Here is a 111,277-nt window from a genome sequence, read left to right on the forward strand (position 1 = left end):
GCGAGGTTCCGGTCCGGCCGGCCCTCCCGCGCTCCCTCGAAGACCTGGTGCTCGATCGTGTTCATGTTCAGAGGACTCCCGGAGGCTTGCGGGCCCGCTCCACCTCGGACGCGCGCAGCGCCGAGCCACCCAGCATCAGGACGATCCCGACCATCGAGACCACCCATCCGTACTTCAGCCCCACGAGCCCGGACACCGTCCCGGGCTTGTCGAGGATGCCGGTGTAGCCCACGAGGCCGAGGGCGGCGATGGAGACGACCGCGGTCATCTCCCCACGCGCCCACGAGAGCTTGTGCCCGCGAACGATGATGTACGCGAGGATGAGCGGCGCGACCGCTGCGGCGAGCAGCAGCCAGCGCATCGTGGTGTGGACCTCCCAGCCCGTGAAGTCGCCCGGGCCGGGCACGCCGTTGATGTCCGTGCGCGAGTTCTCGGCGTGGTACCAGGGCAGGAACATGCCTCCAGCGAGGAGCAGGCCGCCGGCGATCGCCACGTACTCGTGCCACGTCAGTCGACGCAGGTCCATCCGGGCCTGACCCTATCGGTCAGCTGCGCACGGACGCGGCGATGGCGAGGAGGTCGTCGAGCTCCCACGGCCCCTGCGCGGTGAGCCGCAGGTGCAGCCCGCCGGCCTGCCAGCGCAGCTCGTGCGCGGGCTTGAGCGACGGCTCGGCCTCGTCGAGCGGGATCGAGCGGTGCTCGGCCTGCGCGCCGCCGATCACGAGCACCGCGGGGTCGACCGGCCACGGCCGCTCCTCCGCCGGCTCCGTCCCTGCGTACAGCGCCAGCCGGCCGCGTGCGCCGGGGCGCGTGTCGTCCAGGTTCCACTCCACCTCGACCGCCTCCGGCCCCACCGGATGGACCTCCACCCAGCGGGTGAGCGGCAGCGCGACCGTCGGGAGCGGCACGGGCCGCCCGAGGTGCGCGTCGGCGTCGGCGATGCCGGTCCAGTCGCCGGTCACGCGGTCGCCTTCGCCTGGTCGCGCTCGGGCTTGGGCGTCGGGTCTGGCAGGTCGGAGATGTCGCGGAACCGGCCGACCTTCGACTCGGCGAGGTCCAGGCGCGCGAGGTTGCGCAGGAAGCCGTGCGTGACGATCACGTGGATGCGCGACTGCGTGTTCTCGTAGAACCAGCGGCTGAGGCTGAACGCGAGCGTGGGGTAGAAGTTCGCGACCTCGACCTCGACGTGCGCGATCGACTGGCCCGCGTAGTCCTGCGACGGGCGGCGGCTGATGTCGATCTCCAGGAAGCCCGCGCCGCCCCGGCCGCGGCCGGCGACGAGGACGCCCCGGTCGATCCGCCAGCGCACCACGCCGCGGTGGTCGTCCATCTCGTACTCGGGCTCCTGGAACGTCAGCAGCGGGATCAGCCCGAGCGCCTTGACCTGTCGCCCCTGGCCGGCGTAGTCGACCTGCACGAAGCCGAGCGTCGCGCGCGTCAGCCAGCGCCAGTACGTGCGGGCGAGGCGCTCGAGGTCGCGCGGAGACCAGATCGCGTCGAGCTCGTGCGTGGGGAGGATGAGGTCGGCCTCCTGGACCGAGCGCACCGCGCCCTCGCCGTCGTAGACCGTGTGGTCCTCGGCGGTGACGATCAGCGCGTGGGCGACGCGCTTGGGGCGGTTGAGCAGCCGGCGGACGCCGGCGGCGGCCAGCGCCGCGACGCTAGCCAGGGCGATCCAGAGCCTCACGGACGGCCTCCTCGAAGGTCAGTGGGTGGTCGTTCAGCCCGGGTGGCGGCGCGTCGTCGACGAGCATCTCAGCGCTCAAGCCTTCCACGAGCGGCCGCGCGAGGCCCCACTCGATCGGGGTGACCAGCCCGACCCAGTACGAGGAGAGCGCCGGCGTGAGGACCGGGACCTTCACCACCGGACGGCGCCGCAGGCCCGCGACTTCGGCGTAGCGGCGCATCATCTCGCGGTACGTGAGCACGTCGGCGCCGCCGAGCTGGACCTCGTCGGGGACCTCCTCCAGCTCCCCCGCCGCCGCCAGCGTGTGCGCGACGTCACGGATCGCGACGGGCTGCGTGCGGGTGTCGATCCACCGCGGCGTGACCATCGCGGGGAGCCGTTCGACGAGGCTGCGGAGCATCACGAACGACGCGCTGCCCGCGCCGATGACCATCGCCGCGCGGACGTGGACGAGCTGCCCGCCTGTGGCCCGCAGCTCACGCGCGAGGACCTCCGCGACCTCGTTGCGGCTCTGCAGGTGCTCGGAGTCGCCGCCGCCCAGGCCCCCGAGGTAGACGACGCGCGCGACCCCGGCGCGGGCCGCTGCGGCGCCGAACGTGCGGGCACCCTGGCGGTCCCGCTCGGCGAAGTCGCCGCCCTTGCCCTCCATCGAGTGGACGAGGTAGTACGCGACGTCGACGCCCTCCAGCGCCGCGTGCAGGCCCTCGCCGCTCACGACGTCGCCCTGGCGGACGTCGACGGCCTCGGGGAGGTCGGCCTTCTGCGGGGTGCGGGCCAGCGCGCGCACGCGGTGACCGCGCCGGACGAGCTCGCGGGCCAGGTGCCCGCCGACGTAGCCGGTCGCGCCGGTGACGAGGATCGTTCGCTCCATCGGTGCAGGTGGCTACCCGCTGTGACCCTCCGACCGCGCCCGCTCGTACCGTGAGCGCGACATCGACCATGAGCTCTCTCGCCATCAAGGACGTCGCCGAGCGCACAGGCATCGCTGCCGGAACGATCCGGATGTGGGAGCAGCGCTACGGCTTCCCGGTGCCGGACCGCACCGCCAGCGGCTACCGCCGCTACAGCGACGACGACGTCGAGGCGCTGCGGCGCGTCGCGGCGTACCGGCGGCTCGGGCTGTCGATCCCCGCCGCGATCGAGCGTGTCGTGGCCGCCGACCCGGCGGTCGTCGACCAGCCCTCGATCTACGCCGCGGTGGTGGCGATCGACGACCAGGCCCGGCCGCAGCTCCTGCGCAAGTCGACGATGCTCGCGCTGTCGCGGGCGATCGAGCACGAGACGCTCGCGAGCGCCGCCTCGCCGGTCATCTTCGCTGCCTTCCAGGTCGAGGCCGCCTACCGGCCCGCGGAGGCGCGCTACCGGCGGCTGGCGCGGCAGGCGGACGCGACGACGGTGTTCGCGGACTTCGCGGCCGTGCGCGACGGCGGCCGGGGGCCGGTCGAGATCCCGATCGACCTCGACGACGCGATCGGCAACGAGTGGGCGGTGATCGTCGACTCGCCCGGCTACGCGGCGTGCCTGCTCGGGTGGGAGCACCCGCAGGGCCACGCGCCGATGGGCCCGGACGACGCGCGCCGGCGGTTCGAGGCGATCTGGACCGTCCACCCGCGCGCGGTGCGGCGGGCGGCGGAGGTCGCGGCGCGGCTCGCGGGGCAGGTCGCGCCGGAGCACGGCGAGCGGCTGGAGGAGCTGCTGCGCGATCGGCCGCTGGCGGCCGAGACGCCGACCCCGGCGCTCACCGGCCTGATGAACCGCGCGATCGCGTACCTCGAGACCGGCGCGCGGGCGTAGCGGCGCTCACGCGACGGGCGGGAGCGGCCTGCCGGTCGCGAGCTCCGCGTAGCCGCGCATCAGCCGCAGGCCGGTCCCCCGGTCGACCTCCGGGTCGCGCGCCACGATGCGGTAGCCGAGGTAGTCCTCCATCGACATCAGCGTCATCGCGACGTCCCGCGCCGGCAGCGACAGGGAGAACGCGTCCGCGGCGACCCCCGCGTCGAGCACCTGCGCGTAGACCTCGACCTGGCGGTGGTAGATGCCCTGCACCGCGGGGCGCTCGTGGAGCTGGAACCCAGCCGCCAGGATCGCGCGCCAGATCGCCCGCCACTCGGCATCCTCGGGCCCGAGCGGGAGGCCGGCCTCGATCACGCGCGCGAGCTGCTCGAGCGGGTCGTCGATCGCCGCGACCAGCGCGAGACGCTGGTCGCGGAAGCGCACGTCCGAGCGCAGCGCGAGCTCGGTCATCACCGCCTCGACGTCCTTGAAGTAGTACCGGACGGCGTTGGCCGTCAGGCCGAGCTCGGCGGCGATGTCACCCACGCGCAGCTCGGCGATGTCGTGCCGCTCGATCAGGGCGATCGCGGCGTCGAGGATGTCCTCGCGTCGCTGCGCCTGACTATTGGGTCGCGCCACCGCGCCGAGGATAAGGCTCGTCCCCCCGCTTGCGCTTCCTCCCCGCGTCTGGTGTTCTTTTCACAAGATGAAAAGAACTACCGAGCGCTCGCCGCGCGCCCGGGACCTGGGTCTGGTCCTGGGCCGTGGCACCCCGGGACCGCTCAACGCGATCACCGACGTCCCCGGCGTCCGCGTCGGCCACACGACGCTGGACGAGCCGGGACCGGTGCCGGTCCACACCGGCGTCACCGTCGTCGTCCCCCACGACGACGTGTGGACCGAGCCCGTGTTCGCCGGCGCGCACCGCCTCAACGGCAGCGGCGAGATGACCGGGCTCGAGTGGGTCCGCGAGTCGGGCGAGCTCACGTCGGCGATCGCGCTGACCAACACGCACAGCGTCGGGGTCGTGCGCGACGAGCTCGTGCGCGAGCACGTCCGCCGCCGCGGCGAGGGCCCCTGGTGGTCGCTGCCGGTCGTCGCCGAGACGTACGACGGGCTGCTCAACGACATCAACGGCCATCACGTGCGCGCCGAGCACGTTCGCGCGGCGCTCGACGGCGCGGCGAGCGGCCCCGTCGCCGAGGGCAACGTCGGCGGTGGCACCGGCATGATCTGCCACGGCTTCAAGGGCGGGATCGGCACCGCCTCGCGCGTGGTGCCGATCGCGCACGGCGCCTACACGGTCGGCGTGCTCGTGCAGGCCAACCACGGCCGCCGGGAGCGCCTGCAGATCGGCGGCGCCCGCGTGGGGGAGGCGATCCCGGCCACCGAGGTGCCGGTGCCCGCCGCGCCCGCCGGCTACGAGCCCGGGTCGGGGTCGATCATCGCGATCGTCGCCACCGACGCGCCCCTGCTGCCCCACCAGTGTCGCCGCCTGGCGCAGCGCGCCGCGCTGTCCGTCGCCCGCGTCGGCGGCACCGGCGAGCAGTACAGCGGCGACCTGATGCTCGCGTTCGCGACCGGCAACCGCGGCCTGCCGCCGTACGGGTGGGACGAGGACCCTGCCACGCCGCGGCCCGAGCTCGAGCTGCGGATGGTCGCGCCGCAGCTGATGACGCACCTGTTCGACGCCGTCGTCGAGGCGGGCGAGGAGGCGATCGTCAACGCGCTCCTGGCCGCCAGGACGCTCACCGGGCGCGGAGGGGTCACCGCGCACGCCCTCGACCACGCGCGGCTGCTCGCGGCCGTGCACTAGCCACACCACCGCAGGAGGAGAGAGCCATGTCGGAGTCCATCACGGCCGCCGCGCCGATCGTCGAGCCGGACGGCAGGGCCGAGGCGCCGCCCGGCGCCGCTGGCGGCCTGACCGGGCGCCTGGGGCCCGTCGCGATCGTCTTCATGGTCGTCGCGGCGGCCGCGCCGTTGACGGTGATCGGCGGCAACATGCCGCTCGCCATGGGGCTGGGGAACGGCGCCGGGGCGCCGATGGGGTTCGTCCTGGCCGCCGCGGTGCTGACGGTGTTCAGCGTCGGGTTCGTCGCGATGACGCCGCACGTGCGTGAGGCGGGGGCGTTCTTCTCGTACGTCACGCTCGGGCTCGGCGAGCGCGCCGGCCGGGGCATCGCGGCGGTCGCGCTGATCGCGTACACGGCGATCCAGATCGGGATCTACGGCTACATCGGCTGGGCGATCGACGACACCGTCCGGTTCTACGGCGGGCCGGAGGTCGCGTGGCCGGTCTACGCGTTCGGCGTGCTGGCGATCGTCGCGGTGCTGGGCTACCGGCACATCGAGCTGAGCGCGAAGGTGCTCGGCGTCGCGCTGGCGCTGGAGGTCGGGATCGTGCTGCTGCTCGACCTCGTGATCGTGGGCGACCCGGGCCCGTCCGGCCTGACGCTCACGTCGTTCGACCCGGGCGTGTTCACGGAAGGCACGCTGGGCGTGGCGGTGCTGTTCGCGCTCACCGGCTTCATCGGCTTCGAGGCGACGGCCGTCTTCCGCGACGAGGCGCGCGACCCGCAGCGCACGATCCCGCGCGCGACGTACGCCGCGGTGCTCCTCATCGGCGGCTTCTACGCGCTGACGTGCTGGGCGTTCGTCGTGGCGCTCGGGCCGGACGACGTCGCGGCGGTCGCGCAGCGCACGCTCGACGGCGAGGGCAACATGCTGCTCGACACCGCCGACGACAAGCTCGGCCGAGCGGGGCGCGACGTGATCAACGTCCTGCTCATCACGAGCCTCTTCGCGTGCGTGCTGTCGTTCCACAACGTCATCGCCCGCTACCAGTTCATCCTCGGCGGCAAGGGCCTGATGCCCGCGCGGCTGGCGGAGGTCCACCCGCAGCACCGCTCGCCCGCGCGCTCGTCGGTCGCGCAGACGGCGACGGCGGCGCTGATCGTGCTCGTCCTCACCGTGTTCGACGTCGAGCCGCTCGTCGGCGTGTTCGGGTCGGCGGCGGGCGTCGCGACCGTCGGGATGGTGCTGCTGATGCTCACGACCTCCGCGGCGGTGGTGGCGTTCTTCCGCGGGCGCCCCGACCTGGCCGCCGGCAACGCGTGGCGGTGCCGCATCGCGCCGGTCGTCGCCAGCCTCGGGCTCGTCGCCTGCATGTGGCTGGTGCTGTCGAACTTCGAGCTCGTCACCGGCGGGAGCCTCACGCTCAGCATCGTGCTCGCGGCGGTGCCGTTCGCGGGGCTCGTGCTCGGCGCGGCGCTGCGACCGCCGCGTTCCTAGATCAGCTCGACCTCGACCTCGCTGCCGGCCTCGGCGACGCCGTCGCCGGCAGTGAGGATCGCGAGCCCGTCGGCGGCGACCATCGACGTCAGCTGGTGGGAGCCCTGCGGGCCGGTCGGCGTCGCGGTGCGCCCGGCGTCGGTGTAGGCGAGCGTGACGCGCACCGCCTCGTCACGGCCGGGGAGGCGGGGGAGCGGCTCGGTGAGCCGCGCCTTCACGCGCGTGCGCCCGGGGTCCGCGCCCTGGAGCTTGGCCAGCGCTGGGCGGACGAAGAGCAGGAACGTGACCATCGCGCTGACCGGGTTGCCGGGCAGGCCGAAGACGAGCGTGTGGTCGCGGGTGCCGAACCAGGTCGGCTTGCCGGGCCGCAGCGCGACGCGCCAGAAGCGCTCGCTCACGCCCAGGTCGGTCAGCGCGCCCTTGACGTGGTCGTGCGGGCCGACCGACACGCCGCCCGACGCGATCACGACGTCCGACTTGGCGAGCGCGTGCTCGAGCGCGCTGCGGGTCGCGGTCGGCGTGTCCTTCACGTGCGCGCGCACGAGGACGTCGGCGCCGGCCTGCTGCGCGAGCGCGCCGAGCGTCATGCCGTTGGACTCGTGGATCTGACCCGGGCGAAGCGGGCGGCCGGGCGGGACGAGCTCGTCGCCGGTCGCGACGATCGAGACGCGCGGCTGGCGCGCCGCGCGCAGGTGCGCGCGCCCGGCGATCACGGCGGCGCCGACCTCCGCCGGGCCGAAGACCGTGCCGGGCGCGAGCAGCAGCGCGCCCTCCTTGACGTCCTCGCCCGGGTGGCGGATGTGCTGGCCGAACGGGACGTCAGCGTGCAGCGTGATGGTGTCGCCGCCGTCGTGGACGGTCACCTGCTCGACGGGGATCACCGCCTCGCCCGCGTCGGGCACGAACGCGCCGGTCGAGATGCGGATCGCCTCGCCCTCCGCGGGCGCGGTGGTCGCGGGATGGCCGGCGCGCGACTCGCCGACGACCTTGACCGTGCGGCCGGCGGGCCCGGCGAGGACGAGGTAGCCGTCCATCGCGGAGTTCGCGAACGGCGGGACGTCACCGCCGGCGACGAGCTCCTCCGCGAGCACCCGGCCGAGCGCGTCGGCGATCGAGATCGTCTCGGGATCGAGCGGCGTGACGGCGTCGAGGACCGCGGCGCGCGCGTCGTCGATCGAGAGCAGGGGGGCCATGTCGGTACCGCATCGTGGCACGCGGCTGAGTCGGCAGGCGTCTCTGCGCTTCTTCGCCCAATTTGCGGCGTTGCGGTGTGGTGTCGTCCGACGCGACCGGTATGCACCTGTCCCTATGCCCACTTCCACCCTCGGCCGCAGGCGCGCGCGGCCCGTCGCCGACGCGCCTGCCCTTGACGGGGCGGAGGTGGCCAAGGCCTGGCTCGTGGAGCTCGTCGCGCTCGCGCCGCTGGAGCGCGCCGCGCGGCTGCCGGGGCCGCGTTTCGCCGACGACGCGCCGCGCCTCTGCGCCGCGCTCGCAGCCGCGCTGGCGAGCGACGCGGCGCTCGACGACCTGGAGCCCGGCGGTGCGCTGGCGCCCCTGGCCGCCGGCGCGGGGCACCTCGCCGCCGCGCCCGCGCCGCTCGACGCGGTCGCGGCGCTGGACGCGCTGCGCTCGGTCGTATGGGCGGCGGTGCTCGGCGCGCTCGACCGGCCCGTGCCCGCGCAGGTGGGGGAGCTGGCCGACCGCCTCGCGACGGTCATCGCCACCGTGTCGGCGGCGACGCTGGAGTCGCCGCACCCGCTCGGGCCCGCGCGCCCGGGCGACCGTGGGCCGCTCGCCGCGGTGCTGCGCGGGGCCGACGACGAGCCTGCCGCGCCCGCGGGGGACGCGCGGCCGGGCGGGGAGGCGGACGACCCGCACCCCGGCGTGTACGTCGAGGACCTCGGCGGCGAGGTCGATCTCCCGCCCTTCCCGCACCAGCCGGCGCCTGCCGCCGCGGCGCCCCCGGCTCCTCCGCCGCCCGCCGCGCCAGTACGTGAGGAGCCACCGGCGCCCGCACCCGCCACCGCGCAGGTCGAGGTGGAGCCGGTGGAGCACCGGCCCCCGCGCACCGGCGACGTGCTCGCCCGGATCGAGTCCGCGCTGCGCGAGGCGGCGACCGCCACGGACCCGCTCGCCGAGGCTGCCCAGCGGCTGCGCTCGCTCGCGTTCGACGACGACGAGGACCTCGACCCCTTCGACGCCGCCGCGGAGCGGCTGCGGGCCGACACGCCGCCGGTCGACGAGCCGCGCATCCGCCGCCTCCACCACGGCGTCGAGGACGGCAGCGCGTTCGCCACCCAGCTGTCCCCGTGGCGCGCGGCCATCGTCCGCCGCCTGGAGCGCCACACGGCCGACGGGCTGCCGTTCGCCGTGCTCTGCCTGGAGGTCGCCGACGCGGAGCGGCTCGTCGCCGCCGACGAGGACGGCGACGCGGCGCGCGCGCTGGAGCAGGCCGAGGGCGCGATCGTCGCGCAGCTGCGTCCCGCCGACGCGCTCGTACGCGAGATGCCCGGGCGCTACTGGCTCACCGCGCCCGACACCGACACCGACGAGGGCCGCGCGCTCGCGCACCGCATCGCGGCGGCGGTCGGCGAGGTCGAGCCGCACCGCGGGGCCCCGCTCCAGCTCTGCGTCGGCGTCACGGCCTGCCCGGCCGACTCCGACGCCCCCGAGGTCCTCGAGGGCCTCGCGGAGGAGGCCCTCTTCGCCGCCCGCGCCGCGGGCGTGCGGGTCTCGGGCCCGCCCCGCTAGCGCGCGGCGGTCGTCCCGGCGGGCGCGTCGGGGTCGGGCGCCTCGTCCGGGATCGGGATCGGCGACAGCACGCCGACGCGGACGGTGGCCGTGACGCCGAGCCGCTCGGCGGCGGCCTGCGTGAGGTCCCAGTCGCGGCCCTTCTTGAACGGGCCGCGGTCGATGACCGGGACGTTCAGGGTCTTGCCCTTGTAGTAGACGTCGACGCGCGTGCCGCACGGGAGCGTCTTGTGCGCGACGCCCACCGTGGTGCGGCGCAGGCGCTGGCCGCAGGCGGTGCGGCGGCCGAAGAAGCCGGGGCCGTACCAGCTGGAGACCGAGCCGGTGAAGACCGTGAGTTGCGCCGTCAGCGGCGCGGCGGCCGCGGTGGCGACGACCGAGCCGTCGGCCGTGCCGCGGTCGACGATCGCGCGCAGGGCGACGCGGCCCGGGGCGTCCGTCTTCCACAGCGCCTTGAAGGTGCCGTCCGCGCCGACGACGGCGCTGGCGATCTGGGCCCAGGTGGCGTCGGCGAGCTGGCGCTCGACGCGGACGGCGCGCCCGGCGTCGGTCGCGTCGACCTTCCCGCGGATCGCGACGGTGCGGGCGACGAGCGCGCCGGGGGCGACGGTGAGGCCGGGCTTGGCGGGCGAGGCGGCCTCGGCGCCGCCGGTCGGCGCCGCGAGCTGTGCGGACGCGGGCGTGGTCAGCGTGCCGGCAAGCGCGAACGCGGCGGCAGCGAGCAGCGGAGTGCTTCGAAGGATCGGCGGCATATGTGGAACGCGCCTACGGGGTGAGCTGACGGGCTCGCGCGATGCGCTACGACCTCTCACGAGGTCGATTCGCCCCAGCGCCGTCGCACCGGTGGTGGTCCGGCGGCGCAAGTGGTTCCCCCGCTCCCACGATCCGGAGACCGCGAGACTCGGCGACCGCGGGAGCGTAGCGCACCTCCCACCCGCGCGCGTCGCTCGCGCGCGCGGGTGGAAGAGCAGCGAGCGCTACGGCTTGGGGATGCGCGAGAGCAGGCCCTTGACGGCCTGCTTGCCGACGGCCACGCCGATCTGCGCGACCTCGCCGGCCGCCTTCACGGCGGTCGTGACGGTGTCGACCGGGCCGCCGCCGCCGTGGCCGCCCGTGGGCTCCGTCGACGCCCACCCGGCGGGCGGGGTCGTGGCCTCCGGCGCGCGCGGCGGCGGCGCGTCGGCCACGGCGCCGTTGGCGGGCGGGACCGCCTCGAGCTTCGGGCGCGTCGCGCGCGCGGGCGCCTTCTTGGCCGCCGGCTTGCGCGCGGCGGGCTTCTTGGCGGCGGGTGCGGTGCCGGCGGCCGCGGCCTTCGCGGCCTTGGTCGCGCCCTGCTTCGGGCCCGGCGTGCGCGGCGCGGCGGCCTTCGCGGCCGCGGGCTTCTTCGCTGCGGCCGGCTTGGCTGCCGCGGCGGACTTCGCGGTGGCGCCCGCCTTGGCCGGGGCCTTCGCCGTCGGCTTGGCCGCCGCCTTCGCGGCCGGAGCGGGCTTGGCCGCCGCAGCCGCCTTCGGCTTCGCCGCCGCGGGCTTCGCCGCAGCCGCCGCCGGCGTCTTCGCCGCGGTCGCGGGCTTCTTCGCCGCTGCCGGCTTCTTCGCGGCCGCAGGCTTCTTCGCCGCTGCCGGCTTCTTCGCCGCCGCGGGCTTCTTCGCCGTCGCCGGCTTCTTCGCGGGCGCGGGCTTGTCGGTGGTGGCGCCGGTGCTCTCGCTCGCCGCGGCCTTCACCGCGTCGGCTGCCTCGGCGGTCGACCCGGAGCGCTTGGTACTGCGGCGGACCGGGCGGGACCGTGGCAGGCTTGAGAGGACCTCGCGCTGAGGATCATCAGCCATCGGCTGATCATTCTGTCGCAGGTTGCAGGGAGACGGCCCCGCCGCCGTCAAGTGCGTTGACCAAGCCGCGAAAGTGCCTAGACTGAGGCAGCCAACTTTCCGTGGCGAGCGGGTATCCCTGCTCGTGACGGAGAACTGGACCCTCGCGAGGAACCACGTGCTGGACCCGTCCGGCGGAAACGGAACTTCATGTCAGTCGTAGAACTCCAGGAACTCGAAGAGGTCAAGAACCTTCTGGCGCGGGGCCAGGAGGTCGGCGTACTGACGTTCGCCGAGATCACCAAGGCCGTATCCGAGCTCGACCTCGACGAGTCCGACGTCGAGGAGCTCCACACCTTCTTCGAGGGTTCGGAGATCGAGCTCGTCGAGGAGATCGATCCCGCGACCGCGGCGGCCAACGCCGTCGAGCGCGCCCCGGACAAGCGCCGGGGCCGCAAGTCCAAGGCGGCGGACATCTTCCGCCCCGACATGACGACCGACTCCCTTCAGCTCTTCCTGAAGGACATCGGCAAGGTCCGCCTCCTCACCGCGCAGGAGGAGGTCGACCTGGCGAAGCGCATCGAGCGCGGCGACCTGGACGCGAAGCAGAAGATGGTCGAGTCGAACCTCCGCCTCGTCGTCTCGATCGCGAAGAACTACCGCAACCAGGGGCTGCCGTTCCTCGACCTGATCCAGGAGGGGACGCTCGGCCTGGTCCGCGCCGCGGAGAAGTTCGACTACCGCAAGGGCTTCAAGTTCTCGACGTACGCGACCTGGTGGATCCGCCAGGCGATCGCCCGCGCGCTCGCCGACAAGGCGCGCACGATCCGCATCCCGGTCCACGTCGTCGAGAAGCTCAACAAGATCGGGCGCGCCGAGCGCAAGCTCGTCACCGAGCTCGGCCGTGAGCCCTCCAACGAGGAGATCGCGGAGGCCACCGGCATCGACGCCGAGGAGGTCGACTCGATCAAGCGCTCCGCTCAGGCGCCGGTCTCGCTCGAGAAGCCGGTCGGCGACGAGGAGGAGTCGGAGTTCGGCCAGTTCATCGCCGACGAGCGCGCGGAGTCCCCGTACGAGCGCGCGGCGGAGATCCTCACGAAGGAGGCCCTCCGTGAGGCGCTGGAGAACCTGAGCTACCGCGAGCGCCGCGTCCTCGAGCTGCGCTACGGCCTCGGCGGCGAGCACCCGCGCACGCTCGACGAGGTCGGCCGCACGTTCAACGTGACGCGCGAGCGCATCCGCCAGATCGAGAACCAGTCGCTCAAGAAGCTCCAGTCGCTGGCGGAGGCGCAGAAGCTCCGCGACGTCGCCTGACCGGCCCTCGCCGCGCCTGGCGCGACCGGACGACGACTACCGGCCTGCCGGCCTACTCGTCGCTCGTCCGGCCGCCCCAGCCACGACGATGCCTCGGTCAGGAGGCGTTCGTGACACGACCGACGCTGTCAGACACGGCCGCGCTACCCAGCGCGGCCGTCGTCGTTCTCAGGGCATGCGGAGAACGATCGTGGCGGCCTGCCTCTGCGCGCTGGCCCTCGCCGACGTCGCACGGGGCGAGGTCGTCGCGCGGCTGCCGAACGAGAGCGAGATCCGCGCGTACGGCGGGGTCGCGGTGGTCAGCGTGGCGGTGCGCGCGCACGGCCCGTACCGCCTCTCGCGCGTACATCGCGACGGGCGGGTGGTGCCGCTGCCCGGCGTGCCGGCCGACAGCGGGCCGTTCGACGCCGACGTCGGGCCGGACTCGCACGGGCGCCCGATCGTCGTCTACTCGCGGTGCGAGCCGCCGAGCTGCGACCTGTGGCTCCACCGCATCGGGCGGCACGGAGAGGAGCGGATCCGCACCGCGAGCACGCGGGAGTGGGACGAGACCGAGCCCACCGTGTGGCGTGGACGGATCGTGTGGCAGGCCGAGCACGGCAAGCGCCACGCCATCCTCACGCGCGACCGCCTCGCCGCCCGGACGATCCGGTCGCGTCCCCTGCGCGGCGGCGGGGACTTCGCGGTCGAGGCGCTCGAGGTGCGCGGGCGCGACGTCGCGGCGATCACGTCGGAGGACGATCGTCCCGAGATCGAGGTGTCCTCGCTCTTCGCGCTCCGCCTGTACGACCTCGACCGGCCGCGCGCCCGGCCGCGCGTCCTGCGCCGGGCGGGCGGTGGGCTGAGCGGCACGGTCATCGTCGGGCCGACGTTCGCCGGCCACCGGCTGGGGTGGCTCGTCGCGTGCTTCGGCGATCCGAGCGGGTGCACGCGCGTCGGGCCCAGCACGTACGACCTCCGCACGGGCCGGACGACCACCGAGCGCGGCTACCGCGCCCGCACCGGCTACGCGTTCGTCCGCGGCGGGACGCTCGAGGTGGACGGTGGCGAGGGCGTCGAGCTGGGCGAGGAGGACGAGTCCGTCGAGGACCCCGAGACGTTCGACAGCCCATGCGCCGAGGACGGCCAGGACGATCGCGCGACGTGCGCCGTCGTCTTCCGGCGCCGCCGGTGAACCCGGCATCCTGTCGTCCTGTGGACGTCCTCATCGCCGGCGCGGGCATCATCGGGTGCACCGCCGCCACGTTCCTCGCCGAGGCGGGGCACTCCGTGACCGTGCTCGACCGCGAGGGGATCGCGGCGGGGGCGAGCGGCCGGAACTCCGGCGTGCTCCAGTACCCGTTCGACGACGTGCTCGGGCCGCTGCACTGGCGGACGGTCGAGCTGCACCGCGAGGTGCTCCCCGACCTCGGCGACACGCCCGACGGCACGCTCCTCCTCAACACACGCGAGACCGCCGGCCACGCGCCGGAGCTGCGCGCGGAGGTCGTGGAGGAGGCGCGCGACGTGGAGCCGCTCGTCAAGGCCGGCATCCCGGGCGTGCTGCTCCACATGGGCTACGTCGTCGGGCCGGAGCGCGTGACGCGCGCGTGGGCCGACCGGGCGCGCGCGGCGGGCGTGACCTTCGAGCAGGGCGAGTACGCCGGCGCCGAGACCAGCGACGCGCGGGGCGCCGACCTGACGCTCGTCGCCACCGGCGCGTGGGCGCCCGGGGTCTCCCCGCTGTGGGGCGTCACCGCGCCGATCGCCCAGCGCGCGACCGTGATCATCGAGGAGACCGGCGTCGACGCGGTGGTCGACGGCGACGGCGGCGTGGTCTTCAGCGTCTGCGGCAGCGTGCTCGGCTCGTCGGCCGGGCGCGAGGAGCCCGACCCCGCCGACGTGCTCCCGACGCTCGTCGCGCACGCGAGCAGCTTCGTCGAGGGCGGTGTCACGCCCGCCGGCCCGCCGCGCGTCTGCCCGCGCCCCAACTCGCCCGACGGCCGCCCGCTCGTCGGCCGCCTCGACGAGCGCACGTGGATGTGCGCCGGCCACGGCGCGTGGGGCATCTCGATCGGCGCGGCGACGTCGGAGCTCGTGGTCCGCGCGATGCTCCGCGACGACGCCGCGACCCTGCCCGCGACGCTCGACCCGCTCCGCTTCCCGGCCGTTCAGGCGTCGGTCACGTCGCCGTAGCGCTCGCCCAGCGCGGCGGCCCACCGGGCGCCCATCGCCTCCAGCACCGCCGGGTCCGCGCCGTACGCGCTGAGCACGAGCCGCCCGCCGCCGGCCGGGTGCGCGACGAGGATCAGCAGCGCGTCGTCGCCGACGAGCAGCCCGACCTGGTGCGGCGTGCGGAACCACTCCTCCAGCCCGCCGCCGTCGCCGAGCCCGACCGCGTCCGGCGTCAGCGGCGCGCCGCCGCCCACCTTCAGCATCACCGTCGCGCGCTCGTCGCCGGGGTGGCGCTCGAGGAAGTACCGCAGCTGCTGGACGAAGGTGATCCACCCCTGCTCGATCTCGTCGAACGGGTCGTCGTCGTCCGAGACGACCTCCTCGGGCGCGGGCTTGGTCACCGCCAGCCGCGCGCCCGCGCCGTCGGGCGTCAGCTCGAACCGGTGGTCGACGCCGACGAGCTCGACCACGCCCTCGGCCTCCCGCGCACGTGCGCCGCGCGCGTAGATGGTGTCGATCTCTGCCGCGATGTCCTCGTGCTCCCACCCGTGCCAGCGGCGGATGAGGGTCGGGTCGCGGAGGGCCCGCCAGACGGTCTCGGGCGGCGCGGCGATGGTCAGGTCGACGATGGGAACGCGCATCGCGGTGCATCGTCCCATCCAGACGTCCAGAGATGTCCACCCAGAATGAGGTAGGACGTACGAGCGGCCGATCAGGTGGGTGCGATGCTCGACGTCAACGCCTGTCTCAAGCACCTCGTCGAAGTCGGCGGGTCCGACCTCCACATCAAGGTCCCCAGCCCGCCGCTCGTGCGCAAGGACGGCGACCTCGTCCCGGTCCCCGGCTTCCCGAACCTGTCGAAGCAGGACACCGAGCAGATGGCCTTCCAGATGCTCACCGACCAGGACAAGCTGGACGAGTTCCGCGAGCACCGCGAGGTCGACTTCGCCTACGCGATCGAGGGCACCGGCCGCTTCCGCGTCAACGCGTTCCACCAGCGCGGGGCGATCTCGATCGTCTGCCGCGCGATCCCGTTCGACATCAAGACGATCGACGACCTCGCGCTGCCGCCCGTGATCCGGGAGCTGGCCGAGGAGGAGCGCGGCATCGTGCTCGTGACCGGCACGACCGGCTCGGGCAAGTCGACGACGCTCGCGGCGATGATCGACCACATGAACGAGCAGTTCCCGCGGCACATCGTCACGATCGAGGACCCGATCGAGTTCCTGCACCGCGACAAGCGCTCGATCATCAACCAGCGCGAGGTCGGCCAGGACACCGCGTCCTTCTCCCGCGCGCTGCGCCGCGTGCTGCGCCAGGACCCGGACGTGATCCTGATCGGCGAGATGCGCGACGAGGAGACCGTCCACACCGCGCTCTCCGCCGCCGAGACCGGCCACCTCGTCCTCTCGACGGTCCACACGGTCGACGCCACCGAGACGATCAACCGCATCATCGACTTCTTCCCGCCGCACATGCACCAGCAGACCCGCGCGATGATCGCCGGCACGCTGAAGGGCGTCGTCTCCCAGCGCCTCGTCCGCGCGACTGACGGCGGTCGCGCGGCGACCTGCGAGGTGCTGCGGATGACCGGTCGCGTCCGGGACATGATCATGGACCCGGAGCAGACCGGCCGCCTCCACGAGGTCATCTCCGACGGCGGCTACTACGGCATGCAGACGTTCGACCAGGCCCTGTTCGACCACGTCAAGGCCGGCCGCGTGTGCATGGAGGACGCCGTCCGCGCCGCCTCCTCGCCGCACGACTTCAAGCTCCTCATGGCCGCCGACGGCCGCCGCGGCACGACGATGGACGACCTCCGCGACTCGCAGCAGCGCGCGGCGGCGAACCCCATCCCGACCGCCTACTAGACGGAAAGCTGTCCGTCGAAGCGCCGGAGGCCTGGACTTCTGGCGGTTCGGCCTGCCAGGCTGCGCGCCATGCAGACGACGCTCGCGCAGTACAACGAGACGCAGGCAACGGACAGCTTCACCCTTCAGAACTCCAAGCTCCTGAAGGTGCGCCTCGATCAGGTCACGATCCAGGCCAAGCTCGGCTCGATGGTCGCCTACCAGGGCGACGTGTCGTTCGAGCACGCGGGCTCGGGTGGTCTCGGCCGGATGCTGAAGAAGGCCGTCACCGGCGAGGGCCAGTCCCTCATGAAGATGACCGGCACCGGCGAGGTCTTCCTCGCCGACACCGCGCAGGACATCCACCTCATCTACCTCGAGGGCGAGAAGATCACGGTCAACGGCCCGAACCTCCTCGCGTTCGACGCCGGCATCGACTGGGACATCGAGCGGATGCAGGGCGCCAGCGGGATGATGGGCGGAGGCCTCTACAACACGGCGCTCCAGGGCACCGGCTGGGTCGCGATCCTGTCCGACGGCCCGCCCGTCCTCCTCAACGTCGCCTCGGCGCCGACCTTCGCGGACGCCCAGGCGGTCGTCACGTGGTCCGGCGGCGTGCAGACGTCGATGAAGACCGACTTCAAGATGAAGGACCTCATCGGCAAGGGCTCCGGCGAGCAGATCCAGATGGCCTTCAGCGGCCAGGGCTGGGTGCTCGTGCAGCCGTCGGAGGGCCGCATCACCGGCTTCGCCGAGCAGGGCAAGTCGAGCGGCGGCCTGGGCAGCCTGCTGAACGGCTGACCGGCCGCGCACCGAGCGTCGCCTGTGGCGGCCGGGAAGCCCCCGGCCGCCACGGCTTCACTTGGTAAAGTCTTGCGTGCATGCCGGTTTCCGACACGTGTCCTGTCTGTCGCACCGCGGACATCGTCTGCGGCAAGTGGACCCTCCTGCTCGTCCGTGAGCTCGCGGAGGGCTGCTCGCGCTTCTGCGAGCTGGAGCGCTCGCTCACCGGCATCAGCCCGCGCACCCTCTCGCTGCGCCTCCGCGCGCTGGAGGAGGAGGGCATCGTCGAGCGCCACACGTTCCCCGAGGTCCCGCCGCGCGTCGAGTACGCGCTGACCGAGAAGGGCCTCGCGCTGCTCCCGATCATCGAGGGCATGCGCACGTACGGCACGCAGTGGCTGGCGGGCACGACGGACTGCGCGGCCGACACGGCGCCTGAGATCACCGTCACGGCGGTCGGCGGGCCCGAGCCGGTCGCGGCCTAGGCGCTCTCCGACGGGCGCGCGCCCGTCCGCTCCGCGCCGATCCCGGCGGCGACCACGAAGAGGATCCCGACGACCGGCAGCGCGCCGGGGGTCTGGGAGAGCGCGACGACGCCGACGAGGAGCGCGATCGCGGGCTCGAGGCTCATCAGCGTGCCGAACGCGCTGGTCGTCATCCGGCGCAGCGCGAGCATCTCCAGCGCGAACGGGATCGCGGGGAGGAGGATCGCGAGGCCGAGGCCGGCGAGGACGATCGCGGGCGTGAGGTCGCCCACGGTCGACGGGCCGGCGACCGCGACGGCGACGAGGCCGGCGACCGGCATCGAGATCGCGAGGCCGCCGACGCCGGAGATCTCGTCCCCGACGTGCTGCGTGAGCAGGATGTAGGCGGCCCAGAAGCCGGCGGCGGTGAGCGCGAACGCCACGCCGACCGCGTCGACGGAGCCGTGCCAGGGCTCGGTCAGCAGCAGGACCCCGACCGCCGCGAGCGCCGGCCAGACCTTCGCGCCGCCCCGGCCCCGCGCGACCGCGACGCCGAGCGGGCCGAGGAACTCCAGCGCGCTGGCGGTGCCGAGCGGGAGCCGCGCGACCGCCGCCATGAAGCAGAACGTCAGCCCCGCGGTGACGACGCCGAGCGCGATCCCGCCCGCCAGGCCGCGGCGCGAGAACGTCCACACGCGCGGGCGGACGAGCACGGCCAGCAGCACGCCGGCCCACGCGAGCCGCAGCCCGGCGGCGCCGAGCGCGCCGATGTCGTCGAACAGCCCGACCGACGCCGCGATCCCGATCTGCACGCAGAGCATCGACGCGAGCGCCATGCCGGCGCCGGCGCGCGCAGCGGCCTGCGCGGCGGATGGGGGCGCGGAAGCGGTGGCGGCGGCGGTGGACACGCCTGCAGTGTTCGGCGCGAGACCGTTCACGTCCACGTCGACTTCCCTGACGTATCGTTCGACAGCACCGAACGATGGATCTGCGCCGCCTCACCCTCCTGCTCGAGCTTTCCCGCCGCGGCTCGATGCGTGCGGTCGCCGACGAGCTCGGCTACACGACCTCGACCGTCTCGCAGCAGCTCGCGGTGCTCGCCCGCGAGGTCGGCACGCCGCTGGTCGAGCCCGTCGGGCGCAACGTGCGACTCACCCCCGCCGGCCGCCGCCTGGCCGAGCACGCGGTCACGATCCTCGCGGCGGTCGAGGCGGCGCGCAACGACCTCGACCCGGACGCCGAGCCCGCGGGCACCGTCCGCGTCGCGGGCTTCGCGACGGCGGTGCGCCGCAACCTCGTGCCGGTCACACGCCGCCTCGCCGCCGAGCACCCCGACGTCCGGCTGCTCGTCGCCGAGCACGAGCCGGACGAGGCGTTCGCGCTGCTGGCCGCCGACGCGGTCGACCTCGCGCTCGTCTACGACTACAACCTCGCGCCGCAGACGTTCGACCCGGCACACGAGGTGACGCCGCTGTGGACCGCCGCCTGGTACCTGGGCGTGCCGGCGGACGAGCGCGAGCACCCCGGCGAGGACGCGCCCGACGTCCTGCGCCGGTTCGCCGACCGCGACTGGATCGTCAACTCGCGCAACACCGCCGACGAGGAGGTCGTCGCGACGATCGCGGCGCTCGCGGGCTTCGAGCCGCGCATCGCGCACCGTGCCGACAGCCTCGAGCTGTGCCAGGACCTCACGGTGGCCGGGCTCGGCGTCGGCCTGCTGCCCGTCGACCTCCCGCCCGTCGCCGGTGTCCGGCTCCTCCCGCTGCGCCGCCCCGACGTGCTCCTGCGCGCCTACGCGGTGACGCGCCGGGGCCGCGCGACCTGGGCGCCGCTCGCGCTCGTGAGCCGGCTGATCGCCGACGCGCGATAGCAGCGCCGGCCGGCGGAGGCGCAAGGCCGCGTGCACGGGGAGGAGCGGGCGCGCGCGAGGCGAACCGCCCATCCATGCCCCCGCGCCCCCTGCAGCGCGCCCTCCGCGCGTTCGCCGACGACGCCGCCACCGCCCTGGCCGCCGAGGTCGCGGCGGGGGCCGAGGTGCCGTTCGAGCTCGACGAGTCCACCGGCCACGCCCGGTTCCGCACGCCGCTCTACTGCTACCGCCCGCTGACCGGCGCGTTCATCCGCGAACGACTCGGCACGGTCACCCGGCTGGAGACGTACGCGCCCGCCGCCCGCGCGCTGCAGGGCCTCGACGGCCTCGACGCCTACCTCAAGCAGCGCGGCGAGCCCCGGGTCCCGCGCGACGAGCGCGACCGCGTGGACGCGACGCTCCGACTCTTCCTGGACCGCGTCTTCGAGGGCTCGACGTCGTTCGAGCTGACCGGCGTGCGGTTCGACAAGGCGTACGACGAGCTGGAGGCGCTGGTCGTCGACCGCCGCCAGCCGGTCGCGACGCTCGTCGTCGGGCTCCCCGGCCTGCGGCTCGCCTCGCGGCAGGTCCCGCTCGCCGAGAACGCCGTGCTGTGCGAGGCCGACATGGTCCCCGACGCGCCCGAGGACGCCGCGTGGCTGGGCGCCGTCGAGGACGAGCCGAACGTGCTCGCCGTCCTGACGCTGCAAGACGCCGCCGAGGCGGAGCTGGCCCCGTCGCGCCTCCGTGCGCTCGTGCGCGCGCTGCGCCTCTACGACGCCGGCTCGGTCGCGCTCGCGCCGGTCGGCTGGGCGCGGCTCGACGACGGTCCGTGGCAGATGGTCGACCTGGCCGGCGGCTCCCCCGCGCGCGTGGGCGACCCGCTGACGATCGGCGAGGAGCAGGAGGACGAGCTGCGCGCGTTCGTCGCGCTCACCCACCGCCGGATGCCGAAGGCGGGCGAGCTGGCGTGGGCGCTGCGGCGGTTCGACCTCGCGGCCGAGCGCGCCGAGCCCGCCGAGGCGCTCAGCGACCTCCTGCTCGCCCTGCGCGCGCTGCTCGAGCCCGAGGGCCCCGAGACCGGCCTGCTCCCCCGCCGCCTGGCCGCCCTGTGCGCGGCCGGCGAGGACGAGCGCGACGCGCTGGCCGACCGCGTCGCCCACGCGGCCACCCTGGAACGCGCGGTCGTCCACGGCCTCGGCCCGGCGGCCGCGGGCGTGCCGGCCGCGGTGGAGGAGCTGACCGAGCTCCTCCGCGCGATCCTCGGCGACGCGCTCTGCGGGCACCTCGACCGCGACCTGCGCTCCGCGGCCGACGCGCTGATCACCGTCGCCTGACGGTCCCCGGCGCCGCGCACGGGCGAGCAACCGACATCCGTCCGAAGGGGTGCCGCTGCGCTTCAGCTCGTCAGGCGGCGAAGAGGTGCGCGTGGACCGCGGCGAGTCCGTCCACGTCGTGCACGTCGCCCTCGAGCAGCGGGACGATCGTCGGGTGCGGGTCGTCCAGCTCGGTGGTGAGCCGCTCGAGCGCGGCGGCGTCGCGCGCGGCCAGCTCCTGCGCCTCGCGCAGCGCCTCGGCGACCTTCGCGCGGAGCTTGTCGGTGACGCCCTTGCCGGTGAGCGCGGCGGCCGCCTCGCCGGGGTCGGCGTCGAGCGTGTCGGTGCGGACGCGGTTGACCACGAGGCCGCCGAACGGCATGCCGGCCTCGGCGAGCTTGCCGTGGAAGAAGATCGCCTCCTCGAGCGGCTCACGCTCGGGCGAGGTGACGATGAGGAACGTGGTGGCGGGGTCGGCGAGCAGCGCCTTGACGCCGGCCGCGCGCTCGCGGAAGCCGTCGATCAGGCCGCCGAGCGAGCGGAAGAAGACGCTCAGGTCGCGCAGGAGGTCGACCCCGGTGAGCTTGCGCAGGACGCCGAACACGACGCTCGTGCCGCGGCCCATGACCTTCGCGGCCAGGCCGGTGGGAGCGAGCAGGACTCGCAGCGCGCGGCCCTCGAGGAAGCCGGTCAGGCGGTCCGGCGCGTCGAGGAAGTCGAGCGCGTTGCGGGAGGGCGGCGTGTCGAGCACGAGCACGTCGAACGCGCCGCTGCGGTCGAGCTCGTAGAGCTTCGCGATCGCGGTGAACTCCTGCGACCCCGCCACGGCGCTCGACAGCTGCTGGTAGATGCGGTTCTCCAGCGCCTCGTCGCGCGTCGCCGCGTCGGGCGCGAGCCGCTCGATCAGCTCGTCGAACGTCCGCTTGGCGTCCAGCATCATCGCCCACAGCTCGCCGCGCATCTCGACGCCGTGGCCGGCGAACCGCTCGGGGTCCACGAGCCGCGGCTCGTTGTCGAGGTCGGCCAGCCCGAGCGAGTCCGCGAGCCGCTTCGCCGGGTCGATCGTCACCACCGCGACCTTCTGGCCCGCTGCCGCCAGCCCCATCGCGAGGGCCGCGGACGTCGTCGTCTTGCCGACCCCGCCGCTGCCCGCGCAGATGACCACGCGCTTGCCCTCGAGCCGCTCGACGATCCCGCTCATCGGCCGCTGATGCTAGGGCGCGGCGGGGGTGAAGCGCTGCGGTGGCAGGAAGCGCACGCGGCCGCGGTCGGCGACCACAGCGCGCCCGCCGTCCGCCAGCGCGAACCCGTCGCGCGTCGACGGGCCGGGCGCGCGCTCGGTCCGGCCGGTGCGCAGGTCGTACCGCCACGTGCCGCACCTGCCCGAGCAGCCCGCGGCGTCGCCCGCGGCGGTGAAGGCCCAGCCGAGGTGGTCGCCGGCGAACGAGGCGCCGACGTAGTCCTGCCCGCCGAGCCCGACGACGGTGATGGCGACCCGCCGGGCACGGCCGGTGCGCAGGTCGTGCACGCGCAGGCGCAGCGTGCCGAACCCGACGTCGTCGGCGCCGGACTCGTCGACGGTCAGCGACGTGAGCCACGGGCCGGCGCGTTCGAGCCACTGGACGCCGCGCAGGCGGGCGACGCGGCGGCTGGGCCGGGAGGCGGGCGCGTCGAGCGGGCGCTCCACGACCGCGGCGGCCCGCGCGAACGTCAGGCGCCCCCGCGAGAGCGTCGGCGCGGTGCCCAGGCCAGGGAGGCGGCGGTGGCCGGTGCCGTCGGGCGCGACGCGGTGGAGCGTGCACCGCACCGCGTCGATGCGGTCGCACGCCGCGTAGACGAGCACGACCCGCCCGTCCGCATCGGTGCCGAGGTCGAACGGAGTCCACGGCGTCGCCGGCGCGGCGGTGACGGCGCGGGTGCGGCCGCGGTGCCGCACGACGAGCACGCGCCGCCCTGAGTCCGGCCGCGGCTGCGCGAGCCAGGCGGCCGTCCCGCCGTGGACGCGCAGCCCGGACTCCCAGGCGGGTGTGGTGTTGGGGGCCACGAGCGCGAGCATCGCCGCGGCGCCTCGCCAGAGGCCGATCATGTCCCGACAACGGTCCGGAACCGGCAGGGTCGCGCGAAGTTCCTGTCACGATCAACGTCCCTTGCGTCGACTCGGCCGCGAGACCACCCCGCCCCGGCTGCTGCCGCTCGTGCCCGTCCTGCTCATCGCGCTGCTGGTCGGCGACGGCGTGTTCGCGACCGCGGGGTACGTGTGGGACTTCTTCGCCGGCGACGACACGCCGCGGCACCTCGCGCTGATCGGGGCGGCGATCTCCGCGATGTGGGTCGTCGTCACGAGCTACGCGCTGCGGATCGTCGTGCGGTGGTGGGTGAACGACCAGCCGCCGCGGCCCGGCACACGCCTGCGCGCGGGCCGCGAGGCCGCGTCAGAGGACGTCTGAGAGCGCGGCGGCGAGCGCGTCGAGGTCCGCGCCGCCGCGGTCGCCGTCGGGGACGAACGGGAGGTGGGCGCCGGCGGCGAGGCGGTCGAGCTGCTCCTCCTGCGCGCGGGCGCGGTGGTGGGCGGCGAGCGCGACGCCGGCGGCGGGGTGGTCGGGGGCGAGGCGCTCGAGCGTCCTCGCCTCTGCCGCGGTGAAGCGGTCGGAGTGGATCGCGTTGGCGACGACGAGGTCGAGCCGGTCGCCCAGCTCGGCGCGGAGGTGCTCGACCTCGTTGACCGGCATCTCCTCCGGGGTGGCGACCGCGACGACGCCGGTCGTCGCGCGGTCCTCCAGCGTCGCCGCGATCTGCCGCGCCTGGCGGGCGATCGGGCCGGCCGCGGCGACGTCGCCGAACGTCCGCGGGGCGTCGAGCAGCGCCAGGCCGTGGCCGGTCGCGGGCGCGTCGACGACCACGAGGTCGTAGGGCTCGGCGCCGGGCGTGCGGCGCTCGTCCTGCGCGAGCTCCCACAGCTTCCCGACGGTCAGCAGCTCCCGCATCCCCGGCGTCGCCGCCGCGAGGTAGCCGAAGACGCGCGACGACGCGAGGACGTCGGCGAGCGGCCGGGCGAGCTGGTCGGCGAGGTACTCCTCCATCGCCTTCTGCGGGTCGACGCTCAACGCGAAGAGCCCGTCGGCGAGCGGCGACTCGTGCCAGCCGCCCTCCTCGCCCGCCAGCGCGCGGTGGACATCGTCGCGTTGGGCGACCTCGGCGACGATCGTCCGCCGCCCCCGCTGCGCCGCCACCATCCCGAGCGCCGCCGCGACGGCGGTCTTGCCCACCCCGCCCTTGCCCGTGACGAAGACCAGGCGCTTGTCGAGGACGCTCACTGCGCGCGGCTGGCGACCAGCGTGTAGAGCACGGGGAGCGCCGTCCCCGCCAGGCGCAGCCGGTACACCCCGTCGTCCTCCCGCGCGAGGACGCCGCCGCGCGGGTCGCGGTCGACCTCGAGGTGCTCGCACAGCGTGTCCACGCGCAGGCCCGCGTCGAGCGCCGCGGTGACGACCTCGCCCAGCGAGTGCGCGTGCTCGACCGTCTTCGTCGCCGCGACGGGCGCGTCGGCCGCCGCGTACGAGCCCGGCTCGTCGAAGTGCACGGGGCCCGTGTCGGCGTAAGGGAAGTCGAGCACGAGCGGCTCGACGGATCCGACCGTGCAGAAGAGCGGGTGGAGCTCGACGAGCACGAGCCGCCCGCCCGGCCTCAGGACCCGCGCGACGCCGGCGAACCACGCGTCGAGGTCGGCGATCCACGTCAGGACGCCGATCGTCGCGTAGACGACGTCGAAGCGGCCGTCGAGCGACGCGGGCAGCGCGGTCGCGTCGGCCTCGACGTACGCGATGTCCACACCGCACCGCTCCGCGATCGCGCGGGCCTTGCGCAGCGACCGCGGAGAGAAGTCGGCGCCGACCACGCGTGCGCCGCGCCGGGCCAGCGTGACCGCGTCGAACCCCAGGTGGCACTGCAGGTGCAGGACGTCGAGGCCGGTCACCTCGCCGACCGCCTCGTCCTCGACCCGCAGCAGGCCCCGCTCGCCGCGGACGAGGGCCTCGACGTCGTAGTAGCGGTCCGCGCCCTCGCCGTGGACGGCCGCCATCGCGTCCCAATGCTCCAGGTTGACCTGCGAAGCGTCCATTCGGCCGAAGGCTAGGAGGAATCGGGGCATCGCGCGCGAACACGCCACCCATGGACGAGAAGGCCAAGGTGATCGCGTTCGCCAACCAGAAGGGAGGCGTGGCGAAGACGACGACGACGCTGAACCTCGCGGCGGCCTTCGCCGAGAAGGGACACAGGGTCCTGTGTGTGGACATGGATCCCCAGGGCAACCTGACCATGTCCCAGGGCATCGACCCCGATGCCGTCGAGATCTCGATGTACGACGTCCTCGTCCACCACACCGACATCCGGCAGGCCATCCGCAAGCGGGAGGTCGACATCGCGTGCGCGTCGATCGACCTCGCGGGCGCCGAGATCGCGATGTCCGCCCAGATCGGTCGTGAGCGCTCGCTGCAGAAGGCCTTCCGCGCGATCGAGCACGACTACGACTTCATCTGCATCGACACCCCGCCGAGCCTCGGGCTGCTCACGATCAACGCCCTGACGGCCGCGGACAAGGTGATCGTCCCCGTGCAATGCGAGTATCTGTCCATGCGCGGTTTGATCCAGCTCCAGAACACGCTGGAGATGATCAAGGAGAACCTGAACCCCGACGTCCAGATCGAGGGGATCCTCCCGACCCTGGTGGACAGCCGGACGCTGCACGCCAAGGAGGCGATCGAGATCCTCGAGGAGAACTTCGGCGACCGGGTGTTCGCGTCGCGCATCAAGAAGACCATCCGCTTCGCGGAAGCGCCCGTGAAGGGGATGTCGGTGCTCAAGTACGACCCGGACGGCCTCGCCGCCGAGTCCTACCGCCAGCTGGCGAAGGAGGTCCTCGCACATGGCTAGGAGAGGTGACCGTGCGAGCATGCGTGAAGGCCCGCTGGCGTCGCTCTTCCGTCGCACGGACGTGCCGGAGGAGCAGCAGGAGGCCGCGAAGGTGAACGACGAGCAGCAGCAGCCGCAGCCCGAGCAGCCGCGCGCGGAGCAGCCGCAGCCTCCCGTGGAGGAAGCGCGGCCTGAGCCGAGCGCGGAGACGCCGACGGTGGGCCGGCCGCACCCGTCGCTCGCCTCGCCGCCGCCGGAGCCCGAGCCCGAGCCCGCGAAGCCGATCCCGTCCCCGCAGGACCGGCTGCGCCACGCGTTCAGCTCCGACCTCCCCGACAACGTCATGCAGCCGCCGACCCCGCCGCAGGCTCCGGACACCCCGGAGTTCTCGCCGGAGCCGCACGTGCCCGCGCAGACCGTCCGCCCGGAGCCGGCGCGCGAGCCCGCGCCCCCGGCGCCGGCCTCGCTGTCGCCCGCGTACGAGCCGCCGTCGACCTCGCCGATCTACGAGAGCGACCCGTTCCAGCGCTCCGCCGCGCCCGCCTTCGGGCAGGCCGCGCCGGTCGGCAAGCCCGTGCTGCGCGTCGTCGGCGTCGGTGGCGCCGGCGTCAACGCGGTCAACCGGATGGTCGAGGCGGGCATCGAGGGGATCGAGTTCCTCGCGATCAACACCGACATGCAGTCGCTCCAGCAGTCCACCGCGGACGTCACGCTCCACATCGGGCGCGACCTGACGCGGGGCCTGGGCGCGGGGTCGAACCCGGATCTCGGCCGCGGTGCCGCGATGGACGAGTTCGACAAGATCAAGGCGCTGCTCAAGGGCAGCGACATGGTCTTCATCACCGCGGGCGCGGGCGGCGGCACCGGCACCGGCGCGGCGCCGGTCGTGGCCCGCATCGCCAAGGAGCTCGGTGCGCTGACCGTCGGCATCGTCACGAAGCCGTTCGGCTTCGAGGGCAACCGCCGCAAGCAGCAGGCCGACCGCGGCATCGAGGCGCTCGCCGACGAGGTCGACACGCTCATCGTGGTGCCGAACAACCGGCTCCTGTCGGTGCTCGACAAGAACACGTCGATGGTCGAGGCGTTCCGCGTCGCCGACGACGTGCTCCGTCAGGGCGTCCAGGGCATCTCCGACCTGGTCACGCTGCCGGGCCTGATCAACCTCGACTTCGCCGACGTGCGGACGATCATGACCGACGCGGGCAACGCCCTTCTCGGCATCGGCATGGGCACCGGCGACAAGCGGGCGCTCGAGGCGGCCGAGCAGGCGGTCTCGTCGCCGCTGCTCGAGACGTCGATGGAGGGCGCGCGCAAGATCCTGCTGTCGATCACCGGCGGCCGCGACCTGTCGCTGTTCGAGGTGTCCGAGGCCGCCAAGGCGGTCGCGGAGGCCGCGCACCCGGAGGCGAACATCATCTTCGGCGCGATGGTCGACGAGAAGCTCGCGGACGACGTCTGCTGGATCACCGTCGTGGCGACCGGCTACGAGGGCGACCGGCAGCGCCCCGCCGCCGCGGCCGAGACGACAGGCCGCCGGGCGACGTTCGAGGAGCCCAAGGGCGAGCCGCGCGTCCAGCGCCGCACGCCGCCGGCGCCGTCCGGCTCCACGCGCACGCGCGACCTGGAGCTCGATGTGCCGGAGTTCCTGCCGCGCAGGTAGGCCTTTCGCGGTGCGGGTGGGCTTCGGCCCGCCCGCACGCGATACTGCTCGGCCGTGATGCGAGGGGTCGTCGCCGCAGGACATCCGCTGACGGCGGAAGCCGGAGCGCGCGTGCTGCGGGAGGGCGGTAACGCGGTCGACGCCGCGCTCGCCGCGATGCTCACGTCGTGGGTGTGCGAGCCGCTCCTCACCGGCCCCGGTGCCGGCGGCTACCTGCTGGTGGCCGGCGCGGGTGAGACCCCGACGCTGCTCGACTTCTTCGTGTCCGCGCCCGGCAAGGGCGCCGACCCGGACCTGCGCTGCCCGCTGCTCCCGGTCGAGGTCGACTTCGGCGACGCGCTGCAGACCTTCAACGTCGGCCCGGCTGCGGTCGGCGTGCCGGGCAACCCGGCGGGGATCGCGGAGGCGGCCCGCCGGTGGGGGACCGTCCCGCTGCGCGAGCTGGCGCGCCCGGCGGCCGAGCTGGCCCGCCGTGGGGTCCCGATGAACCGCCAGCAGGCGTGGATCTTCGACCTCCTCGACGGGATCCTCGTGTCGACGCCCGAAGCGCGGGAGGTCTTCACCCACGACGGCACCCACGTGCTGCGCGAGGGCGACGTGTTCCGCTCCGAGGAGCTGGCCGAGGCGATCGAGCTGCTGGGCGAGGAGGGCGCCGCGCCGTTCTACACCGGCGCGGTCGCGCGGATGCTCCACGACTGGGTGAGCGAGCGCGGCGGGACGCTGACGATGGAGGACCTCGCGACGTACGCGCCGGTCGCGCGCGAGCCGCTGTCGGTGACCTACCGGGGCCGCGACGTCGCGACGAACCCGCCGCCGAACGCCGGCGGCGTCCTGCTCGCGCTGGCGCTCGCGCAGCTCGACCGCGAGCCCGGCCCGCCGTCGCTCACCGCGATCGTCGACGCGATGCAGGCCGCGCAGGAGGAGCGCACGCCCGAGTTCACGACCGGCCTGGCCGACGCGGCGTTCGCGCAGCGGTTCGTCGCGTCGCGGCTGGGCTCCACCACCCACATCGCGGTCCTGGACGCCGAGGGCCGGGCGGCGAGCGTCACCTGCACGAACGGCGAAGGCGCGGGCGTCGTCGTCCCCGGCACCGGCGTGCACCTCAACAACATCATGGGCGAGGAGGACCTCTCGCCGCTCGGCTTCCACCGCGCCGCACCGGGGACGCGGATGCCGTCGATGATGGCCCCGACCGTCGTGACGCGCGACGGCGAGGTCGAGCTGGCGCTCGGCTCGGCGGGCTCGAACCGCATCCGCAGCGCGATCCTCCAGACGGTCGTCGGGGTCGTCGACCACGGCCTGGCGGCGCGCGAGGCAGTCGTCGCGCCGCGCGTCCATTACGAGGACGGCGTCGTGTACGCGGAGCCCGGCGTGCCGGTGGAGGAGCTGCGCGCCGCGGGCCGCGACGAGATCGTGCAGTTCCGCGACCTGAACATCTTCTTCGGCGGCGCCCAGGCGGTCGAGCACGACCCCGTGACCGGCGCGGTGACCGGGGCGGGGGACCCGCGCCGCGGCGGCGCGGTGGTCCTGGCATGAGGCGGGCGGCCGCGGCGCTCCTCGCGGCGGTCGCCGCGGCCGGCTGCGGGACGCCGTCGGCGGACCTCTTCGTCGTCGAGCGCGACGGGCAGCTGCCGGACGCCCAGCTCGACCTCGTGGTCGGCGACGGCAACACCGTCGAGTGCAACGGCGCCGAGCGCCCGCTCGCCAACGACAAGCTCCTCGACGCGCGCGAGCTGGCCCGCGACCTCGAGCCGCTCCTCGAGCGCGGCACGCGCCTCCCGACGCCGTCCGGCGCCCAGCTCACGCTCCGCGTCTTCAACGACAAGGGCGAGATCCGCTTCGCCGACGCGTCCGCCGCGCGCGACCCCGCCCTCGCGCGCCTGCTCGCCTTCACGCGCGCGGTGGCGCAGGAGTCCTGCGGTCTCGAACGCTAATACGTGCCATCGCACATCGCTGTGGCTCGCGCGCGCACGGGCTGCCACCCTCAGGTGGTGACGAAGAGGGCCTGGATCCTGATGGGCGCGCTGGCCGCGCTGTGGGGCGCGTCGTACGCGCTCATCAAGGTTGCCATCGACGGCGGCCTGAGCGACACGTTCATCGTGTTCGCGCGGACGCTGCTCGGCGGGGCCATCCTGCTGCCGGTGCTGATCCGCGCCGGCGCCGTGCCGGCGGTCAAGCGGCGGTTCGGGTGGCTCGCGCTGATCTCGGTAATCCAGATCGTCGGGCCGTTCCTCCTGATCACGTGGGGCGAGCACCACGTGCCGAGCTCGCTCGCCGGCATCCTCGTCGCCAGCGCCCCGATCTGGGCGGCGCTGATCGGGCTCACCGTCGTGCGGACCGAGGCGCTCAAGGGCGTCGCGCTCGCGGGCATCGCGGTCGGCATCGTCGGGGTCGGGCTGCTGTTCGGCGTCGACCTGCAGGGCGACTCCGAGGCCGTCCTCGGCGGCGCGGGCATCCTCCTCGCGGGCCTCGGCTACGCGGTCGCCGGCTTCATCGCCAAGGCCAAGTGCGCGGACGTCCCGCCGGTCGGCGTGGCCGGCACGATCATCGGCCTCTCCGCCCTCTGGATGCTGCCGACAGTCCCGTTCGGCGCGCCCTCCGAGTCGCCCGACCTCGGCGTCTGGGCCGCGATGTTCGTCCTCGGCGCGGGCGGCACCGGCGCCGCGTTCCTCGTCTTCTACATGCTCAACGCGCAGGTCGGCCCGACTCGCGCCGCCGTGGTCGCGTACATCGCGCCCGGCTTCTCCGTCTTCTACGGCGTCGCGTTCATGGACGAGGCCTTCACGGTGGGCACCGCCGCGGGCCTGATCCTCATCCTGCTCGGCTCGTGGATGGCGGCGTCGGGAAGGCTCCCGGGCCGCCGGCGTCAGGCCGCGGCGGTGACGGCGACCGCCGAGACGCCCGCCTGATCGAGCCAGGCGGCGCAGAACGCGTCGACGACCGTGGGATCGAACTGCGTCCCCGCGCAGCGGCGCAGCTCCATCAGCGCCGCCGACGGCGTGACGCGCGGCGAGTACGGGCGCTCGGCCGTCATCGCGTCGAAGGCGTCGCACACCGCGACGATCCGGGCGCCCAGCGGGATGTCAGAGCCCGCGAGCCCGTCGGGGTAGCCGGTGCCGTCCCACCGCTCGTGCGACGCGCGCACCAGCGGCGCCACGCGGTCCAGCGCCGGCGCCGCGCTCACGATCCGCGCGCCGATCACCGTGTGGCGGCGCATGAACTCCCACTCGCCCGCGTCCAGAGCGCCCGGCTTCTCGAGGATGTCGTCGGGGATCGCGACCTTGCCGACGTCGTGCAGCTCGGCGGCGCTGCGGACGTCGCGCACGAGGTCCGCCGCGAGGCCGAGCCGCTCCGCCACCGCGCCCGCGAGGTCCGCGACCTGCCGCGTGTGGCCGCTCAGCGCCGGCGACCGCTCGGCGAGCACGCTGAGCAGCACGTCGGTCGACTGGCGCTGCGTCGACAGCCGCCCGCCGCGCTTGTGCGCGTACATCCGCTGGTCGGCGGTGCGCAGCGCCTCCTCCGGCTCGTGCGTCTCGGCGGGGAGCCGGACCACGCCGAACGAGCAGCCGACCGTGAAGCCCTCGCCCCGCGCGTGGAGCGCCTGCGCGGCGAGCCGGCCGAGCGTCTGCGCGTCGTCGCCGCGGCCCTCCAGCAGCGCGCAGAACTCGTCGCCGCCCATCCGGTACGCGACACCGCGCCCGCTGACCACGGCGCTGAGCGCACGCCCGAGCCGGGTCAGCAGCGCGTCGCCGGCGGGGTGCCCGTACGTGTCGTTGTAGTGCTTGAAGCCGTCGAGGTCGAAGAGCACGAGCGCGAGCGGCCGGTCCGGCGTCGCCTCGCGGCACGCGGTCTCCAGGTCGCGCACGAGCCGGCGCCGGTTCCCCAGCCCGGTGAGCGTGTCGGTCAGCGCGTCCCGGCGCGAGGCGCTCAGCAGGTCGGTGTTGAGGCGGTAGGCGAGGATCAGGCGCCCGAACACCGCCAGCAGCGACGACGTCGCCAGCAGCGCCGCGAGCCAGTGCATCCCGCTCAGCGACGCGACGCTCAGCAGCCCGAGCGACACCGACGCGAAGAGGAGCGGCATCACGACGACGCGCAGGTCGCCGTCGGCAGCCACGCGCGCCGCCCGGACCTGCGGCGACCACGCGGCGAACGCCCACAGGAGGTACGCCGCGTTCCAGCCGGCGTCGAACCACGAGCCCGCGTCGTACGTGCCGTTCGCGTTCGTCACCAGGTAGAGCGAGTCGGCCGCCCAGAACGAGATCACGCCGCCGCCGAGCAGCAGCCACGTGCGATCGAGCCGCCAGCGGGCCAGCGCCACGGTGCCGACGATCACCGCCAGCAGCGCGAGGTCGCCGATCGGGTACGCGAGGTTGACCGCGACCTCCGCGACGCCCCCGCTCGTCCCCGCCGCGACCGGCCCGACGACCGCCGCCGCGCTCACCGCGCCCGCGGCCAGCGCCGCCGTCAGCCCGTCGAGCCACAGCGTCCGCGGCACCCTCTCCAGCCGCGCCCGGGCGAGCAGCACGAGGCCCGCGAACCAGAACGGGACGGCGAGCAGGTAGCCCGCGTCCGCGGCGGAGGGGATCGGGATCTCCTCCAGGTCGTAGAGCACGAACGTCCAGTACAGGTCGCCCGAGGTCCACAGCGCCATGCCGACGCCGGCGAGGAGCCACGGGAGGCGCTCGCCGCGCGCGCCCGCGAAGGCGCGCCACAGCACGAGCGACGTGGCGAGCAGCTGCATGACCTGGCTCGGCGTCTTGCCGAACAGCGGCTCGGGAAGCGACAGCGCGCCCGCGTTGTGCAGCTCGAACCCTCCCAGCCAGGCGGCCAGGACGAGCAGTGCGGGCGGGACAAGGCGGGGGGTGGAGAGCCTCATCACGACCGTTGTCGGCACGTTGCCGCGCGGTCTCGAAGGAGTGCAAGCGCGCCACCAAAGGGCACGCCGGTGTCTCAGCCGAAGCGGACCTTGCCGTTCGAGCGCGCGCGGGCCTGCGCGCGCTCGATGAAGGCGAGCCGCTTGATCGCGGCGCGGAACAGGCGCGCGGTGAGCCGCAGCCGCGCGTTCTCCGACCGCAGCTCCAGCAGGCCCTGCTTGGCGTCCAGGCCGAAGTCGACCGTGGCGGCCATCGCGTACGCGTCCATCGCGGCGAGCGTCTCGGCCGCGAGCTGCTCGTCGGTCGCCTCCTCGACGAGCTCGGCGTAGGCGTTGTGCGACGCCTCCACCGCGGTCGGGTCGAGCACCTCGTCGGTGTCGTCGAGCCACTCGATCGTCCCCGCCGGGTACGGCAGCCGGCCGGTGCGCTCGAGCAGGCGGAAGGGGCGCGTGCCGCGGCAGACGATGTTCATCCGCCCGTCGGGCAGGCGCTCCAGCACCTCCTCGACGACCACCGCGCAGCCGACGTCCTTGAGCTCGTCGTCGGCGAGCCAGACGATGCCCAGCTCCTTCTGCCCCTCGAGGCACTCGGCGATCATCGTCTTGTACCGCTCCTCGAAGATGTGGAGCGGGACGAGCTCGTGCGGGAGCGCTACGAGGCCGAGCGGGAACAGCGGGAAGTCGTCCTGGACGCCGGCCATGGTGCGACGCGGAGTCTACGTCTGCCGCTGGCGGCTCAGCGCCGGGCGGAGCACCGGCGGTAGGTCAGCGTGCGGGTCGCGATGCGCCCGTCCGCCGTCGTCGCGCGCAGCGCCACCTGGGTCTCGGCGCCCGGGAGCCGCAGGCGCAGCGCCTTGCCGCCGGACGCAGACGTCTGCCGCGAGCCGATGCCGGCCTGCAGCCGTGTCACGCCCTCGCGCGGCTTGACGGAGATCGTGGTCCCGCGCACGCACCGGCGGGTGACGGGGATGCGCACGACCTTCCAGAGCGAGACCGTCGAACGGGTCGGCGCGAGCGTGGGGGCGGTGGTGCCCGACGCCGTCGACGCCTGCCCGCCCGTGTCGGGCTTGGCCGGGTTCCCGTCCGGGCCGATCGGCGTCGGGCCGGGCTTGGTCGTGAGCGTGACGATGACCGCGTCGCCGTAGGGCGCCGCGATCTCCGCAGCCTTGACCCGCTCAGGCTCGCCGTTCGGCGCGCCGAGGACGACCGTGATGCGGCAGGTGGTGTTCAGCGAGAACGCCTGCAGGCCCGCCCCGAAGAACCGCTGCAGGAGCTGCATCTGCACGTTCTGCAGGTGCGCCTTGGCGTACGGCTGCGGGACGATCCGCATCGTCGCGACCAGGAAGTCCGCGTCGTCGGCGCCGAAGACCGCGCGGATCCGCTGCTCGATCGCCGCGCGGGCGGCGTCGGGCGTGAGCGGGCCCGGGGAGACCCCGGCGCTCCAGGTGGCACCGGGGTCGAGCTCGACCCCCGCGTCCTGGGCGTCGGCGAGCACGTCGTGGACGGCCTGGGACGGGTCGAGCTGGTTGAACCGGGTCTCGATCGAGCTGGGCCGCTCGGCGGAGATGGGCTCGCGACACGGGGTGGTCGCGTCGGCGAGCGCCGCGGACGGCAGGGCGAGGGACACGAGCGCGGTCGCGGCGGCGAAGGCCGCGACGGGACAGGAGACGCGCATGTGCCGGTTGTAGCGGTGGGGCATGGTTGGCGCAAGGCGTCAGGACGCCTGATGACCGCCGGTGGGGATGGCCCCCGCATCGGCCGGGGGTGGGCAGCCGGGCGGTCGGCGGTGCGCACCAGGGTAGGGGCCGCGTGCGCCGACCATGCTGCCAGCACGTGATCCCGCACCGATCGTCATCTCCACCTGACAGCATGCGCTTCGCCGTCGTCACCGCCCCGCTGCACCGTCTCGCCCACCGCATCCGCATGGCCGCCGCCACCGATCCCGCCGTCCACCCCGAGCCCGCCCCGCCGTCGCGGGACTGGGGCGCGGTGCTCGCGCTGCACGTCGCGCTGTCGGCGATCATCGCGCTCGCCGTCGCGGTCGTCTGGCACGTCACCGGGCGCGGCGTCTTCTGGCCGGTGTGGGTGTGGTTCGCGCTCGGCATCCCGATCGCCGTCCACGTCGCCGCGCACGTCGCGGGGCGGGTCAAGCGCGGGCCGCTGCGGCTGATCGCGCTCCACGCCGGGCTGTCCGCGGTCGTCGTGGCGATCCTCGTCGCGCTGTGGATGCTCACCGGCAGCGACGACTTCTGGCTCGGCTGGCCGCTGTTCGGGCTGAGCGTCGCGCTCGCGGCGCACGGCGTCGTGACGATCTTCTGGCCGCGCATCCACCCGGGCACCGAGCGCGAGCTGACCGAGCGCGTCGACGAGCTGACTCGCACGCGGCGTGGGGCGCTGGACGTGCAGGCGGCGGAGCTGCGGCGGATCGAGCGGGACCTGCACGACGGCGCGCAGGCGCGGCTCGTCGCGCTGACGATGCAGCTCGGGCGCGCGGAGGAGCGGCTGGAGGACCGCCCGGAGGACGCGGCGCTCATCCGGGCCGCGCGTGAGGAGGCGTCCGCCGCGATCGGCGAGCTGCGCGACCTCGCCCGCGGGATCTCGCCGCCGGTGCTCGCGGACCGCGGGCTCACGGCCGCCTGCGAGGCGCTGGCGCGGCGCGCGGCGATCCCTGTCGAGTTCTCCTCCACGCTGACGCGGCGGCTGCCGCCCGTGGTCGAGAGCGCCGCGTACTTCGTCGTCGCCGAGGCGCTCACGAACGTGTCCAAGCACGCCGGCGGCGCGCCCGCGAAGGTCGAGCTGGACGAGCGCGACGACACGCTCGTGGTGACGGTGGCGGACACGGGCGCCGGCGGGGCGAACCCCGACGGGTCCGGCTTGACGGGGCTGCGCCACCGGGCTGAGGCCCTGGACGGCCGGCTGGAGGTGCTGATCCCGCCCGGCGGCGGGACGATGATCAGAGCGGAGCTGCCATGCGGGTCGTGATCGCGGAGGACAACGCGCTGCTGCGTGCGGGCATCGTCGCCCTGCTGCGCGAGCGGGACATCGACGTCGTCGCGGAGACCGAGGACGGCCCCGGGCTGCTGCGGATCGTGTCCGGCCACAAGCCCGATCTGGCCATCGTCGACGTCCGCCTGCCGCCGTCGTTCACCGACGAGGGGGTGCGGGCGGCGATCGCGGCGCGCGAGCGCCAGCCGGGGCTCGGCATCCTGATCCTCTCCCAGTACGTCGAGCCGGTGTACACGGCGGAGCTGCTGGCGACGGGCGGCGGCGGGATCGGCTACCTGCTCAAGGAGCGCGTGGGCGAGGTGCGGGCGTTCGTCGACGCGCTCGAGCGGGTGGCGAGCGGCGGCACGGCGCTCGACCGCGAGGTCGTGGCCGAGCTCGTCCACAACCGCCAGGCCGGCGGCGACGACAAGCTCGCGGACCTGACGCCGCGCGAGCGCGAGACGCTCGCGCTGATGGCCGAGGGGCGCACGAACGCGGCGATCGCCCGGCAGATGGTCGTCACGCCGGGCGCGGTCGAGAAGCACGTGTCGAGCATCTTCGGGAAGCTCGGGCTGGCGGCGACCGACGACGACCACCGCCGGGTGCTGGCCGTGCTCGCGTTCCTGCGCGCGGGCGGCGAGGCGGCGGCGTAGTCAGGCGGCTTCGGTCACAGCGGCCTCGGCCGGGGCGCGCGGCAGCCGCAGGACCAGCGCCGTGCAGGCCGCCAGGACGCCCGCGCCGACGAGCCACGCGGCCGGGACGCCGTGCGCCTGCGCCAGCGGGGCGAGCGTGAGGCCGCCGGCGACCAGCCCGAGCTGCGCGGCCAGCGCGTCGACGCTGACGAGCGTGGCGCGGACCTGGGACGGCACGGCCTCGTGGAGCAGCTCGTTGTGGAGCGGCTCGTACGCGCCGACGACGCCGTAGGCCGCGACGTACGCGAGCGCGAACGCGGCCGGGCCCGCCGCCAGCGCCAGGCCGGTGAGGACGAGCGCGCCCAGGAGCACGGCGGCGGCGTAGGCGTGGCGCGGGCTCCCGAGGCGGCGCGTCGCACGCGGGACGGCGATCGCGCCCGCGGCCGCCGCGCCGAGGGCGGCGGCGGAGAGCAGGCCGAAGAGCCACGTGTCGTCCGCCGCCCCGTCCAGCAGGTCGCCGAGCCGGGGCTGCCACAGCATCTCGACCGTCCCGAACACGAGGCCGAGCACCGCCGAGACGCCCGCCAGGACGCGGACGGCCTGGCTGGCGCGGACCGCCGTGGCGGCGGAGCGGGCGACGCGGGCGAGCGCGGCGCGGGGGCCAGGGCTCGCCTGGGCGGCCGCCGCGGGGCGCGGCGGCTCGCTCACCAGCACGCCCGTCACGACGACGAACAGCGCCGCGCAGCCGGCGGCGACGAGCACGGCCGGGGTGTAGACGAGCGCGGTTGCGGCGCCGTGGGCGTCGAGGCCGAGCGGGAGCAGCGGGAGGGCGCCGCCCGCCAGCGAGCCCAGCGCCAGAGCGAGCGCGCTGGCGGCGCTGGAGCGGGAAAGCGCGGGGCCGAGCGGCGCATCGGCGTCCCCGGCGCGGAGCGCGTCGACGAACCAGGCCTCCAGCGCGCCCGAGATCAGCGCGCGGCCGGCGGCGAGCGTGCCCTCGGCCACGACGAACGCCGGCAGCGAGACCGCGAACGCGAAGACGGCCAGCGCCGCGACGGTGAGCAGGCCGCCCGCGATCAGCGTCCGGCGCCGCCCGATCGTGTCGGCCAGCGCGCCGCTCGGCACCTCCAGCACGACCGCGACGATGCCGTGGGTGGCGGTGACGAGCCCGATCTCCGCCAGGTCCAGCCCGCGCGCCGTCGGGACGAGGACGAGGAGCGGGAGGACGACGCCGAGCGGGAGCCAGCGCAGCGCCGAGAGCAGGACGAAGCGGCGCTCGAGCGTCACGGCGCGCGGTCGGGTCGCTGTGGGAAGGCCTGGAAGATGACGACCACGCGCTCGGCGTCGTCCTCGGGGGCCGGCGCCTCGTCGGCGTAGCGGGCGATCACCGCGTCCAGCTCCGCGGTCAGCGCGCGGAGGCGGTCGGGCGTGAGCCGCAGGTACCGGTCGCTGACGTTCGTCGCCTGCTGCCAGCGGTCCGGCCACGTGTCGAGCTCGTCGAGGAACCGGGCGAAGTCGCGGGCGTGGTCGCGTGCGACGCGGGCGAGGAACTGGCGCCCGGCCTCGGCGGTCGCGGGGTCGCCGCCGGTCAGCGTCTCGGGCTCCCACGTCGTGAGGTCGTGCGCGGCGCGCCACCAGCGCTCGCGCCCGCGCGGGCGGTCGGGGTCGTCCTCGACGAACCCGTACCGGGCGAGGACGCGCAGGTGGTAGCTCGTCGCGCCGCTGGACTCACCGAAGCGCCGCCCGAGCGCGGAGGCCGTCGCCGGGCCGTCGAGGCGCAGGGCGACGAGCAGCCGGCCGCGCAGCGGGTGCGCGAGGGCGCGGAGGGCCTCGGGGTCCTCGAGTCGGTAGACGCGCTCGTCGTCGGGCATCGCAAAGACATGTTTGCAAAGATCCGTTTGCGATGCGGCATGCGGTTCGCGGTCACACGACGGCCCGCTCGTGGCAAGTGGGTGGGTGATGGTCGAGGCTCGACGGAGCGACGCGGCGCTGCTGGCCGCCGGGGACGCGGACGAGTGCTTCGCCGCCGCGCTGCTGGCCTGCGGCCGGTTCGACCCCGCGCGCGGAGAGCCGGGCGCGTGGCTGTCCGCGATCGCCGCGCACGAGGTGCGTCGACCTACCTCCTCGACCCGAGCGGCGCGGGGCTCGTCCGGCACGTCGGGACGCTCACCGGCGCGCGCATCGACGAGCTGGTCGAGGCCGCGCGCGGTTGACCGCATGGAACGGCGCCACGGGGGAAGGACGCGGGACGATGTCGACCCGCCTCGTTCCCGCCGCCGCGCTCGCGGCCATCGTGCTGCTCGCACCCGCCGCCGCGCCCGCCCACGCGCAGACCAAGCGCTGCGGCACGATCACGATCTCCAACGGCGTGTTCACGCTCACCACGAAGGACGTCACGTGCCGCCAGGCGCGCCGCATCCTGACCAAGGTCAACGCGAGCCCCGGCCGCGCCGAGGGCTTCCGCTGCACCTACAAGAACCCGAACGGCACCTACACCGTCACGTGCACCAAGGGCGCCAAGCGCATCCGCGCGCGGCTCGGCGGGTCCGCGGGCGACCGGCGGCGCTAGGGCCGCCGGGCGGCGACCATGAGGTTGTAGAAGATCGCCGGCGGCAGGCGACCCTCGAGCACCGCGCGGTCGACGGCCTGCAGTGCGAGGTAGCCGCGGAAGGCGTACTGCTTCCACAGCCACGGGACCTCGTCCGGGTCGGCCGTGGACTCGAGCGTGCGGTTGGCCCACCCGAACCAGTTCGCCAGCAGCTCCTCGCCGCGCACGTCCACGTCGTCGAAGCCCGCCGCGATCGCCGCGTGCGCGAGGTCGTCGGGCACGAACGCGTGGACGTCGACCATCGTCTCCAGCTCGGGGTCGGCGTCGCCGTGCTGGCCCTTGTGCTCGGCCTCGGACGCGCCCATCAGGCGGCGCCAGACCGGCGAGGCCTTCCACGCCGCGCGCTTGGGCCACGCCGCGATCTTGTCGCCCACGCGCGAGGGCTCCCCCGCGAACACGATCCGCCCGCCGGGCCGCAGCACGCGGCGGAACTCGCGGAACGCCGCGTCGAGGTCGGGCAGGTGGTGGAGGACCGCGTGGCCGAGCACAAGGTCGAACGAGGCGTCCTCGAACGGCAGCTCGGCGGCGTCGCAGGCCGCGGTCGTGACCGGGATGCCCAGCCGCTCCGCGTTCCCCTCCAGCACCTTGAGCATCCCCGGCGAGATGTCGGTGCAGGTGACCGTGTCGACCGCCCCGGCGAGCGCGAGGTTGAGGCTGAAGTAGCCCGTGCCCGCGCCGATCTCCAGCGCGTCGGACACGCCCCACGGCTCAGGCCCGAGGAGCTTGCGCAGCTTCCCGGCGACCTGGTCGTAGCCGACCGGGCCGAAGTCGATCCCCCACTTGGCGTCGTACGTCGCCGCCGCGTCGTCGTGGTACCGGGTGTTGACGTCGCGGATCTCCTCCGCCGTTGCCGGGGCAGCCATAGCTGCGCAACTGTAACGTCCGCGGCTGAGATGCTCGTTCGCTCCGACGCGCGGATGCCGCCGTCCCGCCCGTGGCCGATGCCGCTCCAGACGCTGGCGTGGATCACGCGGCCCAAGCCGTTCCTGCGCCGCGCGCACGCGAGGTACGGCGACGTCTTCCCGCTGCGCTTCCGCAGCGACGCGACGCTCGTCATCCTCGCCGACCCCGCCGACGTCAAGCAGGTCTTCACCGGCTCGCCCGACGTCTACCGCGCGGGGGAGGGGAACGCGATCCTCGGGCCGATCCTGGGGCCTGCGTCGCTGCTCCTCCTCGACGGCCAGGAGCACCTGCGGCAGCGCAAGCTCCTTCTCCCGCCCTTCCACGGCGAGCGGATGCAGCGCTATCGCGAGATCATGCGCGAGGCGGCCGCGCACGAGATCGCGCAGTGGCCCGCGGGCGAGCCCGTGCAGGTCGCGAGGCGGATGCAGGAGGTGACGCTCGAGGTCATCATGCGCGCGGTCTTCGGCGTCTCCGACCCCGGCGAGATGAGCCACCTGCGGCGCGTGCTGCTCGAGCTGCTCGACTGGACGGTGAAGCCGTCGCGGTTCGCGCGGCTGGCGCTGAGCGGGACCGAGCGGATCGAGCGCTTCGAGCCGTTCCAGCGCGTCCTGAAGCCCGTCGACGACGCGCTCCTCGCCACCATCGCCGAGCGCCGGCGCGCGGCCGACCTGGCCGCGCGCGAGGACATCCTCTCGCTGCTGCTGAGCGCCCGCGACGAGCAGGGCGAGGGCCTGTCGGACCGCGAGCTGCGCGACGAGCTGATGACGCTCCTGCTCGCCGGCCACGAGACGACGGCGACCGCGCTGGGCTGGGCGGTCGAGCGCCTCGTGCGCCACCCGGAGGCGATGGCGCTGGCCGTCGAGGACGCGCGCGGCGGCGACGGCTCCTACCTCGACGCGGTCGCGAAGGAGACGCTGCGGCTGCGCCCGGTCCTCCCGCTGGTGGCGCGCAAGCTCGCCGAGCCGGTGACGATCGGCGGCTACGACCTCCCGGCGGGGACGATCGTCAACCCGAGCATCTACCTCGTCCACCACCGGCCCGACGTCTACCCCGAGCCTGACGCGTTCCGGCCCGAGCGGTTCCTGGAGAGCAAGCCGGGGACGTACACGTGGCTGCCGTTCGGCGGCGGCGTGCGGCGCTGCATCGGCGCGTCGTTCGCGCTGTTCGAGATGCAGGTCGTGCTGGGCGAGCTGCTGCGCTCGGTCGAGCTGCGCCCGACCCGCGACGGCTTCGAGCCGACGAAGCGCCGCGCGATCACGCTCGTGCCCGGCCGCGGGGCCGAGGCGATAGCGTCACCGGCCGCATGACCGCTTCGCCGCCGCAGCCCACGTACGTCCAGCAGGACCAGCCCGAGGGCGTCCCGCCGCTCGAGCTCACCGGTGAGCGCACGCTCCCGGACGTCCCCGAGGAGAACTACTGGTTCCAGCGGCACCTCGTGGTCTACGAGTGGATCGCGCGGCAGGTCAACGGCCTGAAGGTGATCGACATGGCGAGCGGCGAGGGCTACGGCGCCGACGTGCTGGCGTCCACCGCGCGCGAGGTCGTCGCCGTCGAGGCCAACCCGGAGGCGTTCGCGCACGCCGTCGCGCGCTACCCGCGGGTGCGGTTCGAGCGGTCGCTGGTGGAGACGTACACCGAGCCCGCGGACGCGATCACGTTCCTGCAGACGATCGAGCACGTCCAGAACCCGGGCGAGGTGCTGGAGAACTTCAAGCGGTCCGCGCCGCTGGCCTTCGTCTCCACGCCGAACGTCAAGACGCTCGCGCCCAAGGGGGCGGAGCGCAGCGGCAACCCGTGGCACGTCTACGAGTACCAGCTGCACGAGTTCCGGGCGCTGTGCGAGGCGCACTACGCCGAGGTCGAGGTGCTCGGCCTCTACCACGCGCGCAAGCTGCTCGTGCACGAGCGCGCGATCAAGGTCGGCTGGGACTGGCTGCACCCCAAGCTGCGGATCACCAAGCCGTTCTACGACTGGTTCATCCCCGCGATGAACGTGCGCGACTTCGTCCTGCGCCCCGCGGACGAGAAGGCGCTGGACTTCATCGCCGTCTGCCGCAACCGCTGATGGCGCCCGCCCGGCCTGGACGCCTGGCGGTCGTCCTCCACACGCACATGCCGTACGTCGAGGGCTACGGCACGTGGCCGTTCGGCGAGGAGTGGCTGTGGGAGGCGATGGCGACGTCGTACCTGCCATTGCTCACCGTGCTCGACGGCGCGCCGGAGCTGACGCTGTCCGTCACGCCGGTCCTCGCCGACCAGCTCGCGGCGCCCGAGACGCCCGAGAAGTTCCTGACGTTCCTGCGGGAGATGCGGAGCGAGACGCACCGGCGCGACATCGCGGCCGCGGAGTCGCCCGCGGTCGCAGCGGCGCTGGAGCGGTCGGCCGCCGACTACGCGTGGGCCGCCGAGCGGTTCGAGGAGCTGGGGCGCGACCTGCTCACGCCGCTGATGCGGCACGCCGCGTGGACGTCGTCCGCGACGCACGCGGTGCTCCCGCTGCTCGCGACCGACGCCGGGGTGCGGCTCCAGGTGCGGACCGGGATCGAGTCCCACCGCGCCCGCGCTGGGCGGACGTGGCACGGCGGCTTCTGGTCGCCCGAGTGCGCGCACGGCCCGTGGCTCGACCCGATCCTCGAGGCGGAGGGCGTCCACGCGACGTGCGTCGACCTCACCGACGTCTACGGCCGCGGCGCCGCCGAGCACCTGCGGCCGGTGCGCTCGGCCGACGGCCCGCTGCTCGTGCCGATCGACCGCGAGACGATCGAGCTGGTGTGGAGCGACGGCGGCTACCCGGCCGCGGGCGCGTACCGCGACTCGCACCGCCGCACCGAGTACGAGCACAAGGCGTGGCGCAACGACGGCGGCGTCTACGACGAGGCGGCCGCGGCGGTGCAGGCGCGCGACCACGCGCGGCAGTTCGTCGCGCACGTCCAGCGGCGGGTCGCGGACGGCGGGCTGTGCGTGTTCGCGATCGACACCGAGCTGCTCGGCCACTGGTGGTACGAGGGCCCGGCGTGGCTCGCGGCCGTGGTGGAGGAGTGCCGCGCGCAGGGCCTCGAGCTCGTGCACCTCGACGACGCGCTGTCGGCGTGCGAGCCGGTCGACGCGCCGGAGGACGGGCTCCCCGTCACGTCGTGGGGCCGCGGGCGCGACCTGCGGACGTGGTCGTCGCCGGCCGTCGCGGACCTCGCGGCGGCGGCCCGCGACGCGGAGCTGCGCGCGGTCTCCCACGCCGACGAGCTGTCCCCGGCCGCGGTGCGCGAGCTGCTCGCACTCCAGTCGTCCGACTGGGCCTTCGTGGTGAGCGAGGACGTCGCCGCGCCCTACGGCCGCGAGCGCGCGGCGGGGCACAAGGCGGCGCTCGACGCGGGCGGCGGGGACGGCCCGCGCTCCCTCGCGCCGGACGCGACCGCCGCGCCGCTGCTCGATCCCTGAGCCGGGCTAGAGCCCGCCCATCCGGTCGCGGGGCCAGTACCGGTAGACGGCCTTCCCGACCACCGCGTCCTCGGGCACCGGGCCCCAGAACCGGCTGTCGTCCGACTGGCCGCGGTGGTCGCCGAGCAGGTAGAGGTGGCCGTCGGGGACGGTGATCTCGGCGGGGTAGTCGCAGACGTCCGGCACGGCGCACGGGCGGACGTAGGGCTCGTCGACCGGCGTGCCGTTGCGGATCACGCGGCCGTCGCGGAGCCCGACCCGGTCGCCGCCGACGGCGACGATCCGCTTGATGAAGTTGATCTCGCTCGTCGGGCCGTGGGGCTTCGGGCACAGCTCCTTCTCGGAGACCGGGACCCCGCACTGGGGCCCTTCGAACCCCGCGGCGCCCGCGGGCGGGTGGAAGACGACGATGTCGCCCACGCCGACGTCCTGGCCCTTGCGGACGAGGACGCGGTCGTCCACCTCCAGCGTCGGGAGCATGCTCTCCGCCGGCAGCCGGTACGGCTTGTACGCGGCCTGGAGGTACACGGCGCCGGCCGTCGCGATCGCGCCCAGGACGATGAGCCCGCCGCCCACCTTCCGGTGACGGCTGAGCACGACCACGAGGATGCCCGCGGCGAGGAGCGCGGACGCGGGGAAGAGCGCCAGGAGCACGACCGACCCGGTACCCCCGCCCGGGCCGGTGAAACGTGGCGCGGACGCGCTAGGCGGCGTCCTGGAGCGCGCGGCCCTCGGGGATGCCGCTGAGGCGCTCCAGCGCGGTCATCTCGACGATGCGCGCGCGGTTGGCGGTGATGCCGAGCTGCTTGCCGATCGCCGGGAGCGTGTGCGCCTGCTCGCCGGCGAGGCCGTAGCGGAGCTGCAGCACGCGGCGCTCGAGCGTCGACAGGCAGTCCAGCGCATCGGAGACCGCGCGCTCGCGCATCGTCTCCTCGGCGCGGACCTCGGGCTGCTCGGCGTTGTCGTCGGCGATGAGGTGGCCGAGCTCGGTGTCCTCCTCGTCGCCGACGGCGGCGTTGAGGGAGACCGGGGTGCGCGAGGCGCGCTTGAGGTCCTCGACGACCTGGACCTCGAAGCCCAGGTGCTCGGCGATCTCCTCCGGCTGCGCGTCGCGGCCCAGCTTGAGGGAGAGGTCGCGCTCGGCGCGGGTGATCTTGTTGACCTGGTCGACGACGTGGACGGGCAGGCGCACCGTGCGGCCCTTGTCGGCGATCGCGCGGGCGATCGACTGGCGGATCCACCACGTCGCGTAGGTCGAGAACTTGAAGCCCTTGCGGTAGTCGAACTTCTCGGCCGCGCGGACGAGGCCGAGCGTCCCCTCCTGGATGAGGTCCAGGAACGACAGCGCCCCGTCGCCCTCGCGGTCGCGCCGGTAGCGCTTGGCGACGTGCACCACGAGGCGCAGGTTCGCCTCGATCATGTGCTCCTTCGCGTCGAGGTCGCCGCGCTCGATGCGCTTGGCCAGCTCGATCTCCTGCTTGGCGTTGAGCAGCGGGACCTTGCCGATGGCCTCGAGGAAGGCCTGCAGGCTGTCAGAGGGATCAGGGAGGGGGTTCGGGCTCATCGTGACGGGGAGCTTCCTCTCGGACCCTAAGCGGGTCCTGAAGCGAACGTTCAGCTTTCGTTAGGACTGCCGATCACCTCGGTTAACAGCCTGTCCGTCCGAGAGTTCCGTAGGATCTTGGACTTGAACATCGCCGAGTCCGGTGTGCCACGGCATGCCGGAGCGGGGGACCCACTTGGGGTCGGTGCCGTTGCCGCGGCCCGGTCCTTGGGGCGAATCGCCGAGTGCACCTCGGTGTAGCGCACGTCCAGCGCGAGCCCGTCAGCTCACCTCGTAGGCGCCGTGACGACCGGAGGAACACCCCATCGTGAAGACGAACGAGGAGCCGCTGCACGCGTCCGCGTGCGACACCCGCGACCTCGCAGACCCAACCCACGCCCGTCGCTCCCTGCGCGCATCGGTGGAGCGGCGCCTGCGTCGCAACCGCCGCGAGCGCGTCGTCGGTGGCGGGCGCCGGGCGGTGCTGATCGCCGGCAGCGTGCTCGCGCTGGGCGCCGTCGGCGCCGCCGCGCAGGAGACCGTCGGCGGGACGTCGGCCGACGACCAGGCAGCAGCCACCGCACCCGCGCCCGCGCAGACCGCGACCAGCGGCGCCGGCTACGACGTGAAGGCGCTGCAGCGCAAGCTCGGCGTGAAGGCCGACGGCCACGTCGGCCCGCAGACGCGCCGCGCGATCAAGCGCTTCCAGCGGCGCAACGGCCTGACGCCGGACGGCATCGTGGGCCCCGCCACGCTCGAGGCGCTCGACCTGCCGACGGCCACCGAGGCGTCCGCGTCCGGCTCCGGCTCCGGCGACGTCGAGGCGCCCACCGCCCTGCTCGCCAAGATCGCCCAGTGCGAGTCCGGCGGCGACCCGACCGCGGTCTCGCCCGACGGCCGCTACCGCGGCAAGTACCAGTTCCTCCGCTCGACCTGGAAGCAGCTCGGCGGCACCGGCGACCCCGCCAAGGCTCCCGAGGCCGAGCAGGACCGCCTCGCCCTCGAGCTCCTGGAGACCCAGGGCCCGGGCGCCTGGCCGGTCTGCTCGAAGGTCTGATCCGCGTCGCGCGTGCGGCCTACCGCCGCACGCGCACGAGGTCGACGACGAACACGAGGGTCTCGTTCGGCTTGACCGCCGGTTCGGAGCCCTGCTCGCCGTAGGCGAGGGCGGGAGGGACGATCACCCTGCGTCGCCCGCCCTCGCGCATGCCGGCGAGCCCTTCGTCCCAGCCGGGGATGACGACGCCGGCGCCGAGCTCGAACGTGAACGGGCCGCGGCCGTAGCTCGCGTCCTTCTCCTTGCCGTCCGACCAGGTGACCATCGCGTAGTGGACGACGAGCTCGTCGCCCGCGCGCGCCTTGCGGCCCTTGCCCTTCTTGAGGTCGAGGACGTCGAGCTGCGCCGGCGGCGTGCCGGCGACGACGATCACGGGCCGGCTCTTGGGTGGCCGGTCGGCGACGGCGGGAGCGGCGGCCAACAGCGTGGCGAGGACCGCGGCGACGACGAGGAGGATGCGCGACATGTGCTGTGCATACCCGCGGGGTGTGCGACGACACCACCTTGGTGTGGTGGGCGGGCGACCGCAGCGGTGCGATCGTGGTCGTGTGCCCACCTCCCGCCTCCGCCCGCTGACCCTCGCCGCCGCGCTCGTGGCGCTTGCCGCGCCGGCCCCGGCGCTCGCGGTCGACCACTCCGCCGACTACCTCGACCCGCTCACGCCGCCGGACACCACGCCCGCCGCGATCGACGGGGCGCCGACCGAGCCGCTGCTGGTCAAGGGCGAGCGGCTCAAGCGCGGGCAGACGCTCCTGCCGGTGCGCGTCAGCGGGCCGGCGCACTCGGGCATCCGCCTGCGGCTCACGTGCCCGGCCGGCGCGAAGATCCGGGGCTACGGCTACGACGGGCCGGACGGGATGGCGGTGAACGGGCGCCCGCTGCTCGACCGGCGCACGGTGCGCCCGAAGGTCCAGGCCGCGTACGACGTCAACGAGGACGGCCGCTTCACCGGGCTCGTCCTCGCGCTCTGCGACTAGAACCCGTCGACCACGACGCGGCACCCGGCCACGTCGGGGTCGTGCGGGGTGAACTCGACGAGCCGCGCGCCCGGGTCGAGCGCCGCCACCATCCCGGCGCTGAGGCCGCGGTGGAGCGTGCAGACGAGCGGCTGGTTCTCCCGCACCGCGTCGCGGTAGGGGCAGACGCCGAGCGTGTACGTGCAGCAGCCGCCGTCCAGCGCGAGCTCGGGCGCGAACCCGAGCGCCGAGAGCGCCGCGTGCATCGTCTCCGCCGGCTCGTGGGCGTCGTCGGTGCCGGACATGAGGTCCACGCCGATCTCGCGGCCCCGCCGCTCCACCCCGTCGAGCCCCTCGTCGGCGCCGCCGACCGCACGCCCGAGCCAGCGCGCCAGCTCGCGGTACTCGTGCTCGCCCGGCAGCGCGTCCGGTGCGACCGCGTACTCCTCCGGTGGCCGCCCCGGCGCCCCGCCCGCCGCGCGCTCGCGTACGACGAGCCCGGCGGCCTCGAGCTTCTTCAGGTGGATGCGGACGCCGTTCGGATGGAGCCCGGTCGCGCACGCGAGCTCGTCGACCGGAGCCGGGCGGCGCAGCTCCCGCAGCAGCGCGAACAGCCGTGCGCGGGTCGGCTGGGCCAGCGCGTCCGGGTCCATGTGCGCGATTCTACATCCGCGTTGTAAGAACCACTATTCTCACAGCCCGAGTGTGAATTCCCGCTTGGAGACCCCATGGCCTACGTGATCAACCAGCCGTGCATCGGCACCAAGGACGCCTCGTGCACCGAGGTCTGCCCCGTCGACTGCATCCACCCGACGCCCGACGAGGCCGACTGGGACCAGCACGAGCAGCTCTACATCGACCCGGAGGAGTGCATCGACTGCGACGCGTGCGTCGAGGCGTGCCCGGTCGACGCGATCACGGCCGAGGACCAGGTGCCGGACGAGTGGCAGAAGTTCATCGCCATCAACCGGGAGTACTTCGCGACCAAGTGAGCACGGCCCAGCGGTAGCCGCGCGGTAACCCGGAGGCGGGAGGGTGCGGCATGCGCATCCTCCTCACCACCCGCGGCAGCGCCGGGCACGTCGGGCCGCTGGCGCCGTTCGCGCGGGCGCTGGAGGCGGTCGGGCACGAGGTCCTGGTCGCCGCGCAGCGCCAGCACCGCGCCCACGTCGAGCGGCTCGGGCTGCCGTTCACGCCCGTCGGCGACCCGCCGGACAGCGCCTGGCGGCCGCTCATGGCCGAGCTGCCGTTCCTCGACGCCGCCACCGCCAACGCGCGGATGGTCGGCGAGTTCTTCGCGCGCATCGACACCGAGGCCGCGCTGCCCGACCTGCACCGGACGGTCGCCGCGTGGCAGCCGGACGTGATCCTGCGCGACAGCTGGGCGTTCGCGGCGACGCTCGTGGCCGAGCAGCACGACATCCCGGTCGCGCGCGTCGCGCTCGGGCTGGCGGGCGTCGAGGAGTGGTCGATCCGGCTTGCCGCGCCCGCCTTGGACCGGATGCGTGTCCGCCTCGGCCTGCCGCGGGACCCCGAGGGCGACCGGCTCCGCGCCCAGCCGCTCCTCACGCAGCTGCCGGCGCTGCTTGACGACGATGCCGACGCCGCAGCCGCGCCGACGCACCGCTTCGGCGAGCCGCAGCGCGACGCGGCCGCACCCGCGCCGCCCCCGCTGCCCGCCGCCTGGTGGCCCGAGGCCGAGCCCGGCACGCCGCTCGTCTACGTCTCGTTCGGCTCGATCACCGCCGGCCCGACGCTGCCGTTCTTCCCGGCGCTCTACCGCGACGTCGTGGCCGCGCTCGCGCCGCTGCCGATCCGCGTGCTCGTCACGCTCGGCGTCGACCGCGACGCGGCGGAGCTCGGCTCGCTCCCGCCCAACGTCCACGTCGAGCCGTGGATCGACCAGGACGTCGTGCTCCCGCACGCGGCGGTGCTCGTCGGCCACGGCGGCCACGGCACGATGCTCGGCGCGCTGCGCCACGGCGTCCCGCAGATCGTGCTGCCGCTCTTCAGCAGCGACCAGTGGGCGAACGCGGCCGCGATCGACCGCTCGGGCGCCGGCCGCGCCGCGCTCCCCGCCTCCGCCCTGACGCGCCGCGCCCCGCTCCAGCTCCCGTCGCCGGACGAGATCGCCCGCGTCGCCGCCGGCGTCGAGGCCTGCTTCGCGGACCCCGCCTACACAGCCCGCGCGCAGCACCTCGCCACGACGATCCGCGCGCTCCCGCCCGTCGACGTCGCCGCGCCGCCGGTGATCGCCGCGCTCGCCCGCCGCACGCGCGCGGCGTGACGGTCACTCCCAGCGCAGCGTCTTCGGCGTGTCGCGCTTGCGCACGACCTTCGCCGGGAGCCCGACCGCGACCGCGTTGGCCGGGATGTCCTTCGTGACGACCGTGTAGGTGCCGAGGACCGCGTTGTCGCCGACGGTCGCACCGCGCAGGACGCACGCGCCGTAGCCGACCCAGCAGTTGTGGCCGACCGTGACGTCGCGCTTGTAGATGCCCTGCTCGCGGATCGGGCGCTCGACCTCCACCACGCCGTGGTCGAAGTCGATGAACATCGCGCGGTCGGCGACGATGCACTCGCGGCCGATCGACACGTGCTGGAAGACGGAGAACGTGCACTCCTGCCCGATCACGGTCTTGGCGCCGATGCGGCACTCGCCCTCGTGGACGCGGACCTTGCACCCGTTCCCCAGCCACGACCAGCGGCCGAGGTGGAGCCGCGCGTCCTTGCCCAACTCGAGCTTCACGCCCGGGCAGATGAACGCGATGCCGTCGAGCTGGAGCCGCTTGCCCCACCGCAGCTTGTACAGCCCGAGGCGCACGAGCAGCACGAAGTAGCCCCAGGTGAGCATGTGGTTGCGGCGCGCGAAGCGCAGGAACGTCAGCGGCCCGCCGTGCAGCGGCGGCGGCTCGCCGCGCACCGTGTGGGGCGGCGGCGGGGTCGGCGAAGGGATCGGTTGGGACAGAGGTACGGCTGACGGTTCCACGGTCACGAGAGGGTGTCAGAATCACCCGTCGATGCCGCCTGAGGGAACCCTTGCACAGCGCCTGCTCGCCGGCGACAAGCGCGCGCTCGCTCGCGCGATCTCGCTCGTGGAGGACGACGAGCCCGAGGGCTGGGACCTGGTCCGCGCGGTCTACCCCCACACCGGCAAGGCCGCGGTCGTCGGCCTGACCGGCCCGCCCGGCGCCGGCAAGTCGACGCTGATCGCCGCGCTGACCAAGGCCCGCCGCGCGCAGGAGCGCCAGATCGGCGTCATCTCGATCGATCCGAGCTCCCCCTTCACCCACGGCGCGCTGCTCGGCGACCGCATCCGCCTGACCGAGCACTTCCTCGACCCGGGCGTCTTCATCCGCTCGATGGCCAACCGCGGCGCGCTCGGCGGGCTGTCCGAGGCAACGCTCCAGGCGGCGCTGCTGATGGACGCGTCGGGCAAGGACGACGTCTTCCTGGAGACCGTCGGCGTGGGCCAGGCCGAGGTCGACATCATCGACCACGCCGACACGGTCGTGCTCGTGCTCATCCCCGGCTCCGGCGACTCCGTGCAGGCGCTGAAGGCGGGCGTGATGGAGATCCCGGACGTCATCGTCGTCAACAAGGCCGACCATCCGCTCACCGACACGATGGTGCGCGAGATCCGCGGCGTCCTGTCGCTGGCGCCGCAGCGCGGCTGGCGCGTGCCGATCGTCAAGACCGAGGCGTCGAAGGGCACCGGCGTCGACGAGCTGATCGAGAAGATGGAGGAGCACCGCGCGTACCTCGTCGAGCACGACGAGCTGCAGCAGCGGCGGCGCCGCAACCTGCGCAACGAGGTCCTCGCGATCTGCATGCACCGGATGCGGATGCGGCTGGAGGAGGCGCTGGGCCGCGACGACGAGTTCGCTCGGCTCCTCGACGAGGTCGCCGACCGCTCCATCGACCCCGCGAGCGCGGCGGCGACGCTCCTCGAGCGCGTGGACGCGGCCGAGGCCGCGCCGCGCACCAGCGGGTAGAGCATCGGCATGGAGCAGGTCGCCGACGCGCTCGCCGAGGCCATCGCGGCCCTGGACGAGACCGACTGGGCCGTCGAGGTCGTCGACGAGAAGTGGCGGCTCGTCTGGGCCTCCAACGAGATGAAGCTCGTCCTCGGGCTCAACGACGACGAGCTGGGACTGGGTCTGCCGCTGCTCGAGGCGCACAAGGACATGTCCTTCGCATCGATCACCGACGAGAGCCGTCGCGGCTACATCGCGCGGCTCGCGCCGTACGTCATGTACGACCTGGACCTGACGCCGGCCGAGGTCGCGGACATGGTGGACGAGCGCCACCGCGACGCCGTGCTGGCGCTCGAGCCGGAGAAGCCGCCGGTGCGGTGGACGGTGGAGCTCGACTTCGAGGGGATCGGCGGCGTGCGCGGCCTGGGCTCGCGCATCCAGGACGAGGACGGCAACCTCGTCGGGACGGCCTTCCTGTACGGGAGCGCGCTGCCCGCGTCGATCCTGGCGTTCGTCGCGCGCGGCTCGCGGCGCCAGTTCCGGCGGATGGCCGACCTCGTCGAGCCGGGGCGGCGCAACGCGGCGATCCTCTTCGCGGACATCGAGGGCTCGACCGACCGCTCGCGGCGGCTGTCGAGCGCGCGCTACTTCGAGTCCATCCGGACGCTGAACACCGCGATCGACGACGTGATCCTGCGCGAGGGCGGGATCATCGGCAAGCACGCCGGCGACGGGGTGAGCGCGTTCTTCCTCGCCGAGCACCTGGGCTCGCTGTCGAGCGCGTCGCGGGCCGGCATCGCGGCCGCGCGCGACATCCTGGCGGCGACGCGCGACCTCGGGCCGGACTGGCGGATCAACATCGGCGTGCACTGGGGCGCGACGCTCTACATGGGGCAGATCGCGACGAGCGGGCGGCTGGAGGTGACCGCGCTCGGCGACGAGGTCAACGAGTGCGCGCGCATCCAGGAGGCCGCGCACGGCGGGCAGGTGCTGGCGTCGAAGGCCCTGCTGGAGCGGCTCGACCCCGAGGACGCGGCGGCGCTCGGGCTCGACCCGGCCGCGATCTCCTACTCGCTGCTCGGCGAGGTGCCGGGCGCGGGGGAGAAGGTGCGCCGCGACGCGGGCGCCCTGCCGGTCGCGGAACTAGGGCCATAACGGTCCGCTGAGGCCGCGCAGCGGTTCCTGATCGGACACGCGCGGATGTACGATCGCGCCCGGGTTGCGCCGGCTGCGGGGCCGGCGCGTGTCTCGACGAAAGGGGCGTCAGCATGTCCAGGTCCACCTCCACGCCGATCAGCCGTCGCAGCGTGCTGAAGGGCGCTGCCGCGGCGGGGGCGGGCGCGCTGGCCGCGCCGGCGGTTGCGAGCGCGCAGACGACGGCGGGCGGCGGCGCGGTGCTTCCGCCGCTCCGCGTGCGCAACCGCTTCCAGCTCGTCGACGCGCAGCACGAGCAGCGGTTCCTCCTGCAGGACTCCAAGCCGCCGGTGTACCTGCTCGGCACGACCTACCCGCCCGAGGCGCGGCAGGGGCCGGACACCGCGAGCTACATGCTCTTCAACGACGAGAACCAGTCGGAGAAGGGCGGCATCATCGCCGGCTCGGAGGGCGCGCAGATCTCGTTCGACTACGTGCAGGCGCAGGGCATCACGCTCGGCACCGGGTGGAGCGGGGCGTTGGGCGCGGCGTCGCTGTCGATGTCGGAGATGCCGGACCCGTCGATCCCGGTCGAGGAGCTGACGCCCGAGGACGTGCCGACGCGCATCGTGCTGGGGACCTCGAACGCGGGCGACGGCGCGCTGCTGTGGCTGTTCGACCACCAGGAGCGGCCGCGCATCACGATCCACGTCGACGGCGACGACGTCCCGCGCATCCGCATCCTCGACGAGAACGGCGGCGTCGTGGCCGCGCTGCCGCCGGAGGCGCCGGCGGCGGCCGCCCGTGCGGGGCGGCCGCGGCTCGGGGCGGCGCTCGACGCGCTCCGGGCCCGCGTGCGGGCGCTGCGCTAGCGGTCGCGCCAGAGCAGCTCGCGCGCGAGGAGCGCGACGGTGGCCGCGCTCACGATCGCGCAGACGATCACCTCCGCGCCGCCCCACGGCAGCGGGCCGTCGGGCGGCGCGAGCTGCGCGCCGGGCGCGAGGTGACCGGCGACGACGAGCCACGCGCCCGCGCCGACGGTCGCCGTGCCGAGGGCGAGGCCGACCAGGCGCGGCGCGTGGCGCAGGCCCCACGCGCAGAGCGCGGCGCCGACCGGGACGGCGGCGAGGAGGTCGCGGCCGGGGAAGAACGGGCCCTCGATCGCCGGCACGAGGAACGCGGCGACCAGCAGCTGCGTGCCGCACAGCGCGGCGAGGAACCCGGCGGTCACCTCGATGTCGACGACGGTCGGGAGCGCGACCGCGAGCTGCTCGCGCAGCGACCGGGCCAGCAGCTCGAGCGCGAGGAACGCGAGGACCGCGAACGGCGCCCAGACGACGAGGCCGAGCTGCGGGTCGAAGAGCGTGGTGACGAGCCGCGGGATGCGCTCGGCGTACTCGGCCACGGTGTCGGCGCCGGTGGGCGGGGGGTGGGCGGGGTCCAATGCCGCGTACGGGTGCAGGCCGCCGTAGAGGCGCTCGTTCACGGTGATGAGCGCGACGGTGGGGACGAGGACGATCTCCAGCGCGGCGAACGCGGTGGTGCCGCGCGAGCGCCGCCGCAGCCAGCGGGCCAGCGCCGCGGCGCAGACGACCGCGACGGGGAGGGCCTTGAGGCTCAGCCACGGCAGGGCGCCGATGAGCAGGGCGGCGGAGGCGGCGCGGACCAGCCGCGGGTCGTCGCGGACGCGGAGCGTGAAGAGCGCGGCGCCGGCGAGCGCCGCGGCGGCGACGGGCTCGGGCGCGAGCGCGGTCGACCACGCCAGGACGGGCGGCGAGAGCATCGCGACGAGCGCGGCGCCGGTCGCCCACGGGTCGGGCACCAGGCGGCGGGCCAGCGCGGCGGCCGCGACCCCGCCGAGCGCGACGAGCGCCGCGACGAGGAGCTGCGCGAGCGTGGTGCCGCCGAGCGCGTAGGCGGGCGCGAGGAGGAGCGGGAGACCGGGGCCGGGCGGCTCGTGCAGGCGGCCGCCGGTGAGTCCCGCGATCGGCTGGAGCGGCTCGGCCGTCCACTTCCGCGCGACGCCGGAGCGGTACTCGTCGCGCAGGTCGACGTTCCCGTCCGAGACGATCGACTCGACGGCCAGCAGGACGCGCGCCTCGCCGGGCGCGAAGTCGCGACCGCCCGACGCATCGATCCCGAGCGTCGTCGCGTAGGCCCCGAACAGGACCAGCCAGAGGAGAGCCGCGCGCCTCAGAGGCGGCCGTCGTCGTACGGCTGGAGCGGGAGGCCGTGGGGTTCGTCGGCGCTCATGCCCAGTTCATACGACACCGCGTGGACGACGTGCAGTGCGGTTGGGGGACCTCCACCCAGCTCGAGGTCGAGCTCGAGGTCGGCGACGGAGGTGTGGAGGCTGTGGTGCTCGGGCCCGGCGGGGTCGGCGTAGCGCCACGCGACGAACCGGGACGCGGGCGCGCTCAGGCGCCCTTCCACCCGCAGGCCGTCCGCGCCGGTGACGACGTAGCGCAGGCTCGTCGGGTGCTCCTCGACCTTCGTCGCGCGGGTGCGCGGGAGGCCGCCGAGGACGTGGCGCGTGCCGTCGAGCTCCAGCGCGCCGTTGGCCAGCCACGGCGTGGTGACGGGGCCGAGCCGCAGGCGGCCGAAGACGAGCTCGATCCATCCGCGGCCGGGCAGCGTCGCGTGGTGCCAGATCCACCGGTGCGCGTGCTCGCTGCCCCAGTTGTGGCTGACCAGCCCGCGCCAGCCGCCGACGTCGAACGGGCCGACCGTGCCCGCGAACGTCACGCCGGGGTACGGCGTGCCGGACTTCGTGCGCGGCACCTTCGCGTCGTACATCCAGTCGTACGGGAGGTGGCGCTGCTCGGGGCCGGCGCCGGTGAACGTGAGGTCCCACTCGGCGCCGAGCGTCGGGCTGGCGAGCGCGCCCTGGGCACGGCCGGGGCGGAGCGTCGCGCCGCCCACGTCGACGTGCCCGCCGTTCCCCGGCACGCTCGCGCCGGGGAACGTCTGCTTGCCGGCGCGGACGGTGTCCCCGTCGAAGAGCGTCAGCCACAGCGCAGCGGTCTGCGGCTCGTCCGGGCGCTGGTGGATCGTGTGGCGGAGCCAGAAGGCCTTCGGCTCGGTCGGGTGGTTCCCCTTGACGAACCAGCTCTCGTAGTGGCCGCCGGCCGGCGCGACGAGGGGGAACCGCGCGTCGGTGAGCGGCCTCACGCGGCGGCCTCCCCCTGCCGCCCGCGCCGCCCGTGCCGGTCGCCGAGGTGCAGCCAGAGCGGGTACGTCGCGAACAGCGCCGCCGAGATCGCGTGCGCGCGCCGGCTGGGGCGCCGGTGCGGGAGGCGCAGGACGCCGCTGTTGATCATCCAGTCGCGGCCGGAGTCCGCGCGGCAGAGCTTCCAGATCGGCCTCGTCCACCGCTGGTTCAGGTAGAGCGGGATGCTCACGCCGTAGAACACGCCGATCGTGGCGGCGCGCAGCGCGGCGGCGGTGCGCTCGTCCTCGACGCGGGCGGTGGTCGTGCGGCCGATCGCGTACAGCCAGGGGCCGTCGATCAGGAAGGACATCTGCGGGACCTCGCTTACGTGGTCAGGGCCGGCGCGCGGCCGACGGTGGCGGAGACGGGCTCGTCGTCCGGGGCCGGGCGGCCGAGGACGGCGTAGGCGGCGCGGGTGGCCAGCGCCATGATCGTGAGCTGCGGGTTGACGCCCAGCGCGCCGGGGACGACGGAGCCGTCGGCGACCATCAGGCCGTCGCGGAGCACGAGGTCGCGGTCGACGACCGTGCCCGCCGCCGCCGTGCCGAGCGGGTGGAACGCGGTGAGCATGAGGTCGCGCGCGGGGGCGCCGCTGCCGGCGAGCGCGCGGGCCTGCGCCGCGCTCCGCACGGGTCCGGCGGCGCGGATCGGCACGTGGACGGTGGCCGCGCCGGCGGCCAGCGCGAGCTCCGCGGCGCGCGCGATCGCGGTCGTCGCCCGCGCCGCGTCGCCGGGGCCCACCGCGTACCGCAGCAGCGGGCGCCCGCCGACGACGTGGACGCGCCCGCGCGAGTCGTCGCGGATCATCAGGCCGACCTGCGCGAGCTGCCGGTACGCGCCCATCAGGCGGCGGTGCTCGGCGCCGTCGGCGGGCAGCGAGAGCGCGAGCATGTCGGGCGGGCCGGTCCAGCCCTCGAGCATGATGCCCTCGTCGGCGAACGCGTCGACCGCGTAGGCCTGCGGGACGCCGGCGTGCATGTCGACCGGCTCGGCGTGCTCGGCCCACACGCCGGTCGCGGGGTGGAGGCTGAGGTTCGTGCCGAGCGCCGGGTGGCGGATGCCCGAGCGCCGCAGCAGCACCGGCGTCCCGACTGCGCCCGCCGCGACCACGACGAGCGGCGCGTCGACCCGCATCCGCGCGCCGCCGGTGGTGCGCGCGAGGACGCCGCTGCCGGCGCCCCCGCGCGCTCCCGTGCCCCCCAGCACCCGCGTCACGCGCGCGCCGGTGACGGTGACCGCGCCCGCGTCCCACGCCTGCGGGACGTACGTGTTGCCGGTGTGCTGCTTGCCGCCGGAAGGGCAGCCGAACGCGCAGACGCCCGAGCCGACGCACCCGCGCGCGGCGCGGTGCAGGTACTCGCCGCTCCAGCCGAGCCGCTCGGCGCCGAGCTCCATCAGGTGCGCGTTGCGGCCGGCGACCGCGCGCGGGACCTGGCAGACGTTGAAGATCCGCTCCACCCTGCGCAGGAACGGCTCCAGCTCCGCGGCGGACCACAGGCCCCAGCGGTCCAGCAGCGCGGCGGGTGGGCGGTAGCACGTGGCGGAGTTGAGGATGGTCGTGCCGCCGACGGCGCGGCCGAGGGGGAGGGCGATCGGCGGCGTGCCGAGCGTCACGACCTGGCCGGCGTCGCGGTACAGGCGTCGCGCGGCGTCGCGCGGGCGGGCGGTGAAGTCGCGCGGCCGCAGCAGCTCGCCCTCCTCGAGCATCACCACCGAGAGCCCGCCCTCGGCGAGCTCCTTCGCGACCACCGCGCCGCCGGCGCCGGTGCCGACGACCGCGACGTCGGCGCGCATCCGCACGCGGCCGGACAGCTCCGCGCCGCGGACGACCCGCTCGTCGCGCTGCTCGGCCGGGGCGGCGCGCGTGTACGCCTCCGGGCCCGTGTCCCTCACGGCTGGCCCCTCGCCGCGCGCAGGGCCGCGGCGCGCGCGACGACCGCGTCGGCGTCGTAGCCGAGCGCCGCCATCACGCGGGCGTCGCCGTAGTAGCAGTGGAGCGCGAGGCGGCGGAGGAGGTCGGCCGCGTTCGCGCCCGCGCGGTGCCGCGCGACCACCCGCAGCAGCACCCGGAGCGCCAGCGCGTTGAGGCGCGGCGCCGCGCGCAGCCACGCGTCGAACGCGGCGATCGCGTCGGTGTCGCGCGCTGCGGGCAGGCCGCCGGCGCCGCCGGGCCGAACCTCCGCGTCGATCAACCGCGCGAGCCGGCGCGCCTCGCCGTGGGTCATGGCCCGAGCGCCTCCCGCAGCGCCTGCTCCTGCCGCAGCGCGAGCTCGAGCACCGCCTGCCCGGCCTGCCCCGCGTCGCGTGCGGCGACCGCGTCCGCCGCGCGGGCGTACATCTCGGCCTGGTCGGGCGTGATGAGCCCGTCGAACAGCCCCGCGTGCTCGAAGTAGATCGGGCGGACGGAGTTGAGGATGAGGCTGAAGACGAGGTTCCCGGCCGCCTCGACGAGCCCGGCGAAGAACGTGAAGTCGGCGGTCTGCTCGCTCGCCGCCACCGCCGCGAGCCGCTTGAGCTCCTCGGCCTGCTCGTCCGTGCGGCGCTCGGCGGCGAGCGTGGCCGACGCCGCGAGCAGGAACCGCCGCGCCTCCATCAGGGCGTCGAGCGCCTCGCGGTCGAGCCCGGCGCCGCCGAACACGACGCCCGCCAGCACGTCGAGCCCGCTCGCGGTGCGCCAGTCCGCGACCCGCATCGCGTCCCCGTGGCGCACCTCGACGAGCCGCAGCTGCTCCAGCCGCTTGATCGCCTCGCGCACCGTCGTCGGGTTGAGCCCGTACTCGGCGGCCAGGGCCCGCTGGGGCGGCAGCTTCTCGCCGGGCGCGAACCGCCCGGAGAGGATCTGGTCGCGCAGGACGCGGAACAGCTCCTCCGACGCGGTGGTCCTCCGAAGATCCATTGATCGGAACAATTACCAGATCGACCAGGATCGCGGGGTCGGTAGCGGGCCTCGGGCGCCTGGGTGCCGGCGCGCAGTGGCGCGCCGGGCTCAGGCGCTCGCCCGCGACGGCAGCCACGTGAACCGGCGCGCGGCGACGACGGCGCCCACCGCCGCCCACGCGACGAGCACGCCCAGATCGCCCCACGCGAACGTCCCCTGCGCGAACGCCTGGTGGAGCGCGTCGGCCAGGTGGGCGATCGGGAAGACGTGCGCGAGCGTGTCGAGCACCGCGGGCATCCCGTCGGTCGGGAACCAGATGCCCGAGAGGAAGTAGAGCGGGAACACGATCGCCTGCGTGATCGGCTGCGCGGCGTCCGGCGACGGCACGAGCGCCGCGACCGCGTAGGCCAGCGCGCAGCACGCCAGCGCCCCCGCCAGCGCCGTCACGACGATCGCCGCCAGCGCCTCCGCCGACACGCCGACGCCGTACGCGAGACGGCCGATCAGCAGCAGGAGCGCGCTCGACACCAGCGCGATCAGCGTCGTCGCCAGCGCCGAGCTGGCCACGATCGTCCACGCCGGGACCGGCGCGCTGCGGCGCCGCTTGTAGAGGCCGAGCTGGCGGCGCGTCACGACCGTCTGCGCGAGCGCGACGAAGCACGACGTGACGATCGTCATCGCGATGATCCCGGGCACGTAGAACCGCGTCAGCGACATCTCGACGCCGTCGATCTCGGTGCGCTCGTCGCCGAAGATCGACGCGAAGATGACGAGCAGCAGCACGGGGAACGCGAGCGTGAAGAACCGCGCGCTCGGGTTGCGCGCCAGCGTCAGCAGCTCGTAGCGGGTGGCGTGGAGGGCGAGGGCGGTCATGCGACGAGCTCCAGGTAGACGTCTTCGAGGGAGGGGCGGCTGACCTGGATGTCGGCCAGCTCCAAGCCGGCTTCCAGCGCCCGGCCGGTGAGCTCGTGCAGGTCGCGCGCGGGGTGGGACGAGCGCAGCTCGACGCGGCCGTCCGGCCGGGTGTAGGTGATGCGCGCGGTCGCGCGATCGCGCGCGCCGAGCGTGGCCGGCGTCCCGGTGGCGACGATCCGCCCGGCGGCGATCACCGCGATCCGGTCCGCCAGCCGCTCGGCCTCCTCGAGGTAGTGCGTGGTGAGGAAGATCGTCTTGCCGAGCGCGCGCAGGCCGTCGACGACGTCCCACGCCTCGCGCCGCGCGGCCGGGTCGAAGCCGGTCGTCGGCTCGTCGAGGAACACCAGCTCGGGATCGCCGATCAGCGCCAGCGCCACGTCGAGCCGCCGCTTCTCGCCGCCGGAGAGCATCCCGGAGCGCCGCTCGGCCCGGTCGGCCAGCCCGCACAGCGCGAGCGTGGCGTCCACGTCGCGCGGCGCGCGGTAGAACCCCGCGTAGAGCCGCAGGCACTCGCGGACGGTCAGCTCGGGCTCGGTCACCGACTCCTGCTGGACGATGCCGACCCGCTCGCGCCAGGCCAGCGGCGCCCGCGCGGGCTCCTCGCCGAGCACGCGGACCTCGCCGGCGGTCGGCGTCAGGAAGCCCTCCAGGACCTCGACGGTGGTCGTCTTGCCGGCGCCGTTGGGGCCGAGGAACGCGAAGATCTCGCCGCGCCGGATCGTCAGGTCGACGCCGCGCACCGCCTCGTGGTCGCCGTAGGCGTGGCGCAGCCCGCGGACCTCGACGACCGGCGGGGCGGCCGACTCCGGCGGGGCGGCCGCGCGCTCCGCCACCGCGGCCTGAAGCGAGTTCGTGATCATGGCCGGAAGCCTCGCCGCGCAGGGCCTCCGCGTCATCGGCGCAGGGGTCGAACCGGCGTCTCCACCCGTGGGTGGAGACCGTCTCCACCCGTGCGCCGATGACGCGCGCGCGAGGCGTCCGTACCGTGTCCGGCGATGTTCGAGGAGTTGCCGATCGGCCCGCCTGACGAGAAGCCGCCGCCCGTCGCCCGCTGGCTGCGCCTCTTCGGCTTCGTCGGCATGACCGTCGTCGTCCTCGTCGTCGTGCTCACCGATCCGCAGCCCGGGACGTCCGGCGACGGCCTGGTCGTCTCGCTCGCGCTCGCGGGGCTCGTCGCCGGCCTGCTCATCGGCCAGCCGCGGCGCACGCTGCCGCCCGGCGGCCGGTTCGCCGCCCTCCTGCTCGTCGTCGGCACCTCGCTAGTGCTGATGGCCGTGCAGGTCGACGGCGCCGCGGTCGGCGGGCTGTTCTTCGCGGTCGTCATCGCCGCGCTGCGCCTGCGGCAGCCCGTCGCCTTCGGCCTCCTGCTGCTCGCCGTGGCCGGGAGCGGCGTCGCCGCCGCGATCGGGGGTGTGGACGACCCGCTCGGGCAGGCGCTGGGCCTGCTCTTCGCGCTCGTCCCGTGGGTGCTCGTCCTGCGGCTGCTGCGCGACCTCGCGCGGCGCGAGATCGAGCTGCGGGCGTCGCAGGCGGCGGAGTCCGAGGCGGCCAAGCAGGCCGAGCGCGGCCGCCTGGCGCGCGACATGCACGACGTGCTGGCGCACTCGCTCTCGGCGCTGGCGCTGCAGCTGGAGGGCGCGCGCCTGCTGGCCCGCGACCGCGACACCGATCCCGAGGTCCTCGACGCCATCGAGCGGGCCCGCCACCTCGCGACGAGCGGGCTGGACGAGGCGCGCGGGGCCATCGCGGCGCTGCGCGGGGACGAGCTGCCGGGGCCGGAGCGGCTGGAGCTGCTCACCGAGGCGTTCGCCGCCCACAGCGACGCGACGTGCACGCTGCAGGTCACCGGCGCGCCGCCGCCGCTCTCCTCCGAGGCGCGCCTCGCGCTCTACCGGACGGCGCAGGAGGCGCTCACGAACGTCCGCAGGCACGCCGCGGCCCGGCACGTGGACGTCGCGCTCACCTACGCGCCCGACGGCGCGACGCTCGTCGTCCAGGACCACGGGCCGGGGACGCCGGTGACGGTCGGCGGGGGTGGCGGCTACGGCCTGACCGGCATGCGGGAGCGCGCGGAGCTCCTCGGCGGCCGCCTGACCGCCGCGCCGACCGCGGACGGCTTCCGCGTCGAGCTGTGGGTGCCGGCGTGAGCGCCGCGTCCGCGCCCGTGCGGGTCCTGCTCGCCGACGACCAGCGCGTCGTGCGCGACGGCCTGGCGATGCTGCTCGGGTTCCTCGACGGGATCGAGCTGGTCGGCGTCGCCGCCGACGGGGAGGAGGCGCTCGCGCTCGCCGCCGAGCACGACCCCGACGTCGTCCTCATGGACCTGCGGATGCCCCGCTGCGACGGCATCGAGGCGACGCGGCGGCTGACCGCGGCCGGCCCGCGCCCGCGCGTCGTCGCGCTCACGACCTACGCCGACGACGCCTCGGTGCTCGGCGCGCTGCGCGCCGGCGCGAAGGGCTACCTGACCAAGGACGCGGGCGCCGACGAGATCCGCGCCGCGGTGCTGGCCGTCGCGCGCGGGGAGGCGGCGCTCGACCCGGCCGTCCAGCACCACGTGGTGAGCGCGCTCGCCGAGGGGACGGCGACCCCGGCGGGCGCCCCGGTGCAGCCCGCGCTCCCCGACGACCTCACGCCGCGCGAGGCCGAGGTCCTCCAGCTCATCGCGACCGGCCTGACCAACGCGGAGATCGCCGAGCGCCTCGTCGTCTCGCCCGCGACCGTCAAGTCGCACGTCAACCACCTCTTCGCCAAGATCGGCGCGCGGGATCGCGGACAGGCCGTCGCGTACGCGTTCCGCAACGGCCTCGCCTGACCGGTCAACCGCACGCTCCGCCGATCGGCGGATGCATGGCGCGTCGCCGCTGCCGATCCCCCGGCCGTGGCCTCCCTCCGACACATCGCGATCGGCCAGCGTCTCGCCGTCGCCTTCTCCGCCGTCTGCCTCCTCTGCGCCGTCGTGGCGCTCGTCGGCCTGCGCGGCTCGAGCCGCCAGAACGACGCGACCCACCTGCTGAACGACACCGCGACCTTCGCCGAGCAGGTCACCGAGATCAGCGACGACGTGGAGATGGACGTCCGTGACATCGTCCGCCACCTGTACGTCGCCGACGGCGACGTCGAGCGGCAGGACGAGCTGCAGGCCGAGATCGAGCAGCGCGACCGGGAGCTGACCGCGGACATCGAGGCGATCGCCCGCGCGCACACGGTCTCCGACGCCGACACGGCGGAGCTGCGGCGCACCCACGAGGCGTTCGAGGACACGGTCGCGAAGGCGGTCGCGCAGTCGCGGGCCGAGACGGTCGAGGGCAGCGACCGCACCACCTCGCGCACGACGTTCCTCGACGAGGTGGAGCCCGCCGAGCACGCCTTCGAGGGCGCGCTCGTCACCGTCAAGCGCGACGCCGACGGGGTGAAGGCCGCCGCCGCCCGCACGTCTGAGGACACCGCGTCGTCCTCGCGCACCCTGATCCTGATCGCGGCGGCCGCAGCACTGCTTCTCGGCGCCGCGCTCGCGTTCCTCATCACCCGCTCGATCACCGGCCCGCTGCAGCGCGTCCGCGCACGGCTCGCGACGCTGCGCGAGGACGACGTCGCCGGACTCGGCGAGGGCCTGCGCGCGATGGCCGACGGCGACCTGACCGCCACCCTCACCGCGAGCACCGAGCCGCTCGACGACCCGGCCCGCGACGAGCTCGGCGCGCTCGCCCGCTCCGTGGACGAGATCCGTGCCGAGACCGCGAGCTCGATCGGCGCCTACGCGGACGCCCGCGCCGGCCTGGCCGGCATCGTCGGCTCGGTGACCGAGCAGGCCGCGGGCCTCAACGCCGCCTCGCGGGTCATGGCGAGCACGTCGGAGGAGGCCGGCCGCGCCGTGGACGAGATCGCCCGCGCCGTCGGGGCCGTCGCGACCGGCGCCGAGCGCCAGGTCCGCTCCATCGAGGAGGCCCGCCTGGCCACCGACGAGGTCGGCACGGCCACCGCCGCGTCCGCGCGCACCGCCCAGGAGACGGCGGCGGTCGCCGAGCAGGCGCGCCGCGTCGCCGAGGAGGGCGTCGCCGCGGTCGCCGAGGCCACCGACGCGATGACCGACGTGCGCGACGCGTCGGGGCAGGTGACCGCCGCGATGCGTCAGCTCGGCGCGAAGTCCGACCAGATCGGCACCATCGTCGAGACGATCACCGCCATCGCCGGCCAGACCAACCTGCTGGCGCTGAACGCGGCGATCGAGGCCGCCCGCGCCGGCGAGCAGGGCCGCGGGTTCGCGGTCGTCGCGGAGGAGGTCCGCCAGCTCGCCGAGGAGTCGCAGGAGGCCGCGGCGACGATCTCCGCGCTCGTCGCCGAGATCCAGACCGAGACGACCGGCGCCGTCGCGGTGGTCGAGCGCACGACCGAGCGCACCGTCCGCGGCGCCGAGACCGTCGACCGCGCCCGCGAGGCCTTCAACCGCATCGGCAGCTCCGTCGAGGACATGACCGGCCGCGTCGACGCGATCGCCGCCACCGTCGCCCAGATCGCCTCCGCCGCGCAGAAGGTCGGCGCCGACATGGGCGAGGTCGCGAACGTGGCCGAGGCGTCCTCCGCCTCCACCGAGGAGGTCTCCGCCTCCACCGAGCAGACCAGCGCCTCCGCCCAGGAGATCGCCGCCAGCGCCCAGCAGCTCGCGGTCACCGCGGACCAGCTCGAGCGCCTCGTCTCCCGCTTTCGCTGCTAGCCCGTCGCCGCGCTACGCCCCCAACGCGCGGGCGATGACCATCTGCTGCACCTCGTCGGTGCCCTCGCCGATCGTGAGGATCTTCGCGTCGCGGTAGAAGCGGCAGACGGGGTACTCCTCGATGAAGCCGTAGCCGCCGTGGATCTGCACGGCCTCCTCGGTGGCGCGGACGGCGAGGCGGCCCGTCTTGAGCTTGGCCTGGGCGGCGGTGAGCGTGAAGTTCTTGCCCGCGTCCTTGAGCAGCGCCGCCTTGTAGACGAGCAGGCGCGCGGCCTCGATCTCGGTGGAGAGGTCGGCGAGCTTGGCCTGGATGGCCTGGAACTTCGAGATCGGCTTGCCGAACGCGCGGCGCTCCTTCGCGTACGCGAGCGCCTCGTCCAGCGCGCCCTGCGCGAGGCCGACGCCCATCGCCGCGACGCCGATCCGGCCGATGTCGAGGATGTGGAGGAACTGCTTGAAGCCCGCCCCGCGCGGCCCGAGCATCGCGCTCTCCGGAACCCGGCAGTCGGTGAACGTCAGCGGCCGCGTGTCGGACGCGTTCCAGCCCATCTTCCGGTACGGCTCGCCCTGCTCGTAGCCGGGCGTGCCGTTGGGGACGAGGAAGTTCGAGATCTCGTCCTCGCCGGTCTTGGCGGTGATCGCGACGACGCCGCTGATGTCGGTGCCGGCGTTGGTGATGAACTGCTTGGCGCCGTTGATGACCCACTCGCCGGCGCCCTCGTCGAACACCGCACGGGTCTGCGTGTTGCCCGCGTCGGAGCCGGCCTCCGGCTCGGTCAGGCCGAACGCGCCGAGCCGCTCGCCCGACGTCAGCTGCGGGAGCCACTCGCGCTTCTGCTCGTCGGAGCCGAACAGGTAGATCGGCTGCGTCCCGAGCGACGTGTGGGCGCACAGCGTGATCGCGACGCTGGAGTCGACGCGCGTCAGCTCCTCGACGGCGAGCGCGTAGGCCAGCGTGTCGGCGCCCGCGCCGCCGTGCTCCTCGGGGAACGGGATCCCCATGAGGTTGAGCTCGCCCAGCTTCCGCACGATCTCGTACGGGAACGCCTTCGTGCGGTCGAGCTCCTCCGCGACGGGCTTGACCTCGCCCTGGGCGAAATCGCGGACCGTCCGCTGGATGAGCTGGTGGTCTGGGGACAGGTCGAAGTTCATCGCGCGCCAACGATAGATGTCGTGCGCATTGGTGCGTAGGCTTGCCGCATGCTCCACGGACGGGAGTCGGAAGTCGCCCAGCTCGATGCTCTGCTCGACGGTGCGCTGGAGGGGCGCAGCGGCGCCCTGGTGCTCAGCGGGGAGCCCGGGATCGGGAAGACGAGCCTGCTCGAAGCGGCCGAACAGCGGGCCGCGGGCACGCTTCGGGTCCTGCGCACGCGCGGCTTCGAGTCCGAGCGCGACCTGCCGTTCGCCGGCCTCTACGCGCTCCTCGCGCCGGTGCTCGACCACCGCGACCGCATCCCCGGCGTCCAGGCCCGCGCGCTCGGCACCGCGCTGGCCGTCGAGGCGCCCGCTCCGCACGACCCGTTCGCCGTCCCCGCCGCCGTCCTGTCGATGCTCGCCGTCGTGGCCGAGGAGGGGCCGGTGCTCGCGGTCGTCGACGACCTGCAGTGGCTGGATCCGGCGTCCCAGCGCGCCGTGCTGTTCGCGGCGCGCCGGCTCGGGGCCGAGGGCGTCGCGATCCTGCTCGCCACGCGCGCGGAGGACGAGGTCCTGCAGCAGCTCGCGGGCCTGCCGCGGCTCGACGTCGGCCGGCTCCCCGACGACGCGGCGATGGCGATGCTCCGCGAGGCCGCGGGCGCGCCGCTGGCCCGCACCGTCGCTGAGGACCTCGTCCGCACCGCGGGCGGCAACCCGCTCGCGCTGCGCGAGCTGCCGGGCGCGTTGACCGACGCGCAGCGCGCCGGGATGGAGCCGCCGCTGATGCGCCTCCCGCAGGGCAGCGCGGTCGAGCGCGCGTTCCGCCACCGCTTCGAGGGCCTGGACGACGACACGCGCCGTGCGCTGACGCTCGTCGCCGCGTTCGAGTCCGGCGCCGCCGCGACGGCGCTCCAGGCGCTCGGGAAGCTCGGGCTGGGGCTGGAGCAGCTGGAGCTGGGCGAGGAGGCCGGGCTGCTGCGGCTCGAGCAGCGTGAGGTCGCGTTCCGCCACCCGCTGCTGCGCTCGCTCGCCTACCACGCGGGCACGAGCACCGCGCGGCTGGCCGCGCACCGCGCGCTGGCCGAGACCGTCGCCGACCCCGGCCAGCGCGCGTGGCACCTCAGCGCCGCCGCGCTCGGCGCGGACGACGACGCGGCCGCGGCGCTGGACGAGGCCGCCGAGGGCGCCCGGGCCCGCGGCGCGTCGAGCGAGGCGGCAGCCGCCGCGCAGCGCGCCGCGGAGCTGAGCTCGAACCCGACCGACGCCGTCCGCCGCTTCACCGCCGCTGCGACCGACCTCGCGCTGGCCGGCCGGGCCGACGAGGCGCTCGTGACGATCGACCGGGCCGCCGCGCTCGCGCCGTCCGCCGCCGAGGCCGCCGCGCTGCTCATCCTGCGCGGCCGCGTCGACATCCGCCGCGGGGCGCTGCTCGAAGGGCGCGAGCTGCTGGTCGAGCAGGCCGAGGCCGCCGCCGAGCGCGACCCGGTGCTCGCCGCGTTCCTGTTCCTCGAGGCCGGCGTCGCCGACATCACGATGGGGTCGACCGAGCGCGTCCTCCACGACGGCCGCCGCGCGCAGGAGCTGGCCGCCGGCCACGACCGCGACCTCGAGCTGTCCGGCACGCTCCTCCAGGCGCTGGGGCTGGTGCCGGTCGGGCGGGCGAAGGAGGCCGACCCGCTGTTCGACCGCTCCTCCGGCGCGCTGCTGGAGACCGACCCGCTCGTCGCGCCCGCCGAGTTCTTCGCGTTCGGCGCCCAGTGCGCGATGTGGCTGGAGCGGTACGACCTCGCCGGCGAGGTGATGGAGCGTCAGATCGACGTGCTCCGCGAGGCGAGCGCGATCGGCCGCATGCCGTACCCGCTCGCGGTGCGGGCGCACCTGAGCTTCCGCCTCGGCCGTTGGCAGCAGGCGCTCGCCGCGGCCGACGAGGGCGTCGCGCTGGCGCGGCAGACCGGGCAGGCGCCGCAGGTCGCGTTCTGCCTCTCGGCGCAGGCGATCGTCACCGCGGGCCGCGGCGACATGCAGGCCGCCGCGGCGCTCGCGCGCGAGGCGCACGGCATCGTCGACCAGCTGGGCGGCGGCCCGCTGCGGATCTACACCGCGGCCGCGCTCGGGTTCGCGGCGCTGGCGCGGGAGCAGCTGACCGAGGCGCTCGACCACTTCCGCGTCGCGGCGCAGACCGTCGACGAGCTGGGTGGCGGCGAGCCCGGGATGCTCCAGTTCGACGGCGAGTACGTGGAGCTGCTGGCGCGGCTCGGGCACCGGGAGGAGGCCGAGAAGCGGCTGGCGTGGCTGGAGGGCTGCGCCGAGGCGACCGGCCGGCAGTGGACGAAGGCCGTGGTCGCGCGGCTGCGCGGGACGCTCGCGCCCGAGGACGCGTACGTGCCGCACTTCGAGGAGGCGCTGAAGCTGGCGAGCGCGGACCGCCAGCCGTTCGCGACAGCCCGCGTGCGGCTCGCCTACGGCCAGCGGCTGCGGCGCACCGGCGAGCGGACCGCGTCGCGCGAGCAGCTCGTGGCTGCCGGCGAGGTGTTCGAGCGGCTCGGCGCGGCGCGCTGGGCCGAGCAGACCCAGGACGAGATGAAGGCGTCCGGCCAGACGCTGCGGCGGCGCTCGATGCCCGACTCCGAGGCGCTCACGCCGTCGGAGCTGCAGGTCGCGCTGCGCGTCGCGGAGGGCCTGACCAACCGCGAGGTCGCCGCGGCGATCTTCCTCAGCCCGAAGACCGTCGAGCACCACCTGTCGGCGATCTACCGCAAGCTCGGCATCCGCTCGCGGACCGAGCTGGCGCGCCGGATCGCCGAGGCGGAGCCCGAGGCCGTCGTCGCCTGAGCCGGCGGCGGGACGTCCACCGGCCCGCCCCGCGCCAGGGAGATCAGGTCAGGCTCCTAGGCGGCGAGACGGGCCAGCAGATGGGCGGGCGGCGCGCCGGACAGCACCCAGCGGCCGCCGCGGCCCTGTCGCGCGACGACGCCCCGGGTGACGAGCTTGCGCATCGCCGCGTTGACGGACGTCCGCTGCGCGCCGAGCAGCTCGGCCAGCAGCGCCTGCGAGAGCGGGAGCGCGAGCACGACCTCGCCCTGCTCGCGGCGCCCCCAGCGGTCGGCCAGGTGCCAGAGCAGCAGCTCGACCCGCACCTCCAGCCGCGGCACCTGCACCAGCGCCATCCGCGTGGCGAGGCTGCCGGCCGGCGACAGCATCCGCGCGCCGAGCTGGGCGAGGACCGCGGGCACCGTGCAGCAGGCGGTCACGACACCGCGGTCGATGCCGATCAGCCGCACGGTCTCCAGCGCCGTCCACGACGTGTCCGTCTCGATCTGCGCGTAGGCGTCGGTCGCGCCCTGGGCGGGCCGGATCACGTCCCCCGGGCCGACCAGCTCGGCGCTGCGCCGGGAGCCGAGGCGCACATGGCGGACGAGCACGCCCTCGACGACGAGGAAGCCGAGGTCCTCAGGTCGGACGTGCGGGTCGCCCAACGCGTCCCACACGCCCCGCCCCAGCTGGTACGCCTCCGCCATGATGCCCGCCGCGGCCGCGTGATCCCGCGCGGTGGGCGCGAGGTCGGCGTCCTCGGCGAGCAACCCGACCAGCCCGAGCGGGCACAACCGGCCGCTGCGCCTCTCCCGCAGCGGCCGGACCCCCGCCAACGTCGTTGCTCCCATGGCCGCTAAGAGCCGCGACCCCCGAAGTTGTGACGAGCCGCGCCGCGCAATCAGCGCGAGGTGCGCGATCTGGCGTTGCCGACCACGACACGGCGCCGCGGCGGCGGGGTGCGCGTGCGCGCGGCGACCTGCGAGCCGACCCCGCCCGCGACCGCCATCGCGGTGACCGCGGCGGCCACGCGGACGCGGCGGCCGAGGCGCTCGAAGCGCAGGACGTCCCAGCCCTCCTCGCGCGCGACGCGCGCGAGCGTGGTGTCCGGGTTCACCGCGACCGGGTGGCCGACGGCGCGCAGCATGGGGAGATCGGACTCCGAGTCGCTGTAGGCGTAGGACGCGGCGAGGTCGAGGTCCTCCGCCTCGGCCAGCTCCCGCATCGCGACGGCCTTGCCCTCGCGGTAGGTGAACGGCCCGTCCGGACGGCCGGTGTAGCGGCCGTCGCGGATCTCCGAGCGCGCGCCGATGCCGCCGTCGAAGACGAGCACGTGCGCGAGCAGCTCGGCCATCTCCTGCGACGCCGCGGTGACGATGTACACCGGGCGGCCGGCGTCCTGGTGCTCGTACGCGACCGCGAGCATCTGCGGGTACAGCCGCGGGAGGACGCCGGCGAGCACGCGCGGCATGAGCCGCTGCAGGTCGACGACGCGGGCGTCCTTGATCGAGGTGTAGATGCGCTCGCGCAGCGCGTCGGTCGCCTCGTCGGTCGAGCCCTGGAGGCGGAACCGCACGTTCGCCCACGCGTCGCGCGCGAGCTGCCGCCGGGACAGCAGCCCGGCCTCGTACGAGGCGCGGCCGAACTGGAAGGCGCTGGACCCCGCCATCAGGGTCCGGTCCAGGTCGAAGAAGGCGCCCGCGCGGGGAGGACTCGCTGACGCTCCTCCTCCCCGCCCGGGCGCTTGGGAGAACTCGCTGGCGCTCCTTCTCCCGGTCGTCATCAGACCTTGATCAGGACGGCGTCGCCCTGGCCGCCGCCCGAGCAGATCGCCGCCATGCCGTATCCGCCGCCGCGCCGGCGCAGCTCGTGCACGAGCGCGCCGATGATGCGGGCGCCGGACGCGCCGATCGGGTGCCCGAGCGCCACCGCGCCGCCGTTGACGTTGACCTTGTCCTCGTCGATGCCGAGCAGCCGCAGCGAGTGGAGGGTCACGGACGCGAACGCCTCGTTGATCTCCCACAGGTCGACGTCCTCGGGCTTCATGCCGAGCTTGTCGAGCAGCTTCTTCGACGCCATCGCCGGGGTCGTGGCCAGGTACGGGAAGTCGTTGGCCATCTGCGCCTGGCCGACGATCGTCGCGAGCACCTCGCGGCCGTTCTGCTGCGCCCACTCGTCGCTCGACAGCACCAGCGCGCCGGCGCCGTCGTTGACGCCCGGCGAGTTGCCGGCGGTGTGCGAGCCCTCCTTGCCGACGAGGCCCGGCAGCTTCGCGAGAGACTCGAGCGAGGAGCCGCGGCGCGGGCCCTCGTCGACCTCGACGACCGTGTCGCCCTTGCGGCCCTTGACCGTCACGGGGACGATCTCGTCGCTCATCCGGCCCTCGTCGATCGCCTTGAGCGCGAGCTCGTGGGAGCGCAGCGCCCACTTGTCGAGGTCGGGGCGCGTGATCTCCAGCTCGTCGCCGACCTCGGTGGCCTCGACGAACATCTGCTTGCCGCTGAACGGGTTGGTGAGCCCGTCGTGGACCATGGCGTCGAGCGCCTTGGCGTCGCCCATCCGGTAGCCGAAGCGGGCCTGCGGGAGGAGGTACGGGGCCTGCGACATCGACTCCATGCCGCCGCCGACGCCGACCGTCACGTCGCCCGCGCGGATGGCGGAGTCGAGGAGGCCGACGGCGCGCACCGAGGAGGCGCACACCTTGTTGATGGTCTCCGAGGAGACCTCCTTCGGGATCCCCGCCTTGATCTGGGCCTGACGCGACGGGATCTGACCCTGACCCGCCTGCAGCACCTGACCCATCACGACGTGGTCGACCTGCTCCGGCTCGACGTTCGCCCGCTCGAGCGCGGTCTTGATCGCGGTTCCGCCCAGATCGGTAGCGTCGAGGGACGAGAGTCCTCCACCGAGCTTTCCGATGGGAGTTCGAGCGGTTCCAAGGATGACGGTCTTCGGCATGGACAGCTCCCAGTGGTTCGCGAGGAAGGCGCAGAGGCGCCGGACGCGCAGCATATTTGTCTGCACGCTCGCGTTCGTCGTGACGGGTGTCGCGAGCGCGTCCGCCGCGCTGCCGGACCTCGTGAGCGACCCCGTGACGAGCCCGCAGCTCGGGGTCTACGCCGACGACGGCGGCGGGCAGCGGCTGCTCCTGCGGTTCGACTCGTACGTCCACAACACGGGGCCGGGGCCGCTGGCCGTGCGGTTCGGCGTCACCGGGCCGGGTGGCGCCGGGGACACCGCGGGGGAGCCGCAGCAGCTGATCGACGGGACGTGGCACGACATGCCGGCGCCGGCCGAGGTCGTGTTCGAGACCGGCAGCCTCACCAACGAGGACGGCCACGACCACTGGCACCTGCAGCGGGCGGCGGCGTACGAGCTGGCGCTGCCCGCTGGCGGGAGCCTCGTCGCGCCCGCGCAGAAGGTCGGGTTCTGCCTGCTCGACAGCCTGCCGGTCGAATCGTCCGACCCGCCGGTGTACGGCGCCAACTGCCAGCGCGCCTCGGGCACGGTGACCATGGGCGTCTCCGCGGGCTGGCGGGACCTCTACACGCGCAACCTCGCGCACCAGTGGGTCGACGTCTCGGACGTGGTGCCGGGCCAGTACGCGCTGCGCGCGTGGGTCGACCCGGACGGGCTGATCGCGGAGGCCGACGAGGCGAACCCGCCGTCGGAGCGGGCGGTCGTGGTCGCCGGGTACGTGGCCAAGCCGCGCATCGCCGCCGACGTCGTGCAGCTGGAGGGCACGCCGTTCGTGCCTTCGGGCGGGCTGGCGGCGCCGCAGTACCGGATCGAGAAGGCGCCCGCGCACGGGACGGTCGACCGGCCCGTCGGCGTCTGGTTCGGCGATCCGACCGTGCGGTACACGCCGGCCGACCCCGCGAGCCCCGTGCCGGACGCGATCGAGTACGTCGTCCGCGCGGGCGACAGCGCGTTCCCTCGCACCCCGCCCCGCGCGACCGTGGCGTTCGGCGGCGGTGAACGGCTGGCGATCGGCGGGGCGCCCGCGACGCTGGTCGCCGGGACGAGCGTGCAGCTGTCCGCGGCCGGGCCGACGGGCGGCGGCGTCGCGTGGTCGGCGACCGCCGGGTCGGTGACGCAGGACGGCCTGTACACGGCGCCCGCCGTGCCGGGGCCGGTGACCGTGCGCGCGGCGACGCCGGCCGGGGCGGCGGACGCCGTGACGATCGACGTCGTCGCGCCACCGGTGCCGCAGCCCGCGCCGCTCCCCTCGACCGCGCCCGCGGGGGATCCGGCGACGCCGCCGGCGCGGACCCTGACGCCGCTCCCGCCCGTGTTCCCGCGGCGCGCGATCGAGAAGGCCTCCGCGGAGCGCACCGGCCGCTACGTCGTCGTCGCGGTGACGCCGGGGCGTGCTGGCGTGGTCCGGGTCGCGCTGCGGCGCAGCGGGCGGACGCTGCGGTCCTGCCGCGTGCGGGCGTCCGCGGGGCGTTCGGTGACGTGCCGGCTGCGGCGGCCGCCGTCCGGCCGCGGGCCGCTGCGCGTGGTGGTCCAGGTCGGGAAGGTGGCCCGTGCCGTCCCGATCCGCGCCGGACACGTACACTGACGCGCTCTTGCGCGTCTCGGCCACCACCCAGGCTCCTCGCGACACCGCCGCGGACACCGTCGTCGTCGGCGTGTTCGAGGGCGAGGACGTCGCGCACGACGTCTCCGGCGGGGCCCTCCAGGGCCTGCTGACGAGCGGCGAGGCCAAGCACGGGTTCCGCAAGCTCGCGGTCGCGCACGCCGACGGCAAGCGGTGGATCGTCCTCGGGCTCGGGGAGCGCGAGCGGTTCGACGCCGAGCGGGCGCGGGTCGCCGCGGCGACCGCGCACGGCCGGGCGAAGGAGCTCGGCGCGTCGGTGCTGGCCTGGGAGGTCCCGCACCACGTCTCGGACGAGGTCGTCGGCGGGCTGGTCGAGGGCACGCTGCTCGCGGCCTACACGTTCAAGCAGTTCAAGTCGGGCGCCGAGGACAGCTCGGAAGGGCTCGCGGAGCTGCTCGTGTCCGCGCACCACGACGTCAGCGCGCCGGTGGCACGCGCCGAGGTGCTCGCCCGCGCCGCGAACCGCGCGCGGGACCTGCAGAACACGCCGGCCAACCACATGACGCCGACGGTGCTCGGGCAGCGGGCGCTGGCGCTGGCGAGCGAGCATCCGAAGCTCGAGGCGTCGGTCGAGGGGCGCGAGCAGATCGTCGCGCGCGGGATGGGGACGTTCGCCGCCGTCGCGCGCGGGTCCGACGAGGAGCCGCAGCTGATCGTCCTGCGCTGGTCGGGCGCTCCGGACCCGGACGCCGCGCCGGCCGTCGGGCTGGTGGGGAAGGCCGTCACGTTCGACTCCGGCGGCATCTCGATCAAGCCCGCGGCGAAGATGCACGAGATGAAGTTCGACATGTCGGGCGGCGCCGCGGTCATCGAGACCATGGGCGCGATCGCCGAGCTCGACCTGCCGATCAACGTCGTCGCCGTCGTCGGCGCGACCGAGAACCTCATCAACGGGCACGCGATGAAGCCCGGCGACATCTTCACGACGAAGGCCGGCCTCACCGTCGAGGTCAACAACACCGACGCCGAGGGGCGCCTGGTGCTGGCCGACTGCCTCGCCTACGCGCGGGAGCTGGGCGCCGAGCGGCTCGTCGACGTCGCGACGCTCACCGGCGCCGTCGTCGTCGCCCTGGGCTCCACCTACACCGCGCTGATCTCCAACGATGACGAGTGGGCGGCCGCGGTCGCCGCCGCCGGCGCCGTGTCGGGCGAGCTCACGTGGCGCCTCCCGCTGCACGAGGAGTACGCCGACCTGGTGAAGGGCAAGTACGCCGACCTCACCAACGCCCCCGAGGGCCGCAAGGCCGGCACGATCACCGCGGCCGAGTTCCTCAAGCGCTTCGCCGAGGACACCCCCTGGGCGCACCTCGACATCGCGGGCACGGCCGACTCCAACGGCCGCGCCTACACGCCCTCCGGCGGCGCCGGCGTCCCGGTGCGCCTGCTGACGAACCTCGTCAGCACCCTCGCCGCCTAGCCAAGCCGCGCCCCGGCGCGCCACCGCGCGCCTCCGGACTGTCACACCGGAAAGTCGATCGACGCCAAGGTCCCGCTATACGGGACCTTCTCGTCAATCGACTTTCCGGTGCGGAGGTCGAGGCGGCGGGGACTTGTGAGTGGGTACTCACTTCGCTATAAAGGAAGCAGTCACTCACAAGTGCGCTGGAGCGGAGATGCAAGCGAACAAGACCTCACCAGGCTGGACCCTCGCGATCGTGTCGATCGCGCTGTTCATGGTCACGCTCGACAACCTCGTCGTGACGACCGCGCTGCCGAGCATCCGCGAGGACCTCGGGGCGAGTCTGAGCGAGCTCGAGTGGACGGTGAACGCGTACACGCTCGCCTTCACCGTGTTCCTGCTGCCGGGAGCGGCGCTCGGGGATCGGTTCGGGCGCAAGGCGATGTTCCTCGTCGGGCTGACGGTCTTCACCGTCGCGAGCGCGCTGGCCGCGCTGGCGCCCGGGACGACCGAGCTCGTGCTCGCCCGCGCGCTGCAGGGGCTGGGCGCCGGGCTCGTCGCGCCGCTCACGCTCACGCTCCTCTCCGAGGCGTTCCCCGGCGACAAGCGCGGCGCCGCGATCGGCATCTGGTCGGGCGTCAGCGGGCTGGGCGTCGCGCTCGGGCCGCTCGTCGGCGGCGCGGTGGTCGAGGGGATCTCGTGGCAGTGGATCTTCTGGCTCAACGTCCCGGTCGGGATCGCGCTGCTGCCGCTGGCCGCGCGGATGCTCACCGAGTCGACCGGGCCGGCGCGCATGCTCGACCTGCCCGGCGTCGCGCTGGCGGGCACCGGCCTGCTCGCGCTGACGTACGGCATCGTCGAGGGGAACGCGGACGGGTGGGGGAGCACCGCGACGATCACGCGCATCGGCGCGGGCCTCGCGATCCTCGCCGCCTTCGTCGCGTACGAGGCGCGGACGAAGCACCCGATGCTCCCGCCGCGCTTCTTCAAGAGCCGCGGCTTCGCCTCCACGAACGCGGTCAGCTTCGCGATGTTCTTCGGGATCTTCGGCTCCATCTTCCTGCTCGCCCAGCTCTTCCAGACGGTGCAGGGCCACGACCCGCTGCAGGCCGGCCTGCGCACGCTCCCGTGGACGGGCATGCCGATGCTCGTGGCGCCGATCGCGGGCCTGCTCTCGGACCGGATCGGCTCCCGCCCGCTGATGGCCGCCGGCCTGACGCTCCAAGCGATCGCCATCACGTGGATCGCCGCGGTCCAGGAGGTCACGACGCCGTACGCGGAGGTCGTCGTCCCGCTGATCCTCGGCGGCGCCGGCATGGGCCTCGTCTTCGCGCCGGCGGCGAACGCGGTGCTCAGGAGCGTGCGGGCGGAGGAAGCCGGTCAGGCGAGCGGCGCGACGAACGCGATCCGCGAGCTGGGCGGCGTCCTCGGCATCGCCGTGCTGGCCGCCGTGTTCGCGCGGCACGGGGGATACGCGAGCCCGGAGGCGTTCCTGGACGGCCTGCGGCCGGCGCTCCACGTCGGCGCCGTCGTCCTCGTCCTTGGCGCCGTCGCCGCGCTGTTCGTGCCCGGCCTGCCGAAGACCGAGCACACCGAGACCCGCGCCACGACGCCCGAGCCCGTCAGGGCGTAGACGCCGCGGACTCCGAGGACGGCGATCGTTCCTGCGCCGCGCGCAACGCGCGGCGCAGGATCACGGTCGAGCCCGACGGCCGCTGCTCGATCTCCACAGCGTCCATCAGCGCGCGCATCAGCGGCAGCCCGCGGCCGCGGTCGTGGGAGATGCCGTCCCGCCAGCCGCCCCGGTCGCGCACCGTGATCACGACCTCGCCGTCCCCGTCGCCGGAGCGGGTGAGCGACACCGTGAACGGCTCCGCGGTCAGCCCGTAGGCGTGCTCGATCGCGTTCTGCGCCGCCTCGTTGGTCGCCATCACGATGTCCTGCACCTCGGCGTCGTCGGCGCCCGCCTCGACCAGCCACCGGCGCAGGGCCTGGCGGAACGCCGAGAGCGCCGGCGCCTCGCCGATCAGCTCCATGTCGAGCCGGTCGCCCAGCGACATCGACGCGCGCACGACCACGAGCGTCACGTCGTCCACCGACGTGTCGGTCGCGCCGATCGTCCCCCGCAGCACCCGCTCGCACATCGGCTCGGGCTCGTCCGGCCCGCCGTCGATCACGGCGAGCTCCAGCCGCTCGATCCCGCGGTCGATCAGCTCGTCGCGCTGCTCCACCAGCCCGTCGGTGTAGAGGACGAGCGTCGCGCCCGGCTCGAGGACCGCCGCGCCCTCCTCGTAGCCCACGACGTCCAGGGCACCCAGCGGCACCGCCAGCGAGTCCTTCAGCGTGTGCGCGACCCCGTCGGCATCGAGCAGGAGCGGCGGCGGGTGGCCCGCGTTGGCGAACGTCAGGGAGCCGGTCGCCGGCTCCAGCAGCAGCACGCACGCGGTCGCCATCGAGTCCCACGACAGCGACAGGAGGAACCGGTTGAGCCGCTCCAGCGCTTGCGCCGGCGTCGCTCCGTCGAGGATGTGCGCGCGCAGCGCGCTGCGCAGCTGCCCCATCGTCGCGGCCGCGTCCACGCCGCGCCCCGCGACGTCGCCGATCACCAGCGCCACGCGCCCGCCGGGCAGCGCGATCGTGTCGTACCAGTCGCCGCCCACGCGCGTCCCGGCGCCGCCCGGCAGGTACCGCGCGGCCATCACGACGCCCGGGATCGTCGGCAGCGACTGCGGGAGCAGCGAGCGCTGCAGCTCCTCGGCGATCTTCTGCTGGCGCTCGAACAGCCGCACGCGCTCGATCGCCAGCGCCGCCCGGTCGGCGGCGAGCTGGAGCAGGTCGACGTCGGCCTCGGTGAAGGTCCGCGCGAACAGCGTCCCGACCTCCAGCGCCCCGAGCGGCCGGTCGTTGGCCAGCAGCGGCACGCCGACCAGCGAACGCACCGCGGCGCCGAGCGGGTGCTCGTTGAGCGCCGCGTCCTTGGACACGTCGGGCACGACGATCGCGCGCCGCTCGGCCATCACGCGTCCCGACAGCCCGCCGGTGTGCCCGCGGCCGTGCTCCTGCACGAACGCCGCCGCCTCGCCCGCCGCGTGCACGACGACGTGGCCCTGGCCCTCCTCCTCCAGCACGATCGCCGCGCCGTCGACGCCGAGCACGTCGCTGATGCGCCCGAGCAGCTCGGCGAGCAGGTCGTCGAGCCCGAGCGACGTCAGCGCCGCATCGGTGATGGCGCGGATCGCCCGCTGGCGCTCGGCGGTCGCCTCGGCCTGCGCGCGGGCGGCCTGCTCGCGCACGAGCTCCTCCCACGCCCGCTGCGCGCGCCGCCGCTCGCTGATGTCCTGCACCTGGACGAGCAGCGCCCGCAGGCGGCCGTCCTCGTCGCGCGCGGTCGAGAACGACAGCAGCGCAGGGATCTCGCCGCCGTGGCCGTCGACCAGCCGCTTCTCCACCTCGTACGTCGTCCGCCGCCCGCGCAGCAGGTCGCGCCGCTGCGCCGCGTCGATGCCGACGTCCTCCGGGTGCGTCACCGCGTCGATCGACCGGCCGAGCAGCTGGCCCTCCCGCACGCCGAGCACGTCCGCCAGCGCGCGGTTGACCTGCTGGAACGCGCCGTCCTCGTCGAGCCGCGCCATCCCGATCGCCGCCTGGTCGAACGTCGCGCGCAGCAGCTCCTCCGAGCGCGCGACGCTGCGGTTGGCCTCGTGCAGCTCGAGGAAGACCTGGACCTTGGCCCGCAGCAGCTCCGGGTCGTACGGCTTGAAGACGTAGTCGACGGCGCCGGTCTCGTAGCCGCGGAACACGTTCTCGCGCTCCTTCGAGATGGCGGTGACGAAGATGATCGGGATCGTCCGCGTCTTGCGCCGCCGCTTGATGTACTCGGCGGTCTCGAACCCGTCCAGCTCCGGCATCTGGACGTCGAGCAGGATCAGCGCGAACTCGTCGTGCAGCAGCCGCCGCAGCGCCTCCTGGCCCGACGTGACGCTGACCAGGTTGCAGTCGAGCGGCGCCAGCACGGCCTCGAGGGCGAGCAGGTTCTCCGTCCGGTCGTCGACCAGCAGGACGTTCGGGACGTCGGCGCTCACCGGCACAGTCTGCCCAGCTCCTGCGCGATCCCGTCGAGCGGCAGCACCGCGTCGGGCGTCAGCGCGTCCAGCGCGGCGTCCGGCATCTCCCGCCGCACGCACGTCTCCGGGTCCTGCACGATGGTGTGGCCTCCGCGCTGCTGGATCTCCAGCAGGCCGTGCGCGCCGTCCGCGTTGGCGCCCGTCAGGAGCACCCCGATCACCCGTTCCCCGTAGGACTCGGCCGCTGACTCGAAGAGCACGTCGATCGACGGGCGGGCGAACTGCACCGGCTCGTCGACCGTCAGCTCGGCCGAGCCGTGGTCCAGGAGGACGTGGTAGCCGGGCGGCGCCATCAGCACCGTCCCGGGGTTCAGAACCGACTTGTCCTCCGCGTCGACGACGCAGAGCGGCGTGTGGCGGTTCAGCAGGCCGGACAGGAGCTCGTCCTCGGCGTCCGGATCGCGGTGCTGGGCGACGACGATCGGCGTCGGGAAGTCGCGCCCGAGCTCTCCCAGGATGTGCTCCAGCGCCTGGAGGCCGCCCCAGGACGCCCCGATCACCACCACGTCGTATCCGCTCATCGCCTGCGCCGGTACAGCTTCTCAGCCGCGTCCAGCACCTCGTACTGGTCCTCGTGCGAGGCGACGACGGACTCCTTGTGGCCGAGGGCGAGGACGCCGAAGCGCGCGAGCGACTCGAGGAACAGGTCGTGGACGCGCTCCTGGAGCGGGCGCCCGAAGTAGATGAGCACGTTGCGGCAGACGATGAGCTGGAACTCGTTGAAGGACGAGTCCTGGGCCAGGTTGTGCTGCGCGAACACCGCCCCGTCGATCAGCGAGCGCGCGAAGACGGCCCGGTCGCCCTGCACCGTGTAGTACCGCGAGAAGTCGCCGGTGCCGCCGGCGCGCTGGTAGTTCTCGGTGTACCGGCGCATCTTCTCCATCGGGAACGAGCCCGAGCGCGCGACGTCGAGCACGTCGTCGTTCATGTCGGTGGCGTAGATGCGCACGCGGTCGAGGAGCCCCTCCTCGGCCAGCGCGATCGCGAGCGAGAAGGTCTCCTCGCCGGTCGAGCAGCCCGCGTTCCACACCCGCGCGTAGGGGTACGTGCGCAGGATCGGCACCACCCGCTCGCGCACCGCGCGGAAGAACGCGGGGTCGCGGAACATCTCCGTGACGTTGATGGAGAGGTCGCGCAGCAGCCGCTCCATCACGGCCGGGTCGTGGAGCACCCGCTCCTGGAGGCCCGACAGCGTGCGCACGCGCTCGTCGTGCGCACGCCGCCACAGCCGCCGCCGCAGCGACGCCCGCGCGTACCCGCGGAAGTCGTAGTGGTAGCGGCGGTAGACGGCCTCCAGGAGGAGGTCGACCTCGATGCGCTCGGCGTCGGAGTCGGTGTTGGGAGTGGGGGGTTGGGTCAGCGGTACAGCCACACGCGCATGAGCGACAGAAGCTGCTCGACGTCGACCGGCTTGGTGATGTAGTCGGACGCGCCGGACTGGATGGACTTCTCGCGGTCGCCCTTCATCGCCTTGGCGGTCAACGCGATGATCGGGAGGCCCTCGAACTGCGGCATCTGACGGACGGCACGGGTGGTCTCGTACCCATCCATCTCGGGCATCATCACGTCCATCAGCACGAGATCGACGTCGGGGTCGTCCTTGAGCTGCTCGATCGCCTCGCGCCCGTTCTCGGCGAACCGCACGAGCATCCCGCGCGCCTCCAGCGCGCTGGTGAGCGCGAAGACGTTGCGCACGTCGTCGTCGACGATCAGGACGGTGCGGCCCTGGAGGACCGAGTCGGCCTGGTGCATCGACTCCAGCCGCCGGCGGTCCTCCTCCGGGAGCGAGGACTCCGGGCGGTGCAGGAAGAGCGACGTCTCGGCCAGCAGCCGCTCGGGCGAGCCGGCGTCCTTGACGATGATCGACTCCGCGAACCGCTGCAGCCGCGTCTCCTCGCGCCGCGTCAGCGCCTTGCCCGTGTGGATGATCACCGGGACGTCGCGGTGGCGCTCGTCGGCCTTGACCTTCTCCAGGAACTGGAAGCCCGACTGCGCCTTCCCGCCCAGCTTGAGGTCGAGCACGATGCAGTCGAACCGGCCGGCCTCGAGCCGCTCGGACGCCTCCTCGGCGGTCTCCACCGCGGTGACGTCGACGCCCTCGCCGCCGACCAGCGCGGTGACCGCGTTGCGCTCGTCCTCGTCGTCCTCGACGACGAGCACGTGGCGCGTCGGCCGGTCGAGGAACGCGACCAGCTCGTCCAGCGCGGGCGACAGGTCGTCCGACCGCTGGCAGAACGACGCCGCGCCCTGGCGCAGCGCGCCCTGGCGCGCGTCCGTGTCGCCCACCGCGAGGACCGGCAGGTGACGCGTGCGCGGCTCGGCCTTCAGCTGCTCGAGCGCCCGGCTCTCCGCGTCGAGGTCGAGCAGGACGGCGTCGGGGCCGTACTCCTGCGCGAGCCCGATCGCCGCCGGGCCGCCCTGGGCGAGCAGGACCTTGAAGCCGGCCCCGCGCGCGCCCGCCGCCCACGCCTCGGCCTCGCCGGCCGAGCAGACGATGAGCAGGACGCGGTCGCCCGCGACGAGCTCCTCGCGGTCGTCGGGCGCGCCGCCCGCGATCGGCACCTCGAGCGCGCCGGGCTCGAGCTGGAGCGGCTGCGGCGCCACGTCGGCCTCCGCCGCCGCGTTCGGGCCCGTGCCGGTCGCCTCGGTGACCGTGACCGGCGTCGGCGACGGGACGTACGGCGCGGCGTGCTCGCCGCCGAGCTCGTCGTCCTCGATCGGCTGGACCTCGACGACCGCCGGCAGGTAGAGCGTGAACGCGCTCCCCTCGCCCGGCGTCGAGGTGACCTCGATCTTGCCGCCGAGCAGCGACGCGATCTCGCGCGAGATCGACAGGCCCAGGCCGGTGCCGCCGTAGCGGCGGCTCGTCCCGCTGTCGGCCTGCTGGAACGCCTCGAAGATCAGCCGCAGCTTGTCCTCGGGGATGCCGATGCCGGTGTCGCGGACGGTGAACGCCACCGCGTACCCGGAGTCCGCCGGGGCCGGCGCGATCGTCAGGTCGACCTCGCCGTCGTCGGTGAACTTGAACGCGTTGGAGAGCAGGTTGCGCAGCACCTGCTGGAGGCGCTGCTCGTCGGTGACGATCGACTGCGGGGCCGCGTCGTCGAGCGCCGTGGAGAACGTCAGGCCCTTCTCCTCGGCGACGCTGCGGAACGCGCGGTCGACGTAGTCCTTGAGGTCGCCCATCGGCAGCGGCGCCGCGTGGACCTCCATCTTGCCCGCCTCGACCTTGGACAGGTCGAGGATGTCGGAGATCAGCGCCAGCAGGTCCGAGCCGGCCTGGTGGATCGTCCGCGCGAACTCGATCTGCTTGTCGGTGAGGTTGCGGTCCGGGTTGTCGGACAGCAGCTTGGACAGGATCAGGAGCGAGTTGAGCGGCGTGCGCAGCTCGTGCGACATGTTCGCCAGGAACTCGCTCTTGTACTTGGAGGTGATCGCGAGCTCCTTCGCCTGCGCCTCCAGCGACTGGCGGGCGAGCTCGATCTCGCGGTTCTGCAGCTCGATGTCGCGGTTCTGCTGGCTGAGCAGCGCCGCCTTCTCCTGCAGCTCCTCGTTGGTCTGGCGCAGCTCCTCCTGCTGCGTCTGCAGCAGCTCCTCGGAGGCCTTCAGCGACTGCGCCTGCTGCTCGAGCTCCTGGTTGGAGCGCCGCAGCTCCTCCTGCTGGGACTGCAGCTCCTCCGAGCGCTCCTGCAGCTCGCGCGTCAGCTCCTGCGACTGCTCCAGCAGCTGCTCGGTGCGCTGGTTGGCGATGATCGCGTTGAGCACGACGCCGAGCGTCTCGGAGAGCTGCTCGAGGAACGTCTGGTCGACGTCGGAGAACTGGCCGAACCGCGCCAGCTCGATGACCGCCATCACCTGCTCCTCGAAGAGCACCGGGAGGACGACGATGTTGTTCGGCGCCGCCTCGCCCAGCCCGGACGTGATGCGGATGTAGTCGTCGGGCGCCTGCCGGATCATGATCGGCTTGGCCTCGAGCGCCGCCTGGCCGACGAGCGCCTCGCCGACCTTGAAGCGGTTGGAGAGCGACTTGCGCTCCTTGTAGCCGTACGACGCGATGAGCTGCAGCTCGTGCTCGCCGTCGCCGTTCGCGTCCTGGCCGTCGCCGTTGACCGAGTTGAGGAAGAACGCGCCGTGCTGCGCGTCGACCAGCGGCGTGATCTCGGACATGATCAGCCGCGAGACCTGGTTGAGGTCGCGCTGGCCCTGCATCAGGCCCGAGATGCGCGCGAGGTTGGAGTTCAGCCAGTCCTGCTGCGCGTTGCGCTCGGTCGTGACGCGCAGGTTCTCGATCATCTGGTTGACGATGTCCTTGAGCTCCGCGACCTCGCCGGAGGCGTCGACCGTGACCTGCCGCGTCAGGTCGCCCTGGGTCACGGCGGCGGACACGTCCTTGATCGCGCGCACCTGCGTGGTGAGGTTGCCTGCGAGCTGGTTGACCGACTCGGTCAGGCCGCGCCACGTGCCGGAGACGCCGCGCACCTCCGCCTGACCGCCCAGCTTGCCCTCGGTGCCCACCTCGCGGGCGACGCGGGTGACCTCGTCCGCGAAGGACGACAGCTGGTCGACCATCCGGTTGATCGTGTCGGCGAGCGCCGCGACCTCGCCGCGGGCCTCGACCGTGACCTTCTGCGACAGGTCGCCGTCGGCCACCGCCGTCGTCACCTGCGCGATCTGCCGCACCTGGTCGGTCAGGTTCGACGCCATCCCGTTCACCGACTCGGTGAGGTCGCGCCAGGTGCCGCTGACGCCCTTGACGTCCGCCTGGCCGCCGAGGACGCCTTCCGTACCGACCTCGCGGGCGACGCGGGTGACCTCGTCCGCGAAGGACGAGAGCTGGTCGACCATCGTGTTCATCGTGTCGGCCAGCGCGGCGACCTCGCCGCGGGCCTCGACGGTGACCTTCTGCGTCAGGTCGCCGTTCGCGACCGCCGTCGTCACCTGGGCGATCTGGCGGACCTGGTCGGTGAGGTTCGACGCCATGCCGTTCACCGACTCGGTGAGCGCCTTCCACGTGCCGGAGACGCCCTCGACCTCGGCCTGGCCGCCCAGCTTGCCCTCGGTGCCGACCTCGCGCGCCACGCGGGTGACCTCGCCGGCGAACGAGCGCAGGCGGTCGACCATCGTGTTCAGCGTGTCGGCCAGCGCCGCGACCTCGCCGCGCGCCTCGACGGTGATCTTGCCGGACAGGTCGCCGTTCGCGACCGCCGTGGTCACGGCGGCGATCGACCGCACCTGGTCGGTGAGGTTCGACGCCATGCCGTTCACCGACTCGGTCAGGTCCTTCCACGTGCCCGAGACGCCCTCGACCTCGGCCTGGCCGCCCAGCACGCCCTCGGTGCCGACCTCGCGGGCGACGCGGGTGACCTCGTCCGCGAAGGACGACAGCTGGTCGACCATCCGGTTGATCGTGTCGGCGAGCGCGGCGACCTCGCCCTTGGCCTCGACCGTCACCTTCTGGGTCAGGTCGCCGTCGGCCACGGCGGTCGTCACGTTGGCGATCTGGCGGACCTGGTCGGTCAGGTTCGACGCCATGCCGTTCACCGACTCGGTGAGGTCGCGCCACGTGCCGGACACGCCCTTGACGTCCGCCTGGCCGCCGAGGACGCCTTCCGTACCGACCTCGCGGGCGACGCGGGTGACCTCGTCCGCGAAGGACGAGAGCTGGTCGACCATGGTGTTCATGGTCCGCTTGAGCTCCAGGATCTCGCCGCGCGCGTCGACCGTGATCTTCTGGGAGAGGTCGCCGTTCGCGACCGCGGTGGTGACCTGGGCGATGTTGCGGACCTGATCCGTCAGGTTCGTCGCCATGCCGTTCACGGAGTCGGTGAGGTCGCGCCACGTGCCCGCGGCCCCCGGCACGTCGGCCTGGCCGCCGAGCACGCCCTCGGTGCCGACCTCGCGGGCGACGGAGGTGACCTGCTCCGCGAACGTGCGGAGCGTCTCGGTCATCGAGTTGATGGTGTCCGCGAGCGCGGCGACCTCGCCCTTGGCCTCGACGGTGATCTTCTGGTTGAGGTCGCCGTTGGCGACCGCGGTCGTCACGACGGCGATCTGGCGCACCTGGTCGGTCAGGTTCGTCGCCATCGAGTTCACGGAGTCGGTCAGGTCGCGCCACGTGCCCGCGGCGCCCGGCACGTCGGCCTGGCCGCCGAGCACGCCCTCGGTGCCCACCTCGCGCGCCACGCCGGTCACCTGGTCGGCGAACATCCGCAGCGTCTCGGTCATCGAGTTGATCGTGTCCGCGAGCGCGGCGACCTCGCCCTTGGCCTCGACCGTGATGCGCTGGGTCAGGTCGCCGTTGGCGATCGCGGTCGTCACGTTGGCGATCTGGCGGACCTGGTCGGTCAGGTTGCCCGCCATGCCGTTCACGGACTCGGTCAGGCCGCGCCACGTGCCGGACACGCCGCGGACCTCGGCCTGGCCGCCGAGGACGCCCTCGGTGCCGACCTCGCGGGCGACGCGGGTGACCTCGTCGGCGAAGGAGGAGAGCTGGTCGACCATCGTGTTGATCGTGTTCTTCAGCTCGAGGATCTCGCCGCGCGCGTCGACGGTGATCTTCTGCGACAGGTCGCCGTTCGCGACCGCGGTGGTGACCTGGGCGATCTGGCGGACCTGGGTGGTCAGGTTGCCCGCCATGCCGTTCACGGAGTCCGTGAGGTCCTTCCACGTGCCGGAGACGCCCTTGACCTTGGCCTGACCGCCGAGCTGGCCCTCGGTGCCGACCTCGCGGGCGACGCGGGTGACCTCGTCGGCGAAGGAGGAGAGCTGGTCGACCATCTGGTTGACCGTCGTGCCGATGCGGGCGAACTCGCCCTTGACCGGCTGGCCCTCGATCGTGAGCGCCATCTTGCGGTTCAGGTCGCCGCGGGCGACGGCCTCCATCACGACCGCGACCTCGGTCGACGGGCGGATGAGGTCGTCGATGAGCGCATTGACGGAGTCGATCGACTCGGCCCAGCCGCCCTCGACGGTGCCGAGCGAGGCGCGCTCGGTCATGCGGCCCTCGCGGCCGACGACGCGGCCGACGCGGCCGAGCTCGCGCGTCAGCGCGGCGTTGCGCTCCATCAGGGCGTTGACGGCCTTCTGCACCTCACCGATCGTGTCGGTGCGGCGCACGCGGATCTTCGTGGAGAAGTCCCCGTCTGCTGCGCGGTTGAGGGCGGCGAGGATCCCTTCGAGCGCGCGCTCGTCGATCGTGCCGTCGCCGTTCGCCGCGGACGAACCCGCGGCCTTGCGCTTCGTCGCGCCTGAGCGCGTTGTTGCCACGGTGCCTCCTGGCCCCTCGATTCGCGATCCGTGCGCAGGCTACTCCCACGCGCGCGGAAGGGGTTCGCTCTCGAACCCCGCGCTCCTTGGCGTGGAGCCGGGCTTGCAGCGCCGCGGCGCCTAGATGCCGCGGCGGCGCTTGGCGGCGCTGGCGCGCTTGCGCTTGGCCGCGGCGGCCCGCCTGGCGCGCAGCGTCGCCCGGCGGCGGCGTGCGAGCTCGGCGCGGCGCTTGGCGAGCGCGCGCCTGCGGCGCTTGGCCGCCTTGCGCTGGGCGGTCGCCTTGCGCTCCTGCCGCGCGGCGAACGCGGTGACCGCCGCGGCGGCCGCCTCCGGGTCGCCGGGCCGGGCCGGCGGCGGCTGGTGGCCGGGCGTGGGGGCCGGCGGATCCTGCGGGGCGCCGACCGAGCGGTCGACGACGACCTCGTAGCGCTCGCCCCCACCGACCGGCACGACGAACAGCTCCACCCGCCCGAGGCGCGGGTGCACGACCTGGTGCGTGCCGGCGGCCAGCGCTCCGGCGGGGCCGGCGAACGTGAGCGAGAAGGCCTGGTCGTGGCCGCGCATCGCGGTGGTGCCGTGCGCGCCCGCGAGATCCTCCACCGCCGCGAGCGTGAAGGCGCGGCCGCCGATCGTGAGCTGCTCGCCGACCAGCGGCAGGTACGTCCTGCGCAGCAGGTGGCGCGGGGTGCCGCCGGCGGCGGCCTGCGCGACCGCCAGCGGCCCGGCGAACAGCGTGGTCATGCCGGTCGCCGCGCCGAGCTTCAGCGCCTGCCGGCGCGTCAGGGAAGCGCTCAAGGTCAGCAGACGGTACGAACGTCCGTCACCGGAAGCCATACGTCATCCGTCCTCTCAACGCCGTTCATCTCTAGGATCTGGCGCGTGACCGCGCCACTGACCGTCGAGGACTTCCGGCCCGCGGAGGGCGAGTCGTTCGCCCTCGACGCCGGGGAAGCCGGCGCCGTCATCCTCACGCTGCGCGAGGCACGCGGCCTCGGGCGCTCGTTCCAGGACCGCGAGGCGTTCGTCCTCACCTTCACCGGGCCCGCCGAGCCGTACCTCCCGCAGGCGACCTACCGCATCACGCACGAGCGGGTCGGCGCGCACGACATCTTCATCGTGCCCGTCGCCCAGCGCGACGGCGGCTTCGAGTACGAAGCCAACTTCGTCTAGGCGCGCCACTCCATCCGCACGTAGACGCCCTCGTCGGCCGCCGGGCGGAACCCGAGCCGCTCGTAGAGCCCCAGCGCGCGGTTCATCCGCTCGACGTGGATGGAGAGCAGCTTGCCGGCCGCCCCCGCCTCGTCCATCAGCGCGCGCAGCAGCGTCCCGCCGGCGCCCGCGCCGCGGTGCTCGTCCAGCAGCGCGATGTCCACGATGCGGATCTCGCGCTCCCACCGGGCGACCAGCAGCTGGCCGGCCGGCTTGCCGCCGACCAGCACCACGTCGCTCGTCATCCCGTGGTAGTGCTGGCCGTAGTGCTGCTTGCGCGCGGCGTACTGCTGGGCGACGAACGCGGCCTTCTGCGCGTCGCTCCACGGGACCATGGCCAGCTCCTCCGCGCGCGTCGACGCGTACACGCGGAGGAGGAACGGCTCGTCCGCGGCCGTGATCGGCCGCAGCGTGACGGCGGGCGTCACCCGCGCGGCGGGAAGACGCCCTGCATCGCGATGTTGAAGTAGAACGTCAGGTAGGGCTGCATGTTGTTGTGGGGCTGGTCGCCGCCCGTGGGGGCGATCGCCTCCGGGGCCAGCGGCGCGAGCTGGCCGCTCGTCGGCGCCTGGACGTACGCGTTGGAGGACGTCCGCGCGAACGCCATCGCCGGCGTGGGGAACGTGACGTTGCCCGGCGAGGTGGTGCCCTGCAGCGTGTGGTTGTGCGCGGGCATCTCGCTCTCGAGCAGCGTCACCGTCTCGCTGCCACCGGTCTCCCCGAGGTCGTGGAGCGACAGACCCGGGCCCTGGCCGGGGTGCATCGGCGCCCGGCCCTGCAGGTCGGGCAGCGCGAAGTTCGACTTCCCGTTGCCCCCGTAGGTCGTGCCCAGGAGCGAGAAGAGCGCGGTGTTCTGCGAGAGCGGCAGGAGCTGCCCGTCGCACCACGCCCAGCCCCTGGGCGGGAAGTTGAACGGGAAGATCCGGATCTCGGCGACGAAGGGATCGGCCATGGCTGCTGCGCTCCTAGGTCGGCGACGGGAAGATCCCGAAGAGGGAGATGATGAAGTCGACGCACAGGTACGGCTGGAAGTTCGTGTGCGGCTGCGAGCCGCCCACCGGGCTGACGCCCAGCGGCGACATCGCGACGGACGGGGTGGACTGGCGGTAGAGCTCGAGGTTCGGGCTGCCGGCCGGCAGGTTGCCCGTCGGCGACGTGTCCCCGCCCGACCCGCTGTTCGCGAGGAAGGCGTGCGTGTGCGACGGGATCTGCTGGATGGTGAGCGTGATCTCCTCCGCACCGCCCGTCTCGGCCAGGATGAAGCCGTTCCCCATGTGCATCGGGAGGCGGCCGCGCAGGTCCGGCAGGTTGAACGTGCTCTCGCCGTCCCCGCCGTAGGTCGTGCCGATGAGCTGGAAGAGCGTCTCGTTCTCGGAGATCGGGAGCTGCTGGCCTTCGCAGAACATCCACCCGACCGGCGCGAAGTTGCCCGCGAACATGCGGATCTCGCCGACGTACGGCTGTGCCATGAGCTGCGGTCTCCTCTAGTTCGGGCTGGGGAAGATGCCCTGCAGGGCGATGCTGAAGTTCAGCGTCAGGAACGGCTGCATGTTGAGGTGCGCCTGGCTGCCGCCGGTGTTCGTGACAGTCGCGGGCGCCAGCGACGTGAGCGCCGCCGCCGGGGCGTAGCCGTTCCCGAACGGCCCCGGCAGGTTGCCGCCCGGGGCGAGCTGGCTCGGCGTGCCCGACGAGAACGACGCGGCGTGCGGGTGCGTCGGCAGCTCGCTGATCGAGAGCGTGTGCGCCTGCTCGCCCGCGGTCTGGCCGAGCGTGTGGCCCGGGCCGACGTGGATCGGCACCTTGCCCTGGAGGTTCGGGAGCTGGAAGTTCGTGCGGCCGTCGCCGCCGAACGTCGTCCCGAGGAGCGAGAAGAGCGCCTGGTTCTGGTTGATCGGCAGCGTCTGCCCGTTGCACAACGCCCACCCCTTCGGGGCGAAGTTGAAGCTGAACAGGCGGATCTCCGACAAGAACGGCTCAGCCACTGCGGCTCCTCCTCAGATCAGTCGACCGCCGGCGTCAGGCCGCCGGCGGCAGGGTCGGAGTCTGACACGCCGACGTGTTCTCAGCCGCACCGAGATCCTCGAGGACGCCCGACATGCCGAGGTTCCGGTTCATCAGGTAGGTCTCCTCCGGCGGGGCGTACTGCGGGAACAGCAGGTGGGAGGCCAGGTACTGGGCGAACATGATGTCCGAGTCCGGGTCGCCGCTGCCGGCCTGGATCGTGTTCTTCAGCGCCGCGTTGCTCGGGCTGCCGATGTCGGCGCACACGGTCACGGTGTCGGCGTCCGTCGCGCCGGCCTCGACCTTCAGGCCGAAGAACGCGCCGGCCTGGCCGTTGTTGATCGTGTTGCCCTGGACGATGAAGTCCGCGCGGCCGGTGCCCTCGCCGTGCCGGATGTACATGCCGTCCGACCGCCAGCCCTGGACGATGTTGTTGGCGATGCGGACGCGCGCGCTGGCGCCCTGGCTGGCCCGCGAGACGATCCCCTCGCCGCCCGAGTTGAGGACGGTGTTGTTGGTGATCGTCGCGTCGAACGACGTCGTGCCGCCTGGGCTCGCGATCAGGCTGCGGCCCTTGGACGTGGTGAGGTCGTTGTCGTCGATCAGCGCCCGGACGTTCGCGTCGCCCGACGGGTTGACCGTCAGCAGCGCCCCGGCCTCGACCTGGCCGGCGTTCGCCGAGAGGGTGTTCTGGTTGAAGTTCAGGTCGATGTCGGACGCGCTCGTGGCGGCGCCCGTGGTGAGCAGCTGGAACGCGTCGTCGATGTTGCCGGTGAAGGTCGTGCCGGTGACGTCGGCCTTGATGTCGGCCGAGCCGTCGCCGTAGACCTGGACGCCGTCGCCGCCGGCGGAGGTCCCACCCACGCCGGAGGACGCGATCGCGGAGTTGGTGATGTCCAGCTCGGCGGTGCCGCTGTCGTTGTCGAAGCGGACGTTGTCCTGGTAGCTGCTGCTGACGTGGCTGTTCGTGAGCGTCGAGTGGCCCGTGACGTTGTCGTAGTCGAGGCCGCGCTCGGTCAGCGCGTCGCCGTTGTTCGTGATGACCGAGCTCGCGATCTGCACGCCGCCCACGGTCGTCGCGCGGATGCCGTCGTCGTCGCCGTCGTGGACCCGCAGGTGCGAGAGCGACAGGCCGCCGCCGCCGGCGACGTTCGTCGCCGCGATGCCCGCGCCCGTGGACGAGAGGATCTGGCCGCCCGTGCAGGTGGTGGGGGAGGCGTTGGTGCAGGTGCCACCCGCGCCCGTGACGTTCAGGCCGCCGGCGGCGCCGGTCGAGGTGAGGACGATGCCGTTCGGCGCGCCGTTCGAGCTGATGCGCTCGAACGTCAGCTCGCCCGCCCCGATCGTCGTGTTCGTGACCGTCAGCGGCGTGCCGGTGACCGTGGTCAGCGTGTTGTTGACCGCCGGCGGGTCGGCCACGGTGACGGTGCCGCCGCCGGTCGCCGAGAACGCGTTGATCGCGCCGGTGGAGAGGTTGACGCCGCCGTTGAAGCGGATCGTGGCCCCGGTGTTGCCGCTGAGGCTGACGCCGCCGCCGTTGTTCGCGGTGGTGCCGGGCAGGTCGCTGACCTCGCCGTTGAACTCCTTGGTGCCGCCGCTCTGGCCGCTGATGCTCACGGTCTGGCCGGCGTCGTCGCGGATGTCGGCCGCGAGCGTGAAGTTCACCGTCCCGCCGCTGAGCGCGACGGTGGCGCCGGAGGCGTTGCTCACCGTGCCCGCGCCGGCCGTGAACGTGCCCGAGGCGCCGGTCAGGCTGATCGCGTTCGCGCCGCCGTTGGTCGTGAAGGACGACAGCTGCACGTCGAGCGCGTTGCCCGAGCCGCCGATGCTCACGCCGCCGCCGGACGGGTTGGAGAGCCCGCCGGACGTCGCCGTGTTGACCGTCAGCGTCCCGACGTTGGTGCCCGAGAGCGCGAAGCCGCTCGACGCCGTGCCGAAGACCACGCCCTGGAGCGTGTTGTTCGTCGCCGCGACCACGCCGTCGCTGATCGTGGTGTTGCCGCCGCCGGCCGGCACGAGCGTCACGTTGCCCGCGCCGCCGTCGGGGACGATCAGCCCGTGGCGCTGCGTCAGGACCTGCTGGCCGGACTCGAGCGGCAGGCCGCCCGCGTACGAGCCGTCGTACAGGAAGAGCTTGTCGTTGGCGTTGTCCTCGTCACCGCTGCCGCCGGCGCCGTCCAGCTCGGCCAGCGTCTTGAACGGCTGCTCCGACGTGCCGCCGGTCGCGGCGGCCGGCTGGCTCGGGACGTCCGCGTCGACGTACCAGACGCAGTCGGCGCTGTTGAAGGTCAGCGTGCCGGTGTCGGTCCTGTTGCCGAGCGCGTCGTTGTCGTTGACCGTGTACGCGTAGGTGTCGGGCGTCGTGCTGCACCCCTGCGCGGGCTGGTACGTGAAGTCGCCGTCGGCCTCGATGGTGATCTTGCCGCCGCCGGTCGTCGCGGCGTTCGTCACGGGCGTGACGGTCAGCTGGCCGAGGGCGGTGTCCGGGTCGGTGTCGCCGGTGAGCAGGTCGCCGGCGATCTTCTTGTGGACCGTGGTCGGCGCCGTCGCGACGTCGGACGGATCGTCGCTGAAGAGCGTCGTGTTGCCGATCACGCGGTCGGCACCGCTGAACGTCTCGTCGTCGGCGGTCGGCGCGTCGTTCGTGCGGACGACGTCGATCTGCCGCGTGACCTGGTTGCTCAGGTTGTTCGCCGGCTGGCCGTCGTTGACGCGGAACGTGATCGTCCGCTGCGTCGTCTCCGGGTTCTCGGAGGTCGTGCGGTACTTCACCGTGCGCAGCGCGGTCTGGTAGTTGGCCACCGACGCGGCGCCGCTGAGCGTCAGCGTGCCGGTGGGGGCGTCGTACGAGCCGGTGATGCCGTTCTGGGTGGTGAACGTCAGGTCGTCGCCGGTCGCCGGCGTGCCGATCCTGACCGTCGCGCTCGACAGGTTCGCGCTGTCCACGTCCGTGACCGTCAGGTTCGGCGCGATCGCGATCTCGTGGTTCTCCGACGGCGTGTCCTCGGTGTACGTGAGGACCGCCGTGTCGGGCTGCGTCAGCTCCGGCGCGTCGTTGACCGGCGTCACCGTCACGCTCAGCGCGTCGGTGTCGGTCTGCGGGCCGCCGCTGCCGGTGGCGCCGCCGTCGCTGGTCGTGACGGAGATCGACGTCGCGCCGTTGGAGTTCGGCGTCGGCGTGAAGACCAGGCCGTCGAGCGCGGCGTTGATCGCGGCCTTCGTGCCGGAGAACGTCATCGTCGTGTTCGCGGTGCCGTCGCCTGTGGTGAAGGCCAGGCCGGTCGTCCCGCTGAGCGTGAGCGTGCCGCCGGCGGTGGAGAGCGTGACGGTGAGGCTCGCCGCGTCCACGTCGAAGACCGCGATCGCGGCGCCGCCGCTGAGCGTCAGCGTCGTGTCCTCGTCGATCGTCGGGGCGCTCGGCAGCGCGTTGACCGGCGCGTCGTTGACGGCGGTCACGGTGACCGGGACGTCCTCGGCGTCGGTGAGCGTGCCGCCCGCACCGGTGTGGCCGAGGTCGCTGACGTCGAGGTCGAGCGTGTCGGCGCCGGCGTAGTCGGCGCTCGCCTCGTAGGAGAGCGTCGCCAGCGCGGCGTTCAGCTCGCCGACCGTGCCCTCGGCAACGATCTCGGCGTCGTCCGCGCCGTTGCCCGTCGTGAACGAGAGGCCGGTCGTCGTGCCGAGGGTCAGCGTGCCGTTGGTGACCGCGAGGCGCAGGCGGATGTCGTTGCCGCCCGCGTCGGCGTCGGCGAGCGACACGCCGGCGATGGCCTGCGTGCCGTCCTCGGCGGCCGTGATCGACGCCGGCACGGTGAGCACCGGCGCGTCGTTCTGGGCGGTGATCGTCAGCGCCACCGTGTCGGTGTCGGTGAGCGGCCCGGGAGGCCCGGCCGCGCCGAGGTCGTCGGTGACGAGCGTGAGCGTGTCGTCGCCCGCGTAGTGCAGCGTGGGCGTGTAGGTGAGCCCGTCGAGCGCCGCGTTGAGCGCGTTCGGCGAGCCCTTGACGGAGACCGCCGCGGAGCCGTTGGCGCCGCCGGTGATCGTCAGGCCGGTCGTGCCGTCGAGCGTCAGCGTGCCGTGGTCGACGTCGAGGTCGACCTCCAGCTCGCCGGTCGCGGCGTCGACGTTCGCGTCGGTGACGGCGAGCTTGTCGGCGCCGGCGAACGTCCGCGTCGTGTCCTCGTCGAGGGTCTGCGCGCCGGGCACGGTGTTGACCGGGGCGGTGTTCGTCTCGAGCACGGTGATCGCGACGTCCTTGCTCGCGGTCCCGGGGGCGCCGGCGCCGGTGTTGCCCTGGTCGTCGACGTCGACGTCCAGCGTGTCCGGGCCGTGGTAGCCGGCGGTCGGCTCGTACACGAGGCCGTCGAGCGCGTCGTTGACGTTCGCCAGCGTGCCGGTGAAGCGCACCGCCGCGTCCTCGTCGCCGTCGCCGGTGCCGAACGTCAGGCCGGTCGTCTGGGCGAGCGTGAGCGTGCCGTGCGCGACGCCCAGCTCCACCTCGATCTCGCCCGTGCCGGCGTCGACGTCGGCGATCGAGATCTCGGTCGCGGTGCCGGCGGTGAACGTGCGCGAGGCGCTCTGGTTCGCCGTCGTGGTGGCCGGCGCGGTCAGGACCGGCGCGTCGTTGACGGCCGTGACGGTGATCGCCGTCGTGTCGCTCGCGGTCTTGGCGCCGCCGCTGCCGGTGTTGCCGTTGTCGGCGACGTCCAGCGTCAGCGAGGCCGCGCCCGCGTAGTCCGCGGCGGGCTCGTACACCGTGCCCTCGAGCGCGGCGTTCACCGCGAAGGTCTCGCCGCTCAGCGTGACGTGCGCGGTCCCGTCGCCGCCGACCACGACGCCGGCGGTGCTGCCGAGCGTGACGGTGCCGTGTGTGACGGTCACGTCGACGGTGACGCCCGCGGCGCCCGCGTCGACGTCCGCGACGGTGAGCGCGTTGGCGCCGGCGGCGGCGAACGTCAGCTCGCCCTCCTCGGCCACGCTTTCGGCGGCCGGGGCGGAGGCCGTCGGCCCGTCGTTGACCGCGCTCACGGTGATGCCGAGCGTGTCGCTGTCGGTCTCGTTGCCGCCGACGCCGGTGTTGCCCCGGTCCTCGGTCGCCATGGAGAGCTGCGCGCTGCCGCTCCAGTCGGGCGCGGGCGTGTACTTCGCGCCCGCGAGCGCGGCGTTGATGTCGGCGAGCGTGCCCTCGACGTGGACGAACGAGGTGCCGTTCGCGCCGGTGGTGAGGAACGTCAGCCCGGTGGTCTGCGACAGCGTCAGCGTGCCGTTCGTGACGCCGATCGCGGTCTCGATGATCCCGCTGCCCGCGTCGACGTCGGCGATGGAGATCGGGTTGCCGTTGCCCGAGGAGAAGACGAGATCGGTGTCCTCGTCGACGGTCTGCGGGGACGGGAGCTGGTTGACGGGCGCGCGGTTGAGCGCGTTGACGGTGATCGCGACCGTGTCCGTGTCGGTCTCCGCCGGGCCGCCAGTGTGGCCCTCGTCGTCGGTCGTGATCTGCAGCTGGCGGCTGCCGGACGTGCCGGGCGTCGGGGTGTAGACGAGGCCGTCGAGCGCGGCGTTCAGGTTCGCCTGCGTGCCGGTGAACGTCGCGGTGGCGTCGTCGTCGCCGTCGCCGACGGCGAAGGTCAGGCCGGTGGTGCCGCTGAGGTCGAAGGTCCCGCCGCTGACGGTCACCGTCACCTCGAGCGCGTCGCCCGCGGCCGCGTCGACGTCGGCGACCGAGATCTGGCGGGCGCCGTCGAAGGTCAGCGACGTGTCCTCGGTCATCGACTGCGCGCCGGGGACGGTGTTGACCGGCGCGTCGTTGACGTCGTCGACCGTGACCGTCCGCGTGTCGGCCGCGCTGGTCGCGTCGCCGTCGGTGACGGTGAACGAGACCGTGCGGGTCGCCGGGCTCGGCGCGTCGCCGTCGGTGCGGAACGCGACGCTGCGCAGCGCCGTCTCGTAGTCGGCCTTCGAGGCGGTGCCGTGAAGGACGAGCGTGCCCGTGGCCGGCGTCCACGAGGAGACGCCGATGCCGTTCTGCGCGATGAAGGTGAGGTGGTCGGCCGCGTCGTGGTTGGCCGTGATGACGACGGTGGCGCCCTCGAGGCTCGCGTCGTCGACGTCGGCGAGCGTCAGGCCCGGGTCGATGTCGACGGCCGGGCCGTTCTCGGTGTAGGCGGCCGAGCCGGGCGAGGTGTCGAGCGTCGGCGCGTCGTTGACCGGGGCGATCGTGACCGTGCGGGTCGCGGGCGCGCTGTCGAGGGCGCCGTCGTTCACCGTGAGCTCGATCGTGCGGCTCGCGGTCGGGTCCTGCTCGCTCGTGGAGAAGGCGATCGTCCGCAGCGCGGCCTGGTACTGGGCCGTCGTCGCGGTGCCGGTGAGCGTCAGCACGCCGGTGGCGCTGTCGTACGAGCCGGCGATCTCGGGGGTGTCGGCGAAGTCCAGGTCGTCGCCGTCCTGGCGGCCGGCGGCGATCGCGATGCGCGCGGACTCGATCTCCGAGTCGTCGACGTCGGCGACCGTCAGGTCGCCGGCGACGGTCGCGGAGGCGCCGCCCTCGGCGAAGGCGACGTCGCCGGTCGGCGGAGCGAGGACCGGCGCGTCGTTCACCTGCGTCACGGTCAGGCCGACGGTCGCGTCGTCGGTCAGCGCGCCGCCGGTGCCGGTGTTGCCGAGGTCGTCGACCTCGACGCCGATCTCGATCGTGCCGTTGAAGTTCGGGACCGGCGTGTAGACGAGCCCGGCGAGCGCGTCGTTCACCTCGGCGAGCGTGCCGGTCAGCGTGAGGTCGGGCGTGTCCTCGCCCGCGACCACGAGGCCGGGGAGGACGACGCCGGCGGAGAGCCGGCCGAGCGGCAGCATGCCGCCGGACAGGCGCGCGGTGACCGTGACCTGGACGTCGCCGCTGCCCGCGTCGACGTCGGCGACCGCCAGGGCGCCGGGGGCGAACGTGTAGGCCGTGTCCTCGGCGGTCGTCACGGAGACGGGCGCGGTGAGGACCGGCGCGTCGTTGACGCCCGTGACCGTCACGGAGACCGTGTCGGTGTCGGTCTTGGCTGGGGCGGGAGTGTTGCCCTCGTCGTCGGTGGTGAGCGTGATCGTGTCCGCGCCGAAGTAGTCGCCGTGGGGCGTGTAGGTGACGGTCGCCAGCGCCGCGTTGACCTGGGTGAGCGTGCCTTCGACCTCGGTCGACCCGCTGGCGGAGGTCACCGCGGCGCCGGAGCCGCCGGTGACGGCGAAGTCGCCGTGGACCGACGTGAGCGTCGCGGTGATCGTCCCGCTCCCGGCGTCGACGTCGGCGACCGCGAAGCCGGTGATGGCCTTCGCCGTGCCCTCGGCGGTGGTCTGCGGCCCGGGCACGGTGTTGACCGGCGCGTCGTTGCCCGCGGCCAGCGTGACGGTGAAGCCGTCGGTGTCGGACTTCGGCCCACCCGTGCCGTTGCGGCCCAGGTCGGACGTGAGGACGGTGAGCGTGTCGGTCGCCGTGGCGTCCGTGGCGGGCGTGTAGGTCAGGCCGTCGAGCGCGGCGTTGATCTGGGCCTGCGGGCCGGTGAGCTTCAGCGTCGCGCTGTTGTCGCCCGTGACGGTGAGCCCGGCGGCGGTCGCGGGATGGAGCTTGCCGTTCTGCGCCGAGCTGACCGTGACCTCGATCGCGTCGGTGCGCGCATCGACGTCGGCGACCGCGATCTTGTTCGCGCCGCTCAGCGTCAGGACGGTGTCCTCGACGCCGCTCTGCGTCGCGGGCACGGTGTTCACCGGCGCGTCGTTGACCGGGATGACGGTCACGTCGCGGGTGGCCGGGACGCCGAGCTCGTCGCCGTCGTCGACGCTGAAGCGGATCGTGCGGGCGGTGCCCGGGTCCTCGCTCGTGCTGCCGAACGTGACCGAGCGCAGCGCGGACTGGTAGCTCGCGCGGCTCGCGTTGCCGGTGAGCGTCAGGACGCCGCTCAGCGCGTCGTAGCTCGCGGTGATGCCGGCCGGCGGGGTCGCGGCGAGCACGTCGCCCGCGGCGCGGCCGGCGACGATCTGGACCTTCGCGCCGACGAGCTGCGACGAGTCGGCGTCGGTGACCGTGAGCGCGTTGTCGACGACGACGGCGCTGCCGTTCTCGGTGAACTGCGCGGGCGTGCCGCTCGGGCCGGAGACGACCGCGGGCGCGTCGTTGTCGGAGAGGACGGTGATGACGACCGTCTGGTCGCTCACGCCGCCGCGGCCGTCGGACACGCGGTAGGTGAAGCTGTCGAAGCCGTGGAAGTCGCGGTCCGGCGTGTAGGTCAGGAAGGGCGCGGTGCCTGAGAAGGTGCCGTGCGTCGGCGGGACCGTGACCTGGAAGGCGAGGGGATCGAGATCGGGGTCGATCGCGATCAGCGTGACCGGCTCGGTGACGTCCTCGCGCGTGAGCTGCGGCGGCGTCAGCGTGAGCGGCGCGTGGTTGATCGGCGGGCGCACGCGCGAGGCGGCGCTCGACGTCACCGGCACGCGCTGGCCGGTCGTCCCGAGGAGCTTCTCGGTGAAGGGGGAGGGCGCGAGGTCGAGCGCGCGGGCGAGCATCCACGCCAGCACGGAGTCCGAGCGGCCCGCGGCGCGCTCGGCGATCGCGTGGTCGATCTCCTCCGGCGTGGCGGCGAAGCGCTCCAGCCCGACGATCAGCTCGTTGGTGAACTCGAGCAGCCCGGTCGGGTTCGTCGTGTTGGAGACGACGCCTTGGCCGCCGAGGATGTGCGGCAGGTACGTGAAGCTCGGGTCGTCGACGCCGCCCGGGGTGAGCAGGACGCTGACGTTCTTCTCGTCCTTGAGCTGCTCGGCGACGCGGCCGGCGTACGGCGCGTCGAGCACGAGCTTGAAGGTCACCTCGCGGTTGCTCTGGACGAGCGTCTCGAGCTCCTTGCCCGAGATGGTGTGCCACTGGATGCCCGTGCCGCCCGCGGCGCGCAGGCCGACGACGATGCCGGCCGAGCCGCTCTTCGCGCCGCTGCCGGCGACGTACAGGAGCAGGTCGGCGCACCCGCGCGAGATGAGCCGCTGCGCGGCCTCGATCGGCGTGCGGCCGGTGCGGGGCACGTAGCGCTCGGTGGCGAAGCCGCCGTTGAGCTTGGCCAGGCGCGTGAAGACGCGGCCGAGCGCGGCGCGGCTCTTGTCGACGCGCGCGAAGTCGTAGAAGTCGCCCAGCGTGTCGGACACGCGCAGCGCGCACGAGCGCTCGTTGGCCAGCGCGTCGGCGAGCCGCTTCTGCGCATCGCTCGTCGCCGGCGGCGCCTGGGCCGCGCGGGCGGTCGGCGGCTTGGCCGGCTCGGCGGTGCGCTGCTTCCACGGGCGGTCGAAGACGCGGTAGGTCTTGCCGTCGTGGTCGGCCGCGGTGCGGAAGAAGACCGGCAGGCGCCCGTCGAAGAGCGGGACCCAGCGGAGCTTCTCGCTGACGGTCACCTTGCCCGACGCGGCGCCGACGACCACGACGCGGCCCGGATGCTCGTAGGCCTGGCTCGGGCCTTCGTCGGCGTACAGCAGCCAGGAGCGCTCCATCGTCCGCACGACCTGGTCGGCCCCGAACGCCTTCACGCCCGCGCGCGCGAGGCGCGCGGAGACCGACGGGACGCCCGCGGTGCGGGCGGCACTCACGACGGTCTCGGGCCCGGCCTGCGTGACCTCGGTGCCGGCGGGCACGGTCGAACGCAGCGCGAAGACGGTCAGCGCGTCGTCGCCCTTCTCGGCCTCGAGCGCGGACAGGGCCTTCTTGATGGCCTGAGAACGCTCGACGGGAGCGGCAGCCTGCGCACTCGGAGCGGCGAAAGCCGCACCCAGTGACGCGAGGATCAGCGCCGCTCCCCAACGGGGAGACACCGGGGCGACCTTCATGATGCGTGAACGTAGTTGCTTCCCTGCGCCGAACGCAAGCGTGTTTCCAGGAGTGGACGGATGTTCGGCGTACATTCTGGAGTGACGCATCGGCGCGGCGTGATCCAGACTTGAACCCGTCGCGTAATCTCCGACGGAACGCCCCCCCGCCGTCCCTGAGGAGAGACCGTGAAGAAGCTCGTTGCCGGCTGTGCCGTGGCCGCACTCGCCGCTGCCGCCGCCGTGCCGGCGTTCGCCGCGACGAAGTCGATCAAGGTCGACGACAACGTCTTCTCGCCCAAGTCGGCGTCGGCGAAGGTCGGCGACACGCTGAGCTTCCGCTGGGTCGGCGAGGCGCCGCACAACGTCAAGACCTCCAAGGGGCCGCAGTCGTTCGGCTCCAAGGTCCAGCGCTCGGGCACCTACAAGGTCAAGCTCAAGCGCGCCGGCTCCTACACCATCGTCTGCACGATCCACCCGGGCATGCAGATGTCGCTGCGCGTCAAGAAGTAGCTCGCGCCACAACCGGCGGCGCGGCGGCTGTGCTGCCGTGACACCGCTTCATGTGACGTTCTCGTAGACTCCCGCGCGCTCGCCACGCGAACGTGGTGGCGGGCAAGCGACCATGCCTGCTGTCCCTTCCGGCAAGAAGATCCGCGTCGTCGTCGCCAAGCCTGGCTTGGACGGCCACGACCGTGGGGCCAAGATCATCGCGCGCGCGCTGCGTGACGCGGGGATGGAGGTCATCTACACCGGCCTGCACCAGACGCCGGAGCAGATCGTCGAGACGGTGCTGCAGGAGGACGCCGACGCCGTCGGCCTCTCCATCCTCAGCGGGGCGCACATGACGCTGGTGCCGAAGGTCGTCGAGCTGCTGCGCGAGCAGGAGGCCGGCGACGTGCTCGTGACCGTCGGCGGGACGATCCCCGCCGACGACATCCCCGAGCTCAAGGAGCTGGGCGTGGCAGAGGTCTTCACGCCCGGTGCGCCGACGCAGGACATCGTCGACTTCATCCGCAGTTCCGTATCCGACTCGTAGCTTTCCACCTTGGTTGACTGACGAGTCAGTCGGCTTGGGTACGATCACGAACGTCCGTTTGCCCAGAGGAGGCCTGAAGTGAAGATCTGCGTCCTGGTGAAGGAGGTGCCGGACGCCGCCGTCGACAAGCGGATCAACCCGTCGACGGGGCGCCTGGAGCGCGGGGGGGAGAAGAACCTCAACCCCTACGACACCCACGCCATCGAGGCAGCGATGCAGCTCAAGGAGGGCGGCGCGGTGCAGGTCGACGAGATCGTCGCCGTGACGATGGGCCCGGAGAGCGCCACGCGCGCGCTCCACAAGGCCGTCTCGCTCGGCGCCGACCGCTCGATCCAGCTCACCGACGACGCGCTGGCCGGCTCGGACGTCCAGGCGACGGGCTACGCCCTCGCCGAGACGCTCCGCAAGGAGAGCCCCGACCTGGTCCTCCTGGGCCAGCAGTCGGACGACGGCGAGTGCTACACGATCGGCGCGATCGTGGCCGACAACCTGCAGATGCCGTCGCTGACGCAGGTCATCAAGATGGACGTCGCCGACGGCGGCCTGCGCTGCGAGCGCCAGGCCGAGTACGGCTACGACACCGTCCAGGTCGAGCTCCCGGCCGTCATCTCGGTCGGCGACGCGATCAACGAGCCGCGCTACCCGTCGCTGAAGGCGATCATGGGCGCGAAGAAGAAGCCGCTCGAGAAGGTCGGCGCGGGCGACGTCGGCATCGACACCGGTCGTGTCGGCGCCGAGGGCTCGCAGGTCCAGTGCGGCGACTTCAAGGCTCCGCCGCAGAAGGCCGCGGGCACCATCATCGAGGACGAGGACACGAACGAGACGGTCGAGAAGATCGTCGCGTGGCTGGACGAGAGGAAGCTGATCTGATGGCCGGGATCCTGGTCTACGCCCTCCACTACGAGGGCGCGTTCAACAAGAACTCGCTCGGGGCGGTCTCCGAGGCGGCCCGTCTGGCGTCCGAGCTCGGCACCGAGGCGCACGCGCTGGTGCTCGGCGGCGACGACCTGACCGACGACCTGGTCGGCCAGCTCGGCAACTACGGCGCGTCGAAGGTCTACCGCGTCAAGGGCGAGGAGGGCCTGGCCCAGCCGGTCGTCGACGCCATGGCGAAGGTCATGACCTCGGGCGGCCACGACTACGCCATCTTCGGCGGCGGCCTCCTCGGCTTCGAGATCGGCGCCGGCCTCGCCGCCCGCCTCAACGCGGGCGTGACCATGGAGGTCACCGCGGTCAACGTCGAGGGCGGCAAGCTCGTCGCCGAGCGTCCGATCCTGGGCGACTCGTCGATCTCGACGTCCCGCTACAAGGGCAAGGGCATCATCATCGGCCGCCTCAACGCGTTCGAGGCGACCCAGTCGGGCGGCTCGGCGTCGATCGAGGACGTCACCGTCGAGTTCTCGGCCTGGTCGAACAAGGCCAAGATGATCCAGCGCGGCGAGCAGCGCGGCGCCGACGTGGACATCGAGGGCGCCGACATCCTCGTCGCCGGTGGCCGCGGCCTCGGCAAGGCCGAGGGCTTCGAGCAGCTCGAGGAGCTCGCGTCCGCGTTCGGCGGCAACTCGGCCGTCGCCGCGACCCGCGCGGTCGTCGACGCCGGCTGGTTCCCGTACGCGGGCCAGATCGGCCAGACCGGCAAGACGGTCGCGCCGAAGCTCTACCTGGCCGCCGGCATCTCCGGCGCGATCCAGCACAAGGTCGGCATGCAGGCCTCGGAGAACGTCGTCGCGATCAACAAGGACGCGAACGCCCCGATCTTCGAGTTCTCCGACCTGGGCATCGTCGGCGATCTCAACAAGATCGTGCCGAAGCTGATCGAGGCCGTGAAGGCCAAGAAGGGCTGATCCAGATGGCTGGAGCGAACGGTCGAGGCCCGGTGGCCCCGTCGGCGTACCCGCCGCCGGTGGACAGCCAGAAGGAGTTCATCAAGCGCGGCCTCGATCCCGAGGACGAGCTGATCGAGGTCGGGGTCGCGATCGTCGGCGGTGGCACGGCGGGGTTGGCGTGTGCCAACCGCCTGCTCCAGCTGCTGGCCGATGACCCCGAGCTCATGGAGCAGCTGGGCGAGGTCCCGGTGGCGGTCATCGAGAAGGCGAAGGTCTGCGGCGGCCACACGCTGTCGGGCGCGGTCATGCGCCCGGGGCCGCTGCAGGAGCTCTTCCCGGACCTCACGCGTGAGGACTGGCGCAAGGAGGGCTTCGCCTTCGGCGAGGTCAAGAAGGAGGCGGTCTACATGACGCCGACCTCCAAGATGGCGATCAAGATCCCGCCGCCGCCGCCCTTCAAGAACCACGGCAACGAGGTCATCTCGGTCTCGGCCCTCGCTCGGTACCAGCAGCAGCAGGCCGAGGAGGGCGGCGCGTACGTCCTCACCGAGACCTCCGCGACGCAGCTCATCGTCGAGGACGGCCGCGTCGTCGGCGTCCGCTCCGGCGACAAGGGCCGCGGCAAGGAGGGCGAGGAGCTCGGCAACTTCGAGCCGGGCACCGACATCAAGGCCAAGGCGACCGTCCTGGCCGAGGGCTGCTGGGGCCACCTCACCGGCGCCGCGATCCGCGAGTTCGACCTCGCCAAGGACCGCGAGACGCAGACGTGGGAGCTGGGCGTCAAGGAGATCTGGAAGGTCCCCAAGCCGCTCGACCGCCTGATCCACACGATCGGGCCGTGGCCGCTGTCGATCTCCGCCAAGTACGGGCAGATCGGCGGCACCTGGCTCTACCCGATGAAGAACGAGAAGACCGGCGAGGACCTGGTCTCGATCGGCTTCGTCGTCGACCTCGAGTACGCGGACGCCACCACGTCCGCCCACGACCTGCTGCAGACGTTCAAGCAGCACCCGCTGGTCAAGAAGATCCTCGAGGGCGGCGAGCGGGTCGGCTGGGGCGCGAAGGCGCTCCCGGGCGGCGGCTACTGGTCGATGCCGAAGGTCGCGATGCCGGGCGCCGTGCTGGTCGGCGACGCCGCGGGCATGGTCGACACGGTGGCGCTCAAGGGCGTCCACCACTGCATCAAGTCGGGCATCCTGGCCGCCGAGGCGATCTACGCCGGGCTGAAGAAGAACCAGACGACGTTCGACTCGTACGCCGAGGCCGTCGAGGAGTCGTCGATCGGCAAGGAGCTCTGGCAGGTCCGCAACACCCGCCAGCCGTTCCAGAAGGGCTTCCTCGCCGGTGGCCCGATCGTCAACCTGGCGATCGCCACCAAGGGCAAGCTCCCGCCCGGCCGTCTGTCCTGGCACCGGCAGGACAAGAAGCCGATGTTCATCGGCAAGACCAAGGACAAGTACCCCAAGCCGGACGGCAAGTACACGTTCGACAAGCTGTCCTCGGTCTACATCACCGGCAACCAGACCCGCGACGACGCGCCGAACCACATCCGCGTGCAGAAGCGCGTCCCGCGCGAGGTCGCCGAGACCTGGGTGTGGATGTGCCCGGCGGGCGTGTACGAGATCCCGGAGGACGCGCCCGAGACGGGCAAGGTCGACGTGATCGTCAACTACACCAACTGCGTGCAGTGCGGGGCGATCACCGCCAAGGGCGGCCGCCTCACCACGCCGGAAGGCGGCGACGGCCCGCTCTATCAGCTGACGTAGGCGCCAAGCGCGGGTCACCGCGCTGACAAACCGCGCAACAAAGGGGGCGCGGCGCTGTTTCGGACCACCGAGCATGCGTCGCGCCCCCTTCGTCGTCCTCCTGTCCCTCCTGTTCGTCCCGACCGCCGCCGCGCAGGGCCCCGCAGACCCGGTCACCTCGCCGCCGCCGCTGAAGGCGTCGCTCGCCGCCTGCGTGAGCGGCGCGACGCCGGACGAGCGGTTCGCCCTCTTCACCGGCTCGATGCCGGCCGCCGTCGGGACGACCCGGATGGCCATGAGGTTCGACCTCTACGTGAGGTCGAGCCCTGGGCGCGCGTGGGCGCAGGTGCGCCACAAGGGCTTCGGGCGGTGGGAGCGCTCGCTCGCCGGCAAGAGCGGGTTCGTCTACACCAAGCGCGTCGAGCGGCTCAAGCCCGCGGCCGAGTACCGCGCCGCCGTGCAGTTCCGCTGGTACGACGCCGACGGCCTGCAGAAGCAGACGACGCGGCGCACGCCGGTGTGCGAGCAGCCGGACCAGCGGCCGAACCTGACGATCGAGCTGCTCGATGCCGTCACCGCCGCGGACGGCGCGACGACCTACACGCTGCGGGTCGGCAACGACGGGCCGACGGCGGCGCCGCTCTTCACCGTCGAGCTGCTCGGCGAGACCGAGCCGGTGCGGCGCACGCTGCCCGGGCTGCCGGCGGGCGAGACGGCGACGGTCGAGCTCGTCGGGCGGCGCCCGTGCACGCCCGCGGCGCCGATCCAGTTCCGCGTCGACGCGGACGACGAGGTCGAGGAGTCCAACGAGCGCGACAACCGCTCCAGGCGGCTGTGCTGACGGCCGATAGACTCACTTGTCATGAAGACCGGAATCCACCCCGACTACGTCGAGTCCCGCGTCACCTGCACGTGCGGCAACACCTTCGTGACCCGGTCGACCGAGCCTGAGATCCACGTCGAGATCTGCTCCAACTGCCACCCGTTCTACACGGGCCGCCAGAAGCTCGTCGACACCGGTGGCCGCGTCGAGCGGTTCAAGCGCCGCGCGGCGAAGAGCACGCAGAAGTAAGACGTGCGATGACCGAGCGGGCCGCCGCCCAGCCGGGCGACCGCCCGCTCGTCGCGCAGCAGGACGCACCCATCGGGGGCCAGGCGGTCCTCGAGGGCGTGATGATGCGCGGCGTCTCCACGTGGGCCGTCGCCGTCCGCAGGCCCGACGAGTCGATCGACGTCCAGTCGTTCCCGCTCGTCAGCGTCCTCAAGAAGCACCGGCTGCTGCGGCTGCCGGTCGTCCGCGGCAGCGTCGCGCTGGTCGAGTCGCTCGCGATCGGCATGCGGGCGCTCGGCATCTCCGCCAACGCGCAGGTGGGCGAGGGCGAGAAGGAGCTGTCCGGCAAGGGCTGGGCGGCGACGATCGCGTTCGCGCTCTCGCTCAGCGTCGGGCTCTTCTTCCTGCTGCCCGCGACGCTCGCGTCCGTCTCGGGCGCCGGCGACGACAACGGCCTCGTCTTCGTGGTCGTCGAGAAGGCGATCCGCATCGCGATCTTCCTCGGCTACCTGTACCTCGTCTCGCGGATGCGGGACCTGCAGCGCGTCTTCGAGTACCACGGCGCCGAGCACAAGACGATCTCGTGCTACGAGGCCGGGCTGCCGCTGACGCCGGCGAACGCCCAGCGCTTCTCGCGCCTGCACCCGCGCTGCGGCACGAGCTTCCTGCTGATCGTCATGATCGTGGCGATCTTCGTCTTCGCCCCGTTCGGCAAGCTCGAGCTGCACTGGCTGCTGCTCTCGCGCGTGATCGGCATCCCGATCGTCGCGGGCCTGGCGTTCGAGGCGATCAAGTGGTTCGGCCGCAACCGGGCCAAGCGGTGGGCGCGCGTGCTGATGTGGCCGGGCATGCAGCTCCAGCGCCTGACGACGCGCGAGCCCGACCTCGCGCAGCTGGCCGTCGCGATCGCGGCGCTCGAGGCGGTGCTCGCCGTCGAGTCGCCCGAGGCGGTCGACGAGGCCGACCGGCTCGGCATCGAAGTCGCCGCGTAGCGGCGCACGCGGGCGCCGAGCCGCTCAACCGGGACACGCGCGTGCCGAAGGAGGGTGCGCAGGCGCCCTCATCGCCTCCTGCTCGCCGAGACGGCCGCTCGCCATGCGGCCGGTCTGCGGCGGGCGAAACGGGGCAGCGATGACCCTCTCCGCGCACAACCTCCCTGCAAGGGCGCCATAAACCTGCGGCGCTGACCGCCGATCACAGGGAGGTGCGCGCACCGCGGCTCCTCCTGCTCGCGAACTGGCTGCTCGTCGCGGGGTTCGCGACGTGGACGCTCGTGCGCGCGGGCGCCGAGGCCGGGCCGCTCCATCCGGCGACGCTGGCCTACCAGGCCGCGCACCTGCTGGCGTTCGCCGCGGTCGTGCGACGCGCGCGGACGTGCCCGCGCGAGCGCGCGGCGTGGACGGTCGTCGCCGCCGGCATCGCGCTCTACCTCGCCGGCGACGTCTACTGGTCGATCGCGCTCACCCACCTCGACGACCCGCCCTTCCCGTCGCCCGCCGACGCGCTCTACCTCGGCTTCGCGCCCTGCGTCTACCTCGGCGTGGTCTTCCTCCTCCGTGCCCGCTTCGTCGGCCTCCAGGGCCGCCTGCTGCTCGACGGCGTCATCGCGACCGTCGCCACCGCCGCGGCCGGCTCGGCGATCGTCTTCCCCTACGTCATGTCCGAGACCGGTGGCGACACGCTCACGGTCGCGACGAACCTCGCGTACCCGCTGCTCGACATCGTGCTCCTGGCGGTCGTGGCCGGCGTGTTCGTGCTCGCCGGGCGGCGCGTCGGCGCGACGTGGCTGCTGCTCGGAGCGGGCCTCGTCGTCTTCGCGGTCAGCGACCTGATCTTCCTCGCGCAGAGCGCGCGCGGCACGTACGTGGAGAACACGTTCCTCGACGTGGGCTGGATCGCCGGCACCGGCCTGCTCGCCCTCGCCGCGTGGCAGCCGTCGCTGCCGGGCTCGGCCGAGCGGCTCGGCCGGTGGACGCTCGCGACCGTCCCGGGCGTCGCCGCGGTGATCGTGCTCGGCATCCTCACGCTCGACCACTACCACCGGCTCGACGAGGCGCCGATCCTCCTGTCGGTCGCATGCGGGGCGCTGCTGCTCGTCCGGTACGTCCTCGCGCTGGTCGACGGCACGCGGATGATCGCCACGTCCCGCGAGGAGGCTGCGACGGATGCGCTGACCGGGTTGCCGAACCGGCGCGCGCTGACGCGCGACCTCGAGCACGCGCTGGCCTGGCGGCAGTCGGGCCAGGAGCTCGTGTTCGCGATCTTCGACCTCGACGGCTTCAAGGCGTACAACGACCGCTTCGGCCACCCGGCAGGCGACGCGCTGCTCGCGCGGCTGGCCGAGCGCCTGCACGCGGCGGTCGCGGCCGACGGCCAGGCCTACCGGCTGGGCGGCGACGAGCTGTGCGTGCTCCTCCGCGGCCGCGGGCCGCGGGCGCTGGCCGCGGCGCGGGCGGCGCTGGTCGAGGAGCACGCCGGCGTCCGGATCGCGGCGTCCGGTGGCGCGGTGCGGCTCCCCGTCGAGGCGGGCGACGTCGCGCAGGCGATGCGGATCGCGGACGCGCGGCTCTACCAGGACAAGGCCTCGCGGGCGGCTGCCGGCCTGCGCAACACGACCCGCGACGAGGAGAGCTCGCGGATCGTGCAGATGGTCTACGAGGCGCTGCTCACCGACCGGCCGTTCCGGCGCGCGCTGGAACCGGCGGCGGCGCTGGCCGAGCTGGAGCGCAACGCGGGCACGCTGTTCGACCCGGACGCCGTCGCGCGCTTCACGGCGACGTTCCGCCGCGACGCCGCGTAGGCGCGCTCAGACGGCGAGCAGGACCGTGCCGACCACGGCCGCCGCGACGCCGATCTGCTGCGGGCGCGCGAGCCGCTCACCGAGGATCGCGAACGCCAGCGCGACGGTCACGACGGTGGCCAGCGACGAGAGCACCGCGACGATGCTGATCTGACCGCGCGCGGTCGCCTCGGTGTAGGCGATCGTGCCGAGCAGGAGCAGCGCGCCGGGAATGGCGAGCAGCGGCGCGCTCTGCGGGCGGAACGTCGCGGGCGTGCGCAGGACCATGATCCCGCCGACCAGCAGCACGACGACCGCCAGGCGCGCGTCGAGCAGCGCCCACTCCGAGCCGTCCTGCGCGGCCTCGGGGAGCGCGATGAGGAAGCCGCCGAAGCCGGCCGCCCCGAGCAGCGACCAGCCGAGGAACGCGGGCGACGGCGCGGGGCCGTCCGCCGGCTTCTGCGCGGCGAGCACGGCGCCGGCGACCGCGAGCAGCACGCCGCCGACCTGGTGCGTGGCGAGCGACTCGCCGTTCCCCAGGCCGTACAGGACCGGGAACGTCGTCCCGAGCGCGCCGATGGCCGCCGCGATCGACACCGGCCCGAGCTGCGCGGCGCGGTAGAAGCACGCCAGGCCGAGGATGTTCCCGACCCCCGCGACGATGCCGATCGCGACCGCGTGGCCGGGCGGCGGCGACTCGCCGGAGGCGACCACGAGGGCGAGCGCGCCGACCAGCGCGGCGAGCTGTCCGATGAGGAGGACGGCGGCGACGTGGTGGCGGCGTCCGAGGAGCGGTCCGAGGAAGTTCGACGTCCCGTACGCCACAGAGGTCCCGAGCGCGAGGACGATGGCGAGCACCCCGCCTAGACTGGCAGGCGCATGATCGAGCAGCTCGTTCAGCAGATCGAGGTGCGCTTCGCCGAGGCCGAGCGCGAGATGAGCGATCCCGAGGTGATCGCGGACCGCGAGCGCTACGCCGCGGTCGGTCGCACGTACCGCCAGCTGGAGCCCGCCGCGAAGCTCGCGGCCGAGTGGCGCCGGGCGGTCAGCGACGTCGAGGGCGCGCAGGAGATGCTTGCCGAGATGGAGGACCCCGAGCTGCGCGAGGAGCTCGGCGCGGCGCGCGAGCGGGTGACCGAGCTCGAGGACGAGATCCGCCTCGCGATGGTCGAGCGCGACCCCAACGACGACAAGAACGTCATCGTCGAGATCCAGGGCGGCGCGGGCGGCGAGGAGGCCGGGCTGTGGGCCGGCGACCTCTTCCGGATGCTCTCCAAGTACGCCGAGCGCCGCGGCTTCACCGCCGAGGCGATGGAGGTCGGCGACGGCAAGTACACGCTGGAGATCCGCGGCGACGGCGCGTTCAGCGTCTTCAAGTACGAGGGCGGCACGCACCGCGTCCAGCGCGTCCCGGCGACCGAGTCCCAGGGCCGCATCCACACGTCCACCGCGACGGTGGCCGTGCTGCCCGAGGCGGAGGAGGTCGACGTCCACATCGACCCGAACGACCTCCAGATCGACGTCTACCGCTCGTCCGGCCCCGGCGGCCAGTCGGTCAACACGACCGACTCGGCGGTGCGCATCACGCACAAGCCGTCGGGCGTCGTCGTGTCGATGCAGGACGAGAAGTCGCAGCTGCAGAACCGCGAGCGCGCGATGAAGGTGCTGCGCGCGCGGCTGTACGAGGCGGCGCTGGCCGAGCAGCAGGCCGCGGTGTCGGCGGACCGGCGCTCGCAGGTCGGCTCCGGCGAGCGCGCCGAGAAGATCCGCACGTACAACTACGGCGAGCGGCGGGTGACCGACCACCGCATCAAGCTCACGCAGCACAACCTCGAGCAGGTGCTCGAGGGGGAGCTGGAGGGCTTCACCAACGCGCTCCAGAACGACGAGAAGCGCCGCAAGCTCGAGCAGCAGGCCGGCGCCGACGCGGCGACCGCCTGAGGCACACGTGACGCCGTTCTCCGGCACGCCCGTGCGCGAGGCGCTGGACTCGGCGCTCGTGGCGCTGAACGCCGCGCAGGTCGACACGCCGCGGCTCGACGCGGAGGTGCTGCTCGCGCACGCGATGGGCGTCTCGCGGACGAAGCTCTACACCGAGCCGGACGCCGAGGTGGCGGGCCCGGCGGCGTCGGCCTTCCGCGACCTCGTGCGGCGGCGGACCGTCGGGCGCGAGCCCGTCGCGTACCTGGTGGGCACGAAGGGCTTCCGGCGCATCGAGCTGGAGGTCGACCCGCGCGTGCTCGTGCCGCGGCCCGAGACGGAGCTGCTGGTGGAGGCGGGGCTGGAGCTGCCGCAGGGCTCGACGGTCGTGGACGTGGGGACGGGCAGCGGGGCGATCGCGCTGGCGCTGAAGGAGGAGCGGCCGTCGCTCCAGGTGACCGGCACGGACGTGAGCGCGGATGCGCTGGAGGTCGCGCGCGCGAACGCGGCGCGGCTCGGTCTGGACGTCGCGTTCGTTCAGGATGACCTGTTCACGGGCAGCTACGACGCCGTGATCTCCAACCCGCCCTACGTCGCGCGCGGCGAGCGGCTCCCCGCCGAGGTGCGCCACGAGCCGTCCGGCGCCCTGTTCGGGGGTGACGACGGGCTCGACGTCGTGCGGCGGCTGGTGGCGCGGTGCGGCGAGGCGAGCGGCGTGCGGTTCGTGGCGCTGGAGATCGGCGAGGGGCAGGCGCAGGAGGTCGCGGCGCTGATGGCGGGCGCGGCGTTCGGCGACGTGGAGATCCGGCGCGACCTCGCGCGGATCGAGCGGGTGGTGATCGGGCGGCGATGACGGTCTCGGTGTCGGTCGAGGACGCGGCGACGTTCGCGCGGTGCATCGCGGTGGGCGGCGTGGCGGTCTTCCCCGCGGACACGGTCTACGGGCTGGCCTGCGAGCCGGACCTCGACGACGCGGTCGCGCGGCTGTACGAGCTGAAGGGACGGCGGCCGGAGAAGCCGTCGGCGGTGATGTTCTTCCGCGTCGAGCTGGCGCTGGCCGCGCTGCCGGAGCTGGGGGACCGCACGCGTGCGGCGGTCGAGGCGCTCGTGCCCGGCGGCGTGACGCTGCTCCTGCCCAACCCGGCGCACCGCTTCCCGCTCGCGGCGGGGCCCGATCCGGACACGATCGGCCTGCGCGTGCCGGCGCTCCCGCCGTCGTGCGCGGCGCTGGAGTCGGTGCGCTGGCCAGTGCTGCAGTCGAGCGCCAACCACGCCGGCGGCGCCGACGCGCGGCGCCTGGAGGACGTGCCGGAGGACATCCGGCGCGAGGCGGACATGGTGCTCGACGGCGGCGAGCTGCCCGGCACGCCGTCGACCGTGGTGGATCTGCGGCAGTTCGAGACGACGCGCGACTGGCAGGTCCTGCGCGAGGGCGCGCTGGCGCGCGACGAGCTGCGCGCGCGGCTCTCCGGCTTGTAGCTGTTGGAACTTGACTGCGGCGAAGGAGTAGGGTCGCCCGCATGGCTCCGCTCGAGGTCACCGAGCACGAGCCCCGGCCTGGCACGATCCGCGTCACCCTGTCCGGGGAGCTCGATCTCGCCACCGCGTACGCGTTCGACCGCCGGATGCTGTCGATCGAGCTGCAGCGCCCCGAGCTCATCCTCGTCGACCTCCGCGGCCTGACGATGCTCGACTCCACCGGCCTCGCGCGCATCGTCTCCGCCCAGCGCCGCGCCCGCCGCGGCGGCTGGAAGCTCGTGCTCGTCCGCGGCGGCCGGGTCGTGCAGCGCGTCCTCCAGACCACCCGCCTCGAGGAGCTCCTCGAGGTCACCTCCGACCCCGACCGCTACCTCACCTGATCCGGCCCGCCCGGCCGGCCGGACGCGGTAGCCTTGGGGGTGCTCCGCCGCGACTGGCGCCACGGGTGGAACCGACCACCGGGAAGCGGCAGGGGCAAGCTCGCCGCGCGCCTGGGCACCCCGCCGCACACCTTCGGAGGATCGCCGTGACCGACCTGCCCCAGGACTTCTTCAACCGCCCCGTCGCCGACGTGGACCCCGAGATCGCCGAGGTGCTCGACCTCGAGCTCGGCCGTCAGCAGCGGACGCTCGAGATGATCGCGTCCGAGAACTTCGTGCCGCAGGCCGTGCTGGACGCGCAGGGCTCGGTGCTCACGAACAAGTACGCCGAGGGCTACCCGGGCCGCCGGTACTACGGCGGCTGCGAGCACGTGGACGTCGCCGAGATGCTGGCGATCACCCGCGCGAAGGAGCTGTTCGGCGCCGACCACGCGAACGTGCAGCCGCACGCCGGCGCGCAGGCGAACGCGGCGGTCTACCACGCGCTGCTGCAGCCGGGCGACACGATCATGGGCCTCGCGCTCCCGCACGGTGGTCACCTCAGCCACGGCATGAAGATCAACGTGTCGGGGCGCCTCTACGACATCGCGCCGTACCACGTGCGCGAGTCCGACTCGCTCATCGACATGGACGAGGTCGAGCGGATCGCGAAGGAGCGCCGGCCGAAGCTCCTGCTCGCCGGCTGGTCTGCGTACCCGCGCATCCTCGACTTCGAGCGCTTCCGCGCGATCGCCGACGAGGTCGGCGCGCTCCTCATGGTCGACATGGCGCACTTCGCCGGCCTGGTCGCCGCGGGCATCCACCCGAACCCGGTGCCGTACGCCGACGTTGTCACCACGACGATCCACAAGACGCTCGGCGGCGCGCGCGGCGGCATGATCCTGTGCCGCGAGGAGCACCAGAAGAAGATCGACTCGGCCGTCTTCCCGGGCCAGCAGGGCGGCCCGCTGATGCACGTCATCGCCGGCAAGGCGATCGCGCTCAAGATCGCCGCGACCGAGGCGTTCCGCGAGCGGCAGGAGCGCACCGTCGCGGGCGCGCAGGCCGTCGCTGAGAAGCTCGTCGGCGCCGGCAACGGCGTCAACGTCCTCACCGGCGGGACCGACGTGCACCTCGTGCTCGTCGACCTGCGCGAGTCCCCGATCGACGGCCAGCAGTCCGAGGACCGGCTGCACGAGATCGGCATCACCGTCAACCGCAACGCGGTGCCGTTCGACCCGCGTCCGCCGGCGGTCTCGTCGGGCCTGCGCGTCGGCGCCTCGGCGCTGG

Annotated in this window: 104 protein-coding genes and 3 riboswitches (2 of these 107 running past the window's edge); of the genes, 55 read left to right on the forward strand and 49 right to left on the reverse strand. The window is 73.9% G+C overall.

Annotated elements, in window-relative coordinates; translation table 11 throughout:
- The 5 genes in view from glpX to AC1UE5_RS10745 are tightly spaced (at most 19 nt apart) and all read right to left on the reverse strand, a layout consistent with a single transcriptional unit that may run on beyond the window.
- Positions 1 to 65 carry the 5' end (the start) of a class II fructose-bisphosphatase gene (gene glpX / locus AC1UE5_RS10725; RefSeq protein WP_482922993.1) on the reverse strand. It extends 970 nt beyond the left edge of the window, so only the first 65 of its 1,035 coding nucleotides appear in the window; its start codon is at positions 63 to 65; its stop codon lies off the left edge, out of view.
- A 2-nt stretch (positions 66 to 67) separates the two neighbouring features.
- A complete protein-coding gene (locus AC1UE5_RS10730; protein WP_482922995.1) occupies positions 68 to 526 on the reverse strand; it encodes a hypothetical protein in 459 nt (152 codons plus the stop codon).
- A 19-nt stretch (positions 527 to 545) separates the two neighbouring features.
- Positions 546 to 962, reverse strand: coding sequence for a hypothetical protein (locus AC1UE5_RS10735; protein ID WP_482922997.1), 417 nt, complete (start codon positions 960 to 962; stop codon positions 546 to 548).
- Positions 959 to 1,687, reverse strand: a complete 729-nt coding sequence (locus AC1UE5_RS10740) for a hypothetical protein (protein ID WP_482922999.1) — start codon at positions 1,685 to 1,687, stop codon at positions 959 to 961. The genes AC1UE5_RS10735 and AC1UE5_RS10740 overlap by 4 nt, the downstream gene beginning before the upstream one ends.
- Complete coding sequence (locus AC1UE5_RS10745) at positions 1,662 to 2,558, reverse strand: NAD(P)H-binding protein (RefSeq protein ID WP_482923001.1); 897 nt, start codon at positions 2,556 to 2,558, stop codon at positions 1,662 to 1,664. The genes AC1UE5_RS10740 and AC1UE5_RS10745 overlap by 26 nt, the downstream gene beginning before the upstream one ends.
- Before the next feature lie 68 nt (positions 2,559 to 2,626).
- Between AC1UE5_RS10745 and AC1UE5_RS10750 the strand changes: the two genes are divergently transcribed.
- On the forward strand, positions 2,627 to 3,481 hold the full coding sequence (locus AC1UE5_RS10750) for a DICT sensory domain-containing protein (RefSeq protein WP_482923003.1): 855 nt from the start codon (positions 2,627 to 2,629) through the stop codon (positions 3,479 to 3,481).
- Positions 3,482 to 3,487: 6 nt separating this feature from the next.
- On the opposite strand, the gene AC1UE5_RS10755 is transcribed toward AC1UE5_RS10750, so the two are convergent.
- Positions 3,488 to 4,099 (reverse strand): TetR/AcrR family transcriptional regulator, encoded by a 612-nt coding sequence (locus AC1UE5_RS10755; RefSeq protein WP_482923005.1) that lies wholly within the window; start codon positions 4,097 to 4,099, stop codon positions 3,488 to 3,490.
- Positions 4,100 to 4,166: 67 nt separating this feature from the next.
- On the opposite strand from AC1UE5_RS10755, the gene AC1UE5_RS10760 reads away from it, so the two are divergent.
- Both AC1UE5_RS10760 and AC1UE5_RS10765 read left to right on the forward strand, forming a co-directional pair.
- A complete protein-coding gene (locus AC1UE5_RS10760) occupies positions 4,167 to 5,276 on the forward strand; it encodes a DmpA family aminopeptidase (protein WP_482923007.1) in 1,110 nt (369 codons plus the stop codon).
- 38 nt (positions 5,277 to 5,314) lie between these two features.
- Complete coding sequence (locus tag AC1UE5_RS10765; protein WP_482923310.1) at positions 5,315 to 6,754, forward strand: APC family permease; 1,440 nt, start codon at positions 5,315 to 5,317, stop codon at positions 6,752 to 6,754.
- Here AC1UE5_RS10765 and AC1UE5_RS10770 read toward each other — a convergent pair.
- A complete protein-coding gene (locus tag AC1UE5_RS10770; RefSeq protein WP_482923009.1) occupies positions 6,751 to 7,947 on the reverse strand; it encodes a molybdopterin molybdotransferase MoeA in 1,197 nt (398 codons plus the stop codon). The two genes, AC1UE5_RS10765 and AC1UE5_RS10770, sit on opposite strands and share 4 nt — an antisense overlap.
- A gap of 115 nt (positions 7,948 to 8,062) precedes the next feature.
- On the opposite strand from AC1UE5_RS10770, the gene AC1UE5_RS10775 reads away from it, so the two are divergent.
- On the forward strand, positions 8,063 to 9,505 hold the full coding sequence (locus AC1UE5_RS10775) for a hypothetical protein (protein WP_482923011.1): 1,443 nt from the start codon (positions 8,063 to 8,065) through the stop codon (positions 9,503 to 9,505).
- Here the strand turns inward: AC1UE5_RS10775 and AC1UE5_RS10780 are convergent.
- Positions 9,502 to 10,257, reverse strand: a complete 756-nt coding sequence (locus AC1UE5_RS10780; protein ID WP_482923013.1) for a septal ring lytic transglycosylase RlpA family protein — start codon at positions 10,255 to 10,257, stop codon at positions 9,502 to 9,504. The genes AC1UE5_RS10775 and AC1UE5_RS10780 overlap by 4 nt on opposite strands.
- A 10-nt stretch (positions 10,258 to 10,267) precedes the next feature.
- Positions 10,268 to 10,412, reverse strand: a riboswitch (cyclic di-AMP (ydaO/yuaA leader).
- Positions 10,413 to 10,482: 70 nt separating this feature from the next.
- On the reverse strand, positions 10,483 to 11,331 hold the full coding sequence (locus AC1UE5_RS10785; RefSeq protein WP_482923015.1) for a hypothetical protein: 849 nt from the start codon (positions 11,329 to 11,331) through the stop codon (positions 10,483 to 10,485).
- A gap of 189 nt (positions 11,332 to 11,520) precedes the next feature.
- On the opposite strand from AC1UE5_RS10785, the gene AC1UE5_RS10790 reads away from it, so the two are divergent.
- The 3 genes from AC1UE5_RS10790 (at position 11,521) to AC1UE5_RS10800 (ending at position 14,799) form a co-directional block, all read left to right on the forward strand.
- Positions 11,521 to 12,624, forward strand: a complete 1,104-nt coding sequence (locus AC1UE5_RS10790; RefSeq protein ID WP_482923017.1) for a sigma-70 family RNA polymerase sigma factor — start codon at positions 11,521 to 11,523, stop codon at positions 12,622 to 12,624.
- A 175-nt stretch (positions 12,625 to 12,799) separates the two neighbouring features.
- Positions 12,800 to 13,798: a hypothetical protein gene (locus AC1UE5_RS10795; protein WP_482923019.1), complete on the forward strand. Its 999-nt coding sequence runs from the start codon at positions 12,800 to 12,802 to the stop codon at positions 13,796 to 13,798.
- A gap of 20 nt (positions 13,799 to 13,818) precedes the next feature.
- On the forward strand, positions 13,819 to 14,799 hold the full coding sequence (locus AC1UE5_RS10800; protein ID WP_482923021.1) for an NAD(P)/FAD-dependent oxidoreductase: 981 nt from the start codon (positions 13,819 to 13,821) through the stop codon (positions 14,797 to 14,799).
- Here the strand turns inward: AC1UE5_RS10800 and AC1UE5_RS10805 are convergent.
- A complete protein-coding gene (locus AC1UE5_RS10805; protein ID WP_482923023.1) occupies positions 14,775 to 15,419 on the reverse strand; it encodes an SRPBCC family protein in 645 nt (214 codons plus the stop codon). The two genes, AC1UE5_RS10800 and AC1UE5_RS10805, sit on opposite strands and share 25 nt — an antisense overlap.
- Positions 15,420 to 15,503: 84 nt before the next feature.
- On the opposite strand from AC1UE5_RS10805, the gene AC1UE5_RS10810 reads away from it, so the two are divergent.
- The 3 genes from AC1UE5_RS10810 (at position 15,504) to AC1UE5_RS10820 (ending at position 17,896) form a co-directional block, all read left to right on the forward strand.
- Positions 15,504 to 16,649: a type IV pilus twitching motility protein PilT gene (locus AC1UE5_RS10810; RefSeq protein ID WP_482923025.1), complete on the forward strand. Its 1,146-nt coding sequence runs from the start codon at positions 15,504 to 15,506 to the stop codon at positions 16,647 to 16,649.
- A gap of 69 nt (positions 16,650 to 16,718) precedes the next feature.
- Complete coding sequence (locus AC1UE5_RS10815; RefSeq protein ID WP_482923027.1) at positions 16,719 to 17,429, forward strand: AIM24 family protein; 711 nt, start codon at positions 16,719 to 16,721, stop codon at positions 17,427 to 17,429.
- 80 nt (positions 17,430 to 17,509) lie between these two features.
- Positions 17,510 to 17,896 carry a winged helix-turn-helix transcriptional regulator gene (locus AC1UE5_RS10820; protein ID WP_482923029.1) on the forward strand — a complete coding sequence of 129 codons (387 nt, stop codon included), beginning with the start codon at positions 17,510 to 17,512 and terminating at the stop codon, positions 17,894 to 17,896.
- On the opposite strand, the gene AC1UE5_RS10825 is transcribed toward AC1UE5_RS10820, so the two are convergent.
- Positions 17,893 to 18,696, reverse strand: a complete 804-nt coding sequence (locus AC1UE5_RS10825; protein ID WP_482923312.1) for an EamA family transporter — start codon at positions 18,694 to 18,696, stop codon at positions 17,893 to 17,895. The genes AC1UE5_RS10820 and AC1UE5_RS10825 overlap by 4 nt on opposite strands.
- A gap of 161 nt (positions 18,697 to 18,857) precedes the next feature.
- On the opposite strand from AC1UE5_RS10825, the gene AC1UE5_RS10830 reads away from it, so the two are divergent.
- A complete protein-coding gene (locus tag AC1UE5_RS10830) occupies positions 18,858 to 19,745 on the forward strand; it encodes a LysR family transcriptional regulator (protein ID WP_482923031.1) in 888 nt (295 codons plus the stop codon).
- A 74-nt stretch (positions 19,746 to 19,819) separates the two neighbouring features.
- Positions 19,820 to 21,061: a hypothetical protein gene (locus tag AC1UE5_RS10835; protein ID WP_482923033.1), complete on the forward strand. Its 1,242-nt coding sequence runs from the start codon at positions 19,820 to 19,822 to the stop codon at positions 21,059 to 21,061.
- Between the two features lie 70 nt (positions 21,062 to 21,131).
- Here the strand turns inward: AC1UE5_RS10835 and AC1UE5_RS10840 are convergent, their stop codons facing one another.
- Both AC1UE5_RS10840 and AC1UE5_RS10845 read right to left on the reverse strand, forming a co-directional pair.
- The gene (locus tag AC1UE5_RS10840; protein WP_482923035.1) at positions 21,132 to 22,241 is read right to left on the reverse strand and encodes an ArsA family ATPase; all 1,110 of its coding nucleotides are present in this window, start codon (positions 22,239 to 22,241) and stop codon (positions 21,132 to 21,134) included.
- 12 nt (positions 22,242 to 22,253) lie between these two features.
- A complete protein-coding gene (locus AC1UE5_RS10845) occupies positions 22,254 to 23,126 on the reverse strand; it encodes a hypothetical protein (protein WP_482923037.1) in 873 nt (290 codons plus the stop codon).
- Positions 23,127 to 23,187: 61 nt separating this feature from the next.
- Between AC1UE5_RS10845 and AC1UE5_RS10850 the strand changes: the two genes are divergently transcribed.
- Positions 23,188 to 23,487, forward strand: coding sequence for a hypothetical protein (locus tag AC1UE5_RS10850; RefSeq protein WP_482923039.1), 300 nt, complete (start codon positions 23,188 to 23,190; stop codon positions 23,485 to 23,487).
- Here AC1UE5_RS10850 and AC1UE5_RS10855 read toward each other — a convergent pair.
- Positions 23,473 to 24,354 (reverse strand): ArsA family ATPase, encoded by an 882-nt coding sequence (locus AC1UE5_RS10855; protein ID WP_482923042.1) that lies wholly within the window; start codon positions 24,352 to 24,354, stop codon positions 23,473 to 23,475. The genes AC1UE5_RS10850 and AC1UE5_RS10855 overlap by 15 nt on opposite strands.
- Positions 24,351 to 25,157 carry a class I SAM-dependent methyltransferase gene (locus AC1UE5_RS10860; protein ID WP_482923044.1) on the reverse strand — a complete coding sequence of 269 codons (807 nt, stop codon included), beginning with the start codon at positions 25,155 to 25,157 and terminating at the stop codon, positions 24,351 to 24,353. Before AC1UE5_RS10860 ends, AC1UE5_RS10855 begins: the two co-directional genes overlap by 4 nt.
- A 50-nt stretch (positions 25,158 to 25,207) precedes the next feature.
- On the opposite strand from AC1UE5_RS10860, the gene AC1UE5_RS10865 reads away from it, so the two are divergent.
- The 5 genes from AC1UE5_RS10865 (at position 25,208) to AC1UE5_RS10885 (ending at position 30,517) form a co-directional block, all read left to right on the forward strand.
- Positions 25,208 to 25,969, forward strand: coding sequence for a ParA family protein (locus tag AC1UE5_RS10865; RefSeq protein ID WP_482923046.1), 762 nt, complete (start codon positions 25,208 to 25,210; stop codon positions 25,967 to 25,969).
- A gap of 553 nt (positions 25,970 to 26,522) precedes the next feature.
- Positions 26,523 to 27,608, forward strand: coding sequence for a cell division protein FtsZ (gene ftsZ / locus AC1UE5_RS10870; protein ID WP_482923314.1), 1,086 nt, complete (start codon positions 26,523 to 26,525; stop codon positions 27,606 to 27,608).
- Positions 27,609 to 27,665: 57 nt separating this feature from the next.
- Positions 27,666 to 29,144: a gamma-glutamyltransferase family protein gene (locus AC1UE5_RS10875; protein ID WP_482923048.1), complete on the forward strand. Its 1,479-nt coding sequence runs from the start codon at positions 27,666 to 27,668 to the stop codon at positions 29,142 to 29,144.
- The gene (locus AC1UE5_RS10880; RefSeq protein WP_482923050.1) at positions 29,141 to 29,542 is read left to right on the forward strand and encodes a hypothetical protein; all 402 of its coding nucleotides are present in this window, start codon (positions 29,141 to 29,143) and stop codon (positions 29,540 to 29,542) included. Before AC1UE5_RS10875 ends, AC1UE5_RS10880 begins: the two co-directional genes overlap by 4 nt.
- Before the next feature lie 57 nt (positions 29,543 to 29,599).
- Positions 29,600 to 30,517: a DMT family transporter gene (locus tag AC1UE5_RS10885; protein WP_482923052.1), complete on the forward strand. Its 918-nt coding sequence runs from the start codon at positions 29,600 to 29,602 to the stop codon at positions 30,515 to 30,517.
- Here AC1UE5_RS10885 and AC1UE5_RS10890 read toward each other — a convergent pair.
- From AC1UE5_RS10890 to AC1UE5_RS10900, 3 genes are all read right to left on the reverse strand, one after another.
- On the reverse strand, positions 30,475 to 32,484 hold the full coding sequence (locus AC1UE5_RS10890; protein ID WP_482923054.1) for an HD domain-containing phosphohydrolase: 2,010 nt from the start codon (positions 32,482 to 32,484) through the stop codon (positions 30,475 to 30,477). The two genes, AC1UE5_RS10885 and AC1UE5_RS10890, sit on opposite strands and share 43 nt — an antisense overlap.
- Before the next feature lie 74 nt (positions 32,485 to 32,558).
- Positions 32,559 to 33,182, reverse strand: a complete 624-nt coding sequence (locus AC1UE5_RS10895; protein ID WP_482923056.1) for an LON peptidase substrate-binding domain-containing protein — start codon at positions 33,180 to 33,182, stop codon at positions 32,559 to 32,561.
- 35 nt (positions 33,183 to 33,217) lie between these two features.
- A complete protein-coding gene (locus tag AC1UE5_RS10900) occupies positions 33,218 to 34,156 on the reverse strand; it encodes a hypothetical protein (RefSeq protein WP_482923058.1) in 939 nt (312 codons plus the stop codon).
- Positions 34,157 to 34,350: 194 nt separating this feature from the next.
- Between AC1UE5_RS10900 and AC1UE5_RS10905 the strand changes: the two genes are divergently transcribed.
- The gene (locus AC1UE5_RS10905; protein ID WP_482923060.1) at positions 34,351 to 35,463 is read left to right on the forward strand and encodes a sensor histidine kinase; all 1,113 of its coding nucleotides are present in this window, start codon (positions 34,351 to 34,353) and stop codon (positions 35,461 to 35,463) included.
- Positions 35,451 to 36,119, forward strand: a complete 669-nt coding sequence (locus AC1UE5_RS10910) for a response regulator transcription factor (RefSeq protein ID WP_482923062.1) — start codon at positions 35,451 to 35,453, stop codon at positions 36,117 to 36,119. The genes AC1UE5_RS10905 and AC1UE5_RS10910 overlap by 13 nt, the downstream gene beginning before the upstream one ends.
- On the opposite strand, the gene AC1UE5_RS10915 is transcribed toward AC1UE5_RS10910, so the two are convergent.
- Both AC1UE5_RS10915 and AC1UE5_RS10920 read right to left on the reverse strand, forming a co-directional pair.
- Positions 36,120 to 37,382, reverse strand: a complete 1,263-nt coding sequence (locus AC1UE5_RS10915) for an MFS transporter (RefSeq protein WP_482923064.1) — start codon at positions 37,380 to 37,382, stop codon at positions 36,120 to 36,122.
- Entirely contained in the window at positions 37,379 to 37,966 is a 588-nt protein-coding gene (locus tag AC1UE5_RS10920) for an ArsR/SmtB family transcription factor (RefSeq protein WP_482923066.1), read from the reverse strand. The genes AC1UE5_RS10915 and AC1UE5_RS10920 overlap by 4 nt, the downstream gene beginning before the upstream one ends.
- A gap of 207 nt (positions 37,967 to 38,173) precedes the next feature.
- Between AC1UE5_RS10920 and AC1UE5_RS10925 the strand changes: the two genes are divergently transcribed.
- Together AC1UE5_RS10925 and AC1UE5_RS10930 are read left to right on the forward strand one after the other, a co-directional pair.
- A complete protein-coding gene (locus AC1UE5_RS10925; protein WP_482923068.1) occupies positions 38,174 to 38,308 on the forward strand; it encodes a VOC family protein in 135 nt (44 codons plus the stop codon).
- A 38-nt stretch (positions 38,309 to 38,346) separates the two neighbouring features.
- Entirely contained in the window at positions 38,347 to 38,664 is a 318-nt protein-coding gene (locus AC1UE5_RS10930; RefSeq protein WP_482923070.1) for a hypothetical protein, read from the forward strand.
- Here the strand turns inward: AC1UE5_RS10930 and AC1UE5_RS10935 are convergent.
- Positions 38,661 to 39,566 carry a class I SAM-dependent methyltransferase gene (locus AC1UE5_RS10935; RefSeq protein ID WP_482923072.1) on the reverse strand — a complete coding sequence of 302 codons (906 nt, stop codon included), beginning with the start codon at positions 39,564 to 39,566 and terminating at the stop codon, positions 38,661 to 38,663. The genes AC1UE5_RS10930 and AC1UE5_RS10935 overlap by 4 nt on opposite strands.
- A 30-nt stretch (positions 39,567 to 39,596) precedes the next feature.
- On the opposite strand from AC1UE5_RS10935, the gene AC1UE5_RS10940 reads away from it, so the two are divergent.
- Genes AC1UE5_RS10940 through AC1UE5_RS10950 form a run of 3 tightly spaced genes read left to right on the forward strand, consistent with a single transcriptional unit; the run spans position 39,597 to position 43,041 of the window.
- The gene (locus AC1UE5_RS10940; RefSeq protein WP_482923074.1) at positions 39,597 to 40,913 is read left to right on the forward strand and encodes a cytochrome P450; all 1,317 of its coding nucleotides are present in this window, start codon (positions 39,597 to 39,599) and stop codon (positions 40,911 to 40,913) included.
- A complete protein-coding gene (locus AC1UE5_RS10945; RefSeq protein ID WP_482923076.1) occupies positions 40,910 to 41,671 on the forward strand; it encodes a class I SAM-dependent methyltransferase in 762 nt (253 codons plus the stop codon). The genes AC1UE5_RS10940 and AC1UE5_RS10945 overlap by 4 nt, the downstream gene beginning before the upstream one ends.
- Complete coding sequence (locus tag AC1UE5_RS10950; RefSeq protein ID WP_482923078.1) at positions 41,671 to 43,041, forward strand: 1,4-alpha-glucan branching protein domain-containing protein; 1,371 nt, start codon at positions 41,671 to 41,673, stop codon at positions 43,039 to 43,041. The genes AC1UE5_RS10945 and AC1UE5_RS10950 overlap by 1 nt, the downstream gene beginning before the upstream one ends.
- A 6-nt stretch (positions 43,042 to 43,047) precedes the next feature.
- Here AC1UE5_RS10950 and lepB read toward each other — a convergent pair whose 3' ends face one another.
- Together lepB and AC1UE5_RS10960 are read right to left on the reverse strand one after the other, a co-directional pair.
- A complete protein-coding gene (gene lepB, locus AC1UE5_RS10955) occupies positions 43,048 to 43,695 on the reverse strand; it encodes a signal peptidase I (protein ID WP_482923080.1) in 648 nt (215 codons plus the stop codon).
- Between the two features lie 49 nt (positions 43,696 to 43,744).
- Complete coding sequence (locus AC1UE5_RS10960) at positions 43,745 to 44,605, reverse strand: sigma-70 family RNA polymerase sigma factor (protein WP_482923082.1); 861 nt, start codon at positions 44,603 to 44,605, stop codon at positions 43,745 to 43,747.
- 121 nt (positions 44,606 to 44,726) lie between these two features.
- Positions 44,727 to 44,902: riboswitch (cyclic di-AMP (ydaO/yuaA leader) on the forward strand.
- Positions 44,903 to 44,912: 10 nt separating this feature from the next.
- Between AC1UE5_RS10960 and AC1UE5_RS10965 the strand changes: the two genes are divergently transcribed.
- The gene (locus AC1UE5_RS10965; protein ID WP_482923084.1) at positions 44,913 to 45,641 is read left to right on the forward strand and encodes a transglycosylase family protein; all 729 of its coding nucleotides are present in this window, start codon (positions 44,913 to 44,915) and stop codon (positions 45,639 to 45,641) included.
- Between the two features lie 19 nt (positions 45,642 to 45,660).
- Here AC1UE5_RS10965 and AC1UE5_RS10970 read toward each other — a convergent pair whose 3' ends face one another.
- On the reverse strand, positions 45,661 to 46,107 hold the full coding sequence (locus tag AC1UE5_RS10970; RefSeq protein WP_482923086.1) for an FKBP-type peptidyl-prolyl cis-trans isomerase: 447 nt from the start codon (positions 46,105 to 46,107) through the stop codon (positions 45,661 to 45,663).
- Between the two features lie 82 nt (positions 46,108 to 46,189).
- Here AC1UE5_RS10970 and AC1UE5_RS10975 point away from each other — a divergent pair, with 82 nt between their 5' ends.
- Entirely contained in the window at positions 46,190 to 46,618 is a 429-nt protein-coding gene (locus AC1UE5_RS10975; RefSeq protein WP_482923088.1) for a hypothetical protein, read from the forward strand.
- Here the strand turns inward: AC1UE5_RS10975 and AC1UE5_RS10980 are convergent.
- Positions 46,615 to 47,250 (reverse strand): helix-turn-helix transcriptional regulator, encoded by a 636-nt coding sequence (locus AC1UE5_RS10980; RefSeq protein WP_482923090.1) that lies wholly within the window; start codon positions 47,248 to 47,250, stop codon positions 46,615 to 46,617. The genes AC1UE5_RS10975 and AC1UE5_RS10980 overlap by 4 nt on opposite strands.
- A 75-nt stretch (positions 47,251 to 47,325) precedes the next feature.
- Between AC1UE5_RS10980 and AC1UE5_RS10985 the strand changes: the two genes are divergently transcribed.
- Entirely contained in the window at positions 47,326 to 47,589 is a 264-nt protein-coding gene (locus AC1UE5_RS10985; RefSeq protein WP_482923092.1) for a 4Fe-4S dicluster domain-containing protein, read from the forward strand.
- Positions 47,590 to 47,639: 50 nt separating this feature from the next.
- The gene (locus AC1UE5_RS10990; protein WP_482923094.1) at positions 47,640 to 48,884 is read left to right on the forward strand and encodes a glycosyltransferase; all 1,245 of its coding nucleotides are present in this window, start codon (positions 47,640 to 47,642) and stop codon (positions 48,882 to 48,884) included.
- Positions 48,885 to 48,887: 3 nt separating this feature from the next.
- Here the strand turns inward: AC1UE5_RS10990 and AC1UE5_RS10995 are convergent, their stop codons facing one another.
- Positions 48,888 to 49,520, reverse strand: coding sequence for an acyltransferase (locus AC1UE5_RS10995; RefSeq protein WP_482923096.1), 633 nt, complete (start codon positions 49,518 to 49,520; stop codon positions 48,888 to 48,890).
- Between the two features lie 97 nt (positions 49,521 to 49,617).
- Between AC1UE5_RS10995 and meaB the strand changes: the two genes are divergently transcribed.
- From meaB to AC1UE5_RS11010, 3 genes are all read left to right on the forward strand, one after another.
- Positions 49,618 to 50,592 (forward strand): methylmalonyl Co-A mutase-associated GTPase MeaB, encoded by a 975-nt coding sequence (gene meaB / locus AC1UE5_RS11000; protein WP_482923098.1) that lies wholly within the window; start codon positions 49,618 to 49,620, stop codon positions 50,590 to 50,592.
- A 9-nt stretch (positions 50,593 to 50,601) separates the two neighbouring features.
- The gene (locus tag AC1UE5_RS11005) at positions 50,602 to 51,729 is read left to right on the forward strand and encodes an adenylate/guanylate cyclase domain-containing protein (protein WP_482923100.1); all 1,128 of its coding nucleotides are present in this window, start codon (positions 50,602 to 50,604) and stop codon (positions 51,727 to 51,729) included.
- A gap of 113 nt (positions 51,730 to 51,842) precedes the next feature.
- The gene (locus tag AC1UE5_RS11010) at positions 51,843 to 52,580 is read left to right on the forward strand and encodes a twin-arginine translocation signal domain-containing protein (protein ID WP_482923103.1); all 738 of its coding nucleotides are present in this window, start codon (positions 51,843 to 51,845) and stop codon (positions 52,578 to 52,580) included.
- On the opposite strand, the gene AC1UE5_RS11015 is transcribed toward AC1UE5_RS11010, so the two are convergent.
- The gene (locus AC1UE5_RS11015) at positions 52,577 to 53,530 is read right to left on the reverse strand and encodes a hypothetical protein (RefSeq protein WP_482923105.1); all 954 of its coding nucleotides are present in this window, start codon (positions 53,528 to 53,530) and stop codon (positions 52,577 to 52,579) included. The two genes, AC1UE5_RS11010 and AC1UE5_RS11015, sit on opposite strands and share 4 nt — an antisense overlap.
- 151 nt (positions 53,531 to 53,681) lie before the next feature.
- Between AC1UE5_RS11015 and AC1UE5_RS11020 the strand changes: the two genes are divergently transcribed.
- Positions 53,682 to 53,864 (forward strand): hypothetical protein, encoded by a 183-nt coding sequence (locus AC1UE5_RS11020; protein ID WP_482923107.1) that lies wholly within the window; start codon positions 53,682 to 53,684, stop codon positions 53,862 to 53,864.
- Positions 53,865 to 53,901: 37 nt separating this feature from the next.
- Here AC1UE5_RS11020 and AC1UE5_RS11025 read toward each other — a convergent pair whose 3' ends face one another.
- From AC1UE5_RS11025 to AC1UE5_RS11055, 7 genes are all read right to left on the reverse strand, one after another.
- The gene (locus AC1UE5_RS11025; RefSeq protein WP_482923109.1) at positions 53,902 to 54,879 is read right to left on the reverse strand and encodes a hypothetical protein; all 978 of its coding nucleotides are present in this window, start codon (positions 54,877 to 54,879) and stop codon (positions 53,902 to 53,904) included.
- Complete coding sequence (locus AC1UE5_RS11030; protein WP_482923111.1) at positions 54,876 to 55,229, reverse strand: hypothetical protein; 354 nt, start codon at positions 55,227 to 55,229, stop codon at positions 54,876 to 54,878. Before AC1UE5_RS11030 ends, AC1UE5_RS11025 begins: the two co-directional genes overlap by 4 nt.
- A gap of 14 nt (positions 55,230 to 55,243) precedes the next feature.
- A complete protein-coding gene (locus AC1UE5_RS11035; RefSeq protein ID WP_482923113.1) occupies positions 55,244 to 56,812 on the reverse strand; it encodes a GMC family oxidoreductase N-terminal domain-containing protein in 1,569 nt (522 codons plus the stop codon).
- Positions 56,809 to 57,144, reverse strand: a complete 336-nt coding sequence (locus tag AC1UE5_RS11040) for a hypothetical protein (protein WP_482923115.1) — start codon at positions 57,142 to 57,144, stop codon at positions 56,809 to 56,811. The genes AC1UE5_RS11035 and AC1UE5_RS11040 overlap by 4 nt, the downstream gene beginning before the upstream one ends.
- Positions 57,141 to 57,815, reverse strand: coding sequence for a FadR/GntR family transcriptional regulator (locus tag AC1UE5_RS11045; protein ID WP_482923117.1), 675 nt, complete (start codon positions 57,813 to 57,815; stop codon positions 57,141 to 57,143). Before AC1UE5_RS11045 ends, AC1UE5_RS11040 begins: the two co-directional genes overlap by 4 nt.
- A gap of 90 nt (positions 57,816 to 57,905) precedes the next feature.
- Positions 57,906 to 58,670, reverse strand: coding sequence for an ABC transporter permease (locus AC1UE5_RS11050; RefSeq protein ID WP_482923119.1), 765 nt, complete (start codon positions 58,668 to 58,670; stop codon positions 57,906 to 57,908).
- Complete coding sequence (locus AC1UE5_RS11055; RefSeq protein ID WP_482923121.1) at positions 58,667 to 59,572, reverse strand: ABC transporter ATP-binding protein; 906 nt, start codon at positions 59,570 to 59,572, stop codon at positions 58,667 to 58,669. The genes AC1UE5_RS11050 and AC1UE5_RS11055 overlap by 4 nt, the downstream gene beginning before the upstream one ends.
- Positions 59,573 to 59,707: 135 nt before the next feature.
- Between AC1UE5_RS11055 and AC1UE5_RS11060 the strand changes: the two genes are divergently transcribed.
- From AC1UE5_RS11060 to AC1UE5_RS11070, 3 genes are all read left to right on the forward strand, one after another.
- Complete coding sequence (locus tag AC1UE5_RS11060; RefSeq protein ID WP_482923123.1) at positions 59,708 to 60,859, forward strand: sensor histidine kinase; 1,152 nt, start codon at positions 59,708 to 59,710, stop codon at positions 60,857 to 60,859.
- 68 nt (positions 60,860 to 60,927) lie between these two features.
- On the forward strand, positions 60,928 to 61,527 hold the full coding sequence (locus AC1UE5_RS11065) for a response regulator (RefSeq protein WP_482923316.1): 600 nt from the start codon (positions 60,928 to 60,930) through the stop codon (positions 61,525 to 61,527).
- A gap of 66 nt (positions 61,528 to 61,593) precedes the next feature.
- Entirely contained in the window at positions 61,594 to 63,426 is a 1,833-nt protein-coding gene (locus tag AC1UE5_RS11070) for a methyl-accepting chemotaxis protein (protein WP_482923125.1), read from the forward strand.
- A 12-nt stretch (positions 63,427 to 63,438) separates the two neighbouring features.
- On the opposite strand, the gene AC1UE5_RS11075 is transcribed toward AC1UE5_RS11070, so the two are convergent.
- A complete protein-coding gene (locus tag AC1UE5_RS11075) occupies positions 63,439 to 64,578 on the reverse strand; it encodes an acyl-CoA dehydrogenase family protein (RefSeq protein ID WP_482923127.1) in 1,140 nt (379 codons plus the stop codon).
- A 48-nt stretch (positions 64,579 to 64,626) separates the two neighbouring features.
- Between AC1UE5_RS11075 and AC1UE5_RS11080 the strand changes: the two genes are divergently transcribed.
- Positions 64,627 to 67,392: an AAA family ATPase gene (locus AC1UE5_RS11080; protein WP_482923129.1), complete on the forward strand. Its 2,766-nt coding sequence runs from the start codon at positions 64,627 to 64,629 to the stop codon at positions 67,390 to 67,392.
- A gap of 56 nt (positions 67,393 to 67,448) precedes the next feature.
- Here AC1UE5_RS11080 and AC1UE5_RS11085 read toward each other — a convergent pair whose 3' ends face one another.
- The 3 genes from AC1UE5_RS11085 to AC1UE5_RS11095 are packed head-to-tail and all read right to left on the reverse strand — an operon-like array spanning position 67,449 to position 70,329.
- Entirely contained in the window at positions 67,449 to 68,222 is a 774-nt protein-coding gene (locus AC1UE5_RS11085) for a Crp/Fnr family transcriptional regulator (RefSeq protein ID WP_482923131.1), read from the reverse strand.
- A gap of 50 nt (positions 68,223 to 68,272) precedes the next feature.
- Positions 68,273 to 69,154: an HAD family hydrolase gene (locus tag AC1UE5_RS11090; RefSeq protein WP_482923133.1), complete on the reverse strand. Its 882-nt coding sequence runs from the start codon at positions 69,152 to 69,154 to the stop codon at positions 68,273 to 68,275.
- Positions 69,154 to 70,329 (reverse strand): acetyl-CoA C-acetyltransferase, encoded by a 1,176-nt coding sequence (locus AC1UE5_RS11095; protein WP_482923135.1) that lies wholly within the window; start codon positions 70,327 to 70,329, stop codon positions 69,154 to 69,156. Before AC1UE5_RS11095 ends, AC1UE5_RS11090 begins: the two co-directional genes overlap by 1 nt.
- On the opposite strand from AC1UE5_RS11095, the gene AC1UE5_RS11100 reads away from it, so the two are divergent.
- From AC1UE5_RS11100 to AC1UE5_RS11110, 3 genes are all read left to right on the forward strand, one after another.
- Entirely contained in the window at positions 70,328 to 71,935 is a 1,608-nt protein-coding gene (locus AC1UE5_RS11100) for a lysyl oxidase family protein (protein ID WP_482923137.1), read from the forward strand. The genes AC1UE5_RS11095 and AC1UE5_RS11100 overlap by 2 nt on opposite strands.
- A gap of 7 nt (positions 71,936 to 71,942) precedes the next feature.
- A complete protein-coding gene (locus AC1UE5_RS11105) occupies positions 71,943 to 73,391 on the forward strand; it encodes a leucyl aminopeptidase (protein WP_482923139.1) in 1,449 nt (482 codons plus the stop codon).
- 238 nt (positions 73,392 to 73,629) lie between these two features.
- A complete protein-coding gene (locus AC1UE5_RS11110) occupies positions 73,630 to 75,006 on the forward strand; it encodes an MFS transporter (RefSeq protein ID WP_482923141.1) in 1,377 nt (458 codons plus the stop codon).
- Here the strand turns inward: AC1UE5_RS11110 and AC1UE5_RS11115 are convergent.
- From AC1UE5_RS11115 to AC1UE5_RS11135, 5 genes are all read right to left on the reverse strand, one after another.
- On the reverse strand, positions 74,996 to 77,455 hold the full coding sequence (locus tag AC1UE5_RS11115; RefSeq protein ID WP_482923143.1) for a SpoIIE family protein phosphatase: 2,460 nt from the start codon (positions 77,453 to 77,455) through the stop codon (positions 74,996 to 74,998). The two genes, AC1UE5_RS11110 and AC1UE5_RS11115, sit on opposite strands and share 11 nt — an antisense overlap.
- A complete protein-coding gene (locus tag AC1UE5_RS11120; RefSeq protein WP_482923145.1) occupies positions 77,452 to 78,018 on the reverse strand; it encodes a chemotaxis protein CheB in 567 nt (188 codons plus the stop codon). The genes AC1UE5_RS11115 and AC1UE5_RS11120 overlap by 4 nt, the downstream gene beginning before the upstream one ends.
- Positions 78,015 to 78,869 carry a CheR family methyltransferase gene (locus AC1UE5_RS11125; RefSeq protein WP_482923147.1) on the reverse strand — a complete coding sequence of 285 codons (855 nt, stop codon included), beginning with the start codon at positions 78,867 to 78,869 and terminating at the stop codon, positions 78,015 to 78,017. The genes AC1UE5_RS11120 and AC1UE5_RS11125 overlap by 4 nt, the downstream gene beginning before the upstream one ends.
- Entirely contained in the window at positions 78,854 to 84,763 is a 5,910-nt protein-coding gene (locus tag AC1UE5_RS11130) for a HAMP domain-containing protein (protein ID WP_482923149.1), read from the reverse strand. The genes AC1UE5_RS11125 and AC1UE5_RS11130 overlap by 16 nt, the downstream gene beginning before the upstream one ends.
- Positions 84,764 to 84,883: 120 nt before the next feature.
- A complete protein-coding gene (locus tag AC1UE5_RS11135; protein WP_482923151.1) occupies positions 84,884 to 85,558 on the reverse strand; it encodes a DUF6916 family protein in 675 nt (224 codons plus the stop codon).
- Positions 85,559 to 85,642: 84 nt separating this feature from the next.
- Between AC1UE5_RS11135 and AC1UE5_RS11140 the strand changes: the two genes are divergently transcribed.
- The gene (locus AC1UE5_RS11140; protein WP_482923153.1) at positions 85,643 to 85,933 is read left to right on the forward strand and encodes a DUF6916 family protein; all 291 of its coding nucleotides are present in this window, start codon (positions 85,643 to 85,645) and stop codon (positions 85,931 to 85,933) included.
- Here the strand turns inward: AC1UE5_RS11140 and AC1UE5_RS11145 are convergent.
- Genes AC1UE5_RS11145 through AC1UE5_RS11165 form a run of 5 tightly spaced genes read right to left on the reverse strand, consistent with a single transcriptional unit; the run spans position 85,930 to position 97,810 of the window.
- Positions 85,930 to 86,400, reverse strand: coding sequence for a GNAT family N-acetyltransferase (locus AC1UE5_RS11145; protein ID WP_482923155.1), 471 nt, complete (start codon positions 86,398 to 86,400; stop codon positions 85,930 to 85,932). The genes AC1UE5_RS11140 and AC1UE5_RS11145 overlap by 4 nt on opposite strands.
- A complete protein-coding gene (locus tag AC1UE5_RS11150) occupies positions 86,397 to 86,924 on the reverse strand; it encodes a phage tail protein (RefSeq protein ID WP_482923156.1) in 528 nt (175 codons plus the stop codon). Before AC1UE5_RS11150 ends, AC1UE5_RS11145 begins: the two co-directional genes overlap by 4 nt.
- A gap of 13 nt (positions 86,925 to 86,937) precedes the next feature.
- Positions 86,938 to 87,441 (reverse strand): phage tail protein, encoded by a 504-nt coding sequence (locus AC1UE5_RS11155; RefSeq protein ID WP_482923157.1) that lies wholly within the window; start codon positions 87,439 to 87,441, stop codon positions 86,938 to 86,940.
- 15 nt (positions 87,442 to 87,456) lie between these two features.
- Complete coding sequence (locus AC1UE5_RS11160; protein WP_482923159.1) at positions 87,457 to 87,954, reverse strand: phage tail protein; 498 nt, start codon at positions 87,952 to 87,954, stop codon at positions 87,457 to 87,459.
- A 34-nt stretch (positions 87,955 to 87,988) separates the two neighbouring features.
- Positions 87,989 to 97,810: a tandem-95 repeat protein gene (locus AC1UE5_RS11165; RefSeq protein ID WP_482923161.1), complete on the reverse strand. Its 9,822-nt coding sequence runs from the start codon at positions 97,808 to 97,810 to the stop codon at positions 87,989 to 87,991.
- Between the two features lie 168 nt (positions 97,811 to 97,978).
- Between AC1UE5_RS11165 and AC1UE5_RS11170 the strand changes: the two genes are divergently transcribed.
- The 9 genes from AC1UE5_RS11170 to AC1UE5_RS11210 all read left to right on the forward strand — a co-directional run bounded on the left by AC1UE5_RS11170 (position 97,979) and on the right by AC1UE5_RS11210 (position 106,250).
- Complete coding sequence (locus tag AC1UE5_RS11170; protein WP_482923163.1) at positions 97,979 to 98,302, forward strand: cupredoxin domain-containing protein; 324 nt, start codon at positions 97,979 to 97,981, stop codon at positions 98,300 to 98,302.
- Between the two features lie 112 nt (positions 98,303 to 98,414).
- Complete coding sequence (gene icmB, locus AC1UE5_RS11175) at positions 98,415 to 98,828, forward strand: coenzyme B12-dependent isobutyryl CoA mutase small subunit (protein WP_482923165.1); 414 nt, start codon at positions 98,415 to 98,417, stop codon at positions 98,826 to 98,828.
- 78 nt (positions 98,829 to 98,906) lie between these two features.
- Positions 98,907 to 99,698, forward strand: a complete 792-nt coding sequence (locus tag AC1UE5_RS11180) for an electron transfer flavoprotein subunit beta/FixA family protein (RefSeq protein WP_482923167.1) — start codon at positions 98,907 to 98,909, stop codon at positions 99,696 to 99,698.
- Positions 99,698 to 100,672: an electron transfer flavoprotein subunit alpha/FixB family protein gene (locus AC1UE5_RS11185; protein ID WP_482923169.1), complete on the forward strand. Its 975-nt coding sequence runs from the start codon at positions 99,698 to 99,700 to the stop codon at positions 100,670 to 100,672. The genes AC1UE5_RS11180 and AC1UE5_RS11185 overlap by 1 nt, the downstream gene beginning before the upstream one ends.
- A 59-nt stretch (positions 100,673 to 100,731) precedes the next feature.
- On the forward strand, positions 100,732 to 102,420 hold the full coding sequence (locus tag AC1UE5_RS11190) for an electron transfer flavoprotein-ubiquinone oxidoreductase (RefSeq protein WP_482923171.1): 1,689 nt from the start codon (positions 100,732 to 100,734) through the stop codon (positions 102,418 to 102,420).
- Between the two features lie 73 nt (positions 102,421 to 102,493).
- The gene (locus AC1UE5_RS11195; protein ID WP_482923173.1) at positions 102,494 to 103,240 is read left to right on the forward strand and encodes a CARDB domain-containing protein; all 747 of its coding nucleotides are present in this window, start codon (positions 102,494 to 102,496) and stop codon (positions 103,238 to 103,240) included.
- Positions 103,241 to 103,261: 21 nt separating this feature from the next.
- Complete coding sequence (gene rpmE / locus AC1UE5_RS11200; protein WP_482923175.1) at positions 103,262 to 103,471, forward strand: 50S ribosomal protein L31; 210 nt, start codon at positions 103,262 to 103,264, stop codon at positions 103,469 to 103,471.
- Positions 103,472 to 103,479: 8 nt separating this feature from the next.
- Positions 103,480 to 104,442, forward strand: coding sequence for a DUF1385 domain-containing protein (locus tag AC1UE5_RS11205; protein WP_482923177.1), 963 nt, complete (start codon positions 103,480 to 103,482; stop codon positions 104,440 to 104,442).
- Positions 104,443 to 104,654: 212 nt separating this feature from the next.
- On the forward strand, positions 104,655 to 106,250 hold the full coding sequence (locus tag AC1UE5_RS11210; protein WP_482923179.1) for a GGDEF domain-containing protein: 1,596 nt from the start codon (positions 104,655 to 104,657) through the stop codon (positions 106,248 to 106,250).
- Positions 106,251 to 106,256: 6 nt separating this feature from the next.
- Here AC1UE5_RS11210 and AC1UE5_RS11215 read toward each other — a convergent pair whose 3' ends face one another.
- Positions 106,257 to 107,087 carry an EamA family transporter gene (locus AC1UE5_RS11215; RefSeq protein ID WP_482923181.1) on the reverse strand — a complete coding sequence of 277 codons (831 nt, stop codon included), beginning with the start codon at positions 107,085 to 107,087 and terminating at the stop codon, positions 106,257 to 106,259.
- 21 nt (positions 107,088 to 107,108) lie between these two features.
- Between AC1UE5_RS11215 and prfA the strand changes: the two genes are divergently transcribed.
- The 5 genes from prfA to glyA form a co-directional block, all read left to right on the forward strand.
- Positions 107,109 to 108,170 carry a peptide chain release factor 1 gene (gene prfA / locus AC1UE5_RS11220; protein WP_482923183.1) on the forward strand — a complete coding sequence of 354 codons (1,062 nt, stop codon included), beginning with the start codon at positions 107,109 to 107,111 and terminating at the stop codon, positions 108,168 to 108,170.
- 7 nt (positions 108,171 to 108,177) lie between these two features.
- On the forward strand, positions 108,178 to 109,002 hold the full coding sequence (gene prmC, locus AC1UE5_RS11225; RefSeq protein ID WP_482923185.1) for a peptide chain release factor N(5)-glutamine methyltransferase: 825 nt from the start codon (positions 108,178 to 108,180) through the stop codon (positions 109,000 to 109,002).
- Complete coding sequence (locus tag AC1UE5_RS11230; protein ID WP_482923187.1) at positions 108,999 to 109,628, forward strand: L-threonylcarbamoyladenylate synthase; 630 nt, start codon at positions 108,999 to 109,001, stop codon at positions 109,626 to 109,628. Before prmC ends, AC1UE5_RS11230 begins: the two co-directional genes overlap by 4 nt.
- Before the next feature lie 41 nt (positions 109,629 to 109,669).
- The gene (locus tag AC1UE5_RS11235; protein WP_482923189.1) at positions 109,670 to 110,008 is read left to right on the forward strand and encodes an STAS domain-containing protein; all 339 of its coding nucleotides are present in this window, start codon (positions 109,670 to 109,672) and stop codon (positions 110,006 to 110,008) included.
- 39 nt (positions 110,009 to 110,047) lie between these two features.
- A riboswitch (ZMP/ZTP riboswitch) is annotated at positions 110,048 to 110,132 on the forward strand.
- 22 nt (positions 110,133 to 110,154) lie between these two features.
- On the forward strand, positions 110,155 to 111,277 hold the 5' portion of the coding sequence (gene glyA, locus AC1UE5_RS11240; RefSeq protein WP_482923191.1) for a serine hydroxymethyltransferase. It continues 170 nt past the right edge of the window; 1,123 of the gene's 1,293 nt are visible here — the first part of the coding sequence; the start codon lies at positions 110,155 to 110,157; its stop codon lies beyond the right edge, outside the window.

It is taken from the genome of Parviterribacter multiflagellatus (assembly GCF_056863265.1).

Coding starts and splice junctions, on each gene's coding strand:
- AC1UE5_RS10775 (WP_482923011.1), top strand. CDS start 8,063: ATGCCCACTTCCACCCTCGGCCGCAGGCGCGCGCGGCCCGTCGCCGAC.
- AC1UE5_RS10745 (WP_482923001.1), bottom strand. CDS start 2,558: ATGGAGCGAACGATCCTCGTCACCGGCGCGACCGGCTACGTCGGCGGG.
- AC1UE5_RS11045 (WP_482923117.1), bottom strand. CDS start 57,815: ATGGATCTTCGGAGGACCACCGCGTCGGAGGAGCTGTTCCGCGTCCTG.
- AC1UE5_RS11055 (WP_482923121.1), bottom strand. CDS start 59,572: ATGATCACGAACTCGCTTCAGGCCGCGGTGGCGGAGCGCGCGGCCGCC.
- AC1UE5_RS10760 (WP_482923007.1), top strand. CDS start 4,167: ATGAAAAGAACTACCGAGCGCTCGCCGCGCGCCCGGGACCTGGGTCTG.
- AC1UE5_RS11050 (WP_482923119.1), bottom strand. CDS start 58,670: ATGACCGCCCTCGCCCTCCACGCCACCCGCTACGAGCTGCTGACGCTG.
- icmB (WP_482923165.1), top strand. CDS start 98,415: ATGCCTGCTGTCCCTTCCGGCAAGAAGATCCGCGTCGTCGTCGCCAAG.
- AC1UE5_RS10840 (WP_482923035.1), bottom strand. CDS start 22,241: ATGAGCGGGATCGTCGAGCGGCTCGAGGGCAAGCGCGTGGTCATCTGC.
- AC1UE5_RS10750 (WP_482923003.1), top strand. CDS start 2,627: ATGAGCTCTCTCGCCATCAAGGACGTCGCCGAGCGCACAGGCATCGCT.
- meaB (WP_482923098.1), top strand. CDS start 49,618: ATGCCGCCTGAGGGAACCCTTGCACAGCGCCTGCTCGCCGGCGACAAG.
- AC1UE5_RS10730 (WP_482922995.1), bottom strand. CDS start 526: ATGGACCTGCGTCGACTGACGTGGCACGAGTACGTGGCGATCGCCGGC.
- AC1UE5_RS11185 (WP_482923169.1), top strand. CDS start 99,698: ATGGCCGGGATCCTGGTCTACGCCCTCCACTACGAGGGCGCGTTCAAC.
- AC1UE5_RS10960 (WP_482923082.1), bottom strand. CDS start 44,605: ATGAGCCCGAACCCCCTCCCTGATCCCTCTGACAGCCTGCAGGCCTTC.
- AC1UE5_RS10990 (WP_482923094.1), top strand. CDS start 47,640: ATGCGCATCCTCCTCACCACCCGCGGCAGCGCCGGGCACGTCGGGCCG.
- AC1UE5_RS11195 (WP_482923173.1), top strand. CDS start 102,494: ATGCGTCGCGCCCCCTTCGTCGTCCTCCTGTCCCTCCTGTTCGTCCCG.
- AC1UE5_RS10860 (WP_482923044.1), bottom strand. CDS start 25,157: ATGGACGCTTCGCAGGTCAACCTGGAGCATTGGGACGCGATGGCGGCC.
- AC1UE5_RS11030 (WP_482923111.1), bottom strand. CDS start 55,229: ATGTCCTTCCTGATCGACGGCCCCTGGCTGTACGCGATCGGCCGCACG.
- AC1UE5_RS11165 (WP_482923161.1), bottom strand. CDS start 97,810: ATGAAGGTCGCCCCGGTGTCTCCCCGTTGGGGAGCGGCGCTGATCCTC.
- AC1UE5_RS10805 (WP_482923023.1), bottom strand. CDS start 15,419: ATGCGCGTTCCCATCGTCGACCTGACCATCGCCGCGCCGCCCGAGACC.
- AC1UE5_RS11080 (WP_482923129.1), top strand. CDS start 64,627: ATGCTCCACGGACGGGAGTCGGAAGTCGCCCAGCTCGATGCTCTGCTC.
- AC1UE5_RS10980 (WP_482923090.1), bottom strand. CDS start 47,250: ATGGACCCGGACGCGCTGGCCCAGCCGACCCGCGCACGGCTGTTCGCG.
- AC1UE5_RS10985 (WP_482923092.1), top strand. CDS start 47,326: ATGGCCTACGTGATCAACCAGCCGTGCATCGGCACCAAGGACGCCTCG.
- AC1UE5_RS10820 (WP_482923029.1), top strand. CDS start 17,510: ATGCCGGTTTCCGACACGTGTCCTGTCTGTCGCACCGCGGACATCGTC.
- AC1UE5_RS10845 (WP_482923037.1), bottom strand. CDS start 23,126: ATGATCGGCCTCTGGCGAGGCGCCGCGGCGATGCTCGCGCTCGTGGCC.
- AC1UE5_RS11155 (WP_482923157.1), bottom strand. CDS start 87,441: ATGGCACAGCCGTACGTCGGCGAGATCCGCATGTTCGCGGGCAACTTC.
- AC1UE5_RS10780 (WP_482923013.1), bottom strand. CDS start 10,257: ATGCCGCCGATCCTTCGAAGCACTCCGCTGCTCGCTGCCGCCGCGTTC.
- AC1UE5_RS10970 (WP_482923086.1), bottom strand. CDS start 46,107: ATGTCGCGCATCCTCCTCGTCGTCGCCGCGGTCCTCGCCACGCTGTTG.
- AC1UE5_RS10815 (WP_482923027.1), top strand. CDS start 16,719: ATGCAGACGACGCTCGCGCAGTACAACGAGACGCAGGCAACGGACAGC.
- AC1UE5_RS11100 (WP_482923137.1), top strand. CDS start 70,328: ATGGACAGCTCCCAGTGGTTCGCGAGGAAGGCGCAGAGGCGCCGGACG.
- AC1UE5_RS10810 (WP_482923025.1), top strand. CDS start 15,504: ATGCTCGACGTCAACGCCTGTCTCAAGCACCTCGTCGAAGTCGGCGGG.
- AC1UE5_RS10935 (WP_482923072.1), bottom strand. CDS start 39,566: ATGGCTGCCCCGGCAACGGCGGAGGAGATCCGCGACGTCAACACCCGG.
- AC1UE5_RS10795 (WP_482923019.1), top strand. CDS start 12,800: ATGCGGAGAACGATCGTGGCGGCCTGCCTCTGCGCGCTGGCCCTCGCC.
- AC1UE5_RS11090 (WP_482923133.1), bottom strand. CDS start 69,154: ATGACGACCGGGAGAAGGAGCGCCAGCGAGTTCTCCCAAGCGCCCGGG.
- AC1UE5_RS11120 (WP_482923145.1), bottom strand. CDS start 78,018: ATGAGCGGATACGACGTGGTGGTGATCGGGGCGTCCTGGGGCGGCCTC.
- AC1UE5_RS10945 (WP_482923076.1), top strand. CDS start 40,910: ATGACCGCTTCGCCGCCGCAGCCCACGTACGTCCAGCAGGACCAGCCC.
- AC1UE5_RS11150 (WP_482923156.1), bottom strand. CDS start 86,924: ATGGCCGATCCCTTCGTCGCCGAGATCCGGATCTTCCCGTTCAACTTC.
- AC1UE5_RS10900 (WP_482923058.1), bottom strand. CDS start 34,156: ATGCGCGTCTCCTGTCCCGTCGCGGCCTTCGCCGCCGCGACCGCGCTC.
- AC1UE5_RS10895 (WP_482923056.1), bottom strand. CDS start 33,182: ATGGCCGGCGTCCAGGACGACTTCCCGCTGTTCCCGCTCGGCCTCGTA.
- prfA (WP_482923183.1), top strand. CDS start 107,109: ATGATCGAGCAGCTCGTTCAGCAGATCGAGGTGCGCTTCGCCGAGGCC.
- AC1UE5_RS10770 (WP_482923009.1), bottom strand. CDS start 7,947: ATGGCCCCCCTGCTCTCGATCGACGACGCGCGCGCCGCGGTCCTCGAC.
- AC1UE5_RS10930 (WP_482923070.1), top strand. CDS start 38,347: ATGTCGACCCGCCTCGTTCCCGCCGCCGCGCTCGCGGCCATCGTGCTG.
- AC1UE5_RS10940 (WP_482923074.1), top strand. CDS start 39,597: ATGCTCGTTCGCTCCGACGCGCGGATGCCGCCGTCCCGCCCGTGGCCG.
- AC1UE5_RS10830 (WP_482923031.1), top strand. CDS start 18,858: ATGGATCTGCGCCGCCTCACCCTCCTGCTCGAGCTTTCCCGCCGCGGC.
- AC1UE5_RS11005 (WP_482923100.1), top strand. CDS start 50,602: ATGGAGCAGGTCGCCGACGCGCTCGCCGAGGCCATCGCGGCCCTGGAC.
- AC1UE5_RS11205 (WP_482923177.1), top strand. CDS start 103,480: ATGACCGAGCGGGCCGCCGCCCAGCCGGGCGACCGCCCGCTCGTCGCG.
- AC1UE5_RS10950 (WP_482923078.1), top strand. CDS start 41,671: ATGGCGCCCGCCCGGCCTGGACGCCTGGCGGTCGTCCTCCACACGCAC.
- AC1UE5_RS10920 (WP_482923066.1), bottom strand. CDS start 37,966: ATGCCCGACGACGAGCGCGTCTACCGACTCGAGGACCCCGAGGCCCTC.
- AC1UE5_RS10880 (WP_482923050.1), top strand. CDS start 29,141: ATGAGGCGGGCGGCCGCGGCGCTCCTCGCGGCGGTCGCCGCGGCCGGC.
- AC1UE5_RS11060 (WP_482923123.1), top strand. CDS start 59,708: ATGTTCGAGGAGTTGCCGATCGGCCCGCCTGACGAGAAGCCGCCGCCC.
- AC1UE5_RS10835 (WP_482923033.1), top strand. CDS start 19,820: ATGCCCCCGCGCCCCCTGCAGCGCGCCCTCCGCGCGTTCGCCGACGAC.
- AC1UE5_RS10875 (WP_482923048.1), top strand. CDS start 27,666: ATGCGAGGGGTCGTCGCCGCAGGACATCCGCTGACGGCGGAAGCCGGA.
- AC1UE5_RS11075 (WP_482923127.1), bottom strand. CDS start 64,578: ATGAACTTCGACCTGTCCCCAGACCACCAGCTCATCCAGCGGACGGTC.
- AC1UE5_RS11095 (WP_482923135.1), bottom strand. CDS start 70,329: ATGCCGAAGACCGTCATCCTTGGAACCGCTCGAACTCCCATCGGAAAG.
- AC1UE5_RS11010 (WP_482923103.1), top strand. CDS start 51,843: ATGTCCAGGTCCACCTCCACGCCGATCAGCCGTCGCAGCGTGCTGAAG.
- AC1UE5_RS10890 (WP_482923054.1), bottom strand. CDS start 32,484: ATGAGGCTCTCCACCCCCCGCCTTGTCCCGCCCGCACTGCTCGTCCTG.
- AC1UE5_RS10905 (WP_482923060.1), top strand. CDS start 34,351: ATGCGCTTCGCCGTCGTCACCGCCCCGCTGCACCGTCTCGCCCACCGC.
- AC1UE5_RS11085 (WP_482923131.1), bottom strand. CDS start 68,222: ATGGGAGCAACGACGTTGGCGGGGGTCCGGCCGCTGCGGGAGAGGCGC.
- AC1UE5_RS10785 (WP_482923015.1), bottom strand. CDS start 11,331: ATGGCTGATGATCCTCAGCGCGAGGTCCTCTCAAGCCTGCCACGGTCC.
- AC1UE5_RS11230 (WP_482923187.1), top strand. CDS start 108,999: ATGACGGTCTCGGTGTCGGTCGAGGACGCGGCGACGTTCGCGCGGTGC.
- AC1UE5_RS11065 (WP_482923316.1), top strand. CDS start 60,928: ATGCTGCTCGGGTTCCTCGACGGGATCGAGCTGGTCGGCGTCGCCGCC.
- AC1UE5_RS11235 (WP_482923189.1), top strand. CDS start 109,670: ATGGCTCCGCTCGAGGTCACCGAGCACGAGCCCCGGCCTGGCACGATC.
- AC1UE5_RS10910 (WP_482923062.1), top strand. CDS start 35,451: ATGCGGGTCGTGATCGCGGAGGACAACGCGCTGCTGCGTGCGGGCATC.
- AC1UE5_RS11040 (WP_482923115.1), bottom strand. CDS start 57,144: ATGACCCACGGCGAGGCGCGCCGGCTCGCGCGGTTGATCGACGCGGAG.
- AC1UE5_RS10865 (WP_482923046.1), top strand. CDS start 25,208: ATGGACGAGAAGGCCAAGGTGATCGCGTTCGCCAACCAGAAGGGAGGC.
- rpmE (WP_482923175.1), top strand. CDS start 103,262: ATGAAGACCGGAATCCACCCCGACTACGTCGAGTCCCGCGTCACCTGC.
- AC1UE5_RS10825 (WP_482923312.1), bottom strand. CDS start 18,696: ATGCTCTGCGTGCAGATCGGGATCGCGGCGTCGGTCGGGCTGTTCGAC.
- AC1UE5_RS10790 (WP_482923017.1), top strand. CDS start 11,521: ATGTCAGTCGTAGAACTCCAGGAACTCGAAGAGGTCAAGAACCTTCTG.